Genomic DNA, 110,894 nt, shown 5'->3' on the forward strand with positions numbered 1-110,894 from the left:
GCCGAGGATCGCGATCTTGACGTGGCCGCCGCGGATCATCCCGAAGGACGTGGCGGAGTCGAAGATGGAGGCCCCGGGCAGCAGTGTGATGGTCTGCTTGCCGGCGTTGATGAGGTCCGGGTCCTCGTCGCCCTCGTAGGGGAACGGGCCCATGCCGAGCACGCCGTTCTCGGACTGCAGCACCACGTCGACGCCCTCGGGCAGGTTGTTGGCCACGAGGGTGGGGATGCCGATGCCGAGGTTGACGTAGTCGCCGTCGGAGAGCTCGACGGCGGCGATCGCCGCCATCTCGTCGCGGGTCCAGCTCATGCCTGGTCTCCGTTCTGCTGGGCGGCCCGCCCGGCGGGGCGGGGGCGGACGGTGCGCTGCTCGATGTCCTTGGGCGCGCCGCTGTACTGCGCGACGTGCTGGACGTAGACGCCCGGGGTCACGATGTGGTCGGGGTGGATCTCGCCGACCGCCACGACGTGCTCGACCTCGGCGAAGGTGACCTTCCCGGCGGTCGCGACGATCGGGTTGAAGTTGCGCGCGGTGTAGCGGTAGACGAGGTTGCCGTCGGCGTCCCCGGTGTGGGCGTGGACCAGGGCGATGTCGGCGACGATGCCGCGCTCCTGCACGTAGGTCTCGCCGTCGAACTCGGCGTGCGGCTTGCCCTCGGCCACGAGGGTGCCGACCCCGGTCTTCGTGTAGAAGGCGGGGATGCCCGCGCCGCCGGCTCGGAGCCGCTCGGCGAGGGTGCCCTGGGGGTTGAACTCGACCTCGAGCTCGCCGTCCAGGTACTGCTGGGCGAACAGCTTGTTCTCGCCCACGTAGGAGGCGAGGACCTTCTTCACCTGGCGGTTCTCGAGCAGGACCCCGAGGCCCTTGCCGTCCACGCCCATGTTGTTGGAGACCACCGTGAGGTCCGTGACCCCGGAGTCCCGCACCGCGTCGATGAGATCCCGGGGGATCCCGCTCAGCCCGAACCCGCCCACGGCGAGCGTCATGCCGTCCCGCAGGCTCTCCGCCAGCAGCTCGGCGGCGTTGTCTCTGACCTTGGACACCCTTGTCCCTTCCTCTCGTCGGACTGTGACCCAGCACTCAATCTAGGGAGCCTCCACATGCCGGTCAACAGATCCGGCGGCACGACGGCGCTTCTCCTCAGCATCCGGCCATTCGTCCCCTGACTGTCCATATAGTGGAGTCATGGGACAGGAGCGGACGACGGGCCAGGGGACCCAGGTGGTCCACCGGGTGGGGCAGCTGCTGCGGGCCGTCGCGGGGCGGGAACGGGGCAGCACGGTGGCGGAGCTCGCCGCCGAGACCGGGCTGACCCGCCCCACTGTGCACCGGCTGCTCACGGGACTGGCCGAGGAGGGCCTCGTGGACCGCGACGCCGGGACCGGGGCCTGGCAGCTGGGCCCCGAGCTGTACGTGCTGGGCGCGGTGGCGGCCCACCGCTATCCGATCCGGGAGCTGGCCGGGCCCTCGCTGCGCCGGCTCGCGGAGGCCACCGGCGAGAGTGCGTTCCTCTCGGTCCGCCGCGGGCTGGAGACGGTCTGCCTGGCGCGCGTGGAGGGCGCCTTCCCCATCCGCTCCCACGTCCTCTACGAGGGGCTGCGGCTGCCGCTCGGCGTGGCCTCGGCGGGGCTGGCGGTCCTGGCCCACCTCCCGGACGCGGAGGTGGACCGGGTCCTCGCGGCCACGGCCGGGGCCCGCGCCGAGTGGGGCCCGCTGCACACGCCCGAGCGGATCCGGGAGCTGCTCGCGGACGTCCGGCGGGAGGGCTTCGCCGTGAACCCGGGGCTGATCGTCGAGGGCAGCTGGGGCATGGCCGCCGCGGTCTTCGACGCGACGGGCGCGCCGGTCTACGCGCTGAGCCTCACGGGCATCGAGCCCCGGTTCAGCGGCGAGCGCCGGCAGCTCCTGGGCCGGGCCCTGCTCACGGAGGCCCACCGGCTCTCCCGGGAGCTGGGTCACCGCTGAGCGGCCCGGGGCGGGCTCAGCGCGCCGTCCAGCCGCCGTCCATCGTGTAGGAGGCCCCGGTGACCATGGACGCGTGCGGTCCGGCCAGCCACGCGACCAGGCTGCCGACGTCCTCCGGGTCCACGAGCTTCTTGATCGGCGTCTCGCCGAGCATGATCCGCTCCACCACCTCGGACTCGGGGATCCCGTGCACCCTCGCCTGGTCGGCGATCTGCTTCTCGACGAGCGGGGTGCGCACGTAGCCGGGGTTGATGCAGTTGCTCGTCACCCCGTGGGCCGCGCCCTCCACCGCGACGGTCTTGGACAGCCCCTCCAGGCCGTGCTTCGCCGAGACGTAGGCGCTCTTGTAGGGGGACGCCCGCAGCCCGTGCACGGAGGAGACGTTGATGACGCGCCCCCAGCCCCGCTCGTACATGTGCGGCAGCGCGGCGCGCACCAGCAGGAACGGGGACTCCAGCATCAGCACCAGGATCCGGTGGAAGTCCGCGGGGTCGAACTCCTGGAGGGGGGCGACCTTCTGGATGCCGGCGTTGTTGACCAGCACGTCGACCTCGAGGCTCAGCTCGGCGAGCGCCGCGGTGTCGAGCAGGTCGACGGCCCACGCGCGGCCGCCGAGCTCGTCCGCGACGCGCTGCGCCCCGGCCTCGTCGACGTCGGCCACGACCACGTGCGCGCCGGAGCCGGCGAGGGCCCGGGCGGCGGCCAGGCCGATGCCGCTCGCGCCACCGGTGACGAGCGCCGTGCGGCCCTCGAGGTCCTGCTGCTGGGGCGTCTGGGACATGGGGGTCCTTCCTGTGGTCCGTCGTGCCCGCGGGGTGAGGGGCACAGATCACCGCCACGGTATGTGATCCAGGCCATGTTCGCGAAGGACAGCTCCGCCCGGGAGTGCGCGCCGGGTCGCGTCACACGGCGTCATGTCCGTCATCCGGGCGCCGAATGGCGCAGCGCGCACGGGTGCGCTTGGATGACAGGGTCACCATCCAGAGCGGCCGAGAGATCTGGCTCGACGACGCCGCAGCAACCCGGGCGACGGCATCCCCGTCCCGCCTCCGGTGCTACCGCCAGGACCGATGGAAAGGACGCACGACCCATGCTGCGAAGCGCCGACCGCATCCGCACGACCCACGCCGGGTCCCTCCCGCGCACCCCGGCGCTGCTCGAGGCCAACCGGGCGAAGGGGGCCGTCCCGGAGGCGGAGTACGACCGGCTCCTGCAGGACTCGGTGGTCGACGTGGTCCGCCGACAGCGCGAGCTCGGGATCGACGTGGTCAACGACGGCGAGTACGGCCACGTCATGGCCGCGGAGGTCGACTACGGCGCGTGGTGGCACTACGTCTTCGCCCGGATCTCGGGCCTCACCCCCGGCGACGTGGACCTGTGGGAGCAGGAGCCGCAGCGCTCCTCGCCCGGCAGGGTGGTCCTGACGAGCTTCGGGGACCGCCGGGACCGCCGGCTCTTCCACGAGGCGTACGCGGACCCCTCCTCGGGCATCACCACGGGCAAGCAGGCGCCGTTCCCGAAGATCACCGGGAAGCTGGAGTACACGGGCCACGCGGCGCTGGAGGCGGACATCCGCAACCTCAAGGCCGGGCTGCAGGCCACGGGCGCGAGCGAGGGCTACCTCGCCGCGCTGTCCCCGGGCTCGTGCGCGCGGCTGGAGAACACCCACTACGCGGACGAGGACGAGGTGCTGACCGCCTGCGCCGAGGTGATGCGCGAGGAGTACCGGGCGATCACCGACGCCGGGCTGATCGTGCAGATCGACGACCCGTCCATCGCGGAGAACTGGGACCAGGTCAATCCCGAGCCCGGCGTGGAGGACTACCTCGCGTTCACCCGCAAGCGGGTCGAGGCCCTCAACTACGCCCTCGAGGGCATCCCGGAGGAGCAGGTGCGCTTCCACCTGTGCTGGGGCTCCTGGCACGGCCCGCACACCACGGACCTCGGGTTCGAGCACCTGGTGGAGCTCATGCTCTCCATCAGGGCCGGCGGCTACAGCTTCGAGGCCGCCAACGCCCGGCACGAGCACGAGTGGAAGGTCTGGCAGGACCACGAGCTGCCCGAGGGCAAGATCATCATCCCGGGGATCGTCTCCCACGCCACCAACGTGGTGGAGCACCCGGAGCTGGTGGCCGACCGGATCGAGCGCTTCGCCCGCCAGGTGGGCCGCGAGAACGTGATCGCCTCGACCGACTGCGGCCTGGGCGGGCGGATCCACCCGCAGATCGCCGCGGCGAAGCTCGAGACCCTCGCCCGCGGGGCCGAGCTCGCCTCCCGCCGGCTCTGGTCCTGACCGGCCCCCGACCTTCCCGCAGACCCTCAGGAGGACACGCATGACCATGCAGAACACCGACCACGTGCAGACCACCCACGTGGGCTCCCTGCCGCGGACCCCGCGGCTGCTCGAGGCCAACCAGCGGCACGCCGAGGGCGCCATCACGTTCGAGCAGCTCACCGACGAGCTCGCCGTGGGCGTCGAGGACGTGGTGCGCCGGCAGCGCGAGATCGGCGTGGACGTGGTCAACGACGGCGAGTACGGGCACACGATGTCCAGCGCGGTCGACTACGGCGCGTGGTGGAACTACTCCTTCTCCCGCCTCGGCGGGCTCACCCCGACCGACGAGGACCGGTGGGCGTCCACGGAGAAGAGGCGCTCCTCGCCCGGCCACATCGTGCTCACGAGCTTCCCGGACCGCCGGGACCGCGAGCGCTTCCGGGAGGCGTACGAGGACCCGGCGTCGGGCATCCTCACCGGGCGCTCCTCGACCACGCAGCCCAAGATCACCGGGCCGCTGACCTACACGGGACAGGAGGCCGTGGCCTCGGACGTCCGCAACCTCCGGGCGGCCATGGCGGCCACCGGGGCGCAGACCGGGTTCGTGGCCGCCCTCTCCCCCGGCTCCGCCGCGCGCGTGACGAACGAGTACTACAGGACCGACGAGGAGCTCGTCTACGCGTGCGCCGACGCGATGCGCGAGGAGTACCTGGCGATCACGGACGCCGGGCTGACCGTGCAGATCGACGACCCGTCCATCGCGGAGTCCTGGGACCAGATCAACCCCGAGCCCACGGTCGAGGACTACCTGGCGTTCACGCGGCTGCGCGTCGAGGCGCTCAACCACGCGCTGCGGGGGATCCCCGAGGAGCAGGTCCGCTTCCACCTGTGCTGGGGCTCCTGGCACGGCCCGCACACCACGGACCTCGAGCTGAAGCACCTCGTGGACCTGATGCTGACCATCAACGCCGGCGGCTACACCTTCGAGGGCGCCTCCGCCCGGCACGCCCACGAGTGGAAGGTCTGGAAGGACCACGCGCTGCCCGAGGGCCGCGTGATCATCCCGGGCGTGGTCTCCCACTCGACGAACGTGGTGGAGCACCCGGAGCTGGTGGCCGACCGGATCGAGCAGTTCGCCTCGGCCGTGGGCCGCGAGAACGTCGTCGCGTCGACCGACTGCGGTCTGGGCGGGCGCCTGCACCCGCAGATCGCCTGGGCCAAGCTCGAGTCCCTCGTCGAGGGAGCGCGCCTGGCCACGGAGCGGCTCTACCGCTGAGCCGCATCCCGGCGTCCCCGACGCCCCTGCCGCGCCGCCGGGCCCGGTCCTCCTGCGAGGGCCGGGCCCGGCGGTTTCCATCCCCGGTGGTCTGTGTCACATTAGTGATACATGGTTTGATTATTCCGTCCGGAGGGTGACAGGCGTCACTTCCGCCCGTAGTATCGCAATGCAATACCGAACGTTCGGTCATGATGCGTTCGGTTCCGCCGCGGACGTCGCCGTCCCCGATTCCCTGGAGATCCCATGGCGCACCCATCCTCCGCCCCGGCCGGGCGGCACGAGATGTCGCGCGAGGAGCGCAAGGTCCTCGCCGGCACCCTCGTGGGCACCACCATCGAGTGGTACGACTTCTTCATCTACGCCCAGGCCGCGGCCTTCGTCCTGGCGCCGCTGTACTTCGCGCCGCTGTCCGAGGAGAACGCCGGCCTCGCCCAGGTGGTCGCGTGGGCCTCCCTGGGCATCAGCTTCCTCTTCCGCCCGCTGGGCGCGGTGGTCGCCGGCCACCTCGGCGACAAGTACGGCCGCAAGATCGTCCTGGTCCTCACCCTGGTGGGCATGGGTGCCGCGACGATGCTGATCGGCATGCTCCCCACCTACGCGACGATCGGCATCTGGGCCCCGATCTTCCTGGTGCTCCTGCGCATCATGCAGGGCTTCTCGGCCGGCGGCGAGTGGGGCGGCGCGGCCCTGATGTCCGTGGAGCACGCCCCGCGGAACAAGCGCGGGCTCTTCGGCGCCTACCCGCAGATCGGCGTGCCGCTGGGCATGCTGCTCGCCACGTCCTTCATGTTCGCCCTCACCTCGATGATGTCCCCCGAGGACTTCCAGGCCTGGGGCTGGCGCATCCCGTTCCTGTCCTCCGTGGTGCTGATCGTGGTCGGCTACCTGATCCGCAAGACCGTCGACGAGTCCCCGGTCTTCAAGGAGATGCAGCTGCGCAAGAAGGAGTCCTCCGCTCCCCTGGGCCAGCTGTTCAAGCACCACAAGAAGCCGGTCACCCTCGCGGCCCTGATCTTCGCCGCCAACAACGCCGCCGGCTACCTGGTGATCGCGTTCTTCGCCTCCTACGGCTCCAACGTGCTGGGCATGCCGCGCTCGCAGACCCTCATCGCCTCCCTGATCGGCGGCGTGGGCTGGCTCGTCTTCACGATGTTCGGCGGCTGGATCTCGGACCGGATCGGGCGCGTGCGCACCTTCCAGATCGGCTACGCCATCATCATCCTGTGGGCCGTGCCGATGTGGTTCCTGCTGGACACCGCGTCCCTGCCGCTGTTCGCCCTGGCGATCGTGATCCTCACCGTGGGACTCGGCCCGTCCTACGGCCCGCAGTCGGCGCTCTACGCCGAGATGTTCCCGGCCCGCGTGCGCTACTCGGGCGTCTCGATCGGCTACGCGTTCGGCTCCATCATCGGCGGCGCGTTCGCCCCGATGATCGCGCAGCTGCTGCTCAACGAGACCGGGATGTCCTGGACGATCGGCGTCTACATCGCCGGCATCGCGATCGTCTCCTTCATCGCCGTCTCGATGGTGCCGAAGGACATCCAGGAGATCGACCTGCACGTCGAGGAAGTGCACGAGGACTACGTCGCCGAGCACCCCGAGGCCGCCGAGATCCTCGCGGCCGCCCAGGCCGCCGAGAAGCAGCGCGACTGAGCGCCGCCCCGGCCGAGGACCGAGCCGCCCGCCGGCACCCACGGGTGCCGGCGGGCGGCTCCGCTCGTGCGGGCACCCCGAGCACACCCCGCTCCCACCCCGGGCTCCCACCGGAGCCCCGCCGAAAGGACTCCTCCATGACCACCGACCTCCTGCTCCCCACGGTCTCGACGGCCGTTGCCGACGTGCTCGCCGAGCGCACCGACCACCTGTTCGGCCTGATGGGCAACGGCAACGCGCACCTGATCAGCTCGCTGACCTCCCGCGGCTTCGGCTTCACCTCCGCCCGGCACGAGTCCGCCACCGTTGCCATGGCCGACGCCTACCACCGGGCCACCGGGCGGACCGGGGCCGCCACGACCACCTACGGTGCCGGGTTCACCAACACCTACACCGCCCTGGCCGAGGCGCGGCTGGCCCGGATCCCCCTGGTCCTGGTCGTCGGCGACGCCCCGACCACCGGGCGGCGGGCCTTCGACGTCGACCAGACCACCGCGGCCGCCGCCGCCGGGGTCACCACCCTGGTCGCGGCCCCGGACAACGCGACCGCGATCACCCACCGGGCCTTCGACCTCGCCGCCCAGACCGTCCAGCCGGTGGTGCTGGCCCTCCCCTACGACCACGCCACCGCCCCCCTCACCGAGCAGACGGTCCTGGAGCCGCTGCCGGTCAAGCCCGCCTTCACCGCCTCCACCGAGGACCTCGACCGCATCGCCGGGCTGCTGCGCGCGGCGACCAGGCCCCTGATCCTCGCCGGGCGCGGAGTGCTCCTGGCCGGGGCCACCACCCCGCTCACCGAGATCGGGGACCGGCTCGGGGCGCTGTTCATGACCTCCGCCATGGCCACCGGGGTCTTCGGCTCCCCGTGGGACCTGGGCATCGCCGGGGGCTTCACCCGCGCCCACCGTCTGGAGCTCGCCCGGCAGGCCGACGTCGTGCTGGTCGCCGGGGCATCGCTGAACGCCTTCCAGCTGCGCTACGGCACGCTCTTCGCCGAGGGCACCCGGGTGATCCGCATCGACAACGAGCCCGAGGACCGCACGCCCCCGGTCACCGACTACGTGCGCGCGGACCTGGGACCGTTCCTCCAGGGACTCACCGGCCGGATCTCCGCCGCCGCCCCGGAGAACACCTGGCGGGCGGCCGCCCCGGAGGTCGCCACCGACGCCTTCCGCGGCTCCGCCCCGGTCGAGGACCCGGCCGAGTTCGGCCCGGACGGCCGGCTCAACCCCCGCGCCGTCGTCGCCGCCCTCGAGCACGTCCTCCCCGCCGAGCGCTCCGTGGTGATGGACGGCGGCCACTTCATCGGCTGGGCCCCGATGTACCTGACCGTGCCCGACCCGCAGGCCATGGTCCTGGTCGGCACCGCCTTCCAGTCGATCGGCCTCGGCTTCGGCTCCGCCGCCGGGGTCTCGGTGGCCCGCCCCGACCGCACCACCGTGTTCGTCACCGGCGACGGCGGCGGGCTGATGGGCCTGGCCGACCTCGAGACGTTCCTGCGCGCCACGAAGCGCGGGGTGATCGTGGTGCTCAACGACTCCGCCTACGGCGCCGAGCTGCACCAGTACGCGTCCAAGGGCCTGGACCCCACCGCGATGCTCATCGACGAGGTCGACTTCGCCGCCGTGGGCCGGGCGATGGGCGCGGCCGGGGCCAAGGCGCACACCCTGGCCGACCTCACCGCGCTCACCGACTGGCTGGCCACCCACGACGAGGGCGTCTTCGTCCTCGACGTGGCCATCTCCCAGCAGGTCGTCGCCGAGTTCATGTCCGCCTCCCTCACCGCCGGCCGCCGGCTCTGACCCGCCGGCCCCGGCGAGGCCCCGGCGAGGCCCCGGCGGACCCCTGCGGACCTTCGCGGATCAGCCGGGCGAACCGGCCCCCCGGTCCGCCTCCACCGCCCGGACGAAGTCCGCGCACCGGCGCGGCCACTCGGCCAGCTCGGCGGGCGTGCCGGCCACGTGCAGGGCGTCGCCGGGCAGGGCCGCGCGCAGCGCCTCGGCCGTGGACAGCGGGTGGGTGGCGTCCTCGGACCAGGCCAGCACCAGGGTCGGCACGCCGATCCGCGACAGCTCCTCGACCGGCGGGAGGTCGGTGCCGGCTGCGCCGCGCAGCACGGCGGGCAGCAGGCCGGGGCCGACGCGCGGCGGGTGCACCGGCCGGTCCGCCACGGCGGGCGGCCGGGTCGCGGCGCGGCCGGCCCGGAGGTAGGCCTCGAGGCCGTGGCGCTCCACCAGGTCCGCGCCCTGCCGGTACGTCCCCGCCTGGCCGCGGCGCGAGGCCCAGGCCGTGGAGGGCACGCAGAGCGTCAGCGAGCGGAACCGCCCGGGCTCGGCGAGAGCGGCGTGCAGCAGCGTGGCCGCCCCCATGGACGGGCCGATCCCGTGCACCGGCTCACCGGGCGCCACGGCGTCCAGCAGGCGCAGCAGGTCCTCGGCCAGCCGGGGCCAGGTCCAGTCCGCGGCCACGGGCTCCGCGGCGGAGCCGCCGTGGCCCCGGGCGTCGTAGCGCACCGTCCGGTGCCCGCTCAGCTCGGCCGCCAGGTCCAGACCGCCCGCGGTGTTGGTGGCCCGGTCGGACAGCAGCCCGTGCAGCTGGACGGCAGGCGGGCCGGAGCCGGTCACGTCGTAGGTCAGGCGGCAGCGGGGGAGCTCGAGCGTCGGCATGCCGCCACGGTACGCGTAGATTGTGACCACCCGTGGACCGGACGCGTCCTCGGCGGCCGGCCCCCCGGCCCGACCAGGAGGTGCGCATGCGGCTGACCAGCATCACGCACGCCCGGCTGCCCGAGGGCCGCCTGTCCAGCTGCACCGTCCCCGCCGAGGGCGCCGGCCGGCCGCTGCCGGTGTCCTTCGACCAGGGCATGCACGTCGGAGCCGGTCCCCGCCCGGGGTCCTGGATGGCCGTGGCCGTGGAGCTTCCCGCGCCGGTGGACGCCGCGCACCTGGGCGAGGCCTGGGCGGGTGTCGTGCGGCGGCACCACACGCTGCGCACCGTCTTCTCCGCCGACGACGACGGCCGCGTCCGGCTGCACGAGATCGCCGACGCCGTGCGGCCCGTGTGGACCCGGCACGAGGTCGGCGCCGCCGGGACGCGGGCGGCCCTGCAGGCGGTGGCCGACGCCGCCTGCTCCCCGCTGGCCCGGCCCTCGCACCGGCTGTGCCTGATCGAGCCCGCGGCCGGGCCCGCCGTCGTCGTGCTCGCCGCCGACCACGCGCACGTGGACGCCTGGTCCCTGCCCCTGCTCGCCCGGGACCTGCTCGACGGGCTGGACGATCTCCGCGCCGGCCGCCCGGCCGGCGCGGGCCGGGCGCCCGCGGCGTCCTTCGCCGAGCACACGCGGGAGCTCGCCGCCCGCCCCCCGGCACCGCCGCACGTGGTGCGGCGCTGGGCGCGGATCCTCGCGGACGGCGACGGCGCCCTGCCCGTCTTCCCCCTGCCGCTGGGGGAGCCCGGCGCCCCGGCACCCGAGACGGTGACCACGCACGACGTCCTCGACGCCGAGGGCCTGGCCCGCCTGGAGGCGCGCGCCGACGGGCTGCACGTCCGGCTGCTGGTCCTGGTGGTCTCGGTGCTGACCCGGGCGACCGCCGAGCTGGCCGGCCGGCCCCTGCGCGCGGTCCTGCCCGTGCACAGCCGCACCGAGCCGCACTGGCGCGACGCCGTGGGCTGGTTCATCACCAACTCGGTGCTCGAGTGCTCGGACCCCGATCCGCAGGCCTGCCGCGCCGCCGTGCGCGAGACGCTGGAGCTGGGCTCGCACGCCCTGGAGCCGATCCTGCGGCCCCACGGCGGCATGCCCGTCCCGCCGGGGATGTTCATGCTGTCCTACCTCGACTACCGGCGGCTGCCCGCCACCCTGGCGCCGGAGCTGCGGGCGCAGCACATCTCCGCGTCGGCGCCGACCACCGGGGTGCAGGTGTGGTTCGTGGTGGGCGAGGGCGGCCTGCACCTGCGGGCGCGCTACCCGGGCACCGGGCAGGCCCGCTCGTCGGTGGAGGCGTGGCTGGGCGCCGTCGGCGCGGGGCTGCGCACGCAGGCGCGCCCGGAACCGGACCGCGGATAGCCGCGGGCCCGGACGCCCCCGAGGGCCCGGTCCGGGTACCCGTGCGCCCTGCCCCCGCCCCGGTCCGCCGACTATCCTGGTGGCAGCGGGCAGAAGGGGTCAGATGGACGACCGGACGATCGCCAGGACGCAGGCCAGGTTGATCCGCACCGCGCTGACGAGCACCGGGCTGGGTGCGCGCGACCTGTGGCTGCGGTACGTCCACCTGGGCGGAGAGGTCGGGGAGCTGGAGCTCGACGCCTACCTGCACCACGCCCTGTACCTGCCGCCCCGGCACCGGGACAGCCTGGCGCGGGCCGCCAACCAGCTGGTGCCCGGCCACCGGGTCCCGTGCAGCCGGGACCTGCGCCCGGAGGAGTACCCGCCCGAGGCCTGAGCGCCCGGCCGGGGCCCGGCGGGCCTACGCGGCGCGCTCGGGCAGGGGCGCCGCCTCGCCCTGCTTCTTCTGCCACGGCCACCGCCCGCTGATCTCGAGCTCGAGGGACCAGCTGAGGAAGGTCCGCACGACCACGATGAGCGCCAGCACCCCCACCGACTCGAACGTGGGGGTGATGGCGACGGTCTTGATGATGTCCGCGGCCACGAGCAGCTCCAGGCCCAGCAGGATCGAACGGCCGAGCCGCTGCCGGTAGCTCTCGTAGGTGTCGCGCTCCCCGCTCCCCCGCCCCAGCAGGTCCCGCCCGGCCAGGAGGGTCGCCACCACCGTCCCGACGACGATGGCGACCACGCCGGCGACGTCGACGGCCTCCCCGACCAGCTCCATGGACTCCTGGAACGACATCCTGCACCTCCGGTGACCCCGGCGGGACGCGCCGGCTCGAGTCTGCGATGAGGACGCCAGGATCTCACGGGTCCGCCGTCAGCCGGCGGCGGCGACCTCCTGGGGCACGGTCTCCGGCACGGAGCCCCGCCGCCTGGGGGGCCCCGGCGGCCGCTCGCGCTCGGCGAGGACCCGGGCCGCCTCCGAACCGGGGGCGGCGACGGTGTTCTGCAGGGCCCGGCTCAGCGCACGGGGGTCCGTGCCGTCCACCACGGCCGCGATGTGCGAGTCGGGGCGGATCACCCACACGTCGGTCGGCTCCGGCTTCAGCGCCTCGGCGAGCTTGCCGGTGGTGTCGATGTCCGCGATGGCGTGCAGGCGCAGCGGGGACCGGATGGCGGCGAGCGCGGTCCCGCGCACGAGCTCCTGGTCGACCGCCGGGCCGGTGAGGAGCAGGATCCCGAAGCGGGCGAGCTCGCGGACGCGGTCGGCGGCGATGCCCGGGACGGCGACCGGGACGTCCGGCAGCAGCACGCCGGGGACGGGGTCGGGGACCTCCCCCTTGGGCGGGCGCCCGGCGAAGGTCCGGGTGGGGTGCGGGGTGGTGAGCGGGGAGTCGACGTACCAGAAGGGCTCGGCCAGGCGCCCGGAGTCCACGTAGGTGGACGCGGCCGGGTCGCCGATCGCCCGCTCGAGCTTGGCGAGCCGCTCGGCCAGCTGCTCCTCGGTGCGGGGCACGAGGAAGTCCATGGTGGCCTCGGTGACCTCGAGGTTCTCGACGGCGGCGGCGCGGCGCTCGACGTCGTAGGACTCCAGCAGCGCCGGATCGGCGTTGCCGCGCAGCACCGAGGTCAGCTTCCAGGCGGCGTTCTCGGCGTCGCCCACGCCCGAGTTGAGCCCGCGGGCGCCGAACGGGGAGACGATGTGCGCGCAGTCCCCGGCCAGCAGCACCCGGCCCACCCGCATCCGGGAGGCCAGCCGGGCGTGGAAGCGGTAGACGGACTTCCAGACGATCTCGTAGTCCGTGTCCCCGATGATCTGGCGGATCCTCGCGTCGAGGGCCCCGGAGGCCTCCTCGGCGTCGAGGTCGTAGTCGCCGGGCACCTGCCAGTCGATCCGGAAGGTCGAGTCCGGGCACGGGTGGATGAGCACTTGCCGGCCGGGGTTCCACTCGGGGTCGAAGTAGAAGCGGCGCTCGGTGGCCCAGCCGGGGATGTCGGCCCGGATGTCGCAGATCAGGAACTTGTCCTCGAACGAGCGGCCGTCGAAGCTCACCCCGAGCTGGTCGCGCAGCCAGCGCGCCTTCGAGCCGAGCGCGGCGATCGCGTAGTCGGCCACGATCTCGGCCCGGCCCCCGTCGCGGCAGGAGCACACCACGGTCACGGAGCGCTCGTCCTGGGTGATCGAGACGATCTCGTGGCCCCAGACCTCCTCGATCAGCGGCTCGGCGGCGATCTTCTGCGCGAGCAGCTCCTCGGTGCGGGTCTGCGAGATGTTCACGAACGGCGGGAACGGGGACTGCCCCCTGTCCCGGAAGGGCTGGGCGAACAGCTCCTTCTCCCGGTAGAAGGTGCGCGCGGTGTCCCACGTGACGCCCTCGGCGGCCACCTGCCGGCCCACGCCCACGGCCTCCCAGACCTCCAGGACGTCGCGCTGCTGGCAGATCGCCTTGGACCCGATGGGGTCCCGCTCGGCGCGGGCGTCCAGGACCGTGACGGGGATGCCCCACCGCGCCAGCAGCAGCGCCGCGGTCTGGCCCACGGGCCCGTTGCCGAGCACCAGCACCTTGCCGGAGTCGAATCGTCTCACTGTCGCCCTCCTCGTTCTCGTGTCGCTGCTCGTGGGGACCGGGTCAGCCGTTCTGGAGCTGGTCCCAGACCTCGCGGTCGCGCTCGGCGGTCCAGATGACGGGCCGCTCGATGCCCGAGAGCTCGTCCCACAGCCGGGAGACGTCGAAGGGCAGGCAGTGCTCGAAGATCGGCCAGTGGCCGAAGTCGTCGTAGAGGGCGGTGTGCACGGCCTCGAAGGCGTCCTTGAGCGTCCCGCCGTTCTTCTGGACGGTGCCGACCTCCTCGATCATGACGTCCAGGAAGCGGCGGGTCTGCTCGATCGCCGCGTCCACGGCCTCCCGGCCCCTCGAGACCGCCCCGCGCCCGCCCACGAGCTGCTCCGCACCCAGCGCCTTGACGGCGTCGAGGGTGTGGCTCGCCCAGTCGCGGTGGAAGGCGTCCCCGGTGTAGAGGGCGGCCTCGGCCTCGACCAGGTCCCCGGCGAAGAGGATCTTCTGCTGGGGCAGCCAGGCGACGATGTCGCCCTCGGTGTGGCCGCGGCCGAAGTGCTGGAGCACGAGGTCCCCGCGGTCCCCGCCGAGGTCGATGGTCAGCTTGTCCCGGAAGGTCACCGTGGGCCAGGTCAGGCCCGGGACGGTGTCCGCGCCCTTGGCCAGGCGCGGCATGCGGCCGAACTCGGAGGCCCAGTCCTCCTTGCCGCGCTCCACGATGAGGTCGTAGGTGTTCTCGTGGGCGACGATCGTCTCGGCGTGGAAGGCCGAGGCGCCGAGCACGCGCACCGCGTGGTAGTGGGAGAGCACCAGGTAGCGGATCGGCTTGTCGGTGTGCTTCCGCAGCTCCGCCAGCCACTCGGCGGCCACCACGGGGGTGGCCAGGGCCTCGAAGCAGACCAGGAAGTCCTCCCCCTCGATCGCCCCGATGTTCGGGTCCCCCTCGGCCGTGAGGGCGTAGACGCCCTCGGCCAGGATCTCGAGGGTCTTCTGCTTCTCGCCGAGGTCCGCCGAGGACGCGAAAGACTTGGTGGTGCCCATGTGCCGTCTCCTTCGTGGGGCCGCGCAGGGCCCGGGATAGTCAAATGCTGTATTAGTTCCACGGTAGCCCCCGGACCTTGATTTGTGAAGCAGGCCACAGGCGATTGCTGTCGCAGCTCTGTTGACCCCGCGGGCGCACGCGTGGGAAGGTTTGATGAACGATCGGTCGGTAAATTCGGGCGACGATGCCCGGATGCCGGCCGCACCCCGTCGCGACAGGAGCCCACCCATGCCCGCAACCCCTCAGGCCCTCCTCGTCGGCGGGGCCCGCACCCCGGTGGGCCGCTACGGCGGCGCGCTGGCGAGCGTGCGCCCCGACGACCTCGCCGCCCTCGTGGTCAGGCACGCGGTGACCGACGCCGGGATCGACCCGCACGACGTCGACGAGGTGATCCTCGGCAACGCCAACGGCGCCGGCGAGGAGAACCGCAACGTCGCCCGCATGGCCTGGCTGCTCGCCGGCTTCCCCGACACCGTCCCCGGCATCACCGTCAACCGGCTCTGCGCCTCCGGGCTCTCGGCCATCATCATGGCCTCCCACATGATCAAGGCCGGCGCCGCCGACATCGTCGTCGCCGGCGGCGTGGAGTCCATGTCCCGCGCCCCGTGGGTGATGGAGAAGCCGGCCAAGGCGTTCGCGAAGCCCGGCGACGTCTTCGACACCTCCATCGGCTGGCGCTTCACCAACCCCGAGTTCAAGAAGCAGGACAAGATGACCTACTCGATGCCGGAGACGGCCGAGGAGGTCGCGATCGTCGACGGGATCTCGCGCGAGGACGCCGACGCCTTCGCCGTGGCCTCCCACGAGAAGGCGATCGCCGCGATCGACGCCGGGCGCTTCGCCCCCGAGATCGTCCCGGTGACCGTCACGGGCCGCAAGGGTGCGACGACCGTCGTCGACACGGACGAGGGCCCCCGCCCGGGCACCACGATGGACGCCCTCGCGAAGCTGCGTCCCGTGGTGGACCACGGGACGGTCGTCACCGCCGGCAACGCCTCCTCCCTCAACGACGGCGCCTCGGCGATCCTCGTGGTCTCCGAGCGCGCGGCCGAGAAGTACGGGCTGGCCGCCCGGGCCCGGATCGTCGACGGCGCCTCCGCCGGCGTGGCCCCGGAGATCATGGGCATCGGCCCTGTCCCCGCCACCCAGAAGGTGCTCGGGCGCACCGGGTGGGGCATCGGCGACCTCGGGGCGGTCGAGCTCAACGAGGCCTTCGCCTCCCAGTCCCTGGCCTGCATCCGCCGCCTCGGCCTCGACGCCGGCACCGTCAACAACGACGGCGGGGCGATCGCGCTCGGCCACCCGCTGGGCTCCTCCGGCTCCCGGCTCGTGGTGACGCTGCTGGGCCGGATGGAGCGCGAGGGCGCCGACCGCGGCCTGGCCACCATGTGCGTGGGCGTGGGCCAGGGCACCGCGATGCTCGTGGAGAAGCTCTGATGGTCGGGCCCAGCGAGATCCTCGGCGCGGAGTTCACCGCCCTGCGGCTCGAGGAGCGCGAGGACCGCCTGCACGTGGTCCTGGACCGCCCCGATGTGCGCAACGCCATCGACGCGACCATGGTCGAGGAGCTGCACACCGTGTGCGGCCACCTCGAGCGGCACCCGAAGATCCTGATCCTCTCCGGCACCGAGGTGAACGGCCGGGGGATCTTCGCCTCCGGCGCCGACATCGCCCAGCTGCGGGAACGCCGCCGCGACGACGCCCTGGCCGGGATCAACTCCCGGATCTTCGACCGCATCCACAGGCTGCCCATGCCGGTGATCGCCGCGATCGACGGCTACGCCCTGGGCGGCGGCGCGGAGCTGGCCTACGCCGCGGACTTCCGCATCGCCACCCCGCACCTCACGATCGGCCAGCCGGAGACGAACCTGGGCATCATCGCCGCCGCCGGCGGGCTGTGGCGGCTCAAGGAGCTGGTCGGCGAGGCGGTCGCCCTGGACATCCTGCTCGCCGGCCGGCTCCTCGGCGCGGACGAGGCCCTGGCCCTGCACCTCGTCACCGAGCTGCACGAGCCCGCGGAGCTCGTCGGCGCCGCGCACGCGCTCGCCGACCGGATCGGCGCCCAGGACCCCCTGGCCGTGCGGATCTCCAAGCGGGTCTTCGCGGCGCCCCCGTCCGCCCATCCGCACATCGACGAGCTGGCCCAGGCCGTGCTCTTCGAGTCGGAGGCGAAGTTCGACCGCATGCAGGCCTTCCTGGACCGCAAGAAGAACAAGAAGTAGGAGCATCCCGACCATGACCGAGAAGCACGCACTGGCCGTTCCCGCCGTCGTCGGCGTCCTGGGCGGAGGCCGCATGGGCGCAGGCATCGCCCACGCCTTCCTGCTCGCCGGGGCGAGGGTGACCGTGGTGGAGCGGGACGGGCAGGCCGCGGAGGCCGCCCGCGAGCGGATCGAGCGGGACCTCGCCAAGTCCCTGGAGCGCGGGGGCGTGGACGGCAACCTGGACGAGTGGGCCGAGAACCTGACCGTCTCCCTCGACCACGCCGACTTCGCGGACTGCGAGCTCGTCGTCGAGGCCGTCCCCGAGGCGTGGGACCTGAAGGTCACGGCCCTGCAGGAGGTCGAGCACCACCTCGCCGAGACCTCGTGGCTGGCCACCAACACCTCCTCGCTGTCCGTGGACGGGCTGGCCGAGCAGCTGGGACGCCCCGAGCGGTTCTGCGGGCTGCACTTCTTCAACCCCGTGCCGGCCTCGAAGCTCGTGGAGGTCGTGAACTCGAAGCACACCGGCGAGGAGCTCAGGCGGCTCTCGGTGCAGTGGGTCGAGGGCCTCGGCAAGACCCCGGTGGTCGTCAACGACGCCCCCGGCTTCGCCTCGTCGCGGCTGGGCGTGGCGATCGCCCTCGAGGCCATCCGGATGGTCGAGGAGGGCGTGGCCTCTCCCGCCGACATCGACAACGCCATGGTCCTGGGCTACAGGTTCCCGGTCGGCCCCCTGGCCCTGACGGACATCGTGGGCCTGGACGTGCGCCTGGGCATCGCCGAGTACCTCGAGTCGCAGCTCGGCCCGCGCTTCGCCCCCCCGCAGCTGATGCGGGACATGGTGGCCCGCGGCGAGCTCGGCCGCAAGACCGGCAAGGGCTTCTTCGACTACGACCAGTAGCACCCGCCCCCTGCCGTCCCGCCCTCCCGGGCGCGGGCGGGCGGGACGCGCCGTCGGACGCGGGTCCTAGGGTGGGGGCATGCACGCACAGCCCGGGACCCCCGCCGCGTGGGACGGCGCGCTCAACGCCCGGCGCCTGGCCGGCGACGTGTGGCGGATGGGCCGCTCCGAGCGGCTGAGCCCCTCGGGGTGGCGCGCCGCCGCGGCGGACGGGGTGCGCACGGTCGTGGACCTGCGCAACGCGGACGAGCGGCGGCGCCGGCCCACGGACCCCGCGGACGACCCGGCCGCCCGCGCCGGCATCACGGTCCTGCACCGCCCCACCGAGGACCCCGCCCATCCGCAGTTCCCGCTGGTGGGCACGCCCTACCTCCACCACCCGCGCGGCTACCGCGACTACCTGCGGCTGTTCCCGGCCTTCCTGGCCGAGGCGGTGCGGGCGGTGGCGACCGCCGAGGGCGCCGTGGTGGTGCACTGCTCGGCCGGCCGCGACCGCACCGGGGTGCTCGCGCTGCTGCTCCTGGGGCTGGCCGGAGCGCCCCCGGAGCGCCTCGTCGCGGAGGACGAGGCCGCCGCGCGCGGGATCAACGAGTGGCACCGCGTCTCACCCGTCCCCCACCCGGTCGAGCGCCACCACCCCGAGCACGAGCTCGCCCCGCTGCTCGCGGGGCGTCGCGCGGCCCTCGAGGAGCTGCTGGACGGGTTCGACGCCGAGCGCTGGCTCGTGGACGCCGGGCTGTCGCCCGAGGAGCTGGCCGCCCTGCGCCGGCGGCTCCACGGCCCGTCCTGATCCGCTCCCGTCCGGCGTCCTGACCCGCTGGCCGGCGGACCCCGGGCCTGGTTCCCGGCCTAGCCCTCGGCGGGGTTCGTGGCCTGCTGCGGCTTGTCCTTGAGGAAGTTGGTGATCCGCACGGTGCACAGCCGGGCGCCGTCCTCGTGCTCGAGGACCACCTCGTGGCACGTGAGGGAGCGTCCGAGCTGCAGGGCGGTGGCCGTGGCGGTCACGGTGCCCGTGCGGGACGACCGGTGGTGGGTGGCGTTGACGTCCACGCCCACGGCGACCTTGCCCATCGTGGAGGCGTGGATCACCGCGGCCCAGGAACCGACGGCCTCGCCGAGGGCCACCATGGCGCCGCCGTGGAGCAGGCCCAGCGACTGGCGGTTGCCCTCGACGGGCATGGAGGCGACCACGCGCTCCGCCGACTCCTCGAGGACGGTGACGCCCATCTTCTCGTCGAGCTCGCCCAGGACGATGCGCCAGGGCTCGTGGGTCTCGGTCGTGGTCATGGCACTCCTCGGGCGCTCGGCGACGGGGCAGGACCACCGTGGGGCAGTGGTCCCGGGGTGTGACGTAGGTTATCGTGGTCATAATACCGAACGATCGGTCAGGATGCGGGCGACGGACCGGCCGCCCGCGCACACCCGAGCGAAAGGACCACGCACCGTGGCAGCACAGACCCAGACCATCCTCCCCAGCTACCTGAGGGGCCGGTGGTGGTCGCCGGAGAACCCGCAGAAGGTGACGGAGGTGGCCGACGCCTCGACCGGCGAGGTCGTGGCGCGCGTGTCCACGGACGGCATCGACATCGCCTCCGCCGTGGACTACGGCCGGACCGTGGGGCAGCGCTCCCTCGGGGAGCTCACCATCCACGAGCGGGCGCTCAAGCTCAAGGAGCTCGCCCAGTACCTCACCGAGCACAAGCAGGAGCTCTACGACGTCTCCTACTCGACCGGGGCCACGCTGAAGGACCACTTCTTCGACGTGGACGGCGGCATCGGCACCCTCTTCACGTTCTCCTCCAAGGGCCGGCGCGAGCTGCCCAACGCCAACGTCGTCGTGGACGGGGCGGTGGAGCAGCTCTCCAAGGACGGGTCCTTCCTGGGCGAGCACATCTACACCCGCATGCCCGGCGTCGCCGTGCAGATCAACGCGTTCAACTTCCCGGTGTGGGGCATGCTCGAGAAGTTCGCCCCCGCCTTCATCGCCGGCATGCCGACCCTGGTGAAGCCGGCCACGCCGACCGGCTACGTCACGGCCGCCTGCGTGCGCCTGATGATCGACTCCGGCATCCTGCCGGAGGGCTCCCTGCAGCTGGTCTCCGGCTCCGCCCGGGACCTGCTCGACCACCTGGACTACCGCGACCACGTGGCCTTCACCGGCTCCGCCGGCACCGCGCAGTCGCTGCGCCACCACGAGAACGTCATCGACGGCGGAGTGCGCTTCACCGCCGAGACGGACTCCCTCAACGCCGCGATCCTCGGCCCCGACGCCACCCCGGAGACCCCGGAGTTCGACGCCTTCGTGAAGGCGGTGTTCGTCGAGATCACCTCCAAGGCCGGGCAGAAGTGCACGGCCATCCGGCGCGTCATCGTCCCGCAGGACCGCGTGGAGGACGTCGTGGCCGCCGTCGCCGAGCGCGTGCAGCAGCGCGTGGTCATCGGCGACCCGCGCACCGAGGGCGTCACCATGGGCGCCCTGGCCTCCAAGGAGCAGCAGGGCGAGGTCCGCAAGGCCGTGGAGCGCCTGGTCGCCGCCGGCGGCACCGTCCGCCTGGGCGGCCCGGACGCCTCCGTCGGCGACGCCGACACCGGGGCGGGCGCCTTCTTCCCCGTCACGGTGCTGTCCTTCGACGACCCGGACACCCCGGAGGTGCACTTCGTCGAGGCCTTCGGCCCCGTCACCTCCGTGCTCGGCTACACCGACGTCGACGACGCCGTGCGGCTCGCCGCGCTCGGCGGCGGCTCGCTCGTGGCGACCGTGTGCACGAACGACGGCGCGACCGCCGCCCGGTTCACCGCGGGCATCGGCTCGCACCACGGGCGCGTGCACTTCCTCAACCGCCAGGACGCGAAGACCTCCACCGGCCACGGCTCCCCCATGCCGCACCTGGTCCACGGCGGCCCCGGCCGCGCCGGCGGCGGCGAGGAGCTGGGCGGCGTGCGCGGCGTCAAGCACTACATGCAGCGCACCGCGATCCAGGGACCCCCGGACATCCTCACGGCGGTGACCGGGGTCTGGCACCGGGGCGCCGCGGCGAACACCGTGACCCGCGAGGCGGTCGAGAACGGCACCGGCGAGCACCCGTTCCGCAAGTCCCTGGAGACGCTGCGGATCGGCGACCAGTTCGCCTCCGAGCTGCGCACCGTGACCCTCGAGGACATCACCGAGTTCGCCGAGAAGACCGGCGACACCTTCTACGCGCACACCGACGAGGAGGCCGCCACGGCCAACCCGTTCTTCCCGCGCCGGGTGGCCCACGGCTACCTGCTGGTCTCCTGGGCCGCCGGGCTGTTCGTGGAGCCCGCCCCCGGTCCCGTCCTGGCGAACTACGGCCTGGAGAACCTGCGCTTCATCACGCCGGTGACCTACGACGACCACATCCGGGTGACCCTCACCGCCAAGCAGATCACCCCGCGGGTCACCGACGAGTACGGCGAGGTCTGCTGGGACGCGATCCTGCACAACCAGCACGACGAGATCGTGGCGACCTACGACGTGCTGACCCTGGTCGCGAAGACCTGGCCCACCGCCTGACCCGGGCGAGACCCGCCCGGACTGCCGGGTCCCCCCGAAGCACGCGATCCCTCACGCACCGGGCGTGGGGGATCGCGTGCTTCGGGGGACCCGGCGGCGAGCGGCCTCCGCGGTCGGGGCTCGGCGGAGCGACCGGGCGAGGGCTCAGGAGGCCCGCAGCCCCGAGAAGGCGAGCGCGACCACGGTGTCGGCCAGCCCGTCGTCGGCCCTGTCCGGGTCCGGCCGGTACCAGTCGACGATCGAGTTGATCATGCCCAGGAGCAGCCGCGAGGCGGACCGGCCGCTGAGGTCGCGGCGCAGGTCGCCCTCCGCCTGCGCCTGCTCGATGAGCGCGCCGACCCGGCGGGTGACCGTGCGGCGGCGCTCGAGCGCCCTCGTCTCGACCTCCGAGTTGCCCCGCAGCCGCAGCAGCAGGGTCACGTACGGCATCTGCTCCACGAGCACGTGAACGGTCCCGCGGATCACCTGCTCGAGCCGCTCGACCGCCGGGGCCTGCGTCCGCTCGGCGGCGGCCAGGACCTCCTCGAGCGCGTCGAGGGCCCGGCCCAGCGCCTGCTCGAGGATCTCCTCCTTGGACTCCACGTGGTGGTAGATCGCGGACTTGGAGATCCCCAGGTGCTTGGACAGCGTGCCCATCGACGTGGCGTCGTAGCCGTGCACGTTGAAGACCTCCACGCACACGCCGAGCAGCGTCTCGCGGTCGTAGCCGGGCCGGCCCCGGCGCGGGGCCGCGCCGTCCGGAGGGGCGGGCGCCGGTGCGTGCGTCATGGGGACCTCGATCTCGGTGGGGACGGGCAGGACAACGATCTTATGCCGCGGCGGGCCCCCGAGCCGCCCCAGGGGCCCGCCGCGGCGCGGGTCGGCGCCGGGGCGTCACGCGTCCTTGCGGTGGTCGTAGACGCGGCGCAGCTTGCCGGAGGACCGGGCGAGGGTCCCCGGCTCGGCGATCCGGATCGAGGCCGAGGAGCCGATCTTCGTCTTGATGGCGTGCAGGAGCTTCTGGCCGCCCGCCTCGGCGGCCTCGACCGTCACCTGCTCGCGCCGCTCGATGTTGATGGTCATCTGGTCCATCCGGTGCGGGCGGGTGATCTCGAGCGTGAAGTGCGGGCTCAGCTCCGGCACCTGCAGGGCGAGCTCCTCGATCTGGGAGGGGAACAGGTTGACCCCGCGCAGGATGATCATGTCGTCGGAACGGCCCGTGATCCGGCCCATCCGCCGGTGCCCGGGCCGGTCCGTGCCGGGCAGCAGGCGGGTCAGGTCGTGGGTGCGGTAGCGGATGATCGGCAGGGCCTCCTTGGTGAGCGCCGTGAACACGAGCTCGCCGGGCCGGCCGGTGTCCTGGACCTCGTCCGTGAACGGGTCGATGATCTCGGGGCGGAAGTGGTCCTCCCAGATGTGCGAGCCGTCCTTGGACGCGGCGGACTCGCCGGCCACGCCGGGGCCCATGACCTCGGAGAGGCCGTAGATGTCGCACGCGCCGACGTCGAAGGCCGTCTCGATCTCCCGGCGCATCTCCTCGGTCCAGGGCTCCGCCCCGAGCACCGCGGTGCGCAGCGACGTCTCCCGCGGGTCCAGGCCGAGCTTCTTGAAGCCGTCGGCGATGGTCAGCAGGTAGGTGGGGGTCGAGAGGATGGCCTCGGGCTGGAAGTCCCGGATCATCTGGACCTGCTTCTCGGTCTGCCCGCCGGACATCGGGATGACGGCGCAGCCCAGGCGCTCGGCGCCGTAGTGGGCACCGAGCCCGCCCGTGAACAGACCGTAGCCGTAGGCGTTGTGCACCTTGTCCCCGGGGCGCACGCCCGAGAGCCGGAAGCAGCGGGCCACGAGGCCCGCCCAGGTGTCGATGTCGTTCTGCGTGTAGGCCACCACGGTGGGCTGCCCGGTGGTGCCGGAGGAGGCGTGGATCCGCCGGACCTCGGACATCGGCACCGCGAGGGACTTGAACGGATACGCCTTCCGCAGGAACTCCTTGTCCGTGTACGGGAAGAGCCGGAGGTCCTCGAGCTCCTTGAAGTCGCCGGGGTGCACGCCGTGCCCGTCGAAGAGCTCCGTGTAGGCGGCGACGTTCTCGTAGGCGTGGTGCAGGGTCCAGCGCAGCCGCTCGACCTGCAGGGACTCGACCTGGTCCCGGCTCATCGTCTCCTCGGGGTCCGGCTGCGACCGGTCCGCCGGGGCGGGGGCGGGGGTGTAGGGGTTCGGGACGGAGCACTCGGTCATGTCAGACTTCCTCGGGCTGCGGGGCGGACGGCTGGGCGGACTGCAGGACGGGCTGCGCGGCCGGGTCCCCGGCCGGGCGCTCCGCGGGCGTCGCCGCGCGGAGGGCGGGGTTGGGGATGGTGCGGCTGCGGCCCCGGAACTCGGCGATGAGCCGGCCGTCGGCCAGGACCTGGATGTCGTAGACGCCGCTGCGCCCCGCCTGGGCGCGCACGGTCCCCACGGCGGTGAGCTCCTGCCCGCGGTAGGCCGAGGCGAGGAAGTTGATGTCCACTCCCGCGGCCACCGTGATGGTGGTGCCGTCCCCGGCGGGGTCGTTGCAGGCGAGGGCGAAGCAGGTGTCCGCGAAGGCGAAGACCATGCCGCCGTGGGCGATGCCGAACCCGTTGAGCATCTCCTCCCGCAGGGTCATGCGGATCTGGGCGTGGCCGTACTCGGCACGGTCCACGGTGATGCCCATCCAGCGCGAGGTGTGGTCCCCCGCGAGGATCGGATGGCCCTGGGACATGTAACTCTCCTCACAGTTCACGACCGAATGTTCAGTAGACAATCCCACTCCGCCGCCCGTGTCAACCCGCACCGCCCCGGAGGAGCGCGGGAGCACTCCATCGGCGCAACCTGTTGACGCCACCCCCGGGGGGCTTATATTCTGAACGAACGGTCAGTTAGTCGCGTGCGGCCCTCCCGCCCCGCGGCGCCATCTCGTCGGAAGAGGGACACCATGACTACGCAGAACACGGGGCTCCACGCCGTGCCCGCCGCGGACGCGGCCGAGCAGGCGGAGCTGGACCGCGCGGGCGAGGAGCACTTCGACCGCATCATCGCCGAGGACTCCCGGATCGAGCCGCGCGACTGGATGCCCGCCGCCTACCGCAAGACCCTGGTCCGCCAGGTCTCGCAGCACGCCCACTCCGAGATCATCGGCATGCAGCCGGAGGGCAACTGGATCTCCCGGGCGCCGTCCCTCAAGCGCAAGGCCATCCTCATGGCCAAGGTGCAGGACGAGGCCGGCCACGGGCTGTACCTCTACTCCGCCGCCGAGACCCTGGGCACCCCCCGCTCCGAGCTCAACCAGCAGCTGCTGGACGGCCGGGCCAAGTACTCCTCGATCTTCAACTACCCCGCGCGCACCTGGGCCGACATGGGCGCCATCGGCTGGCTCGTGGACGGCGCGGCGATCGCCAACCAGGTTCCGCTGTGCCGGGCCTCCTACGGCCCCTACGGCCGGGCCATGGTCCGCATCTGCAAGGAGGAGTCCTTCCACCAGCGCCAGGGCTGGGAGATCCTCTACGAGCTCTCCCACGGCACGCCCGCCCAGAAGCAGATGGCCCAGGACGCCGTGAACCGCTTCTACGGCCCCTCGCTGCAGATGTTCGGCCCCCCGGACGACGACTCGCCCAACTCGAAGCAGTCCATGGCGTGGAACATCAAGCGCTTCTCCAACGACGAGCTGCGCCAGCGCTTCGTGGACATGATCGTGGAGCAGGCCGCGGCACTGGACCTGACCCTGCCGGACCCGGACCTCAAGTGGAACGAGGAGCGCGGCCACTACGACTACGGACCGCTGGACTGGGACGAGTTCAAGGCCGTCGTCGGCGGCCGGGGCCCGTGCAACCTCCAGCGCATGCAGCGCCGCCGCACGGCGCACGAGGACGGCGCCTGGGTCCGCGAGGCCGCCGCCGCCTACGCCCGCAAGACCGCCGCGGAGCGCGCCTCCGCCGAACTCATCGGAGCCTGAGCATGAGCGAGAACACCGTGAGCCCGATCGGCGCGCCCTCGGACGAGTGGCCCCTGTGGGAGGTGTTCGTGCGGTCCTCGCGCGGGCTCTCCCACGTCCACGCCGGATCCCTGCACGCCCCGGACGCCACGATGGCCGTGCGCAACGCCCGGGACCTCTACACCCGCCGCAACGAGGGGACCTCCGTGTGGGTGGTGCCCTCCGCGGCCATCACCGCCTCGGACCCCGACTCCAAGGGCGGGTTCTTCGAGTCCGCCCAGGGCAAGAGCTACCGCCACGCCACGTACTACACCAAGAGCGAAGGGGTGAAGCACCTGTGAGCTTCGCATCCCACGAGTCCGCGACCCGGCAGAGCGCGGGCGACGCCATCACCGCGGAGGACATCCGGGCCGGCGGCGCGAAGGCCCCCGAGGACGTGGCCCGCTACGCCCTGTACCTGGGCGACGACGCCCTGATGCTCGCCCAGCGCCTCGGCTGGTGGATCGCCCGGGCCCCGGAGCTCGAGGAGGACATCGCGCTGGCCAACATCGCCCTGGACCTGCTCGGGCACGCCCGCTTCCTGCTCACCTACGCGGGCACCGCGTGGGGGAAGACCGAGGACGACCTCGCCTACTTCCGCGACGAGGAGGAGTTCCGCTCCTGCCGCCTCGTGGAGCAGGAGAACGGCGACTTCGGGCAGACCATCGCCCGGCAGCTGATCTTCTCCTACTACCAGTACGAGCTCTACCGCCGCCTCGTCCGCTCCACCGACCCGACGCTCGCGGCCATCGCGGACAAGGCGCTCAAGGAGGTCGAGTACCACCAGGACCACGCGAGCCAGTGGATCCTGCGCCTGGGCCTCGGCACGGAGGAGTCCAAGCGCCGCGTCCAGGCCGGCCTCACCTACATGTGGCCCTACGTGGACGAGCTGTTCCACGACGACGAGCTCGTCGAGTCCCTCGGGGACGTCGCCGTGCTCCCGTCCTCCCTGCGCGCCGACTTCGACCGCCGGATCACCGCGATCCTCGACGAGGCGGGGCTGTCCGTCCCCGAGGTCCTGGGTGCCTGGGGCGGCGACCGCTCGGGGCAGTTCAGCGAGCAGCGCGGCCACATCCTCGCCGAGATGCAGGTGCTGGCCCGCCGGCATCCCGGCGCCACCTGGTGAGGAGGCGATGACGATGACCGGCTCCGAGCAGACGGGCGCCACGCAGGTGACCGGCCGCGAGCTGCGCCCCCGGGACGAGGCCGCCGGCCGCGTCTGGGACATCGCCGCCACGGTGAACGACCCCGAGGTCCCCGTGCTCTCCATCGCCGACCTCGGCATCCTGCGGGACGCCCGGCTGGAGGGCGCGCGCGCCGTCGTCGTCATCACCCCGACCTACTCCGGGTGCCCCGCGATGGAGACCATCACCACGGACGTCACCCGGGCGCTCAACGCCGAGGGCTACGACGACGTGCGGGTCGACCTCGTGCTGCAGCCGGCGTGGACCACGGACTGGATGAGCGACGAGGGCAGGCGCAAGCTGGACGAGTACGGCATCGCCCCGCCCAGCGGCCGGGCCGCCGCCGGCCCCGTCCGGCTGGGGCTCACCGTCAAGTGCCCGCGCTGCCACTCCCTGAACACCCGCGAGCTGACCCGCTTCGGGTCCACCGCCTGCAAGGCGCTCCACGTCTGCAACGAGTGCCTGGAACCCTTCGACTACTTCAAGGTGCACTGATGACCGAGATCACCGCCCCCGCCCGGCGCCGGGCCACGTTCAACACCCTCGAGGTCTCCCAGGTCCGCAAGCTCACCGCGGACTCCGTCGAGGTGGCCTTCACGGTGCCCCCGGAGCTCGTGGACGACTACGACTACCTGCCCGGGCAGTACGTGGCGCTGCGCGCCCACATCGACGGGCAGGAGGTCCGCCGGTCCTACTCGATCTGCGCGGAGCCGCGGCCGGGCGAGATCCGGGTGGCGATCAAGCAGGACATCGGCGGGGTCTTCTCCACCTGGGCCAACAGCTCCCTGAAGGCCGGCGACACGCTCGACGTCATGAACCCCCAGGGCGCGTTCATCTCCAAGCTCGGGCTCACCAGCATGAACGACCCCGAGCGGCTCGCCGCCGAGGAGGTCGCGAAGAACGCCTCGGTGCACCTCGTGGCCTTCGCCGCGGGCTCCGGGATCACCCCGATCATGGCGATCGCCAAGGCCGTGCTGCGCGCCTCGGAGTCCTCCACGTTCGACCTCGTCTACGCGAACCGCTCCGCGATGGAGGTCATGTTCGCCGAGGAGCTCGGGGACCTCAAGGACAAGTACCCGTCCCGCCTGGCGGTCCACCACGTGCTCTCCCGCGAGCAGCGGATCAGCCCGCTGATGTCCGGGCGGATCGACGCCGACAAGCTCCAGGACATCCTGGACGAGGTGCTCCAGGTGGACCGGACGGACGAGTGGTTCCTGTGCGGGCCGTTCGAGCTCGTCCAGCTGTGCCGGGACACCCTGGCCGAGCGCGGCGTGGCCGAGGACAAGATCCGCTTCGAGCTCTTCAGCACCGGCCGCCCCGAGAACCCCCAGGGCCAGCAGGGCCGCGTGGTCCAGGCCGACCCCTCGGGCGAGAGCTACGACATCACGTTCAACCTGGACGGCCTGTCCAGCTCGATCGAGTCCCCGAAGAACGCGCAGGAGACGGTCCTCAACGCCGCGCTCCGGGTCCGCCCCGACGTCCCGTTCGCGTGCGCCGGCGGGGTGTGCGGGACGTGCCGCGCGAAGGTCGTCTCCGGGGAGTTCGTGATGGAGGAGAACTACGCCCTCGAGAAGGATGAGATCGAGAAGGGCTACGTGCTCACCTGCCAGACCCGTCCCACCTCCAAGGAGCTCGTCGTCGACTTCGACGCCTGAGCCGCTCGCTCCGGGGGCCCGGCACCGTGCGGGTGCCGGGCCCCCGGGCCGTCCCGCCCCCAGTCCCGACCTCACCGAGGAGCAGCAGTGATCGACCTGACCATCGACGGATCCGTGGCCGAAGTGGTGCTGAACGCGCCCGGCAGGATGAACGCCCTGGACGAGGCGGCACTCGCCGAGCTCGGCGACGCCTACGCCGAGGCGGCGAGGGCCGGCGTCCGGGCCCTCGTGCTGCGCGGCGAGGGCCGCGGCTTCTGCGCCGGCCGCGACATCTCCGCGGTGGACCCCGCGAGCGACGACGCCCACGGCTTCCTGGCCGGGAAGGTCACCCCGCTGCTGCGCGCCATGACCCGGTTCCCCGCCCCGACGTTCGCCGCCGTGCAGGGCGCGTGCCTGGGCGTGGGGCTCGGCCTGGCGATCGCCACGGACGTGGTCTACGTCGCGGACAGCGCCAAGATCGGCTCCCCCTTCGCGAACCTGGGCGCGACCCTCGACTCGGGCGGGCACGCCCTGTTCACCGAGCGGCTCGGCGCCCACCGGACCCTGGACCTCATCTACACGGCCGAGCTGATGAGCGGCCAGGAGGCCGTGCGCTCCGGGCTGTTCAGCCGTTCGGTGCCCGCCGACGAGCTGCTCGAGCTCACCCGGGCCAAGGCGGCGGCCGTGGCCGAGGGCGCGACCGGCGCGTTCCTCGCCTCCCGCGAGCTCGTGGCCCAGATCCGCGACGAGCGCCTGGGGCTGTGGGAGTCCGTGGAGAACGAGAACCGGGTGCAGGGCGAGCTGTGCCGCAGCGCCGACTACGCCGAGGGCTTCGCCGCGTTCCAGCAGAAGCGCCCGCCGCGGTTCACCGGCGGCCGGTCCTGACCCGGGAGGACGGTCCCGCCGGGTCCGGCCCCGGGGCGCACGCGGGCCGGACCCGGGACGAACCGGGTTAAGCGGTCGGGGAACAGCCCGCCCGCTCCGCCGGGAGCCGGTTAACGTGGTGGGCATGACATCCACGGTGACCTCTTCGGTGTTCGACCTCTCCGGCTTCGACCGCTCCGTCCGCCCCCAGGACGACCTCTACCGCCACGTCAACGGCACCTGGCAGCGCCGGACCGAGATCCCCGACGACAAGCCGTCCGTGGGCGCGTTCATCGAGCTGCGGGACCAGGCGGAGGCCGCCGTGCGCGAGCTCATCACCCGTGCCCGCGCCGGGGACCCGGAGGCCGTGGAGTCCAAGATCGCGAACCTCTACGCGTCCTTCATGGACGAGGAGCGGATCGAGGCGCTCGGCGCCTCCCCCCTCGCCCCGGATCTCGCGGAGGTCGACGCCGTGGCGGACGTGCCCGGCCTGGTGCGCCACCTGGGCCGGATGATCCGCCGCGGTGCGGGCGGCCTGGTCGGCGTGGACGTCGACGCCGACCCGGGCGACCCCGAGCGCCAGCTCGTGTTCGTGGGGCAGTCGGGGCTGGGCCTGCCCGACGAGGAGTACTACCGGGACGACCAGCACGCCGCGATCCGCGGGAAGTACCTGGAGCACGTGCGGACCATGCTGTCCCTGGCCGGGGTCGAGGACGCCGAGGAGCAGGCCCGCGCCGTGGTGGACCTCGAGACGCGGATCGCCGCCCACCACTGGGACAAGGTCACGGTCCGCGACCTCACCAAGATGTACAACCCCATGGGCTTCGAGGAGCTCGCGGCCTCCGCCGCGGTCCTCGACTGGCGGCTCCTGGCCGAGGGCGCGGAGCTGCCCGCGACGGCGCTGCGCACCGTGGTCAACGCCCAGCCGAGCTTCTTCACCGGGGTCGAGGAGCTGCTCGTCGACGAGCTGCTGCCGGCCTGGCGGTCCTGGGCCCGCTGGCACCTGGTCTCCGCGCGCGCCTCCTACCTGTCCTCCGCGTTCGTCGAGGAGGACTTCGCCTTCTACGGCACCGTGCTCTCGGGGACCCCGCGGCTCAAGGACCGCTGGAAGCGCGGGGTCGAGCTCGTCAACGGGGTCCTCGGCGAGGCCGTGGGCGAGCTCTACGTCGCCGCGCACTTCTCCCCCACCGCCAAGGAGCGGATGGACGAGCTCGTGGCCAACCTCCTGGAGGCCTACCGCGTCTCGATCACGGGCCTGGACTGGATGACCGAGGAGACCCGCCAGGAGGCGCTGAAGAAGCTCTCCCAGTTCACCCCGAAGATCGGCTACCCCGAGAAGTGGAAGGACTACTCCTCCCTGCGGATCGACCCCGAGGACCTGGTGGGCAACCGGATCCGCACCACGGAGTTCCGGCTCGCCGAGCTCGTCCGCAAGGCGGGCCAGCCGGTGGAGAAGCACGAGTGGCTCATGACCCCGCAGACGGTCAACGCCTACTACCACCCGCTGCGCAACGAGATCGTCTTCCCGGCCGCGATCCTGCAGCCCCCGTTCTTCGACGAGGACGCCGACGACGCCGTGAACTACGGCGCGATCGGCTCCGTGATCGGCCACGAGATCGGCCACGGCTTCGACGACAAGGGCTCGACCTGCGACGGCGACGGCCGGCTGCGCAACTGGTGGACCGACGCCGACCGGCAGGCCTTCGAGGAGCGCACGGCGGAGCTGGTGCGCCAGTACGACCGCCTGGTCCCGGAGCAGCTCGCGGAGGAGGGCACGCACGTCAACGGCGAGCTCACCCTCGGGGAGAACATCGGGGACCTGGGCGGGCTCACGATCGCCCACCAGGCGTGGCGGATGTCCCGGGAGACCGGCAGCGCCTTCGGCCCCGGGGAGCTGATCGACGGCTACAGCCCCGAGCAGCGACTCTTCCTGTCCTGGGCCTACGTGTGGCAGCAGAAGTCCCGCGACGAGGCGCTGCGCCACCGCATCGCCACCGACCCGCACTCCCCCAACGAGTTCCGGGCGAACCAGACGGTCCGCAACGTCCCCGCGTTCTACGAGGCGTTCGGGGTGCAGGAGACGGACGCGCTGTGGCTGCCCGAGGTGGAGCGCGTGCGCATCTGGTGACCGGGGGCCGGGATCCGTCCCGGCCCCCGGCTCAGCCGCCGGAGCTGATCAGGAACACGACGGCGACCAGCCACAGGACGAGGAACAGCACCAGGATGCCGAGCAGGACGGTGCCGACCCAGCCGAGCACCCGCCCGGGAACGGCGGGGGTGCCGAGCTTCTCGGCCTCGCGCGCCTGCCAGATCGCGAAGGGACCCAGCAGAGGCAGCACCACCACGCTCAGGATGCCGAGGATCAGCGCGGTGTCGGCGTGGCTGCGGCCCACGGCGAAGCGCTCCGCCTGCCACGGCGGGGGCGGGCCCCACGGGGTCGTCGGGCCGCCCGGGGTCGTCGGGCCGCCGCCGGCGTGCCCGGACCCGCCGGGGCCGTCCGGGCGCGGCGGGGCATCGGAGCGGTCGTCGTCCACGGGGTCCTCCAGGGCTCGTCGGTGCGGTCGGTCAGGCCGGTCGGTCGGTCGGGGCGGCGGCCGCCTCAGCCCTCGTCGGAGGGCAGCAGCTCCGCCGGGCCGAACCGGCGGTTCGCGAGCACGGGCACGGTCTCGCGCACCTCGGCGATGCGCTCCCGCGTGACGTCGGCGGTCAGCACGGTCTCGTCCTCCCCGGCCTCGGCGACCACCACGCCGAGCGGGTCGAGCACCGCGGAGCGGCCCACCGTGTGCTCGGAGCAGGTGTCCGCGGCCGCGACCCAGACGGTGTTCTCGATCGCGCGGGCCTTGAGCAGCGCCTGCCAGTGGTCCACCTTGTGCTCGCCGGCGAACCAGGCCGCGGGCACGGTGAGCAGCTCCGCCCCGGCGTCGACCACGGCACGGCAGATCTCGGGGAAGCGCAGGTCGTAGCAGGTGATCATGCCGACCGCGAGCTCCCCGATCCGCACCACCGTGACGCCCTTGTCCCCCGGGCGGATCCGGTCGGACTCCCGGTGGCTGAAGGCGTCGTAGAGGTGGAGCTTGCGGTACGTGCCGAGGATCGCGCCCTGCGCGTCCACGGCCACGAGCGTGTTGTAGGGTCGCCCGTCCGCGGAGCCCTCGTAGCCGCCCGCGATCACGGCGACGCCGGTCTGCGCGGCCAGGAAGGACAGCTGCTGGACGAACCCGGACCAGCCGCGCAGGACCAGCTCCTCGAAGTCCTCCCCGAGGAGCCGCTCGGAGAACATGGCCTCCTCCGGGAACACCACCAGTTGCGCCCCGCCGGCCGCGGCCCGCTCAGCGAGCCGGCGCATGGTCCGCAGGTTCTCGGCCGTGTCGGCGGTGGGTGCGAACTGTCCGACGGCGATCTTCACGGGTGTCCTCCTCGGGGGTCGCGGCTGGAGCTCCCACTGTATCCGCGACCGGTGCCTCCGCGACCGGCCCGTGCCCCCGACTGTGCCCCCGCCCCTGGCACAGCTCGCGGCACGGCCCGTGGCAGGATGGGGCCGACACGACCGCGCGAGCGAAGGGCAGGCGATGGGCGAGCAGTCCGAGACCCCGGGGCGACGCCGGCTGTCCGAGCGCGTGCTCGGCGGCGGCACCGCCCCCGACCCCCGGTTCACGCTGGCCAACGAGCGCACGTTCCTCGCCTGGATCCGGACCGCGCTCGCGTTCCTGGCCGGCGGGATCGCCATCGAGGCGTTCACCGCGGACCTGTTCGACGACGGCGTGCGGAAGTTCCTCGCGATCGTGCTGCTGGTGCTGAGCATGCTCCTCAGCGCGGGCGCCACGTTCCGCTGGATCGGGGTGGAGCGGAGCATGCGGCGCCAGGCCCCGCTGCCCCTGCCCCTGATCGCACCGGTGCTCGCGGTGGGCGGGGCGATCGCGGCGGGAGTGCTCGTCGTCGTCGTCCTGCAGGGCTGAGATGCCCCGCCCGCAGCTCCGCCGCCCTCCGGGGCCCCCGGACCCCCCGCGGCCGCCGCACGGGGACCCCGGGCTGCAGCCGGAGCGCACCACGATGGCCTGGGGCCGGACCCTGATGTCCTTCGTGGTGGTCTCGGCGATCTTCCTGCGCTGGCTGCCGCACCACGGGCCGTTCGTGCTGGTGCTGTTCGGCCTGGCGGTCCTCACGGCGGCGGCGATCTACGTCACGCAGCGCCCCCGCTACGTCCGCAGCGCCCGCGGCATCGTCGAGGAGGGCACCGAGCCGGAGGTCGGGGCCGTGCTGGCGACCTCGGCCGCGATGCTCGCCCTCGGCGCCCTCGGCATCTGGGTGGTGCTGGTCCTCGTCTGAGCGTTCCCCTGCCCTGCCCACGAGGTCGCCGGCACGTGCGACCTCGGGGACGGGATCAGTTGATGAGGTCGCGCACCACGATGGTGTCGTCGCGGTCCGGGCCCACGCCGATCGCGGACATCCGGGTGCCGCTCATCGACTCGAGCGCCTCGACGTAGGCCCGGGCGTTCGCCGGCAGGTCCTCCAGGGTGCGGCAGCCGGTGATGTTCTCCTCCCACCCGGCGAAGTGCTCGAAGATCGGCTTCGCGTGGTGGAACTCGGTCTGGGTCATCGGCATCTCGTCGTGCCGGACGCCGTCGACGTCGTAGGCCACGCACACCGGGATCTGCTCGATGCCGGTGAGGACGTCGAGCTTGGTGAGGAAGTAGTCGGTGAAGCCGTTGATCCGGGAGGCGTGGCGGGCCATCACGGCGTCGTACCAGCCGGTGCGGCGGGGACGGCCCGTGTTGACGCCGAACTCGCCGCCGGTGGTGCGCAGCTGCTCGCCCATCTCGTCGAAGAGCTCGGTGGGGAACGGCCCGGCGCCCACGCGGGTGGTGTAGGCCTTGATGATGCCGATCGCCCGGGTGATGCGGGTCGGCCCGATGCCCGAGCCCACGGACGCGCCGCCCGCGGTGGGGTTGGAGGACGTCACGAACGGGTAGGTGCCGTGGTCGACGTCGAGGAAGGTCGCCTGGCCGCCCTCCATGAGCACCACCTTGTCCTCGTCGAGGGCCTGGTTGAGCAGGTAGGTCGAGTCCACGATCATCGGGGCGAGCCGGTCGGCGTAGCCCAGGAAGTACTGCACGACCTCCTCGACGTCGATGTCCCGGCGGTTGTAGAGCTTCACGAGCAGCTCGTTCTTCTGCCGCAGCGCGCCCTCGATCTTCTGCCGCAGGATCGACTCGTCCAGGACGTCCTGGACGCGGATGCCGAGCCGGCCGACCTTGTCCATGTAGGCGGGCCCGATGCCGCGGCCCGTGGTGCCGATCGCCCGCTTGCCGAGGAAGCGCTCCGAGACCTGGTCCATCGTCTGGTGGTACGGGGCCACGAGGTGGGCGTTCGCGGAGACGCGCAGCCGGGAGGTGTCCGCCCCGCGCGCCTCGAGGCCGTCGATCTCCTCGAAGAGGGCCTGGGGATTGACGACGACGCCGTTGCCGATCACGGGGACGGCGTTGGGGCTCAGGATGCCCGCCGGCAGGAGCTTGAGCTCGAACTTGTCGCCGCCCACCACCACGGTGTGCCCCGCGTTGTTGCCGCCGTTGGGCTTGACCACGTAGTCCACGCGGCCTCCCAGCAGGTCGGTGGCCTTGCCCTTGCCCTCGTCGCCCCACTGGGCGCCGACGATCACGATTGCTGGCATTGAACGACTCTCCTGCCTGGATGGAACGGGACTTCTCCCGCGGGCCCCGGCGGAGGCGCGCACCGGCCGGGCACGACAACGCCCCTGCGTCGGCCCGCTCCCACCCGCGCGACCGGGACGGCGCGACGCCGACAGGAGGAGACCCAGGGGCTCGTACCGTGCAAGTCTAGCGGGCCGTGACCCGGGACCGGCATCCGCCGCCCCGTCCGGCGGCCACCGCGGTCCGATACCCTCGATGCTCATGAGTTCCCCTTCCACGTGGACCCCGGGCGGGTCCCCGTCCTCCGCGCCCGCGGCCGCCCCGGGCACCCACCTCAAGGCCCGGCACCTCGTGATGATGGCCCTGGGCAGCGCGATCGGCACCGGCCTGTTCATCGGCACGGGCGCCGCGATCCGCACCGCCGGGCCGGCGGTGCTGCTGTCCTTCCTGGTGGCGTGCGTGCTGCTCGTGCTCGTGATGCGGGCGCTGGGCGAGATGGCCGCCGCGGATCCGTCCCCCGGCGCGTTCTCCACCTACGCCGAGAAGGCCATGGGCCGCACCGTGGGACGCACCCTCGGCTGGCTGTGGTGGGCGCAGATCGTGGTGGTGGTCGCGGCGGAGGCCACGGCCGCGGCCCAGCTGCTCGCGGAGCTGTGGCCGGTGGCCGAGCAGTGGGTGCTGGCGCTGCTGTTCATGGTGGTGTTCACGGCGATCAACCTGGTGCGGGTGCGCACGCTCGGGGAGACCGAGTTCTGGTTCGCGCTGATGAAGGTGCTCGCGGTGCTGGCCTTCCTCGCGGTCGGGATCGCCGTGCTCCTGGGCCTGACCGAGGAGCCCTCCCCGGGGCTCGCGAACCTCACCGCCCACGGCGGCTTCCTGCCCCACGGCCCGACCGGGGTGGCCGCCGCGCTGCTCGTGGTGGTCTTCGCGTTCGGCGGCACGGAGCTCGTGACCATCGCCGCCGCGGAGACCGAGGACCCGCAGCGCAACGTGGCCCGCGCCGTGCGCACCATCCTGGTCCGGATCCTCGTCTTCTACGTGGGCGCCGTGACCGTCATGGTCCTGGTGCTGCCGTGGAACGACGAGCAGCTCTCGGTCAGCCCGTTCGTGGCCGTGCTGGAGACCGCCGGGGTGCCCGGCGCGGACGTGCTGATGGCCGTGGTCATCATCCTGGCGCTGCTCTCGGCCCTCAACGCGAACATCTACGGCGCGTCCCGGATGCTCTGGTCGCTGGCCCGCCGCGGCTCGGCGCCGCGGGCCTTCGCCGACGTCTCCGACCGCGGGGTCCCCCGGAGCGCGGTGGTCGTCTCCGTGCTCTTCGGCTTCGCCGCCGTGGTGCTGAACTACCTGTGGCCCGAGACCGTGCTGCTGTGGATGCTCAACACCGTGGGCGCGACCTGCCTGGTCGTCTGGGGGCTCGCCCTGGTCTCGCAGATCGTCCTGCGCCGCCGCGCGGACCGGGACGGCACCGAGCTGCCCCTGCGGATGTGGGCCTTCCCGTGGCTGTCGTACCTGGCGCTGGCGCTCCTCGCCGGGATCGTCCTGCTCGGGCTGCTCGACGGCGCCGTGCGGGGCCAGCTCCTGCTCACGGCCGGGCTGGTGGCGCTCATCGCCCTGGCCTCGAAGGTGCTCGGCCGCCGGGCCGAGCACGCCCCGCAGGACTGATCCGGCGGAGCCGCGGCTCCGCCGGGGCCACGGGCACAGGACATGCCGCGGTGCGCGGCCGTCGCCGGCGCCGGTGACGGTGTCAGAGGCGGTGCTCCGGCGGGATCAGCGGGCGCTCGGCGCGGACCCGCAGCTCCTGGACCGCCCACGAGTTGCCGTCGGGGTCGCTGAAGCCGAAGACGGTGCCGCCGTCCCGCTCGTCGAGCACCGTGATCCCGCTCACCTCCACGCCCCGGGACAGCAGCTCCTCGCGGGCCGCCCGGGCGTCCGCGACCACCAGCTGGAGCCCGCGCAGGGATCCGGGGGCCATCTCCCGGTGGGCGGGGAGGTTGCCCACCACGATCGAGCAGCCGGACCCGGGCGGGGTCAGCTGGGCGATGTCCATCTGCTCGGTGGTGGTGTGGTGGTCGAGGTGGAAGCCGACCTGGTCCCGGTAGAACTCCACGGCCCGGTCGACGTCGCGCACCGGCACCAGCACCACCTCGAGCGTCCAGTCCACGGTCAGACCCCGCCCTGCGCGGTCCGCCCGCCCAGCAGCTCCTCGAGCCGCTCGTAGCCCTCGGCCACGCCCTTCTCCATGCCGGATCCGACCATCCCGTCGCGGGCCTCCTGGGACGCGTGGACGGTGTGCCCGCGCAGCCGGCACCGGCCGTCGCCCAGGTCCTCGAAATGCAGGTACTCCAGGTCCACGGCGTCGGGCCAGTCCTCGTACTCGAAGGTCTGGACCACGAGCTCGTTCTCGCGCACCGTGTGGAAGACGCCGCGGAAGGCGTACTCCTCGGTGCTGTCCTCGCCGCGCTGGACGAACCGGTAGGCGCCGCCGGGGCGGAACTCGAAGCCGTCGATCCGGGTCCGCAGCCCGCGCGGCCCGATCCACTGCCGGAACAGCTCGGGGTCGGCGTGGGCGCGGAAGACGTCGGCCACGGGGTGGTCGAACTCGCGCTCGAAGTCGATGAAGGGCAGGCCGTCGGGGACGGTCAGGTGCAGTGCGTGTCCCATGGTTCAGTCCTGGGTGTGCTGGCCGCGGTCCGCGGCTCGGGTGTCGAGCACGGCGTCGAGGCGGCGGAACTGCTCCTCCCGGACCAGCCGGTACCGGTCGATCCACGCGGTGAGCGCCTCGAGCCGTGCGGGGTCCAGGTGGACGGGCCGGCGCTGGGCGTCACGGGTGCGCGTGACGAGCTGCGCCTGCTCGAGGACCTGGATGTGCTTCGAGACCGCCTGGAGGGAGATCGCGAAGGGTTCCGCCAGTTCGGTGACCGTGGCCGGTCCGCGGCTGAGCCGGGCGACGATGCGGCGGCGGACCGGGTCGGCCAGGGCCAGGAAGGCCCTGTCGAGCTCGTCGTCGCCGGGATCCACGGTGTTCGTCAACTGATTCCTTGATCAACCTGTTGGTTGTCAAAGACTAGGCCGCCCGCCCCGGCCCGGCAAGACCCGAGACCGGATCGTGACGGCCCCGGACCTGCGCTCCTCATGGGCCTCGCCGCCGGTGCGTCGTCGCGCGTCCGTGTTGCGTCCTGTGACGCCGCGGTCGTCACAGTCGGCGCACCGGCGTCTTCTGGGCGCCCGCACTTGGCAGCGCGGCGGGGCAGCCGCTGGAATGGGTCCTGCATCTATCCAGAGCGGCCGAGAGACCTGGCTCGTCGACGCCGCAGCAACCATCCGCGCCCCCGCCACGGGGTGCGCGGAACGGTGCTCCCGCCAGGACCGATGGAGCTGTCGCAGCCTCCCGGGTCCACTCCGGGACGGCTGCTGCCCTCCCTCGGGGTGACCCTTGGAGGAAGAACGTGACACCACGCCCGACCGCCCGGCCGGCGCCGCCGTCCCTGTCCTACGAGCTCTATCCGCCGCGCAGCGCGGCGAGCGCCGACACGCTGCTGCGGACCATCGAGGAGCTCGAGCCCACCCGTCCCGACCACGTCTCGGTGACGTACAGCGGGGACGAGCAGCGCCGGGACAGCTCGCTCGCCCTGCTCGACCACCTCCTGGCGCGCACGAGCCTGCGGCCCCTGGCCCACCTGACGTGCGTCGGCAGCACCCGGGCCGAGCTGGAGCAGACCGTGGCCGCACTGGTCCGCCGCGGCGTCCGGGGCGTCCTGGCCCTGCGCGGCGACCTCGACCCGGGGGCCGAGCCGGGCGAGCTGCGGCACGCCGGCGAGCTCGTGGAGCTCGTGCGCGAGGTCGAGCAGCGCCACACCGCGGCCCTGGCGGCCGGCCGGCTCGCCGTGGGCGTGGCCGCCTACCCGACCCGGCACCCGGAGTCGCCGTCCTTCCGGCACGACGTCGAGGTGCTGCTGGCCAAGCAGCGCTCCGGGGCGGACTTCGCGATCACGCAGGTCTACTTCCGCCCGCAGCGCTACGAGCGCCTGGTCGCGGCGGCGCGGGCGGCCGGGGTGACGATCCCGATCGTCCCGGGGATCATGCCGGTCACCGACCCGCGGCGGCTCCGGACGCTGTGCCGGCTGGCGGGCCTGGCGCCCCACCCGGGCCTGGCCGCCGCGCTGGAGGACGCGCCCGGTCCTGCCGAGCGGCACCGCGCCGGCGTGGCCTTCGCGGCGCGGCTGGCCCGCGCCGCCCTGGACGCCGGCGCCCCCGGGCTGCACCTCTACACCTTCAACGAGCACGGGGCCGCGCTCGACCTGCTGGAGCACGTGGACCTCCCGCGCGTCCCGCACGTGCCCGTCGCGCTCGAGGACCTTCTGCTCCCCGCCTGAGCACGCGCCCACCCACCGTTCCGCACGACCCCTCGACACCCCTTCAGGAGACCACCATGACCACTGTCCCGTTCCCCGCCGCCACCATCACCGGCTACCCCCGGATCGGCCGCCGCCGCGAGCTGAAGAAGGCCCTGGAGGCCTACTGGGCCGGGCGCTCGACCCGCGAGGAGCTCGAGTCTGCGGCCGCCGACCTGCAGCTGGCGACCCACCGCCGGCTCGTGGAGCTGGGCCTCGGCGCCCGGGACTCGTCCCTGCCCGCGGCGTTCCCCCTCTACGACCAGGTCCTGGACACCACCGTGGCCCTCGGGGCGGTGCCGGCCCGCTTCGCCGATCTCGCCGACGCCGAGGGCCGGCTCGGCCTCGACGCGAGCTTCGTGCTGGCCCGCGGCGACGCCGGGCGCGCTCCCCTCGAGCTGACCAAGTGGTTCGACACCAACTACCACTACCTCGTGCCCGAGATCGGCCCGGAGACCCCGCTCCGCGCCACCGCCGACCGGCTCGTGGCCGACGTCCGCCGTGCCGCCGCGCACGGCTTCACCGTCCGCCCGGTCCTCGTGGGCCCGGTGTCCTTCCTCCTCCTCGCCAAGGCCGACGACGACGCCCCCGCGGGCTTCGACCCGCTGCAGCGGCTCCCCGAGCTGCTGCCCGTGTACGCGCGGCTGCTCCAGGAGCTCGCCGCCGCCGGCGCGGACTGGGTGCAGCTGGAGGAGCCGGCCCTCGTGGCGGACCAGGACGTCACCGGCGAGCAGCTCGCCTCGTCCGTGTGGGACGCCTACACGGGCCTGACCGCCGTGACCGGGCGCCCGCAGCTGTTCGTCACCACGTCCTACGGCTCCCCCGGGCCGCTGCTGCACCCGCTGGCCTGCTCCGGGGTGGAGGCCCTGCACCTCGACCTCGTCAAGGGCGCCGCCCCCACCGCCGAGGAGCTGGAGCTCTTCCGGGGCGAGGACTCCGCCGTGCTCGTGGCCGGCGCCGTGGACGGGCACAATGTGTGGCGGGCCGACCTGGCCGGCCGGCTCGACCAGCTCGCGGAGCTGGCCCGCGGGGGCGCCCAGGTGTCCGTGGCCTCCTCCACGTCCCTGTTCCACGTCCCGCACGACGTGGCCGAGGAGACCCGGCTGGACCCGCAGCTGCGGAGCTGGCTCGCCTTCGCCGACCAGAAGGTCGGCGAGATCGTCACCCTGGCCCGCGGTCTCGCCGCCGGGACAGAGGCGGTCGCGCCGGAGCTGGCCGAGGCCGCCGAGGCCCGCCGCACCCGGCAGGACGCCGCAGGGGTCCGGGACGCGGCCGTGCGCGAGCGCGCCGGGTCGCTGACCGCCGCGGACATCGGACGGTCTGCCGCGGAGGTCCGCCGGAGCGCCCAGGACGGCCGGGCCTTCACGGCCTCCGGCCCCCTGCCCCCGCTGCCCACCACCACGATCGGATCCTTCCCCCAGACCGCCGAGGTCCGTGCCGCCCGCGCCCGGCACCGCGCCGGCGCCCTGACGGACGCGCAGTACGACGCCTTCCTGCGGGAGGAGATCGAGCGGGTCGTGCGGCTGCAGGAGGAGCTGGGCCTGGACGTGCTGGTGCACGGCGAGCCGGAGCGCAACGACATGGTCCAGTACTTCGCCGAGCACCTCGACGGCTTCGCGACCACCGTCCACGGCTGGGTCCAGTCCTACGGCTCCCGCTGCACCCGCCCGTCGATCCTGTGGGGCGACGTCAGCCGGGAGGGTCCGGGCCTGCGCGGCGAGGCGTTCACGGTGCCGTGGATCGGCCACGCCCAGTCCCTCACCGACAAGCCGGTCAAGGGCATGCTGACTGGCCCGGTGACGATCCTCGCGTGGTCCTTCGTGCGCGACGACCAGCCGCTCGGCGAGACGGCGAACCAGGTGGCGCTCGCGCTGCGGGACGAGGTCGCGGACCTCGAGGCCGCCGGGATCGGGATCATCCAGGTGGACGAGCCGGCGCTGCGGGAGCTGCTGCCGCTGCGCCGCGCGGACCAGCCCGCCTACCTCGGCTGGTCGGTGGACGCGTTCCGCCTGGCCACCTCGGGGGTGCGGGACGAGACCCAGATCCACACCCACCTGTGCTACTCGGAGTTCGGCGAGGTGGTGGGGGCGATCGACGGCCTGGACGCCGACGTCACGAGCATCGAGGCGGCCCGGTCCCGGATGGAGGTGCTGACCGACCTCGAGGCCGCCGGCTTCTCCCGGGGCATCGGGCCGGGCGTGTGGGACATCCACTCCCCGCGCGTGCCCTCCCAGGAGGAGATCGAGCAGCTGCTCGAGCGGGCCCTCGAGCACGTCCCGGCGCGGACCCTGTGGGTCAACCCGGACTGCGGCCTGAAGACCCGCGGCTACGAGGAGACGAGGGCGTCGCTGGAGCACCTCGTGGCGGCGGCCCGGACGGCGCGCGAGCGGGTGGCGCAGCCCGCCGGCCGGCCGCTGATCGTCCAGCACGGCACGCGCGGCTGACCCCGGGCTCCCGCGGGTCAGGAGGCGGCGCCGGGGCGCGGGCCGGCGCCGCCGGCCGGGCCGGTCCGGGCGGCCAGCCGGGCGAACGGGCCGCCGGCCGCGCGCAGCTCCCGCGGCGCGCCCCGCTCGACGATGCGTCCGCCCTCGAGCACCACGACCTGGTCGGCGTTCTCGACCGTGGAGAGCCGGTGCGCGATGGTCAGGGTCGTGCGGCCGGCGGCCAGCCGGTCGAGGGCCTCCTGGACCTGCGCCTCGGTGGTGTTGTCCAGCGCGCTGGTGGCCTCGTCGAGGACCAGCACGGGCGGGTTGCGCAGCACGGTCCGGGCGATGGCCAGGCGCTGCTGCTCTCCGCCGGAGAAGCGGTGGCCGCGCGCGCCGACCACGGTGTCCAGCCCATCCGGCAGCCCGGCGACGGTGTCGGCGACGCGCGCGGCGCCCAGGGCGGCCCACAGCTCGGCGTCGGAGGCGTCCGGATCGGCCAGCAGCAGGTTCGCGCGCACCGTGGCGTGCACCAGGTAGGTCTCCTGGGAGACGACGCCCACGATCCGGGCGAGGTCCGCCGGATCGATCTCCCGCACGTCGACGCCGTCGATCGTCACCCTGCCGCGGGCGACGTCGTTGAGCCGCGGCAGCAGGGAGCCGAGGGTGCTCTTGCCCGAGCCGGTGGGTCCGACCACCGCCGTGGTGGTGCCCGCCGGCAGCACCAGGTCGAGCTCGTGCAGGACGTCGGCCCCGTCGTCGTAGGCGTGGCGCACGCCCTCGAACCGGACCTCGCCGCGCACGGCGGCCGGGTCCAGCCGGACGGGCGCGGCGGGCGGGACGATCTGCGGCTCGAGGTCGAGGTACTCGAAGATCCTGCTGAAGAAGGCCAGCGCGGACACCCACTGCACGCCGATGTTCAGCAGACCCATGACGGGCCGGAAGATGGTCCCCTGCAGGGCGGTGAACGCCACGAGGGTGCCGATGGTCATGCCGCCGCTGGTGGCCGGGAAGCCGGCGGCCAGGTAGATCACGGCGGGGATGGCGGCGAAGACGATCTGCATGGTGGCCATCCGCCAGCGCCCGGCCAGCTGGCTGCGCAGCTCCAGGCCCACGAGCCGGTCGGAGCGCTCGGTGAAGCGCTCCGCGTCCCGCGCGGTGGTGCCCAGGGTCTTGGCCAGGCGGACCCCCGAGACGGACAGCCCCTCCTCCACCTGGGTGTGGAGCGCGGCGAGCTCCCGCTGGCGCTCGTCGGTGACGTCCCGGCGGATCAGGGCCACGCGGCGGGAGAGCCAGATCGCCGGCGGCAGCACCACCAGGGAGACGAGGCTCATCGCCGGGGACAGCGCCACCATGGCCACGGCCGTCGCCACGGCGGTGGTGAGGTTGGACGCCACGCCCGTGGCGGAGCTGGTGACCACGGACTGCATCCCCGCGATGTCGTGCGTGAGCCGCGACTGCACCTCCCCGCCCCGGGTCCGGGTGAAGAACCCCAGGGACTGGGCCTGCAGGTGGGTGAAGAGCTGCACGCGCAGCGCGTGCATCACCTGCTGGCCCATGGCGGTGGCCATCCAGGTCTGGACCACGCCGATCACGGAGGTGAGCGCCGCGACCCCGACCATCGAGGCGGTGAGCAGCACCAGCAGGCGGGTGTCGCCGCCCGGCAGGGCGTCGTCGATCACGCCGCGGACCAGGAACGGCTGGGCGAGGTTGACGACCGAGGACGCGGTGATGAGCACGACGACGAGCGCGATCGTGCCCCGGTGCGGGGCGAACAGCGCCGCGATCCGGCGCGGGCTGACGGGGTGCCGGGCGAGCTGCGTCCGGTCCGCGGGGTTCCGGCGCGCAGGCCGACCTCCGCCCCCGCCGCCTCCGGGGCCGGCGCCGGGCAGGACGCCCGGGCTGTCGGCCGGGGTGCCTCCGCCGTCGTGCGCCGGGGTGCGGACGCGCGCGGGGTGCTGGGTCGTCGCCATGGGATCCTCCTCGGGAACTATCAAGGAGGTTACCTCTCTATGAGGTAACCCGCAATGGGGATAGGATGACGCCATGCCCAACGACGCTCCGGATCCGGCCCGCCTGGGGGACCTGCTGCACGCCGTCTTCCGCCGGCTGCGCCGCCGGTGGGCCGAGCAGCTGGCCCCCTTCGGACTGACCCCGCACCAGTTCCGGGCGCTCGACGCCCTCGCCGGATGTGCCGGTGAGCCGGGGCACCGGCAAGGCCCGGCCGGGACCTGCCGCCACGGCGGCGGGTCCGCCAGCCTGCGGGTGAAGGACCTCGCCGAGGCCCTGCGCATCGCCCCGCGGTCCGCCACGGAGGTGGTGGACCTGCTCGAGCAGAAGGGGCTCGTGGAACGGGTCCCGGACCCGTCCGACCGGCGGGCCACACTGGTGGCGCTGACGCCCCGGGGCACCGGTCTGCGCGAGCGGGTCCGGGAGGACCGGCGCCGGGAGTCCGAGGAGTACTTCTCGCGGCTGGCCCCGGAGGACCGGGTCGAGCTGGAGCGGCTGCTCCGCCTGCTCACGGCGGACGGCCCGGCGCCGGACTGAGCCCCGGCGGGACGTCCGCCGGGACTCAGTCCAGCTGCGCGGGCAGGTCCGCGAAGGCCTCCGCCACCCCGGCGTGCCGGATCCGCCCGGCGGCCGTGTTGAGCCCGGCCGCGAACTCCGGATCGGCGGCCAGGGCCTGCTCCGGGCCGCGGGCCAGGCGCCGCAGATAGGGCGTGGTGGCGTTGGCGAGGGCCCGGGTCGCGGTGCGCGGCACGGCGCCGGGCATGTTCGCCACGCAGTAGTGGGTGATGCCGTCCACCTCGAACGTCGGGTCGTCGTAGGTGGTCGGGTGGGAGGTCTCGAAGCACCCGCCCTGGTCGATGGCGACGTCCACGAGCAGGGCGTGGTCGTGCAGCACCGCGAGGTGCTCGCGGCGCACGAGCTTGGGCGCCGCCGCCCCCGGGACGAGCACCGCCCCGATCACCACGTCCGCCCCGGAGATCTCCTCCTCGAGCACGTGCTCGTCGCTCATCAGCACGCGGGCCCGGTGCCCGAGCAGGTCGGTGAGCTCGCGGATCCGCACGCCGTTGGCGTCGAGCACCGTGACGTCGGCCATCAGCCCCGAGGCCATCAGGGCGGCCTGCGTGCCCACGACCCCGCCGCCGACCACCACGACCTTGGCCGCGGCGACGCCGGGGACCCCGCCCATCAGGAGCCCGGGGCCGCCGGCGTTGGACTGCAGGTGGTGGGCGGCGGACTGCGCGGCGAGCCGGCCCGCGATCTCGGACATCGGCTGGAGCAGGGGCAGGGTCCGGCCGGCGCGGACGGTCTCGAAGGCCACGGCGGTGGTGCCCGCCTCCAGCAGCGCCTCGGTGAGCGGGCGATCGGCGGCCAGGTGCAGGTACGCGAAGAGCGTGAGGTCGGGGCGCAGGAAGCCGTACTCCTCGGCCACCGGCTCCTTCACCTTGACCAGCAGCTCCGCCCGCTCCCACACGGCGGACCGGTCGACCACCTCGGCCCCCGCGGCGGTGTAGGCGTCGTCGTCGAACCCGGAGCCCTCCCCCGCGCCGGTCTCCACGAGCACCTCGTGGCCGTCCCGCACGAGCTGGGTCACCCCGGCGGGCACGAGGCCCACCCGCCGCTCGGCCGGCTTGATCTCTCTGGGAACTGCTACGCGCATGGTCCGTGCTCTCCTCTCGTCGTGGCCCGCCGGCACGGGACCCGCGGCGCCGTCGCCGGCGGTCCCGCCGCCCCCTCACCGGGAGCGGACGTAGCCGGCGTTCTTGTCCACCTGGTCGACCAGCCGCTCCCCGGCCGTCCAGCGCCGGAGGTTGTCCTCGAACTGGGCGGCGAGCTCGTCCCGCCACCCCTCCACGTCCCCGCACATGTGCGCGGACACGTGCACATTGTCCATCGCCCAGAAGGGGTGGTCCCGCGGAAGGGGCTCCGTGTCGAAGACGTCCAGGGTCGCGGCGGCCGGACGCCCCGCCCGGAGGGCCTCCAGCAGCGCGTCCTCGTCCACCAGCGCGCCCCGGCCCACGTTCACGAGGTGGGCGTGCGGGGACATCGCCGCGAGCACCCGGGGGCCCACGATCCCGTGCGTCCGCCCGGTCAGCGGGGCGGCCAGCACCACGTGGTCCGCCCACCCGGCGTGCTCGGCCAGCTCGGCGGCGGGGACGACGGTCCCGAAGTCCGGGTCCTCCGTCCGCGCCGTGCGCCCGGCGCCGCGGACCTCCACCCCCACCGCCCGCAGCAGCCTGGCGGTGGCGCGGCCGATCCCCCCGGTGCCCACGACGAGGGCCGTGGAGCCCTGGGTGCGCCGCAGCTCGCGGTGCACCCACCGGTGCTCGCGCTGCAGCCGCGCGCTCCGGTGCAGCTGCTTGTCCTGGGCCAGGACCGCGGCGAGGACGAACTCGGCGATGGGCCGGTCGAAGACGCCGTGCGCGTTGGTCACCAGCACCGCCGAGGAGCGCAGCGCCGGGAACAGCACGGCGTCCACCCCGGCGGCCGCGACGTGCACCCAGCGCAGCCCCGTCGCGGCGTCCCACGCGCCGGCGAGCGCGTCCGAGAAGAAGTCCCACAGCAGCAGCACCTCCGCCGGGCGCCGCCCGCCGGTCCCCGCGAGGGCGTCGGCGAGGCCTTCGCTCGTCACCACCGTGACATCGGCGAGGGCCCGGAGGGCGTCCTCGTTGCCGGGCGGTGGCGTGCCCTCGGCGGTCAGCACGACGACTCGGGGCGGCTCGCGCACGGTGCTCATGGGGCCACCCTACGGGGGCGGTCCGATTGTTGACAATCTGCACGGGCTGTTCCCATGATGGGCCATGACCTCACTGAGTCCGCTCCTGAAGCAGGCGACCCCGGTCGTCGTCGACTCCGCCCGGGGCTGCTGGATCTCCGGCACGGACGGGCGCGAGTACCTGGACTTCACCACCGGGATCGGGGTGACCAGCACGGGCCACTGCCACCCCCGGGTGGTCGAGGCGGCCCGCGAGCAGGTCGGCCGGGTCATCCACGCCCAGTACACGACCGTGCTGCACCCCCCGCTGCTCGAGCTCACCGAGAAGCTGGGCGAGGTCCTGCCGCCGGGCCTGGACTCCGTGTTCTACGCCAACTCCGGCTCCGAGGCGGTCGAGGCCGCGGTGCGGCTGGCCCGGATGGCCACGGGCCGGCCCAACGTGGTGGTCTTCCAGGGCGGCTTCCACGGCCGCACGGTGGCCGCGGCGACGCTCACCACCGCCGGCACCCGGTTCTCCGCCGGCTTCTCCCCGCTCATGGGCGGGGTGCACATGGCCCCGTTCCCCTACGCCCACCGCTACGGGTGGGACGAGCGGACGGCGGTCGACTTCGCCCTGCGGGAGCTGGACTACCTCCTGGTGACCCGGACGGCGCCCGAGGACACCGCGGCCCTCCTGATCGAGCCCGTGCTCGGCGACGGCGGCTACCTGCCCACCCCGCCGGCCTTCCTCGAGGGGCTGCGGGAGCGGGCGGACCGGCACGGGATCCTGCTGGTGCTGGACGAGGTGCAGGCCGGGGTGGGGCGGACCGGGCGGTTCTGGGGCCACCAGTTCGCGGACGTGGTCCCGGACGTGCTGATCACCGCGAAGGGCCTCGCCTCGGGCTTCCCGATCTCCGCGATCGCGGCGCCGACCGCGCTGATGGAGCGGGGCTGGCCCGGGTCGCAGGGCGGGACCTACGGCGGCAACGCCGTGGCCGCCGCGGCGGCCTGCGCCACCCTGGACGTGGTCCGCGACGAGCACCTGGTGGAGAACGCGCGGGTCCGCGGGGACCAGCTGCAGGCGGGGCTGCGGCCCCTGCAGCAGCGCTACCCCGGGATCAGCGACGTCCGCGGCCGCGGGCTGATGCAGGGCGTCGAATTCGCACAGGAGGACGGCTCCCCGGACGCCGCCGCCGCGCTCGCCGTGCAGCAGGCCACCACCGGCCACGGGTTGCTCACCCTGACGTGCGGGCCGGCCGGCAACGTGGTCCGGCTGATCCCCGCGCTGGTGGTCTCCGAGCAGGAGATCCGCACGGGCCTCGAGCGCTTCGAGGCCGCCCTGGCCGAGGTCCTCGCCGGGGCGGCGGCGACCGCATGAGCCCCGCCCCGTCCCGCACCGCGCCCGGACGCACCGGATCCCGCCTCGGACCCCGCGCCGCACCCCGCGCCGATCCCGACCGGAAGGACACCCCGTGACCGACTCCGCCGCCCCCACCACCGCCCCCATCACCGCCTCCGAGGACGTCCTGCGCCGGTCCCGGGAGGCCGTCGCCGGGGTCAGCACTGGGGTCTTCGTCGACGGCGAGTGGACCGAGGCCGCCTCCGGGCGCCGCTTCGACGTGGTGGACCCGGCCACCGAGGAGGTCGTCGCCACGGTGGCGGACGGCGGCCCGGAGGACGCCGTCCGGGCGATCGAGGCCGCGGGGCGGGCCCAGAAGGACTGGGCGCGGACCGCGCCCCGCGAGCGCGGCGAGATCCTGCGCCGCTCCCACGACCTCATCATGGCCCGCCGGGACGAGCTCGCGCTGGTGATGTCCACGGAGATGGGCAAGCCCCTCGCCGAGGCCCGCGGGGAGGTCGCCTACGCCGCCGAGTTCTTCCGCTGGTTCTCCGAAGAGGCCGTGCGGATCGGCGGGGACATGACCCTCTCGGGGGACGGGAGGACCCGGATCCTGGTCTCCAAGGAGCCGGTGGGACCCTGCGTGCTGGTCACCCCGTGGAACTTCCCGCTGGCCATGGGCACCCGCAAGATCGGCCCGGCCGTCGCGGCCGGCTGCACGATGGTCTTCAAGCCCGCGAACCTCACGCCGCTGTCCTCCCTGGCCCTCGTGGACGTCCTGGTGGAGGCCGGACTGCCGGCGGGGGTGCTCAACGTCGTGTGCACCTCGAGGGCCTCCTCGGTGGTCGGGCCCTGGATGTCCTCGGGGATCGCCCGCAAGATCTCCTTCACCGGCTCCACCGAGGTGGGGGTGCGGCTGCTCGAGCAGGCGGCCCAGCACGTCATGCGCTCGTCCATGGAGCTGGGCGGCAACGCCCCCTTCATCGTGTTCGAGGACGCCGACCTCGACGTGGCGGTCGAGGCCGCGATGACCGCGAAGATGCGCAACATGGTCGAGGCCTGCACGGCGGCCAACCGCCTGTTCGTCCACCGCTCCGTGGCCGGGGAGTTCTCCGCACGCCTCGCGGAGCGCATGGGCTCCCTCACCGTGGGCCACGGCGTGGCCCAGGGCACCCAGGTGGGCCCCCTCGTCGAGGAGAAGGCTCTGGCCAAGGTGGAGGAGCTCGTGGACGACGCCCTGGCCCGGGGGGCGTCCGTGCTGTGCGGGGGACGCCGGGCCGGGGGCCGGGGCTGGTTCTACGCCCCCACCGTGCTGTCCGGGGTCAGCCCCGAGGCCGCGCTCATGTCCCAGGAGATCTTCGGGCCGGTGGCGCCCGTGGTGGCGTTCGACTCCGAGGAGCAGGTGCTCGGGTGGGCCAACGACACCCCGTGGGGGCTCGTGGGCTACCTCTTCACCCGCGACGTGGACCGCAGCTTCCGCGTCAGCGAGGCCCTCGAGGTCGGCATGGTCGGGATCAACACGGGGCTGGTCTCCAACCCGGCGGCGCCCTTCGGCGGGGTCAAGGCCTCGGGCCTCGGGCGCGAGGGCGGCCGCACGGGGATCGAGGAGTTCCTCGAGACGAAGTACACGGCGGTGCCCCGTGGCCGATGACACCGTGGCCGGTCCGGACGTCCGCCCCGCGCTGTTCCCCGACGCGGAGTACGCCGCCCGGCTGCGCGCGGTGCGGGGGCGGATGGCGGAGCAGGGCCTGGGCGCGCTGCTGGTGACCGACCCCGCGAACCTGTTCTACCTGACGGGCTACGACGCCTGGTCCTTCTACACCCCGCAGCTGCTGTTCGTGCCGGCGGAGGGCGAGCTGCTGCTGTTCCTGCGGGAGATGGACGCCAACGGCGCGTTCCGCACGGCCCGGCTGGACCCCGGGCAGATCGTCGGCTACCCCGAGCGCTACGTGCACCGCCCGCACCTGCACCCCTTCGACTGGGTGGCCTTCGCCCTGCGCCGCCGCGGCCGGGTCGCCCCGGCCGCCCGGGGGTGCGTGGGCCTGGAGATGGACTCCCACTTCTTCTCCCCCAAGGGCTACCGCTCGCTCGTCAACGCCCTCCCGGAGTGGACCCTCGTGGACGCCTTCGACCTCGTGAACTGGGTGCGCGCCGTGAAGTCCCCGGCGGAGATCCAGTACCTGCGCACGGCCGCCCGCGTCACGACGGCCGCGATGCAGGCCGCGATCGACACGATCGAGCCCGGGGTCCCGCAGCACCTCGTCGCGGCGCAGGTGGCCCGGGCCCAGGTCGAGGGGGTCGACGACGCGTGGGGGGACTTCCCGGCCATGGTCCCGATGCTCCCCACCGGGGCCTCCGCCGACACCCCGCACCTCACGTGGTCGGACCGGGTGCTGCGGGAGGGCGACGCCGTGGTGGTGGAGCTCGCCGGGGTGCACCGGCGCTACCACGTGCCGCTGGCCCGCACGGTGATGCTCGGCCCGCCCACGGCCGAGCTGGGCCTGCTCGAGGAGGCCGTGGCCTCGGGGCTCGAGGCCGTGCTCGACGTCACCGCCGCGGGCGTCCCGGTGCGCGAGCTCGCGAGCACCTGGAACTGGGCGCTCGCGGAGTTCGGGCTCGAGAAGCCCAGCCGGCTCGGCTACTCCGTGGGCATCGGCTATCCCCCCGACTGGGGCGAGCGCACCATCAGCATCCGCTCGGAGGACGAGAGCGTGCTCGCCGAGAACATGACGTTCCACCTCATCTGCGGCATGTGGATGACCGGGTACGGCTACGAGGTCTCCGAGTCGATCCGCATCACCGCCACCGGGACGGAGGCCCTGACCTCCTTCCCCCGAGCCCTCATCAGGAAGTGATCCCATGACCACCACCGCCGCATCCCTCACCACCGTGGCCGGCCTGCGCACCGCCCCCACCGCGGGGGTGGGCGGCGACCCCGCCCGGGGCCTGCTGCCCCTGGCCCGCCGGGCGGACGGGCTCGTGGGGTCGGTCATCGACTCCTCGACGTCCCTGCTCGCCGCCCAGACCCACGACATCGTCCGCTTCGCGATGGGCGCCCCGGCCGCCGAGGTGATCCCCACGGAGCAGTTCCGGCGGATCGCCGCCGAGGTCCTCGGCGCCGGCTCGTTCACGTACGGGGCCACGGAGGGCGAGCCCGGTCTGCTCGAGACCGTCGTGGCCCACCACTCCACGACCCCGGAGCCGACCCGGCCCGAACGGCTCGTCATCACCTCCGGCGGCATGCAGGGCCTGGACCTCGCGTTCAAGCTCTTCGTGGACCCGGGCGACCTCGTGGTGGTCGAGTCCCCCACCTACACGAACGGCTCCGGCACCGCCCTCAGCTACGGCGCGGACCTGCTCGAGGTCCCGGTCGACGAGGACGGCATGGACGTGGACGCGCTCGAGACGCTGGTCGCCGAGACGGGGCGCACCCCGCGGGCGGTCTACACGATCCCGAACTTCCAGAACCCCTCCGGCACCACGCTGAGCGAGCCGCGCCGGCGGCGCCTCCTGGACCTCGCGCACCGGTGGGGCTCCGTGATCATCGACGACGACCCGTACGGGGGCCTGCGCTTCGCCGGCGAGGACGTCCCCGGGTTCCGGGAGATCAGCCCGGACGACCCGCTCGTGTTCTCGGTGCGGACCTTCTCCAAGGTCCTCGCCCCGGGGCTGCGCGTGGGGTGGGTGGACGCCGACCCTCGGCTGCGGAGGCTGCTGATCGCCGGCAAGCAGGCCATGGACACCTGCACGAACGTCCCCGGTCAGCACATCGTGGAGCGGTTCGTGCGTCAGGGCGGCTACGACGACCACCTGGCCGGCCTGCGCACGGAGTACCGGCGGCGCAAACAGGCCATGGACGCCTCGATCGCCCGTCACCTGGGCTCCCGGGTGGTCACGACCGACCCCGAGGGCGGCTTCTTCCTGTGGGTGACCCTGCAGGGCGACGACGCGGCCGTGGCCACGCCCCGGCTGTTCGAGATCGCCCTCGCCGAGGGGGTCGCCTTCATCCCCGGTCCCGCGCTGTCCCCCTCGGGCCGGTTCCAGGACGCCTTCAGGCTGTGCTTCGCCTCCACCAGCCCGGAGCGCACGGAGGTGGGCGTGCAGCGCCTGGCCCGGGCCCTGGACCTCGCCCGGGCGGAGCTGACGGGGCGGTAGCACCGGGCCGGCCCGGGACCCGGCGGCCGGGACGACCGCGCCCCGCCCGGCCGCCGGCCTCAGTCCGCCCCGGCGTCCTCGTAGGGGTAGGCGGCGATGACCTCCCGGACGCGGTCCAGGGCCGGCCCGTCCAGGCCGTGCTCCGGCAGGACGGCGGCCCACGCGTCCACGGCGACGTCCCCGTAGTTGTGCCCGTGGCCGGCCGGGACGGCCTCGCCCAGGACCATGTCCACGGCCAGCTGGAGGTAGGTCAGGAGCGGGATCCACACCATCGCGTCGCTCACGTCCGCGGCGCGCCCGCCCTCGGCCTGCGATCCCGCCAGCCACTCCGGCCGCTGCCAGATCACGGCGGGGTCCAGCCAGGTGATGGGGTCCGTGGCGTGCTGGAGGTAGGCGATCCGCGGGCGCTCCCACGGCCCGGGCACGGCGTCGAAGTCCCCCGGGACGGAGAGCCAGCGCACGGTCCGGCCCTGGTCCAGGACCGGCTGCCACACGGGGCTGCCGGGGTCGCGGCCCTCCTGCAGGCTCCGCCAGGGCTGGGCGTTGTTCGGCGGGCCGGTGAACACGGCGCCGTCCGTGCGGCGGGTCATCTCCGGGACGTCGGCGAACACGGACTGCATCCCGGAGGCGCCGAGGCTCAGCCCGTACACCACCAGCCGGGGGCGGTCCCCCGCCGGCATCCGCGCCCACTCGGCGTGCACGGCGTCGAACAGCGCCCGGCTCGAGGCGCGGGGCAGCTCCGGGGCGAAGAGGAAGGAGACCCAGCTGGGCTGGTAGGAGTACTGCGTCGCCACGATCGCCGTGCGCCCCCCGTTGAGGTACTCCACGGTGTCCACGGACTGGCGCTCGAGCCAGCCCGACCCGGTGGGCGCGGCCACCACCAGCACCTCCCGCTCGAAGCCGCCGGTGCGGCGCAGCTCGTCCACGGCCAGGGCGGCGCGCTCCTCGGCCGTCTCGGCCTGGTCCAGACCCACGTAGACCCGCACCGGCTCCGCCGCGGGACGGCCCGTCACCTCCTCGATCTGCGCCGGGGTGGGCCCGCCGCCGACGAAGGCGCGGCCCTGCATGCCGAGCGCCTCCCAGCGCACCGGCGAGTCCCCGCCCGCCGAGCGCCACCGGGAGCCGGGCTCGACGACGCCCTCGGGGGTCGTCGCGTCCCGTGCCGCGTAGACCCGGTCCGCCGCGGCCAGCACGCCGAGCACCACGAGCAGGACGGCCAGGAGGACGGCCGTGCCCGCGGCGGCCACGGAGACGGCCGAGGCCGCGCCCGCGCCGGCGCCGCGACGGCGGGCGAGGTCGCGGGCGCGCCGCCGCACGGCGCCCAGCGCGCCCAGGAGCCCCAGTCCCGCCGCGGAGGTCAGCGCCCAGGACAGCAGGAACGGGCCCAGCCCGGCGGCGGCCCGAGGGGGCATGTCCACGTTCGCGCGGACGTCGTTCTGCCACTCGACCACCAGGGCGGACAGGGCCAGCGAGCCCAGGACCACGAGGGCGGCGGCCGCCGCCCACTCCCGCACGGCGGTCCGGCGGGAGTCGCGCCCGGAGCCCCGGGCCGGTGGGAGTCCGCCGGTGCGGCGGGCGGCAGCGGCCCGGAGCACGAGCCCCACGAGCAGGACCCCCAGGCCGTGGCCGAGCGTGAAACCGACCCCGGCGAGAAAGCCCTGGAAGACGGGCGGCCGCGGCAGCAGGGAGGGCGTCACCGCCGCCACGGAGAGGCCGAGCCCGAGCACGAGGCCGATCGAGCGCGCCACGGCGGAGGCGCTGGAACCGGGGTCCATGGCACGAGCGTAGTCGCCGCCCCTCCCGGCGCCTGCGGGGCGCCTCACCCGCGAGTGGCGGGGGCCGGACCGGTGCGCTGGGCGCGCGCGGCCAGGAGCCGATCGGCCACCAGGGACAGCACGGCGGCGAAGACCGAGATGAGCAGCGCCGCCAGCGCGGCGACGAGCAGCCCGGAGACGGCCAGCAGGCCCGTCAGGGCGGAGAAGACCCAGATGAGCACCGCGTTCACCGCCAGGGTGAGCAGCGCCAGCAGCACCACCGACCCCGGCTGGGGCAGCCGGGCGGTGACGAGCGGCACGAGCACGTTGCAGAGGCCGATGAACAGCGCCACCACCAGGTGGGAGAGCAGACCGCCCTCGATGGAGAACCCCGGGAGCAACCACGCGGTGAGCTCGACCGCCCCCGCCAGCACCGCCCACCGCACGAGAAGCGACACGACCATGGCTGTCTCCTGTCCTGCTGCGCCCCGCTGCCTGCCGGACGGTGCTCCCACTGTCGCGCCCACGGCCGGGCCCCGCATCACCCGCGACGGGTGATGCGGCGGGCCGGCCGGACACAATTCCGGCATCCGGGCTCCTGGAGTAGCCTCCAAGCATGACGGGCGAACGGAGCGGGGCTCGTCCACCGCCGCCGGAACCGCTGTCCGCCACGCGCTCCTCGATCCCCCGGGTGCCCGCCAGGACGGTGCGCCGCCCGCGTCTCGAGCGGATGCTCGACGCCGGGGTGGCCGCCGGCACCGTGGTCGTCTCCGCCCCGGCGGGGGCGGGCAAGACGCTGCTCCTGTCGGGGTGGGCCGCACCGCGCCGCCCGCCCGTGGCCTGGCTGTCGGTGGAGCCCGAGGACCGGGACCCCCAGCAGCTCTGGGCCCGCGTCCTGGCGTCCCTGCAGGCCGCGTCCGACGTCGGCCCCGGGAGCGCCCTGGCCGGTCTGCGCGCCCCGCCGACCCACGACCCCCGCTTCGTCGACCTCCTGGTGGAGGCCTGCGGGCTGCTCCCGGCGCCGCGGGTGCTCGTGCTCGACGACCTGCACCGCATCGCGGGCTCGCCCGCCGAGGAGACCCTGGCCGCGGCGGCCCGGAAGGACCTCGGCGCCCTCCGCCCGGTGATCGCCACCCGCAGCGACCCGGACCTGCCGCTGCAGCGGCTGCGGCTGAGCGGCCGGCTGACGGAGCTCCGCGCCGACGACCTCCGCTTCGACCCCGCGGAGGCCCTGGAGCTCCTCGCCGCCCAAGAGGTCGCCCCCACACCGCCGCAGCTGGCCGTGCTGCTGACGAGGACGGAGGGCTGGGCGGCAGGGCTCCGTCTCGCCGCGCTGGCCCTCGAGGGCGCCGAGGACGTGGGCGCGGCCGTCCGCGGACTGGCCGGGGACCAGCGCGGTCCCGCCGACTACTTCACCGAGGAGGTCCTCGCGCAGCAGGAGCCCGCGCTGACCCGGTTCCTGCTCGACACCTGCGTGGTCCGGCGCGTCTCGGGCGAGCTCGCCGACACCCTGACGGGCCGCAGCGACGGCCAGCGGCTGCTGGCCAGGCTCGAGCACGAGAACCTCTTCGTGGTCGCCCTCGACGACCGGCGGAAGTGGTACCGCTACCACCACCTCTTCGCCGACCTGCTGCGCCACCGGCTCAGGGCGGAGGACCCCGCGCGGCAGGCCGTCCTGCACCGGCGCGCCGCGGGCTGGTTCGCGGCCCACGGGGAGCTGCTCGAAGCGGCCCGGCACCTGCGCGCGGCGCAGGACTGGCCGGCGCTGGCCCGGTTCGTCCTGCGCAGCGCCGGCGCGGAGGTCCTGGGCACGGACCGCGCGGCCGTCGTCGCGCTGCTCAGCGGCGTGCCGGACGAGCTGGTCGCCCGGGACTGCGAGGTGGCCGCCGCGGTCGCCGCCGTGCGCTACGCCGCCTACGACCCGGTGGGGGTCGCCTCCCACGCCGCGCGCGCCCGCGAGCTGCTGCCCCGGCTGTCCGCGCAGGACGCCCGGCTGACCACGGTGGTGCTCTCCACGCTCGACGCCGTTCTGGCGTGGATGCACGCGGACGCCACCGAGCAGGTCCGCCGTTCCAGGACCGCGATCCGGCAGCTGGACGAGGTGCTCCCCGAGGAGCTCCCGGCCGCCCCCGTGTACCGCATCGCCACCGCCACGGTGCTGGCCATGGGCCTCCTGTGGACCGGTGAGCTCGGCGCCGCCGAGACCACCCTCACCCGGACGGTGGCAGCTCTCGCGGACCGCTCCGCCATGACCCCGGTGCTCGCGCTGCACCTGCACGGGAACCTCGCCGCCCTGAAGGCGATGCGCGGCCGGCTGCGGGAGGCTCGCCGCGAGGTGGACGTCGCACTGGCCGTCGCGGAGGAGTCCGGCTGGACCTTCCTCCCGCTGACGGCCACGGCGTTCCTGGCGGAGGCGGTGATCCGGCTCCTGGAGCACGACGTCGGGGCCTGCGCCGCCGCCCTCGACCGCGGGAGGGCGTGCGTGGGCCGGGTGCCGGACCGCTACGCGGAGACCGGCCTGGCCCTGGTGGGCGTGCGGCTCGAGCTCTCGAAGGGGGACGTGACCGCGGCCCGGCACCTCCTGGGGCGACTGCGCGGGAGCACGCAGGACTGGGCGATGCCGGACTTCCTCGCCCAGTGGTGCGAGCTGGTCCGGGCCGAGATCCTCCTGGCGGAGGGACGGCACGCCGCCGTCCCGGCGCTGCTCGGCGACCCGCCCGTCACCGCCCCGTCCCGGGGGCGGCCCCACGGGCACCGGATCGTCCTGCGGGCCCGGGCCCTGCTGGAGACCAACGACCCCGCGCAGTGCCTGCGGCAGCTGCAGCACCTGTTCCGGGAGACCGAGGTGGACGGAGGACCCGCCGTCGAGGCCTGGCTGCTGGCGGCCCTCGCCCACGACCGGCTCCGCGACGAGGTGCAGGCCCACGCCTGCCTCGGGCGTTGTCTGGCCGTGGCGGCCCCCGAGCACATCGTGCGCCCCTTCCTGCTCGTGGACGGGCAGCGGGTCAGGAGACTGCTGGAGCTGCACCGGCGGGCCGTGGGCACGCACCGGGAGTTCGTCGGGACCGTCCTGGACCTCCTCGGCGGCAGCACCCCCACCCGCGCACCGGCCGTGCTGGAGTCGCTGACCAGCCGCGAGCGCAGCGTGCTCCTGCTGCTGCCGACGATGATGAGCAACACGGAGGTCGGCGCCGAGCTGTACCTGTCGGTGAACACCATCAAGGCGCACCTGAAGTCCCTGTACCGCAAGCTCGGCGTCAGCACCCGGCGGGAGGCCGTGCTCCGCGCCCGGACGCTCGGCCTCCTGGAGCACACGACCCTCGACGGGTCCCCCGGATCACCCGCGCCGGGTGAGGCCCGGCCCGCGGCGGAGCGGGACCCTGGAGGTGAACCCGGGGACGCCGAGAGCCCCGCCGGACCGGGGAGGACCTCATGAACTTCTGGGAGTTTCTGTGGCTGCTGGTGATCTGGACGCCGCTGGCCCTGCTCTGGGGCGTGGCGCTGGTCGACATCACCCGCCGTGAGGACATCAGGGGCGGGACGAAGGTGCTGTGGGCGCTCGTGATCGTCCTGCTGCCGTTCGTGGGACCGCTGGTCTATCTCCTCACCCGGTCCGTCGGCGCCGCCGAGGAGCAGCGCCTCGCGGCGGCCCGGTCGCGTCCGGGGCCGGGTGACGGGGGCCGTGCCCACCAGCTGACGCTCCTGGCGGACCTCCGGGACCGCGGCGCGCTGACCGCCGGGGAGTTCGAGGCCGAGAAGGCCCGGCTCCTGGGCGACGGCTCCCCGGGCGCGGACGGGCCGACCGCCGGCGGCACGACCGCAGCGCCGTCGTCGTCGACGGGTGGCGGCGCGGAGGACGGTGCGGAGGACGACGCCGCGGGCCGGGCGGCGGCGCGGACGGTCTGAGGCCGCCCCGCACCGCCGGCGGCGCCCGGGTAGGCTTCGCGGATGAGAATTCCTCGTTCCTCCGGGCCCCGCCTGCTCCGTTCGTTCGCCGTCCGCTCCGCCCTGGGCATGGTGGCCGTGCAGGCGGCGGTGGTGGCCACCCTGGTGGCCACCGACGCGATCAAGCGCCGGAGCCGCTCGAGGCGCTCCGGGTTCCCCCGCCCGGGCACGTTCGAGCACACGGTCGCGGAGACCGGCACCACGATCTACACCTACGGCGAGGACCTCTACCGGGACATGCTCGCCGCGATCCGCGGCGCCCGGCACCGGGTGCTGCTGGAGACCTTCATCTGGAAGGACGACGAGGTCGGGCGCGAGTTCCTGGACGCCGTCAACGACGCCGCCGCCCGCGGTGTCGAGGTGCACGTCATGTACGACGGCTTCGGCAACCTCGTGGTGCCCCGCGGCTTCTACCGCTTCCACCCGGACGTGCACGTCTTCCGGTTCCCCGTCCTGCGCCCGCGCCTGCTGCTGAGCCCGCTGCAGGCGACCGGGCTGACCCACCGCAAGCTGCTGGTGGTCGACGACGAGGTCGGGTTCGTGGGCGGCTACAACCTCGGCTCGCTCTACGCCACGCAGTGGCGGGACACCCACGTGCGGCTCACCGGCCCCGCCGCCTTCGAGCTGGGCCACTCCTTCGCCGCGGTGTGGAACCACCCCTCGGCGCGGCGGCCGAAGCTCCCGCACGTGAACCCCGGCTCCTGGGACTCGCGGGTGCGCGCGATCAACAACATCCCGGCCAGCCTCGTGTACCCGATCCGCAGCGTCTACCTCGACGCGATCCACCGGGCCACGGACCACATCTACCTGACCACCGCCTACTTCATCCCCGACCAGCAGATCCTCTCCGCCCTGATCGAGGCGTCCCGGCGGGGCGTGGACGTGCGCGTCATCCTGCCCGAGGACTCCAACCACGTGCTCGCCGACTGGCTCTCCCGCGGCTTCTACTCGACCCTGCTGGCCGCGGACATCACCGTGCTGCTCTACCGCCACGCCATGATCCACGCCAAGACCGCGACGATCGACGGGCAGTGGTCGATCGTCGGCACCGCCAACATCGACCGGCTGAGCCTGGGCTTCAACTACGAGACGAACCTCGAGATCCACGACCGGGACGTGGCCGCGGACATGGAGGCGGTCTTCGCCGCCGACAGCGAGAACTGCCGGGAGCTGACCGCGGGCCGGTGGGACGAGCGGTCCCCCGCGGCCTGGTTCGCCGAGACCGTCCTGGTGCCGCTGCGCCCCTTCCTGTGACGCCGTGGCCCTCCGGGGCCGCTCAGGCCTGCCCGTCCGGCTCGTCCCCGGCCGGGGCGGGCCCGTCGTGCGGACGCCCGCGGGCGTCGTGCCCCGTGGCCCCGAGCCGGCCGCCGGGGCGGTGCTGGTAGCGCATCCGCTGGTACTTCCACCGCTCGGCCATGCTCGCCTTGGACCGGGCGGTGTCCTGGGGGTCGAGCGGGTCCGGTCCCAGCACCGGGTCCTCCCCCGCCTGGTACCGGTCGCTCCACACCTGGATCACGGCCCAGCCCACCGCGGTGATCGGCACGGCGAGGATGGCCCCGAAGATCCCGCCGACGATGGTGCCCACCGTGAGGGCCAGCAGCACGACGATCGCGTGCAGGCTCAGGGTCCGGCCCATCACCACGGGCTGGAGGAGGTCGCCCTCGATCTGGTTGACGACGACGACGCCGGCCACGATCAGGGCGGTCCACGGGCCGTTGGTCACGAGCGCGACCAGGGCGGCCCGGATCCCCTCGGCCGTGGCGCCGACGATCGGGACGAACCCGCCGATGAACACGATGACGGCCAGCGGCAGCGCCAAGGGCACCCCGAGCAGGGCCAGGGGCACCCCGATGAACACCGCGTCGACGGCGGCGACGACCGCGGTGCCGCGCACGTAGCCGCCGCGCACGTAGCCGCCGAGCACCTGGACCGCCGGGCACCTGGACCGCCCGGTCCCCGGACTCGGCGAGCCGCGCCCGGGTCCCGCCGTGGAACCAGCGCAGCGTGAAGTTCCACATCTTCGCGCCGTCCTTCAGGAAGAAGAACAGGACGACGGTCATGAGCACCACGCCGGCGAGGAACTCGGTGGCGGCCGTGAGCCCGCTGATGGCTCCCCCGGCGAACGCGCTGGACGTGAGGAAGTCGGTGGCCCGCTGGAGCAGCGCGTCCAGGGAGGCGGTGTCCACGGGCAGGGGCCCGGACATGATCACGCACTGCAGCTCCTCCCACCCCTCCACGGCCGAGGCCGAGAGGTTGTCCCACTCGCTGCGGACCGCGAGCACGATGCCCGTCACCACCCCGCCCACCAGAGCGAGGATGCCCAGGAACGCCGCCGCGGTGGCCAGCAGGGGCGCGGGAGACGGTGCTACCCTCGGGCGTCGGCGTGACGCGGGAGAGGCGGTGGTGGTCGTGGTGGCCGTGGAGGATCTCGACCCGAGCGCGGCCTTCGACGCCGTCGACCTGCTCGGCGTGCTGACCAACGGCGTCCTGGGCGGGGTGGTGGCGCGCCAGCTGAAGATGGACCCCGTCGGCTTCGCGTTCCTGGCCGTCGTCTCCGCGCTCGGCGGGGGGCTGCTGCGCGACACCCTCCTGCAGGTCGGCTTCCCCGTGGCCCTGACGAACCCCGCGTACCTGATCACGGCGATCGCCGGCGCCACCATCGCGTTCTTCCTGCAGTTCCGGGGGAAGTGGACCAACCGCGTCCTGGTGGTGGCCGACGCCCTGGCCCTGGGCTGCTGGGCGGCGACGGGCACGGGCAAGGCCCTCGACGTGGGACTGACCTGGCTGCCGGCCGTCATGATCGGGGTGATCACCGCCGTGGGCGGCGGGATGATCCGCGACATCGCGGTGGGGCGGCTGCCGATGATCTTCGGCGGCAACACCCTCTACGCGACCGGGGCGGTGATCGGCAGCGCCGAGATGGCGGTGCTGCACGGTCTGGGCTACCCCAACTGGGGCATGGCCGCGGCGATCCTCACCGCCGCCACGGTCACCGTGGTGGCCCGGCGCCGGGGGTGGCGGCTGCCCGGGGCGGGCGAGTGGAACGTGCGCCTGCCCCGCAGGGACTGGCCCCGCCCGATGTGGCGTCCGCGCCGGCCCGGCGGTCCCGGCCGCGGCGAGGAGCCCGGCGCGTCCTGACGCCCCGCCGGCCCGCGCGCGGGCAGGGGCGCAGCCCGGTCAGGCGCCCAGGACCCGCTCGAGTCCGTCCTGCATGTGGGCCCGCAGCAGCGTGTCCGCACGGTCCGCGTCCTGCGCGTCGAGCGCCTCCGCGATCTCGGTGTGCTCCCGGAGGCGGGCGTCGGCGGACCCGTAGGTCCCCTGCATGCCGGTCAGGGACATCCGGATCTGGGTGAGCAGCGTCCGGTGCATGCCGAGCAGCCGGGGGCTGCCGGCGAGCTCCACGAGCAGCTCGTGGAAGTGCAGGTCCGCCTCCGACATCGCGCGCCCGTTCGGCTCCGGGGCGGCGGCCCGCATCTCGGCCAGCGGCACGGCCAGCGCCTCGGCGGCCCGGGGCCCGGTGCCCGTGGCCACGATCCGGCGCACGGCCGCGCACTCCACGGCCTCCCGGGCGAGGTACATGTCCCGGACCGCGTCCTCGGTCAGCTCCATCACGAACAGCCCGCGGTTGCGGTGGCCCACGAGCAGGCCCTCCTGCGTGAGCCGCTGCATGGCCTCGCGCAGGGGTCCCCGGCTCACGTTGAGCTCCCTGGCCAGCTCCTGCTCCACGAGCTGGCTCCCGGGCGGGAAGCGGCCGTCGGCGATGGCCTCCCGCAGGATCCTGGCGATGAGCGCAGGGGTCGACTCCTGGACCACGGGGGGAAGGGCCGACCGGGCTGCCATGCTGCTCTCCATCTCTCGTCCGGGTCTCTCCTCCGGCCCGGGGCGAGTGGACCCGGTGCGGCTTGATTGTCGACAATCAAACTGTAAGCCGGTGCCGGACGAGATCCAACTCCTCAGGTCCGAGGCGGCGCTCGACGGAGGCCTCCGGGGAAGGACGCGGACACGACGAGGGCCCGGGAGCCGTCCTCCGACGTCCCCCGGGCCCTGGCGACCGCCGGGTCAGCGCTGCAGCTGCTCCGCGGCGGTGGGGTCCGAGTCGTTGAGGAACTTCTGGATCCGCTCGGCCTCGTCGAACTCGCCGATGGCCGCGGCGGCCCGGCCCAGGGCCGCGAGCGCCCGCAGGAAGCCGCGGTTGGGCTCGTGGGAGAACGGGACGGGCCCGTGGCCCTTCCACCCGTGGCCGCGCAGGGCGTCGAGGCCACGGTGGTAGCCCACGCGGGCGAAGGCGTAGCCCTCGAGGACGCGGCCCTCGGCGAGGGCGTCCTCGGCGCACATGGCCCACGCGAGGGATGCCTTCGGGAAGCGCGCGGCGAGGTCCTCCGCCTCGTCGCCCGCCTCGATGCGCTCGACCAGGCCCGGGTCCTCGGTGAGGAAGGTGGGCTCGGGGCCGCCGAGCAGGTTCTTGCCGGTGAGACTCATGGGGGACGGGGGTCCTTTCGGTGCGCGGGACTTCGGGGGCGTGCGGGACGGGCGCGGGAACGACGGCGGCGCCCCGCTCGGGCAGGACGCCGCCGTCGTGCTCCGCAGCCGCGGAGGGGCGGCTACTTGACGGAGGTCCCGGCGGAGCCGAGGTTCTGGCAGGCCTCGACCACGCGGGCGGCCATGGACTCCTCGGCCAGGGCCCCCCACACGCGCGGGTCGTACTTCTTCTTGTTGCCGACCTCGCCGTCGATCTTCAGGACGCCGTCGTAGTTGGCGAACATGAACCCGGCGATGGGGCGGGTGAAGGCGTACTGGGTGTCGGTGTCCACGTTCATCTTGACCACGCCGTAGGAGACGGCGTCGGCGATCTCCTGGGCGGAGGAGCCGGAGCCGCCGTGGAAGACGAGGTCGAACGGGCGGTCCTGGCCGAGCTTCTTGCCGACCTCGGCCTGGATCTGCTGCAGCAGCTCGGGGCGCAGCTTGACCCCGCCGGGCTTGTACACGCCGTGCACGTTGCCGAAGGTCAGGGCGGTGAGGTAGCGGCCGTTCTCGCCGGCGCCGAGGGCCTCGACCGTGGCGAGACCGTCCTCGACGGTGGAGTACAGCTTCTCGTTGATCTCGTTCTCGACGCCGTCCTCCTCGCCGCCGACCGCGCCGATCTCGACCTCGAGGATGATCTTGGCCTTGTTCGTGCGGGCCAGCAGGTCCTGGGCGATCCTGAGGTTCTCGTCGAGCTCGATGGCGGAGCCGTCCCACATGTGGGACTGGAAGATCGGGTCCTCCCCGCGGGCCACGGCCCGCTCCGACTCCTCGAGCAGCGGCAGCACGAAGCCCTCGAGCTTGTCCTGCGGGCAGTGGTCGGTGTGCAGGGCGATGTTGACGTCGTAGTTCTTGGCGACCTCGCGGGCGAAGGCGGCCATCGCGAGCGAGCCGTTGACCATGTCCTTGACGGAGGCCCCGGACCAGTAGGCGGCGCCGCCGGTGGAGGCCTGGATGATGCCGTCCGAGCCGGCCTCGGCGAAGCCGCGGATGGCGGCGTTGAGGGTCTGGGAGGAGGTGACGTTGATCGCCGGGTAGGCGAAACCCTTCTCCTTGGCCCGGTCGATCATCTCGGCGTAGACATCAGGGGTTGCGATGGGCATGCTGGCTCCTTCGGTTCGGGTGTGGCCTGGCTCCCACTCTAGCCAAAGCCGCGCCGCGGGACGACGGGGGACGGCGGGTGGACGCGGCGGGTCGCCCGTCAGGCGACCGGCTGGCCGAAGACGTGGCGCCGGACCCAGGCGTGCATCGCCACCGCGGCCGCCGCGGAGGCGTTGATGGAGCGGGTCGAGCCGAACTGGGCGATCGACAGGGTGGCCCCGGCCGCGGCGTGCATCTCGGGGCTCAGCCCCGGCCCCTCCTGGCCGAGCACCAGCACGCAGCGCTCGGGCAGGTCGTAGGTCTCGAGCCGCTGCGAGTCGGGGAAGTTGTCGATCCCGATCACGGGCAGGCCCTCGGCGTCCGCCCAGGCGGCGAACTCCTCGACGCTCGCGTGGTGGCGCAGGTGCTGGTACCGGTCGGTGACCATCGCGCCCCTGCGGTTCCAGCGCCGTCTGCCGACGATGTGCACCTCCCGGGCGAGGAACGCGTTGGCGGTGCGCACCACCGAGCCGATGTTCAGGTCGTGCTGCCAGTTCTCGACCGCCACGTGGAACCCGTGCCGGCGGGTGTCCAGATCGGCCACGATCGCGTCCATCGTCCAGTACCGGTAGGCGTCCACGACGTTGCGCCGGTCCCCGTGCTCGAGCAGCTCCGGGTCCCACTGCTCCCCCACGGGCCACGGGCCCGCCCAGGGGCCGACGCCCACAGCGGGGGCCGGTCCCGCGGCGCCGGTCCCGTCGACGGGGTCAGTCAAGCCCGAGCTCGTCCTTCGTGAAGGCGTAGAGGCACGGCACGCCCGCCGTCTCCTCGATGCGCTCCTTGGCGCCGGTCCGCCGGTCCACGATGATCGCCACGGCCACCACGTTGGCGCCGGCCCGCTGCAGGGCCTCCACCGCGGTGAGCGCGGACCCGCCGGTCGTGGAGGTGTCCTCCACGACGACGACGTCGCGGCCCTGCACCGGGGGGCCCTCGACCTGGCGGCCCATCCCGTAGCTCTTCTGGGCCTTGCGGACCACGAACGTGTCGACGGCCCGGCCCTGGTCCCCCGCCGTGCGCATGATCGCGTGGCCCACGGGGTCCGCCCCCATGGTCAGCCCGCCCACGGCGGCGCAGGAGATCCCGGCCTCGTCGAGCAGCGCCAGCATCACCTGACCCACGTAGCGCGACGCCTCGTGGTGGAGGGTCACGCGGCGCAGGTCCACGTAGTAGTCGGCCTCGATGCCGCTGGCGAGCGTGACCCGGCCCCGCACCACGGCGAGGTCGATGATCAGCTGGCGGAGGCGGTCGCGGGCCGTCGCGAGGTCGACGGGCGAGAAGTCGGTGGTCATGGGCCCCAGTCTATGGGGCGGTCTCTCAGCGGGGCGCCATGCGCAGCGCCCCGTCCATCCGGACGGTGGTGCCGTTGAGGTAGTCGTTGTCGAGGAACGCCGCCACGAGCTGGGCGAACTCCCCGGGCCGGCCGAGCCGGCGCGGGAACGGCACACCCGCCGCGAGCGCGGCCCGGAACTCCTCGCCCACCGCCGCGAGCATGGGCGTCTCGATCACGCCGGGGGCGATGGTGTTCACCCGGATGCCGGCGCTCGCGAGGTCCCGGGCCGCGGTGAGCCCTAAGCTGTGCACCCCGCCCTTCGACGCCGCGTAGGCGGCCTGCCCCACCTGCCCCTCGAACGCGGCGACGGAGGCCGTGTTGACGACCAGCCCGCGCTGGCCGTCGTCGTCGACGGGGTCGGTGGCGGCGATCCGCTCCGCGGCCAGGGCGAGGACCGTGAAGGTGCCGAGGAGGTTCACGCGCAGCACGGTCTCGAACAGGTCGAGGTCGTGCACCCCCTTCTTCCCCAGCACCCGGGCCGAGGGGCCGATGCCGGCGCAGTTGACCACGGTGCGCAGGGGCCCGGCGCCGGCCGCGGCCGCCACGGCCCCGCGCACCTGCTCCCGGTCGGTGACGTCGGCGGGCACGCGGGTGACGCCGGGGACGTCGGGGGCGTTCTCGAGCGCGGCCGGGAGGTCCACGCCGAAGACCCGCACGCCGCGCCCGGCGAGCATCGCGGCGGTGGCCGCGCCGAGGCCCGAGGCGGCGCCGGTGACGAGGGCGGAGGTGTCGGTGACGTCCATGCGGGGTCCTTTCGGAAGGGGCTGCTCGGGGCGGTGGGGGCCGGACGGTGGTGCGGGGACCCGGCTCAGACGAACGCGGAGACGCCGGTGACGGCGCGGCCCACGATCAGGGCGTTGATCTCGTAGGTGCCCTCGTAGGTGTAGAGGATCTCGACGTCGTTGAAGAGCTTGGCCATCTCGTGGTCGGTGACCACGCCGTTGCCGCCGAGCAGGTTCCGGCCCAGGGCCGCGGACTCGCGGGCCAGGGACGTGGTGGTGGCCTTGGCCAGCGCGGCGTGGGGCATGTCGAAGCCCCCGTCCTCCTGGAGCCGGGCGATCTGGGCCATGAGGCCCAGGGCGGCCGTGGCGTTGCCGAGGATCCGGGCGAGGGGCTCCTGGACGAGCTGGAACTTCGCGAGCGGGCGGCCGAACTGCCGCCGGGTCAGGGCGTAGTCGCGGGCGACGTCGAAGATCGCGAGCTGGACCCCGGCGCTCTGCCAGCCCACCCAGGCGCGGGAGTTGCGCAGCATCACGTTGGCCGCGGCGAAGTCCTGCGCCCCGGGCAGGGCGTTGTCCGCCGGGATGCGGACCTCGTCCAGGACGATGTCGGCGTTCTGCATGATCCGCAGCCCGATCTTGTGCTCGATCTTCGTGGCGGACCAGCCCGGCCGGTCGGTCTCCACGAGGAAGCCCTTGACCTTCCCGTCGGCGGTGTCGCGGGCCCAGACGATCGCGACGTCGGCGATCGTGCCGGCGCCGATCCAGCGCTTGGTCCCGGTGAGCACCCACTCGTCCCCGTCCCGGGTCGCGGTGGTGGCCAGGCCGCCGGCGATGTCGGAGCCGTGCTCGGGCTCGGTGAGGGCGAAGGCGCCGAGGGCCCGGAAGCGGCGCAGGTCGGGCAGCCAGCGGTTCTTCTGCTCCTCCGAGCCCAGGGCGGCGATCAGGTCGACGATGAGCTCGTTGTGGATCCCGACGAGGGCGCTCAGCGACACGTCGGCCCGGGCGACCTCGGCGTAGGCCAGGCCCCGGTAGAGCCGGCTCGCCCCGGAGAGCTCGAGCTCGCCGAGCCCGTGGGCGGCCAGCGCCGGGAGCAGGTGGGACGGGAACTCCTCGCGGTTCCAGTAGGGCGTGACCACGGGGCGGACCTGCTCCTGGAGGAAGGTGTGCAGGTCGGCCAGCCGGGCGCGCTCCTCCGGGGGGAGCAGGGCGGCGAAGCAGAAGAGGTCGGCGTCCGGGAAGGGGATGCCGGGGTGCTGCTCCACGGACGGGGATTCGCCGCGCAGGACGGGAGTCATGGGTGGTCCTCTCGTCGGCCCGTCACGACGGGGTGGGTCGTGTGAGCCGGGTCATACGAAAACGGTGGTGGTCCCGATCGTACTGCGCGGGCCGGGGAGGCGCCGGAGCGCTCCGGCGCGGTGCTCAGCCCGCCGCGACCCGGCCGCGCTCGAGCACCACGACGTGCTCGGCGAGGGCGGCGGCGTCCCCGGGGTCGTGGCTGATGACCAGGGCCGTGCGCTCCGCCAGGACCCGGACGAGGAGTTCGCGGACGAGGGGCCGGGCGGCCGCGTCCAGGGCGGAGAACGGCTCGTCCAGCAGCAGCAGCCGCGGCTCGGCCGCGAGGGCCCGGGCGATCGCCACGCGCTGCGCCTGGCCGCCGGAGAGCTGGGCCGGGCGGCGGTCGGCGAACTGCTCGGCGCCCACCTCGGCGAGCCAGTGCCGGGCGGCGGTCCGCGACCGGGCCCGGCCCGCCCCGCGGCTGCGCGGGCCGAAGGCCACGTTCTCGAGCACGCTCAGGTGCGGGAACAGCAGCGGCTCCTGCGCCATGAGCGCGATGCCGCGCTCGTGCGGGGGCACCCAGCGCCCGCGCCCCGTGGCGTCGAGGTCGAAGAGCACGGTCCCGTCGAGGGTGCACCGGCCGGTGTCCGGCACGAGCAGTCCGGCGAGGACGGCGAAGAGGGTGGACTTCCCCGCGCCGTTGTGGCCGGTCACCGCCACGGTGGCCCCCGGCGGGACGCTCAGCGAGAGGTCCACGTCCCGGGCGGCCAGCCGGGCGGTCACGGACAGCCCCTCCGTCGTCGCCGTCCCGGTCACCACCGGCCCGCCGTCCGGCGCACGGGGGCGGAGAGCCCCACGACGAGGACCGCCACGACCACGAGCACGAGCGAGAGGGCGACGGCGGCGTCCGGGTCCGTCTCCCGCAGCAGGTAGATCTCCAGGGGCAGGGTCCGGGTGGTCCCCTGCAGGCTGCCCGCGAAGGTCAGAGTGGCGCCGAACTCGCCCAGGCAGCGGGCGAAGGAGAGCACCGCGCCGGAGGCCAGCCCCGGCAGCACCAGCGGGAGGGTGACCCGGCGCAGCACGGTGGTGGGCCGGGCGCCGAGCGTGGCCGCGACCTCCTCGTAGCCCGCCGCCGCGCTGCGCAGCGCCCCCTCGAGGCTGACCACGAGGAACGGCAGCGCCACGAACGTCTGGGCGAGCACCACGGCCACGGTGGTGAAGGCGATGCTGATCCCCGCCAGCTCGAGGTGGTGCCCCACGAGCCCGTGGCGCCCGAAGGTGTGGAGCAGGGCGATCCCGCCGACCACGGGCGGCAGCACGAGCGGCAGCAGCACCAGTGCCCGCAGCAGCCGCGCCCCGGGCAGCCGGGCGCGGGCCAGCACCAGGGCCAGCGGGGTGCCCAGGAGCACGCACAGCGCGGTGGAGACGGTCGCGGTGCGCAGGCTCAGCCACAGCGCGGTGCGGGAGGACTCGGAGGTGATCAGGCCGAGGAAGCCGCCCCCGTCCACCCGGGCGAGCATCCCGAGGACCGGCAGGACCACCACCAGGGCGCCCAGGGCCGCCGGGATCCACACCCAGCCGGGGACGGTGCTGAACCCGCGGGGACGGCGCCGGGTCACGGCGCCCCGAACCCCGCCCCGGCCAGGACCTCCCGGCCGCGGTCGCCGGCGACGAGCTCGGTGAACTGCCGGGCGAGCTCCGGCTCCTCGGAGTCCGCGAGCGCGGCGACGGGGGAACGGGTGACGGCCTGCGCCGCCTGCGGGACCTCGACGACCTCGACCGCGTCCCCGGCCGAGCGTGCGTCCGTGGCGTAGACCAGGCCGGCGTCCGCCTGGCCCGAGACGACCTTGCCGAGCACGTCCGTCACGGAGCCCTCCTCGCTCACCGGGCTCAGCCGCACGCCCGAGAACTCCTGGACCCGCTCGCGGGCGGCGCCGCACGGCACCTGCGGGGCGCACACCACGACCTGCACGCCCGGCTCCGCCAGGTCCCGGAAGGACGCGACGCCGGCGGGGTTGCCGGCGGGCACGACCACGGTCAGGACGTTGGTCGCGAAGACCTCGGGCTCGCCGTCGACGAGGCCGGCCGCCACGGCCCCGGCCATGCTCCGCTCGTCCGCGGTGGCGAGGACGTCGGCGGGCGCCCCCTCCGTGAGCTGCTGGACCAGGGTGGAGGACCCGGCGAAGCTCAGGGACACCTCGACCCCCGGGTGCTGCGCCTCGAACCGTTCGGCGAGCTCGGTGAAGGTGCCGGTGAGGGAGGCGGCGGCGTGGACGTCGAGAACGGTCGCGGGGTCCCCGCCGGTCCCGCACCCGGTGGCGCCGAGGCCGAGGGCGGCGAGGAGGACGGCCGCGGCGGGGGCCCTGGTGCGCACCGCCGCCTCACGCCCCGGGGGTCTCGACGACGACACTGGTCGACTTGACGACGGCCGTGGCCACGCGGCCGGGCTCCAGGCCCAGGTCCCGGACGGCCTCGGTGCTCATGAGCGAGACCACCCGGTGCGGGCCGCACTGCAGCTCCACCTGGGACATCACGGTGTCCGAGACGACCTCGGTGACCAGTCCCACGAACCGGTTGCGCGCCGAGCTGGCGACGTGCGCGGGGTCCTCGGGCCGGACGGCGCGCTCCTTGAGCAGGCGGGCCAGCTCCAGTCCGTCCACCACGGTCTGGCCGGTCGCGCTCCGGGTGCTGTGCAGCGCGCCCTGGTCGATCCAGCGCCGGACGGTGTCGTCGCTGACGCCGAGGAAGCGGGCGGCCTCGGCGATCCTGAGCTCGGTCATGGCGCCATGCTATCCGCATCTACGGTCATTCGTCCGGCACGGCATCCGCAGGTGCGGATCATCAGGCGTCGGCGACGACCTGGCGGACGGCCTCGCCGTAGCGCTCGAGCTTGGCGTCGCCGACACCGGAGATGCCGCGCAGCTCCCCCAGCGAGCTCGGCCGGGCCTGGGCGATCGCGGCGAGGGTCGCGTCGTTGAAGACGACGTACGCGGGCACGCCCTGCTCCTTGGCCACGGCGGAGCGCCAGGCCCGCAGCTGCTGGAAGAGCTCCTGCTGGGGCTGGTCGAGGACCGGCGGCGCGGCGGCGGTCCTCGGCGTGCGGACGGTCCTGGCCCGCTCCGGCTCGCGCCGCAGGCGCACCTCCCGCTGCCCGCGCAGCACCTCCCCGGCGGCCTCGGTGAGCGCCAGGACGCCGTACTCGCCCTGCACCTGGAGCAGGCCCTGGGCGAGCAGCTGGCGCACCACCCCGCGCCACTCCTGGTCGCTCAGCTCGGTGCCGATGCCGAACGTGGTGAGCTCGGTGTGGCGCATCCGCACCACCCGCTCGGTCTCCCGGCCGAGCAGGATGTCCACCAGGTGCCCGGCGCCGAACTGCTGGCCCCGCTCCCGCTGCAGCCGCACGATCGTGGACATGAGCTTCTGCGCCGGGACCGTGCCGTCGAAGGCCTCGGGCGGGTCCAGGCACGTGTCGCAGTTGCCGCACGGCTCGCTCGCCTCGCCGAAGTAGCGCAGCAGCTGCCGGCGGCGGCACTGCACCGTCTCGCACAGCGCGAGCATCGCGTCCAGGTGCAGCGTCTGGGCGCGCTTGCGCTGCCGGTCCCCCTCGCCGTCCTCGATCATCCGGCGCTGCTGGACGACGTCCTGCAGCCCGTAGGCCAGCCACGCCGTCGACGGCAGCCCGTCGCGCCCGGCGCGCCCGGTCTCCTGGTAGTAGCCCTCGACGCTCTTGGGCAGGTCGAGGTGGGCGACGAAGCGCACGTCGGGCTTGTCGATCCCCATGCCGAAGGCGATGGTCGCGACCATGACGACGCCGTCCTCGCGCAGGAAGCGGGTCTGGTGCTGCGAGCGCACCTCGGCGGGCAGGCCGGCGTGGTACGGCAGCGCGGTGACGCCCTGGCCGGCCAGCCACTCCGCGGTGCGCTCGACCGAGGCGCGGCTGAGGCAGTAGACGATGCCGGCCTCGCCGTCGTGCTCGGTCCGGATGAGCTGGAGCAGCTGCCGGCGGGCGTCCTTCTTGGGCCCGACCCGGTACTGGATGTTGGGCCGGTCGAAGCTGGAGACGAAGACCCGGGCGTCGTCCAGGCGGAGGTTGCGGACGATCTCCTCGCGCGTCTCCGCGGTCGCGGTGGCGGTGAGGGCGATGCGCGGGACCCCGGGCCAGCGGTCGTGGAGGATCGTCAGCCCGAGGTAGTCGGGGCGGAAGTCGTGGCCCCACTGGGCCACGCAGTGCGCCTCGTCGACGGCGAAGAGCGCGATGCGGGCGCGGTCGAGCAGATCGGCCGCGACCGGGAGGCGCTCGGGAGCGAGGTAGAGCAGGTCGAGCTCGCCGGCCAGGAGTCGACGCTCCACGTCGCGGCGCTCCTCGACGGTCTGGGTGGAGTTGAGGTACGCGGCGCGCACGCCGACCTGCTCGAGGGCGTCGACCTGGTCGTGCATGAGCGCGATGAGCGGGCTGATGACCACCCCGGTGCCCTCCCGGACGAGCGCCGGGATCTGGTAGCACAGGCTCTTGCCGCCGCCGGTGGGCATGAGCACGAGGGCGTCCTCGCCGCCGGTGACCGCGTCGATGATCTCGGCCTGCTGCCCGCGGAAGGCGTCGTAGCCCCAGACGCGGGTGAGCACCTCGAGGGGCGCGGGGCGCGTCACGGCGTGCGGGGGGCGCGCGGGGCGCGTCCCGGGGGCTGGTGCGGGGCGGGGGTGGGCGGGTGCGGCGTGTGCAGCGGCGCGGTCGCGGGGCGCGCGGCCGTGACGGCCAGGGCCTCGCCGTCGATCTGCAGCGCCACCTCGCCGGCGTCCCCGTCCAGGACCCGCACGGTCGTGCCCGAGCGGGTGATCTCCACGCCGAGCCGGCGGCCGTGCCACCGGAGGCGGAAGGCGATCCGGTGCAGCCGCTCCGGGAGCCGGGGGGCCAGGCGCAGCTCGCCCCCGTCCGTGTCCAGTCCCCCGAACCCGCAGACCACGGCCAGCCACGACCCGGCGGCGGAGGCCAGGTGCAGGCCCTGCTCGGCGTCCTGCTGGATGTCCCGCAGGTCCACGAGGGCGGACTCGCGCAGGTGCTCGAGGGCGAGGTCCAGGTGGCCCACGCGGGCGCAGACCACGGCCTGCACGCAGGCCGAGAGGGACGAGTCGCGGACGGTGCGCTGCTCGTAGTAGTCCAGGTCCCGGGCGGTCTGCTCCGGGGTGAACGCCTCGGCGCACCACCACAGGGCGAGGACCAGGTCCGCCTGCTTGACGATCTGGCGGCGGTAGATCTTGGCGTAGTGGAAGTGCTCCTCCACGGGGTAGCCGTCGCGCTTGGCCTCGAAGTCCCACTCGCGGTAGGTCGTGAACCCCTCGTTGGAGGGGTGCACGCCGCGCACGGCGTCGTAGGGGATGTGGATCGCGTCCGCCAGGGCCCGCCACCGCTGGAGCTCGTCCGCCGTCACGGAGAGCCGCCCCACGTGCTCGGGGTGCTCCTCGCACGCGTCGGCGGCCGCCCGGAGGTTGCGCCGGGCCATGAGGTTGGTGAAGACGTTGTCGTCCACCACGCCGGTGTACTCGTCCGGCCCGGTCATGCCGAGGAGGTGGATGCCGCCCTCGTGGTCCTCGTGCACCATGGCCGCCCACACGCGCGCCGTCTCCACCAGGACGTCGACCCCGCCGACCTCGGTGAGGTCCTCGCCGGTGGCGTCGGCCCACCAGCGGAAGGCCCGCGCGATGTCGGCGTTGACGTGCATGGCCGCGGTGCTGGCCGGCCAGTACGCCGACGTCTCGTGCCCGTCGATGGTGCGCCACGGGAAGGAGGCGCCGCCCAGGTCCAGGACCTGCGCCCGCTCCCGGGCCCGGTCCAGGGTCGAGGAGCGCCACTGCAGGAGCCGGGCGGCGTCCCGGGGGCGCAGCAGCGCCAGGGCCGGCAGCACGAAGCCCTCGATGTCCCAGAAGGTGTGCCCGCTGTACCCGCCGCCGGTCAGCCCCTTCGCCCCGACCGGGGCGCGGCTGACGCAGGCCGCCGCCTGCAGGAGCTGGAACAGGTCGAAGCGGATCGCCAGCTGCAGCTCGGGGTCGCTGTCGATCTCCACCTCGGCGCTGTCCCAGTACTCGTCCAGCTCCGCCCGCTGGTCGGCGAGCAGCCCGTCCCAGCCGCGCCGCCGCGCCCCGGTCATCGCGGCGAGCACCTGCTCCCGCAGGTCGGCCGAGGGGTCCGCGTCCGAGGACGCGTGGCAGAGGTACTTGACGAACCCCACCCGCTGCCCGGGCCGGAGGTCGGTCACGAGGGTGGTGACCACCTGGTCGTCGTCGCACTGCGTGCTCACGGCGCCGCCGGCCGGCATGTCGACCTCGTGCTCGACCGCCGCGGCCACCCCGATCTCGCTCCCGTGGGTGCGGTGGACCAGGACGCCGCCGGTCTCGTGGCAGCGGCTGAGGCGGGCGCGGAACGGCTGCTCCAGGACCGCGGCCACGCGCGGGTCCTCGTTCTCCACCTTGGGCGGGGTGCCGTTGACGACCAGGTCGGAGCGCAGCACCGCCTGGACCGTGCGGTCCAGCGCCTCGACCTCGTAGCGGATCGCCGTGACGGAGCGCTGGGTCAGCGAGACCAGGCGGGTGGACGTCAGGCGCATCCGGGCGCCGCGCGGGGTGACCCACTCCGTCTCGCGGCGCAGCGTGCCCGCGCGCAGGTCGAGCACGCGGTCGTGCTGCTCCGGCGGGGACTCCCGGACGTCCAGCTGCACCCCGTCCACCTGCAGGCGCACGGTGCTCCCGTCGGCCACGCCGATGATGGCCTGCCCGTGCTCCGGGTGCCCGTAGCCGCCCTCGGGGTAGGACAGCGGGTGGTACTCGTAGACCCCGGCCAGGAAGGTCCCGCGGGAGGCGCTGGGCTGCGCCTCGTCCAGCGTGCCCCGGATCCCGACGTACCCGTTGGACAGGGCGAAGACGGACTCCAGGGCGCCGTGCGCGCCGGGGTCGAGGGCGGACTCGCGGACCTGCCAGGAGGAGGCATCGTTCGACGGTTGAGGCATGGCACCACGTTAGCTCCCGCGGCCGGGCGGCACCCGGCCGCGGCGGGGGTTCAGCGGTGCGTGAACCGCGGCTCGCGCTTCTCCGCGAACGCGGCCATGCCCTCCTTCTGGTCCTCGGTGGCGAACAGCGCGTGGAAGAGCCGCCGCTCGAGGTGCACGCCCTGCGCGAGGGTGGTCTCGAACGCGGTGTCCACGGCTTCCTTGGCCGCGAGGACCGAGGGCAGGGACTTCGCCGCGATGGTCCCGGCGACGTCCAGGGCCTCCGCCAGCAGGTCCGCCGCGGGCACCACGCGGGAGACGAGACCCGCCCGCTCCGCCTCCGCGGCGTCGAGGTGCCGGCCGGTGAGGACCATGTCCATGGCCTTGGCCTTGCCCACCGCACGGGCCAGGCGCTGGGAGCCGCCCATCCCGGGGATCACCCCGAGGTTGATCTCGGGCTGCCCGAAGCGGGCCGTGTCCGCGGCGATCAGCAGGTCGCACATCATCGCGAGCTCGCACCCCCCGCCCAGGGCGTAGCCCGAGACCGCGGCGACCACGGGGGTGCGCACCCGGGTGAAGGCGTCCCAGCCCGCGAACCAGTCCGCGAGGTACATCTCCGGGGCGCTGCGCCCCGCCATCTCCTTGATGTCGGCGCCGGCGGCGAAGGCCTTCTCCGAGCCGGTGAGGACGATCGCCCCGATCCCCGGGTCGGTGTCCAGGGCGGTGGACGCGGCGACGACCTCCCGCAGGGTCGCGGCGTCGAGGGCGTTGAGCGCCCGCGGCCGGTTCAGGGTGATGATCCCGACCCTCCCGCGGGTCTCGACCAGGATGTTCTCGTACGTGCTCCCCGAGACGTTCCGTGAGGTGTTCCCGGAGGTGTTCCCAGGGGTGTCCTCGGCGGTGTTCCGGCGGTCGGTCCCGTGCTGCTCGCTCATGCTGCGCTCCTGGTTCGCTCGGTCGGTCGGATCCGGTGCTCCCGGGGGCGGCTCCGGTGCGGGGGCATGGCCCGCATCCTACGCAAGGGCCCCGCCGTTCCGGGACCGTGTTCCCCTTGCCCGCCCGGGCGCGGCCCGCACTAGCATGGGCCCATGCGGACACTGCAGGCAGCAATCATCGAAGAGATGGGCGTGAAGCCCGAGATCGACCCCGAGCAGGAGATCGAGGCGCGCGTCGGCTTCCTCTGCGACTACCTGCGGGCCAGCGGCACGAAGGGCTTCGTGCTCGGCATCAGCGGGGGCCTCGACTCCACGCTGGCCGGCCGGCTCGCCCAGCTGGCGGTCGAGCGGGTGCGCGCCGAGGGCGGCGAGGCGGAGTTCGTGGGCGTGCGCCTGCCCCACCGGAAGCAGCACGACGAGGAGGACGCCCAGGCGGCCCTGCGCTTCGTCGCCGCCGACCGCACCATCACCTACGACATCGCCCCGGCGGTGGACGGCTTCGAGCACGGCTTCGAGGGCGCCACGGACCGGGAGATCTCCGACTTCAACAAGGGCAACATCAAGGCCCGGATGCGGATGATCGCGCAGTACGCGATCGCCGGGGAGCACAACTACCTGGTGATCGGCACCGACCACGGCGCCGAGTCCGTGACCGGGTTCTTCACCAAGTACGGCGACGGCGGGGCGGACGTGCTGCCGCTGTTCGGGCTCGACAAGCGGCAGAACCGGCTCCTCGCGAAGACCCTCGGCGCCGAGGAGCGGCTGTGGGCGAAGGCCCCCACCGCCGACCTGCTCGACGACGCCCCGGGCCAGACCGACGAGGCCGAGCTCGGGCTGTCCTACGACGACATCGACGACTACCTCGAGGGCCGCGAGGTCGCCGACGCCGTGGCCGAGCAGATCGAGCACCGCTGGCGCATCACCCGGCACAAGCGCACGACCCCCGCCACGATCCTCGACGACTGGTGGCGCTCCTGACGCCCGAAGCACCCGCACCACCACGGAGCCGCGCACCCCGATCGGGGTGCGCGGCTCCGTCGTCGTCGGGGCCCGTCGGCTTAGCGAGTCTGAGGTGCTGGGGAGAATGGTTCCATGACGGCGACGGCGCAGCGGCGGACCCGGACCCCGGTGGCCGGGGAGGAGTCTCCGGCGCGGCCGGTGCTCGCCGAGGTGCACGACACCGCGGTGCAGGGCGCTCCCGGGCCTGCCGCCGAGGTGCGGGCTGCCGCGGCGGGCCTGGTGGAGGCCGCGGCGGCGGAGGCGCGGGCGGTGGGCGCACAGGTGCGCTGCATCCACCGGTTGTGGCTGGCCGGGCAGGCGGCGCGCACGGCGGCCCGGTTCCAGGCGATGGCGCAGGCCGAGGCCGAGATCGCCGCCGGCGGGTTCCTCCGCCCGGACCCGCTGAGCCCGCTGGCCGAGGCGGAGCACCAGCTGCTCGTGGACGTCGCGGCCGAGGTCGGTCCGGCCCTGCGGCTGCCGGCGGGCACGGCCCGGCGGCGGGTGGAGGACGCCGTGCTGCTGGCCGAGATGCTCCCGGAGGTCCTCACCGCCCTGGAGGAGGGCCGGATCGGCTCGCCCCAGGCCGCGGTGCTGGTCGAGCAGTGGCGTGAGCTGATCACCCAGGCCCCGACCTGGGCCCCCGGCCGGTGCGACCCGCCGCCGGTGGCGGCCGTCGGCCGGCTGATCGCCGAGCTGCTGGACCGGGCCCCGCACGCCACCGCCGCGCAGCTGCGCGCGACCGCCCGCACCCGGCGGGCCGTGCTCGTGGCCGGCGCCGAGGAACGCGCCCGCCGCGCCGCGCGCAGGGCCCGGGCGGTGTGGGTGGAGCCGGCCGCCGACGGCACGGCCTGGCTGCACGCCCTGCTGGAGGCCCCGGTGGCCCTGGCCGTGCACGACCGGCTCGAGGACCTGGCCCGGCTGCTGGGCCAGGACGTCCCGGACCCCGCACGATCGGGGCGGCCGGGACCGCAGGATCAGGAAGAGTCCGTGCCGCGCTCGGTGTCGGAGCTGCGGGCCGACGTGCTGGCGGACCTGCTGCTGGACGGGGTCCTGCCGGAGGAGCCGGGCTTTCCGCGCGGGGTGCGGGCCCGGGTGAGCGTGCTGGTCCCGGTCTCGGTGCTGACGTGCGCCGGCACGGTCGGGGGCGAGTCGGCCGGGGACGGGGTTCCGGTGCTGTCGGGCTACGGGCCCATCAGCGCGGAGGTGGCCCGTCAGCTGGCCGCCGGGGCCGGGGCGTGGCACCGGGTGCTGACCCACCCCGTGACCGGAGTGGTCCTCGACCACGACCGGACCGTCTACGCCGTGCCCCGGGACCTGCGCCGGCTGGTCGAGCTGCGCGACGGGACCTGTCGCTTCCCCGGGTGCCGGCGCCGGTCCGAGGCCTGCGATCTCGACCACACGGTGGCCTGGGCCCGGGGCGGGCCCACGGCCGAGCACAACCTGGCCGCCCTGTGCCGCCACCACCACCGGGTCAAGCACCGCCACGGCCACCTCGGAGCCTGGTCGGTCCGGCGGATCACCCCCGGCCCGCACGACGGCACCGCCCCGGGCACGGACGGCAGCCCGCCCGGAGGAACGGCCGGGGGCGCGGCCGGGCACGCCGCGGTCCTGGAGTGGACCTCACCGGGCGGGCTCGTGCACCGCACCGCACCCGAGCACACGGCTGCCCGCCCCGAACCCGAGCACACCGCTGTCGGCACCGCACCCGACCGCCGGAGCGCCCCGGCCACCGGCCGGCCGCCCGGCAACCCTCCGCCCGTGGGTCCGGCCGCTGATCCTCCGCCCGGCGGCCTCCGGCTCGACGACCTCCCGCCCGATGACCCCCCGCCGTTCTGAGACCGGCGAGCCCGCGGCCTCCTGGGCCCGGCTCCCCGAGGCCGGTGTCGTGGTGAGGTGGTCCGGACCGGCCGCGCGAGCGCGCCTGTTGCCCACGGCCGGGAACGACCCGCAGCCGTTTCCCCTGAGCATCCCCTCAGGTCACCAGGGCCGGAACCGCGGCGGAACCGCCGGACGATCCGACGAACCGTGCGCGCCACGTCGGAACACCCCCGGCTCGGCCGGTCCCACCGCACGGAGAGACCGACCTCGACAGCTTCGGTCTCAGCGGGTGACCCAGGTGCGCCCCGCGGCGTAGTGGACGGTGACGCCCTTCGAGAAGCGCTGGCGCACCTCGGCGCCGTAGCGGTACTCGTCGGTGACGGGGAAGCCCCAGCCGCGCTCGGAGCCGGCGGCCTTCCAGGCCCGCCCGATGGCCCCGTACTGCTTGACCGCGCGGGAGCCCGTCCCGGGACTCCACAGGAGCATGGTGGAGCGACCGTCGCGGCGGAAGACCTGGTACGCCCCACTGGTGGCCGGGCGCTCGTCCGTGACGGGCAGGCCGAAGTGGTGCTCCCGGCCGGCCGCGACCCACCGGCCGCCGATGGATCCGTAGTTCTTCACGGCCATCGCGCCGTAGCCGGGGGCCCAGTAGACGGTGGTGGTGCGGGTGCCCTTCCGGAACTGCTGGTAGACGCCGCCCTCGATCAGGCCGCCGCGCTCGTTCATGGTGGGCTCCCCGAGCACGGCCGCCCCGCCCAGACGGTGGTACTTGGTGCCGATCGCCCCCCGGACTGCGTAGGACGGCGCCGTCACCGGGGGTGCCGTCACCGGCGGCACGAACCCCTGCGCCGGGCTCGCGACCGTCCCGGGCACGGCCTGCCCGGCCGGATAGGCGTAGTAGTAGATCGTCAGGTAGGTCTCCCACCCGGGACCACCCGAGCCCGACGTGGCGACGTGACTGACCCCGATCCCGAGGTGGGTCAGGTCCCGGGCGAACTGGTCGGTCCCGTTGCGGGGGAAGAAGTCCAGCAGGTAGTGCGCGAGCGCCTCGACCGCCTCGACGCCCTCGAAGGGGCCGGTGAAGACGCCCTTCCCGTAGTACTGGTCCATCCGGATCCCGCCGGCAGGGGCGCCCGCCCAGGGGTCCGGGTTGCGGGACTCCTTGCGGGCCCCGGCCATGGTCTCCGCCCACTGCTGGGCGTTGCGGGACAGCGCGGTGTTGTAGACCAGCGGGGCGCGCCTCGCCTGGCCGCGGTGGTCGTTGACGATCTTGAAGGCCTCGGTGATGTCCTCGACCGTGGTCGGGTGGGCGCCGGCCGACGCCGCCCCGGCCAGGCCGCCGGCGGCCGGGTCCTCCGCGGCCGCCGGCGCCGGAACCCCGGCCGGGGCGGCGTCGGTGCCCGAGCCGCCGTGCAGGCTCAGGGCGGGCGCGCCCGCGGTGGCGGCCGGCTCGGCCGGACCGGACAGCTCGGGCAGATCGACCGGAGGAGTCGGGGCTGCGAGCGCCGCCGGAACTCCGCCGAGGAGGAGGGCGAAGGTGGTGGACACGACGAGCGCGGTCCGTGCGAGGTTCATGGGGGTCTCTCCCTGCTGGGGGCGGCGCCGCCGGGGGCACGGGCCAGCAGGAAATTAGCATGTGCAACCACCCGGTGGAAGGGCGCGCGGGGAAACCCCTGGTCCCCCGGCGCGGCGGCGCTGGCCGCGCCGGGGTGCTCAGCGGACGGAGACCCGGCGGTACAGGCCCCAGCCCAGCAGCGCGAGCAGCACGGGCGCCGCCGCGGCCAGGAGCACGAGTCCCGCCGGGACCCCCGCGGAACCCGCGCCGACGGCCGCGGCGGAGCCCGCTCCGGTCGCGGCGGCCCACACCAGCACGGCCAGGGTCGTCACGACGGTCCCGATGATGGACAGCGTCAGCGCCACGGGGCCGCCCCGGACGTACACCGTGGCGAAGACCGCCCCGACCAGCTGCGCCCCGAGGTAGACCAGGAACGCCACGAGGAGGGCCCACGCCGGGGACCCTCCGGCGAAGACGCGGACGTCGAAAGCGGGCAGGCCCAGGAACCAGCCGCCGGTGGCGCGCTCCAGGAGCAGGAACGCGGTGAGGACGGCCGCGGCCAGCAGGGCGTGGAGCACGAACGTCAGCACCGAGCCCCACCACATCGACCGGCGGGTGGCCCCCAGCGCCAGGGCGAGGGGCGTGCTCGTGCCGATCACCTGGGCGGCGTGGACGAGCAGGGCGATCCCGGGCCACCAGAGCAGGACCTGGTTGTAGCGCAGGCCCTCGGCCACGGCGCCCAGCGGGGCGCCCAGGACCACGTGCAGCACGACCCCGGCGAGCAGACTGAGCAGCCCGGACACCGTGATCACGCCCACGACCATCCAGACCCCGGCGGACCGGTTGACGGTGTTGAGCTTGAGGACAGGGGTGAGTCGTGACATGGCGGAGGTCCTCTCAGGCGTTCTGGAGCTGGTCGGCGGGCACCGGGACGAGCCCGTGGGCGGCCACGGCCGACTGCAGGGAGACGGCGTCGATCTCGATCCCGTGGCGCGCGGCGGCCGCCCGGGCGTCGTCGTCGTGGGGCGCCGCCACGGTCACGGTGCGCAGCGCCCCGATCCGCTGCTCGCGGGAGACCTGCTGCTCGAGGCGCCGCTCGGCCAGGTAGCCGGCGACGTCGGCGGCGGGCCCCGCGACCGTGTGGGCGCTGGCGCGGGCGGTCTCGAGACCGGCGTCCAGCACGAGCCGCCCGCGGTCGAGGAGCAGGACGTGGTCGAGGAGGTTGGCGACCTCGTCGACCAGGTGCGTGGAGATCACCACGGTGCGCGGGTGCCGCGCGAAGTCCTCGAGGAGCCGGTCGTAGAACAGCTCCCGGGCCACCGGGTCCAGCCCGCCGTAGGGCTCGTCCAGCATCGTGAGCTCCGCGCGGGACGCGAGGCCCAGGACGATGCCGAGGGCCGTGTGCTGACCCGTGGAGAGCTTCTTGATCCTGGTCCGCGACGGGAGCCGGAGGTCCTCGGCGAGACCGCGGGCGAGCTCCTCGTCCCAGCCGGGGTAGAACGCCGGCGCGGCGTCGAGGACGTGGCGGACCCGGAACTCCTCGGGGTAGCGCTGCCGGTCCCGCAGCAGCACCGTGCGGGAGAGCGCCTCGGGGTTCTCCCACCCGGGGCGGCCGAACAGCTCGACCCGCCCGCCCCGGTCGGGGCGGACCTGCTGGCCGATCACGGACAGCAGGGTGGTCTTGCCGGAGCCGTTGCGCCCCACGAGTCCGTAGATCCGGTCCGGGGCGAGGTCGAGGTCGACGCCGTCGAGGGCCCGGGTCTCCCGGTAGGTGCGGGAGACGCCGCGCAGGGCGACGATGGGGGCTGGCGTGCCGTTCATGGGGTGGACTCCTGACGGGTCGGTGCGGCGGCCTCGGACCGGCCGAGGGCGGAGCGGACGAGGTCGAGGACGTCCCCCGGCGGGAGCCGGAGGGAGTGCGCCTCGGTGACGAGCGGTGCCACGTAGCGGTCGGCGAACTCCTGCCGCCGCTGCTCGAGGAGCCGTTCCCGGGCGCCGGCGGCGACGAACATGCCGATGCCGCGGCGCTTGTAGAGGATCCCCCGGTCCACGAGCCGGTTGACGCCCTTGCCGGCGGTGGCCGGGTTGATCCGGTAGAAGGCGGCGAACTCGTTGGTGGACGGGACCTGGGTCTCCTCCGGATAGGCGCCCGCGAGGATGTCGGCGCAGATCCGTTCGGCGATCTGCTGGAAGATCGGGCGGTCGTCGGCGATCACGGCCCTCCCCCTCACTAGTTCATTAGTTATGTAACTAACCATGGCACCTGGACCGGTGCTGCGCAAGGGGTGCTGAAAATTCCCGTCCGGGGCAGCCGGTAACGTGGGGCCCATGAGGATCGCCACCTGGAACGTGAACTCCGTCCGCGCCCGCGCCGATCGTGTGGAGGCGTGGCTGCAGCGCTCGGACGTGGACGTCCTGGCCATGCAGGAGACCAAGGCGAAGGACGACAACTTCCCCTGGGAGCTCTTCGAGTACATGGGCTACGACGTCGCCCACTTCGGCCTCAGCCAGTGGAACGGCGTGGCGATCGCCTCCCGGGTGGGCCTCGAGGACGTCGAGCGCACCTTCCCGGACCAGCCGGCCTTCGGCAAGCCCGGCGAGGAGCCCGTGCAGGAGGCCCGGGCGATCGGCGCCACGTGCGCCGGCGTGCGCGTCTGGTCCCTCTACGTCCCCAACGGCCGCGGCCTGGAGGACCCGCACATGCCCTACAAGCTGGAGTGGCTGCGCGTGCTCAAGGACCACGCCAAGCAGTGGGTCGACGAGGACTCCACGGCGCAGGTCGCCCTGGTGGGCGACTGGAACGTGGCCCCGCAGGACGAGGACGTGTGGGACATGCAGTTCTTCCTCGACAACGGCCTGACCCATGTCAGCGCGCCCGAGCGCGCAGCCTTCCGCGCCTTCCTCGAGGAGGCCGGCTACCTGGACGTGGTCCGCCCCCGGCACCCCGGCCCGGGCGTCTACACGTACTGGGACTACAAGGGCCTGCGCTTCCCGAAGAAGGAGGGCATGCGCATCGACTTCCAGCTCTACTCCCCCGCCCTGGCCGGCCGCGTCACCGACGCGTCGATCGACCGCGAGGAGCGCAAGGGCAAGGGCGCCTCGGACCACGCCCCCGTCGTCGTCGAGATCGCCTGAGCCGCCGTGGCCCAGCTGCTGCAGGTCGGCCGGACGTTCCGCTCGGCCACCGGGATCCCCCACCAGTTCGCCCTGCGGGTGTACGTGCCCGCCGAGGAGCTCGATGCCGTGTACGCCCCGCTGGTGCCCCGGGCCCTGTCCCCCGAGGAGGCCGGGGTCAACGAGCTGACCGAGCAGCTCGCCCGCCTGGCCGAGCCGGGCCAGGAGCCCCTGCCCCCGGCCGTGGAGCCGCTGTGGACCCTGCCGTTCTCCGCGGCGCCCCGGGGCCGGGACATGCTCGCGGCCGGGGTCGGGGACTTCCCCGTCTACCACCCCCCGCAGCGGCTGCGGCGCTCGCTGCGGCTCGTGGCGCTCGCCGAGGAGGAGGGCGGCCAGCCCCTGCCCAACCTGCTCATCCCCGAGGACGCCGTCCGGGCCGCGGGCGATCGCGTGAGCCGGGAGCACTTCGTGCCCGTGCACGCGCGCCAGTCGGCGTTCACCGTCCCCATGGCGTGGTTCTCCCTCTTCACCGCTCAGGACCACACCGAGAGCTTCCACCACGGCAACCGTGTGCACCGGTGCGCGGTGCCGATGGACCTCGCGACCCGTCGCGTGGTGCGCGCCGCGCAGGTGGTGGAGGACGCGGGCGGCGAGGACCTCGAGGACCTCGCCGAGGACCTCACGCACCTGGGCCGGTGGCTCGGGGCGTTCTCCGCCAACTCCCTCGTGGTCCTGCACTACGGCTCGCTCGCTGACCCGTTCCAGCCGGACGAGAGCCCGCAGGACTTCTCGGACGCCGTGGAGCTGCTGGCCGCGCGGGACGCCCACGGCGCCGCCGTGGCGTTCCGCCGGCTCATGCACCGCTGGCTGCGCCTCGCGCACCTGGAGAGCGCCAGCTGACACCGGACCAGGGCCGGGCGGCGTCCTGCGCGGCGCGCCGGATGGCGTGCAACGCACCCAGGGCCATCTCGTCGAAGTGGCCCTGGACGGCGGTGAGGAGGTCACGGACGCTGAGCGGGTGCTCCGTGCTCGGCGCACCAGGGACCGATCCGGGCCCCTCCGGGGTGCGACGAGGATCACGCCCGAGACGCCGCACTTCGCCGGGACGCGCGGGGACTCGACAGTTGCCCATGTCGTAGGGGTACACTCTGGTCCTTCCGTGCAGGGCACCCTCTGCACAGCACCACCCCGTTCCAGGAGGACGCACCACATCATGGCCACCGATTACGACGCCCCGCGCACCCGGCCCGAGGACGAGCCGGCCAACGAGTCCCTGGAGGCGATCCAGGTCCAGCGCAGCGCCACCACCCAGACCGCGGTCATCGACGCCGAGGACTTCGACACCGCCGAGGGCATCGACCTGCCCGGCGCCGACCTCTCCCACGAAGAGCTCACCGTGGCCGTCATCCCGGAACAGGTCGACGAGTTCACCTGCGCCTCCTGCTTCCTGGTCCGGCACCGCTCCCAGCTGGCCCGCCAGTCCGGCGAGACGCGGTACTGCACCGACTGCGAGGGCTGAGCGGACCGCTCCGTCCGGCCCGCGCCCCGGTGCCGCCGCACCCCGTGATAGAACAGGCCGGTGCGCCCGTCCACCCCGCCCCCTGACCGTTCCGCCGTCCCGCCCCGCGTGCCGGGGTGGCTGGTGGTGCTCGCGGTGGCGGTCGTGGCGGTCAATCTCCGCCCCGGGGCCACCTCCGTGGGGCCCGTGCTCGCGGAGGTGCAGCAGGGACTGGGGCTGAGCCCCACGATGGCCGGCGTGCTGACCGCCCTGCCCGGGCTCACCTTCGCCGCGGCGGGGGCGTGCGCGGTCGCGCTCTCGCGCAGGACCGGCATCAGCGGTGCCGTCACCGCCGGTCTGGTCCTGGTCGCCGCCGGGCTGCTGGCCCGGTCGGTCACGGGATCGGTGCCGGTGTTCCTGCTCCTGTCTGTGCTGGGCTTCGCCGGCATGGCCGTCGGCAACATCCTGGTGCCGGCGTTCATCAAGCGCCACGGGGGCCGGCGCACGGCGGCGCTGAACTCCCTCTACACGACCGGCCTGGCCGTCGGCGCCACGCTGCCCCTGCTGGCTGCCGGGCCGCTGGCCGCGAGCGGGCCCGACGGGTGGCGTGCCGCACTGGGCCTCTGGGGCCTCGTGGCCCTGGCCGCCGTGGTCCCCTGGGTCCTGGTCACCGTCCGCGACCGGCGCGAGCCCGCCACGACCCCCGGCCGCGCCCTGCGTCCCGGCCGCGGCACCTCGATCCTCCGCTCCCGCACCGCCGTGGCGCTGTGCGTCTACTTCGGCATCCAGTCGATGCACGCCTACGTCCAGTTCGGCTGGGTGGCCCAGATCTACCGCGACGGCGGCCTGGGCCAGGCCCAGGCCGGGCTGATGGCCGCCCTCATCGCCGCCATGGGCATCCCGGGAGGGCTCCTCATGCCCGTCCTGGTGGCCCGCTCACCGCGCCTGCGGCGGTGGATCGTGGGCCTGGGCGTCTGCATGGTCGCCGGCTACTCCGGCCTGCTGCTGGCGCCCGCCACCACACCCTGGGCCTGGGCCCTGCTCCTGGGGGTGGGCGGCTTCGCGTTCCCCACCGCCCTGGCGCTGCTCACGGCCCGCTCCCGGGACCCCCGGGTGACCGCGCAGCTGTCCGGGTTCACCCAGCCGGTGGGCTACCTGCTCGCGGCGGCCGGGCCCTTCGCCGTCGGCGCCCTGCACGAGGCCACCGGCAGCTGGACCGCTCCCCTGCTGCTGCTGATGGGCACCGCGGTGCTCCTCGTCGTCGCCGGCGGCGTCGCGGCCGCGCCCCGCTTCGTCGACGACGAGATCGCGGGCCCGGACGGGCCGTAGCGGCCCGGTGCGGCCCGGTGCCAGGGGCTATCGTGACCGCATGACTGATCAGGGTGCAGGACGAGTGCTCACCGCCGGACTCGTCGGGTACGGCATGGCCGGGCGGGACTTCCACGGGGACCTGCTGCGGCGGGCCGGCGGGCGGGTCACCGACGTCGTCACCGGCGACCCGGAGCGGGCCGCCCGCGCGGGCGCCGACTGGCCCGGGGTGCAGGTGCACCGGGACCTGCCCGGGCTGCTCGAGCGCTCGCGGCCCGACGTGCTGGTCGTCGCCTCGCCCACGGGGCTGCACGTGGAGCACGCGCTGGCCGGCCTGGAGGCCGGGATCCCCGTGGTGGTCGACAAGCCGCTGGCCACGGACCACGAGGGCGCGGTGGCCGTGGTCCGCCGCGCCGAGGAGACCGGGACCCCGCTGACGGTCTTCCACAACCGGCGCTGGGACAGCGAGCAGCTGACCCTGGCCCGGGTGCTCGCCGAGGGGCACCTCGGGGACGTGCACCGGTTCGAGCGCCGCTGGGAGCGGTGGCGCCCGGTGCCCAAGGACCGGTGGCGGGAGAACGCGGTCGGCCGGGGCGGCGGGCTGCTGCTCGACCTCGGTCCGCACCTCGTGGACGCGGCGATCCAGCTGTTCGGGCCGGTGGTCGCGGTGCGGGCTGAACTGCGCGCGCTGACGACCCCGGCCGAGGACGACGTCTTCCTGGCCCTGGACCACGCCTCGGGCACGATCAGCCACCTGTGGGCCGGGAGCCTCGTGGGGGCGCCGGGGCCCCGGACCCGGGTGCTCGGCTCGGCCGGCGCCTACCTCGTGGCCGGGCACGCCGACAGCCCCGGCCCCTTCGACCCGCTGGACCCCGGGGAGGGCATGACGGGTCTGCTCGTCCGGGGCACCGGGACCGATTCCGTGCCCACCGCCCCCGGCGAGCCCGCCGACTTCTACCGGGCCGTGGCCCGGTGGCTCCTCGGCGACGGCGAGGCCCCCGTGGACCCGTGGGACGCCGTGGCCGTCGCCGCCGTGCTGGACGCGGCCCGGCGCAGCGCCCGCACGGGGGCGCGGGAGGTGCCCGCAGCGCCCTGAGCGCGGCGCACCGCGCCGAGGACACAGCCGAGGACGCGCTCGAGGGGTCGTGCACCCGTGGCCGCGCGGTAGCGCAGGACGCCGGGGACCGCCCCGGCGTCCGCCAGCGGCTCCCCGCGGGCGAAGCCGGCCCACAGCCGCCGGAGGCGCCGGCCGTGGCCCTGGACGTCCTCCCACGGGGCCCCGGCGAGCAGCCCGGTGCCGGCCCATGCGGCCTCGTCGCCGAACAGGAGCGGGAGGTCGACCGTGTGGGCGGATCCGTACGGGCTGCCCGGCGCGCTCCAGGTGAGCAGGTAGGTGTGGGCGCGGCCTCCGGCCCGGGCGTGCCGGGCGGCGAACCGGCGGACGGCCCGGCCGTGGACGGCCGCGGTCACCTGCCCCACGACGGCGCGGCGGAGCACGGGGCCGAGCAGCGGGACGCGGGTGACCCGGTGGAGGAGGGGCAGCGTGGGCAGGTAGAGCCGGGCCTCCTCGGCGGTGTGGCCGATGAGCACGTCGATGTGCGGGGCCACGCGGTCCCAGGCCGCCTCGACGCCCTCCTCGGCGGGCAGGGGGTGGTGGCCGTACTGGGTGCCGAACGGCATCCGGCCCCGGAGCCCGAAGGAGGACGCACCGGCCTCGACCTCGGCCTGCAGCGCCACCACCTCCGCGGCCGGCGTCCCCGCGGTGACGGCACCGGCCGCGCCCGCCATCGCCGCGGTCATCGCCGCCCGGCCGCGGGCGATGCCCAGCGGAGGGCTCTGCAGGATGGCCCGCCGGAACAGCAGCTCCGCGCCCGGGACGGTCATGAGATGGGCCACGGCGTCGCCCCCGGCGGACTGGCCGAACACGGTCACCCGGTCCGGGTCGCCGCCGAAGGCCGCGATGTTGCGCCGCACCCAGCGCAGGGCCTCTAGCTGGTCGAGCAGACCGAGGTTGGCGGGGCGGCCCCGGCCCGCGCCGAGGTAGCCGAACAGTCCCAGCCGGTAGGTGACGCTCACGACCACGACCCGCTGCTCGGCGACCAGGGGGCGGGGATCCATGATCGGGGCGTCCCCGGCCCCGGTGGTGTAGGAGCCGCCGTGGATCCAGACCATCACCGGCAGCCGTTCCGCCGGCCCCCGCTCGAGGGGCAGGGTCACCGACAGCCGCTGGCAGTGCTCGTCCCGCGGGAGCCCGGCGAGGGTGTCGCCGAGGACCCCGGTGAGGAAGGGTGAGTGCGCCTGGGGGGCAGGCCGGGGCCGGGCGGGTGGCGTCGAACGGTTCCTCCCGGTCCGCGACCGGGACGGGCGCGGCGAACCGGTCCGCCGTGGCGTACGGGATCCCGGTCGCCCGGACGACGTCGCCGTCGACCCGGCCGCGCACCGGCCCGCAGGGAGGCGCGAACGCGCGCGTCGGAGTGGTCATGCCCTCTTCTACCACGCGGCCCGCCCGGGACGGGGGCGGGCCGGCTTCCGCGAACGCGGCTGCGCCCGGCGCACCGCGCCCGGGGCGCCCGTCGCCCGCCCTGGGTAGATTGGACCGTCGACCGACAGGAGCCCGCCCATGACCGCACACCCGCAGCGCCCGGCGCCGCTCCGCGTCCGCGCGCACGCCCGCACGACGACCACCGACGTGCCGGTCGCACCGTGCGCGGCACCGTGAGCGGCACCGTGAGCCGCGCCGTGGGGCGCACGGGGCGCCACGCCGGCCTCGGCGTCGCGGCCATCCTGCTCACCGCGGTCCTGTGGGGCACGACCGGGACCGCGGCGACCTTCGCCCCCGGCGCGGGTCCGCTGGCGATCGGGGCCGCCGCCCTGGGCGTGGGCGGGCTGCTGCAGGCGGCGATCGCCCTGCCCGCCCTGCGCCGCTCGCGGCGGGCGCTGCGCTCGCACGCCGGGCTGGTGGCGGCCGGGGCCGCGGCCGTGGCCGTCTATCCGCTGGCGTTCTACAGCTCGATGCACCTGGGCGGCGTCGCGATCGGCACGGTCGTCTCCCTGGCCTCCGCGCCGCTGGCCTCGGGCGTCCTGGAGCGCGTCCTCGAGCGCCGCCCCCTGAGCCGGTGGTGGATGACCGCCGCGCTCCTGGGCGTCCTCGGCAGCGGCCTGCTGTGCCTGTCGAGGGCTGGCGGGTCCGGGGCCTCGGCCGCGGACACCGCCGCCGGCATCGGGCTCGGACTGGTGGCCGGGGCGACGTACGCGCTCTACTCGTGGGTGGTGCACCGGCTGATGGGCCACGGGGTGGGGCGCGCGGCCTCGATGGGCGCCGTCTTCGGCGCCGGCGGGGCGCTCCTGCTCCCGGTCCTCGCCCTCACGGGGGCGCCCCTGCTGGCCTCGGGGCAGGCGTTCGCCGTGGCCGCGTACATGGCGCTGGTGCCGATGTTCCTCGGGTACTTCCTGTTCGGCGTGGGACTCGCCCGGGTGCGCCCGAGCACGGCGACGACCCTCACCCTGACCGAACCGGCCGTCGCGGCGGTCCTGGCCGTCGTCGTCGTCGGCGAACGGCTGACGGGCGCCGGCTGGACCGGGCTGGCGGTCCTCGCCGCCGCGCTCGTCGTCCTGGCCCTCGCCCCCACCAACGTGGTCGTGCACCGGCCGGGCGGTCCCGGCCGGACACCGGCCGCCCCAGCGCCGGCCGCCGTGACACCGCGCCCGGGGACTGACTAGGTTGGGGACGCCCCCGCACCGGAGCCGCCCGCACCGGACACCCCCGACGAAGCACCCGAGGAGCACCCCCATGACGCAGCAGGTCAGCCAGTCCCCCGCCACCGAGGAGGGCGAGTGGTGGCGCTCCGCGGTGATCTACCAGATCTATCCCCGGTCCTTCAACGACTCCGACGGTGACGGTCTGGGCGACCTGCCCGGGATCGTCGACCGGCTGGACTACCTCGCGGACCTCGGCGTGGACGCCCTGTGGCTGTCCCCGTTCTACGTCTCGCCGCAGCACGACGCCGGCTACGACGTCTCCGACTACCGGGACGTCGACCCCCGCTTCGGCACCCTGGAGGACTTCGACCGGATGCGCGCCCGGATGGCGGAGCTCGGGATGCGGCTGATCGTGGACCTGGTGCCCAACCACACCTCGAGCGAGCACGAGTGGTTCCGGGCCGCCGTGGCCGCCGGGCCCGGCAGCCCGGAGCGGGACCGGTACATGTTCCGGGACGGCCGGGGCGAGCACGGGGAGCTGCCGCCGAACAACTGGCGCTCCGTGTTCGGCGGCGAGGCCTGGACCCGGCTGCCGGACGGGCAGTGGTACCTGCACCTGTTCGACAGCACCCAGCCGGACCTCAACTGGGAGAACCCGGAGGTGTGGGAGGAGTTCCGCTCCGTCCTGCGCTTCTGGCTGGACCGGGGCGCGGACGGCTTCCGCGTGGACGTGGCCCACGGCCTCGTGAAGGCCGAGGGGCTGCCGGACTGGGACCACCAGGTGCACATGGTCGAGGGCGAGCACGACGCGCGGGAGCACGACGCCCCGGACACCCCGCTGAGCACCGGCAGCCCCTACTTCGACCAGGACGGCGTGCACGAGGTCTACCGCGACTGGCACCGGGTGCTCGCCGAGTACGACGGCGACCGGATGCTGGTGGCCGAGGCGTGGGTCGAGCCGGCGCACCGGCTGGCGATGTACGTCCGCTCCGACGAGATGCACCAGGCGTTCAACTTCGACTTCCTGGTGGCCGGGTGGGACTGGGCCCGGATGTCCCGGGCCATCGAGGACTCCCTGGCGGAGTCGGCGAACGTCGGCGCGCCCACCACGTGGGTGCTGTCCAACCACGACACCGTCCGGCACGTCTCCCGCTTCGGGCTCACGGACCCCATCGCCTACCCCAAGGGGATCGACGCGGACAGCGAGCAGCCCGACCACGAGCAGGGCCTCGCCCGCGGCCGCGCCGCCGCGCTGGTGGAGCTGGCCCTGCCCGGCTCCGCCTACCTGTACCAGGGGGACGAGCTGGGCCTGCCCGACCACACCCGCCTGCCCGCCGAGCTGCGCCAGGACCCGGCGTTCGCCCGGACCGGGGGCGAGGAGATCGGCCGCGACGGCTGCCGGGTCCCGCTGCCCTGGGCCGCGGGAGAGCCCGGCCACGGCTTCGGGGCCGACCCGTGGCTGCCGCAGCCCGAGGAGTTCGCGCAGCTCGCGGCGGACCGGCAGGTGGGGGTCCCCGACTCCACGCACACGGTGTACCGCACGGCGCTGCGGGTGCGCCGGGAGCTCGGTCTCGGCCGCGGCTCCTTCGCGTGGCACGCGAGCCACGACGCCGCGACGGGCCTGCTGTCCTTCGTGAACACCACCGGCGCAGGGGAGCGGGTCCTCGTGGCGGCGAACCTGGGCGGCGCCCCCGTCCCCCTGCCCGCCGGAGAGCCGCTCGTGCTCAGCAGCCGGGACGCCGTGCAGGACGGCGTCCTGCGGCCCGAGCGGGCCGTGTGGTGGCGCCTGGCCCCCTGAGCCGTCCTGCCGGCCCTCGGGGCCCCGGCCTCGGGGGCCCCCCGGCCTCGGGGAACCCGGCGGTCCTGGCGCACGGCGTGCGGCGCCGCACGCCGGCACGCCGCGGACGACCGCTCGTCGCGGACGCCCGGTCGGCGCGCCGGTCAGTGGCTGGTGCGCCCCCGGCCCGACACGAGCGCCGGCGCCACCAGCCGGTCCGCGAGCACGCCGGTGACCACGGAGTACACCGCCTTGTGCAGGACGTCCACGGCCTGCTCGCCGGCCGGCCAGGACGACGGCGGGGCCCCGACCCCCGTCGCGTTCTCCACGGTCTGGTCGAAGGCCAGCCGCACCACCGTGTGCCAGGCGTTCGCGCGCGGACCCCGGATGCCGGTCACGGCCCACACGCCGCGCAGGGCGCCGAGGGCGGCGCCCGTGCCGTAGTGCATGGCGGAGTTCCAGCCCGTGGGCTGCTCGCGGTCCCCGGGGTGGCGCCCCAGCAGGGTGAGCAGGGCGCGCGCGGGGACGTAGGAGTCCGGCCGGTGGGTGAGCGCCTGCTCCGCCTTCTCCCCCAGCACCATCAGAGCGGCCCCCGCGATCCCCGCCGCGGCGCCGGTCGCCGCGGCCCGTCCGAGCGCGCTCGTCCGCGCGGGGCCGGTCACGGCCGCCCCTGCTCGTCGCCGGGCCGCTCGGCGCCCAGTCCCTGCTGCTCCAGGTCGCGGTCGAGCTCGGCGCCGGGCTCGACGACCACGCCGTCCTCGCGCTGGTCGTCGACCGGCCCGTGCCCCGGTTCCTGCTCGCGTCGGTGCTCGGTCATGTCGGCTCCTCCCGTCGGGGCCACCCGGGCCGGGCGACCTGCCCCCCAGTCTAGACAGGCTGCTGATCAGTTCGAGGGGGTGGGCTCCGCGCACGCCCGGCGGAGCCAGTCGCCGACCGGCGCGAGCGTCCGCTGCAGATCGGCCAGCTCGGCGGGCTGCACGGACGAGCCCGCGGCGTCCAGGGCGGCCACGGCGTCCTCGAACGCGGGGCGCAGCTCGGCGGGCAGCCGGGAGGTGAGGACCCGCACGGAGGCAGCCGCCCCCTGGGGGCGGAAGTGGGGGTCCGGCTCGTCGCCGGACAGCGGCACGAGGGTCAGCGCCGTGTAGGCGCTCGCCACGTCGAAGCAGGCCTCCGGTTCCGCGGTGGGCCCGGCCGGCACCGGGGCGGGCGAGCCCGCGGTCGGCTCGAGGACGAGCCCGGAGGACTGCGGGCCGGCGCCGCAGCCAGTGAGCGCCAGCAGGCTCAGGGCGGTCAGCGCGGCCGCTGCTGCCCCGCGGGGGCTCGGGCGACGGGGATACCGGGTCACGGCTCCCAGGGTAGGGAGCGAACCTCCGTGTCCGCTGGCAGCGGGCGGCAGGGCCCCCGGCACGAAGAAACCGCCGGCCCCTCGAGGGGACCGGCGGTTTCCGCGGTGGCTCCGACCGGCGTCGATCCGGTGACCTTACGATTTTCAGTCGTACGCTCTACCAACTGAGCTACAGAGCCCCGGCACATCCGCAGCGGATATGCCGCGACGGCGCCGCATCGACTCGATGAACGCCGTCTGAGCGACCCTGACGGGACTTGAACCCGCGACCTCCGCCGTGACAGGGCGGCACGCTAACCAGCTGCGCTACAGGGCCTTGCTGTTTCCAACGAGGACTGATCTTACCAGCATTCCTCGCCGGTTGTGCAAATCGGTGGGCGGACCCTCCGATCGCGTACCCCCAACGGGATTCGAACCCGTGTCGCCGCCGTGAAAGGGCGGTGTCCTAGGCCACTAGACGATGGGGGCCGGACACCCGCGTCGACGACCACGACCTCGGCGACCGAGGACCGTGACACGGGAGAAACCGAGTACAGCTTAGAGGCTCGCGCGGATCCCGCACAATTCCCGCACTGCCCCCGGGGACCCAGCCGGCGCCCGGGCTCGTGGGGTAGGAAGGAGAGCGTGATCGAGATGACCCGCGAGGAGTTCGACGGCGCCGTCGACGACGCCATCGACCTGATCCCGGACGCCCTGTTCCGGGCGATGGACAACGTGGTGATCCTGGTCGAGGAGGAGCCGCCGGAGCACTCCCCCGGGCTGCTCGGCCTCTACGAGGGCGTGCCCCTGACCGCCCGGGACGGCGGGTGGGGCGCCGGCTCCCTGCCGGACCGGATCTTCGTCTACCGGGGTCCGCTGCAGCGCATGTGCGCGGAGCGCGAGGAGCTCGTGGAGGAGATCACGGTGACCGTCATCCACGAGGTCGCCCACCACTTCGGCATCGACGACGAGCGCCTGCACGAACTGGGGTGGGGCTGAGCCGGCCCGCTCAGGCGTCCCAGGGGCGGATGTCGTCGGAGTCGAAGTCCTTGCGGGTCTCGATCCGCTCGTCGTAGCGGTCCGGGACGATCAGCACGGGTCCCGCGGCGTTGTGCAGCACGCCCTGCGAGGTGGAGCCCAGGAGCATCCCCGCGAAGCCGCCCCGGCCGCGCGTGCCCATCACCACGAGCCCGTTGCGCCGGGTCTGCTCGACCAGCACCTGCACCGGCGCGCCGTCCGCGAGCTCCGAGCCGATCTGCAGGTCGGGGAACCAGCTCTCGAGCCAGGCGACGCCGCCGTTGAGCGCCCGCGCGACGTCGTCGTACATCACCTCGAAGTCCACCGCCGTGGGCATCCACGCGAGCGCCCCGCTCACGGGCGGGAGCGCGCACAGCACCGTCAGGGGCACGCCGAGCAGGCGCGCCTCCTCCGCGGCGTAGAGCATGGCCGCCCGGGCCTGGGTGGAGCCGTCCGACCCGACGACCACGCGGTCCACGAGGGCCCGGGTGCTCGTGAGCTCCTCCGCGCCCAGGTGCTGCTGCGCCCACGGCAGGGGGACCACGCCCGTGGGGCACTTCGAGTGCGCCGGCACCGCCGTGGAGACCGTGCCGAGCAGCCGGCCCAGCAGACCGCCCCGGCCGCGGGAGCCGAGGACCAGCAGCTCCGCCGTGCGGCTCAGCTCGAGCAGGGCCCCGGAGGGGTCCCCGGTCTCGACGGTCGCCCGCAGCTCGACCCCCACGTCACGGACCTGGTCCGCCGCGTGGTTCAGCAGCTCCTCGACGCCCTGGGTGAGGGCGGCCTCGTCCACGGTGGCGTAGCCGGTGTCGAACCCAGAGCCGGAGAACACGGGCAGGCTGTACGCGGTGACCAGCCGCACCGGACGACCGCGGCGGCGGGCCTCCCGGGCCGCCCACCGCAGCGCCCCGAGGCTCTGCTCGGAGCCGTCGATGCCCACGACGATCTCTCCCGTGGCGTCGAGGGACCGGCTCTGCCCGCCGCCCGAGGGGACGCGGTCGCGCACCGCCTCCTCGCCCAGCGTGGTCTCGTGGGGCTCCTCGCGCTCCCGGTCCGGGGACGGGTGGTCGGTCATGGTGCTGCCTCCTGTGCGCGTCCTCGGTCCGCGGTGCTCCGGATCCCGCCGCGGGCTTCGCCTCCGATGGTACGCGCGGCGGGGCCGCAGGACGGGGTCGTCGAGGGCGCCGGAGCGCCCTCGGGATGACATGATGAGGGCGCACTGTGCACCTGCCTGCGAGGAAGGACGGTCCCGCCGATGAGCGAGGTCTCGCTGCCCGACGCCCTGCCCGGCGAGACCGGGACGAGAGAGTGGGCCACGTGGGGCAGGACGCACTCCGTCACCCCCCGGCACGTGCTGCGCCCCACCTCGGTCCCGGAGCTCGCGGAGGGCGTCGCCGCCGCCGTGCGCCGCGGACTGGGCGTGCGCGCGGTGGGCTCCGGGTGCAGCTTCTCGGCGCTGCCCCTGGCCCCCGACGTCATGGTCGACCTCTCCGGGCTGTCCGGGCTGCCGGCCGTCGACCGGGAGAACCAGCGGGTCACGGTCCTCGCGGGCACCACGATCCGTGACCTGAACCAGGAGCTGGACGCCCACGGGCTGGCCGTGACCAACCTGCCGGACAGCGACTGGCAGACGGTCGCCGGCGCCGTCTCGACCGGCACCCACGGGACCGGCCTGGCCTTCGGCTCCCTCTCCCAGCAGGTGGTGGCCCTGAGCCTGGTCACGGCCGACGGCGAGCTGGTGGAGTGCTCCGCCGAGCAGCGCCCCGAGCTGTTCCAGGCCGCGCGCGTGGGCCTGGGCGCCATGGGGGTCCTCGCGAGCGTCACCCTGGTGTGCGAGCCGACGTTCCGGCTGCACGCGGCGGAGCTCAAGGAGCCCCTCGGCCAGCTCGTGGACACCCTGGGCAGCCGGATGGCCGGGGCCGACCACTTCGAGTTCTTCTGGACGCCGGGCACCGCCACCGCCCAGACCCGGATCCTCACGCGCCTGCACAAGCTCCCGGACTCCTACACCCGGCCCGGCTCCCCCGTGGCCCGCACCGTGCGCCGGCTCGACGACGCCCTGCTGCGCAACACCCTCACCGCGGGGCTCAACCAGCTGGCCACGGCCCTGCCGCGCTCCACGCCGGGGCTCAACCGGCTCGACGCCCTCACGAACAGCCCGCGGCAGTACAGCGACCTGTCCTTCCGGGTGTTCACCGTGCCGCGCCGGACCCGGTTCGTCTCCTCCGAGTACGCCCTGCCGGTCGAGGAGCTCGTCGTGGCCTTCCGGGAGCTGCAGACGCTCATCGAGCGGCGCGACTACTCGTTCTCGCTCCCGGTGGACGTGCGCTGCGCCGCGGCCGAGGACGCCTGGCTCGCCCCCGCCCACGGCCGGGAGACCGGCTGGATCGCGCTGCGGCAGTACTGGCGCCGGTACGACCCGAAGGTGTTCGCCGCGGCCGAGGAGATCTTCGTGGCCCACGGCGGCCGCCCCCACTGGGGCACCGTGCACACGCAGGACGCCGAGTACCTGCGCTCCGTGTACCCGCGGTTCCAGGACTTCCTCGACGCCCGGGCGTCCGTGGACCCGGACGGGGTGTTCCTCAACGACCACGTCCGCGGGCTGCTGGGCCTGTAGGCCCGGGGTCCGGCAACGCGAGGGGTCCGGCAACGCGAGGGGCCGCGTCCGGCAGGACGCGGCCCCTCGCGGCACGGCGGCGCGGTGCGGTGCTGCGGCTCAGACGGGCGAGGAGACCGGCTCCGCCACGCCCTCGCGGGAGACGCTGACCATCTCCTCGCGCTCGACCACCTTGACGCGCTCGCGCGGGTTGCCCTCGGCGTCGTGCGAGGACTGGCCGAGGCCCTGCTCGTACTCGTCGAGGGCCAGCCATCCCTCCCAGGTGGTGTACTCGACGCCGCGGGCCTCGAGCACGTCGTTGACGGACGCGGGGTCCGGGCGGGTGGCGCCCGGCAGCACGGCGCGGTCCTCCAGGAGGTGGGTGACCGTCTCGAGGGCGTCGGACTTGGTGGCGCCGATCAGCCCGACCGGGCCGCGCTTGATCCACCCGGTCGCGTAGAGACCGTGCAGCACGGTCCCGTCCTCGGCCAGCACGCGGCCCTCGGCGTTGGGGATCACGCCGCGGCCGTCGTCGAACGGCAGCTCGGGCAGGCGGGAGCCGAGGTAGCCGACCGCGTGGTAGACGGCCTGCACCGGGTAGTCGACGTACTCGCCGGTCCCGGACACGGAGCCGTCGCCGTTGAGGCGCGTCCGCTCCATGCGCAGCCCCGTGACCCGGCCGTCCTCCCCCAGCACCTCGCGGGGGCTCTGCAGGAAGTGCAGGTGCAGCCGGCGGGAGGCGGTCTTCGGGGAGTCGTCGGCCCGCCACTTCTCGAGGGTCTTGACCATGACCTTGACCTGGTTGTTCTCGGCGATCGCCAGCTCGGAGCCCTCGTCGTACTGGAAGTCCTCGTCGTAGACGACGATGTCGACGTCCCGCGACTTGGCGAGCTCGCGCAGCTCGAGGGGGGTGAACTTCACCTGGGCGGGGCCGCGGCGGCCGAAGATGTGCACGTCCGTGACCGGGGACGCCTTGAGCCCCTGGTAGACGTTGCCGGGGATCTCGGTGAGGAGCATGTCGTCGGCGTGCTTGGACAGCACGCGGGCGACGTCGAGGGCCACGTTGCCATTGCCGATGACCGCGATCTCGCGGGCCTCGAGCGGCCAGGTGCGCGGGAAGTCCGGGTGGCCGTCGTACCAGGCCACGAACTCGGCGGCCCCGTGCACGCCCCGGAGGTCGTTGCCGGGGATGTTCAGCGGGGCGTCGTAGACGGCTCCGGTGGCGAAGATCACGGCGTCGTAGTGGGCGCCGAAGTCGGCGAGGGTCAGGTCCCGGCCGAACTCCACGTTGCCGAAGAAGCGGATGTCGCCGCGCCCCAGGATGGCGCGCAGCGCGGTGATGATGCCCTTGATCCGGGGGTGGTCGGGGGCCACGCCGTAGCGGATGAGGCCGAACGGGGTCGGGTAGCGGTCGAACAGGTCGATGCTGACCTCGAGCTCCCCGTTCTTCACGGGCTCGGACTTGGTGAGCATGTCCGCGGCGTAGATGCCGGCCGGACCGGCGCCGATGATGGCGACGCGCAGGGGGCGGGTGGTGGTGTCAGCCACGTGGCTTCCTTTCGATTGCGCGCACGGCGTCCGCCGCGCGCATCGTAGACCGGGTACAAGGGTAGTGAATCCGGCGCAGAATCTCCTGGGTGCGGAGACTCACGAGCGGTGGCCGAGCAGCCCTCGCCCGCGCAGCAGGCGCCGTTCCACGGGGTTGAAAAAGAGCAGCTCCACGAGGATGCCCACGACGAGGATCGACAGCACGGCGACCATCACCACCGCCATGTTGGAGACCGTCCGCCCCTGCTCCAGCAGGGAGCCGAGGCCGAACCCGATGGAGCCGCCGATCGCGATGAGCTCGGCGCCCATGAGCGAGCGCCAGGAGAAGGCCCACCCCTGCTTGAGCCCGGCGAGGTACCCGGGCAGGGCGGCGGGGAGCACGACCTTGCTGGCCATGGTCCACCCCCGGGCGCCGAGCACGTGCCCGGCGCGGCGCAGCTGCGGCGGGATCTGGTCCACGCCCGCGAGCATGCCGTTGATGATGGAGGGGATGGCGCCCATGAGCACCACGAAGTACACCGTGGCGTCGGACAGGCCGAACCAGATGATCGCGGCGGGCACCCAGGCGATCGAGGGCAGCACCTGCAGCCCGGAGATGATCGGGCCCACGGCGTTGCGCAGCCCACGCCACTGGGCGATGAGCAGCCCCAGCGGCGTGGCGACCGCCGCCGCCACCAGGAAGCCGCTGATCCCCCGCCACAGGCTCGTTCCCAGGGCGCCCAGCACGGTGCCGTCGCCGACCAGCGCGCCGAACTGCCGCGCGACGTCCAGCGGGCCGGGCACGACGTCGGGGCGGGTGCCCAGGAGCGCGACGAGCAGCTGCCACAGCAGCAGGCCGGCCACCAGGGCGACCAGGGGCGGGGCGACCTTGGTGCGCAGCACTTCGCCCACCGAGGTCTTCCGGGTGCGCTCGGTCTGCAGCGCGTCGAGCCCGGCGAGCTCCTCACCGGTCCCGGCCGGGTCGCCGGACCGGTCCGGGGCGGGCCCGGGGACGGCCCGTTCCGCGCCGCGGCGGGGTGCCGGGGGCGCGGGCGCCACCGGCGGCGCGGCCGGGACGCCGGGCAGGGCGGTGTCATTTCGCATGGCGGCTGATCTCCTCGCGCAGACGTGCGGTGATGGTGCGGGTCAGCTCGCCGAGGGTGTCGTCGAGCGACTGCGCGCTGCCCTCGAAGCCGTAGGACTCGGGGTCCTTCCACGGGCGGGTGTCCCACTCCTGGACCACCTGACCGGGGCGGGAGGACATCAGCAGCACCCGCTGGCCCAGCCGCACGGCCTCGGCGACGTTGTGCGTGATGAACACGATCGTCCGGCCGGTGGCGCGCCAGACGCGCAGCAGCTCCTCGTGCAGCAGGTCCCGGGTGATGGCGTCGAGCGCGGAGAACGGCTCGTCCATGAGCAGGACCTCCCGGTCCTGGGCCAGGGCCCGGGCCAGGGCCACCCGCTGGCGCATCCCCCCGGAGAGCTCGTGCGGGCGCTTGTCCGCCGCGTGCGGCAGCCGGACCAGCTCGAGCAGCTCCCCGGCCTGGTCCCGCCGCCGGGCGGTGGGGACCCCGCGCAGCTCGAGAGCCAGCTCGACGTTGCGCCGCGCCGTGAGCCAGGGGAACAGCGCGGCGTCCTGGAACATCAGGGCCGCGCCCTCCGCGGGGACCGTCACGGAGCCCTCCGTCGGCTCCTCGAGGCCCGCGACGATGTTCAGCAGGGTGGACTTCCCGCAGCCGGAGGCGCCGAGCAGCGCGACGAACTGCCCGCGCTCCACGTCGAGGTCCACGTCCTGCAGGACGGGGCCGTCCTCGGGGGCGAAGCTCTTGCCGAGGCCGCGGAGCCGGATCGCGGTGGTGGTGCTCATGCGCCCCCCTCCGAGCCGGCGCGGACCCGGTCCAGGACCGTGGTGTCCACGAGCCCCTCGAGCGGGGCCTCCTCCGTGGTCCCCGCCGCCACGCCGTCGGCGAGCAGCTGCGGGTAGGTGTCCGCGAGGGGGTCGGTGGTCCACTCGACGGCCTCGAGCGCACCCGCGACCGTCGCCTCGGGCAGCGTCTCGGTCTGCGCGCTCTCCAGGCCCTCGTTCAGGGTGGAGGCCAGCAGCTCGGGCTCCGCCTCGTGCTCGTGCAGCCAGTCCACGGACCGCTGCAGACCGCGCACGAGCTCCTCGACGGTCTCCGGGTGGCGCTCGAGGTAGTCCTTGCGCACCACCAGGACGGTCGTGGGATAGCGCCCGTCCGCCCAGAGGTCCCGCTCGTCCACGAGGACCCGGGCGCCGTCCTGGACGGCACGGGTGGCCCAGGGCTGGGGCAGCCAGGCGCCGTCCACGCGGCCCTGCCGGAGCATCGAGATGGTCTGGCCGTTGGCCATGGGCGTGATCGCCACGGCGCGGTCCCCCTCGCCGTCGGCGTCGTACTCCTGCTCGGCGAGCCAGGTGCGCAGGGCCACGTCCTGGGTGCCGCCGAACTCGGGACTCGCCACGGTGCGCCCGGCCAGGTCCTCCGGGCCCGTGACGGCGGGGCGCACCACGAACTGCGCGCCGCCGGAGGCGGCGCCCGCGACCACGGCCAGCGAGCGGCCCTGGGAGCGGACGAAGGAGTTGATCGCCGGGTTGGGGCCCACGAACGCGGCGTCGATCGACCCGGCGTTCATGGCCTCCACCGCTGTGGGGCCGCTGTTGAAGACCTGCGCGGACAGCGCGGTGTCCCCCAGCTCCTGGGCGAAGTAGTCGTTCTCCAGTCCGACGAGGGCGGGGCCGTGCGTGAGGTTGCCGAAGTAGCCCAGCCGCAGCTCGGCGGCGTCCGAGGTCTCGACCGCGTCCGCCTCCCAGGCCGCGAGCGTCCCGTTGTCGCGCAGCGCGGTGGCGGCGACCGTCAGGGCGGCCAGTAGCGCCAGCGCGGTCAGCACCAGCGGCCATCCCCGGCGGCGGCGGCCCGAGGCGGCGCGCCCTCCGTCACCGGCGGTCACCGTGACGAGGGCGGGCGGCTGCTGCCCGCCCACCTCAGGCGTCCCGCACGAGCCCGGCGGCGAGCGTGTTGCCCGTGGCCGGGTCCACGACCAGGAAGGCGCCGGTGCGCCGCAGCCGGTCGTAGGGGTCGACGGGCAGCGGGGAGGCCAGCCGCAGCCGGACCCGCCCGATGTCGTTGAGCTCGAGAGTGGTGGCGTCCCGCAGCACCAGCTCCTCGAGGTCCAGCCGCCCCTCGAGCTCGACGACCATGGCCTGGACCGTGGCGGCGCCGTGCTTGACGAGCACGCGGGCGCGGGGCTGCAGGGGCCGCTCGCCGAGCCAGGCCACGGAGGCCACGAGGTCCCGGACGGGCTCCGGCAGCTCGTCGTCGGCGCTCGCGACGAGGTCGCCGCGGGCGATGTCGATGTCGTCGGCCAGCCGCAGCGTCACGGACAGCGGCGCCGCGGCCTCCGTGAGCTGCTCGCCGGGCAGGGGCGCTCCGGGGGCGGGTGCGGTGCCCGCCACGTCGATGCCGGTGACCGTGGTGCGCCGGCCCGCGGGCAGGACCACGACCTCGTCCCCGACCGCCACGGTGCCCGAGGCGATCTGGCCCGCGTAGCCGCGGTAGTCCCGCAGCCGCTCGGCGTCCGCGCCCGGGGCCGTGCCGCCCTGGGGGCGGATGACGTACTGGACGGGGAAGCGGAAGGGGCGGGCGGTGCCGCGGCCGGACTCGTCCACCGTGGGCAGCTCCTCGAGCACCCGCAGCAGCGGCCGCCCGGAGTACCAGGGGGTCCGTGCGGAGGGCTCCACCACGTTGTCGCCCTCGAGGGCGGAGACGGGCACCACGTGCACGTCCTCGACACCCAGCCGGGCGGCGATGCCCGTGGCGTCCGCCGCGACCCGGTCGAAGACCTCCTGATCGTAGTCGACGAGGTCGATCTTGTTCACGGCGACCACCACGTGCGGCACGCGCAGCAGGGACACGACGGCCAGGTGCCGCCGGGTCTGCTCGACCACGCCGTGCCGGGCGTCCACGAGGAGCACGACGGCGTCGGCCGTCGAGGCGCCCGTGACGGTGTTCTTCGTGTACTGCACGTGGCCGGGGCAGTCCGCGAGGATGAAGGAGCGGCGGTCCGTGGCGAAGTAGCGGTAGGCCACGTCGATCGTGATCCCCTGCTCCCGCTCGGCGCGCAGGCCGTCGGTGAGCAGGGCGAGGTCGAGCCGGCCCGTGCCGCCGCCGAAGCCGCGCTCGGCGGAGGTCCGGCCCACGGCCTCGAGCTGGTCGGCGAGGATCGCCTTGGCGTCGTGCAGCAGCCGGCCCACCAGGGTGGACTTGCCGTCGTCGACGGAGCCGGCGGTCGCGAAGCGGAACAGCGAGCCGGGATCGATCGTGGGGACGTGCTCGGCCGCGGGGGCGTGCCCGGTCACGGTGCTGGGGGAAGTCATGTCTAGAAGTACCCGTCCTTCTTGCGGTCCTCCATGGCGGCCTCGGAGATCCTGTCGTCCGCGCGGGTGGCCCCGCGCTCGGTGAGCGTGGACACGGCGACCTCGGCCACCACGTCGGCCACGGTGCGCGCCCCGGAGAGCACGGCGCCGGTGCAGGACATGTCCCCCACGGTGCGGTAGCGCACGGTCTGCCGCTCCACGGCCTCGGCCCCGGCCGGCGCCGAGAACTCGCCCACGGCCATCCACATCCCGTCCCGGCGGAAGACGTCCCGCTCGTGGGCGTAGTAGATGGGCGGCAGCTCGATGTTCTCGCGCTCGATGTAGCGCCAGATGTCCAGCTCGGTCCAGTTGCTGATCGGGAACGCCCGCACGTGCTGGCCGGGGGTGTGCCGGCCGTTGTAGAGGTTCCACAGCTCGGGGCGCTGGTTGCGCGGGTCCCACTGGCCGAACTCGTCGCGCAGGGACAGGATCCGCTCCTTCGCGCGGGCCTTGTCCTCGTCGCGGCGGCCGCCGCCGAACACGGCGTCGAACCGGTGCTCCGCGATGGCGTCCAGCAGCGGGAGGGTCTGCAGCGGGTTGCGGGTGCCGTCGGCGCGCTCGAGCAGCCGGCCGTCGTCGAGGTAGTCCTGCACGCTCGCCACGACCAGCCGCAGGCCGAGCCGCTCCACGGTGCGGTCCCGGAACTCCAGCACCTCCGGGAAGTTGTGGCCCGTGTCCACGTGCAGCACGGGGAAGGGGATCCGGCCGGGCCAGAAGGCCTTGGCGGCCAGGTGCAGCATGACCACCGAGTCCTTGCCGCCGGAGAACAGCATGGCCGGGCGGTCGAACTCCGCCACGACCTCGCGCAGGATGTGGATGGACTCGGCCTCGAGCGCGTCGAGGCTGCTGTGCACGCCGGCCTCCGCGGGGGCCGGGGCGGTGGTGGGGGTGGTCACGTTCGCCTCCGTCGTGGTGGGTGCGCTCACAGGTGGATACCGCACTCGATCTTGTCCTGGCCGGCCCAGCGGCCCGCGCGCGGGTCCTCGCCCGGGGCGGTGGGCCGCGTGCAGGGGGCGCAGCCGATGGAGAGGTAGCCCTCCGCCATCAGCGGGTTCGTCGGCACGCCGTGGTCCTGCGACCACTCGACGAGGTCGTCGAGGCTCCAGCGCACCATGGGGTTGACCTTGACGAGCTTGTGGGTCTCGTCGAAGGTCACCATCGGGGCGTTGGTGCGGGTCCAGGACTCGTCCCGGCGCACGCCGGTGAACCACACCTCGTAGCCCTCCAGGGACTTCTTGAGCGGAGCCACCTTGCGGATCGCGCAGCACAGGCCGGGGTCGCGGGCGAAGAGGTCCTTGCCGTGCTTCTCGTCCTGCTCGGCCACGGTCAGCTCCGGAAGGGCGTCGACCACGGTGATGTCGAGCATGTGCGCCACGGCGTCCCGGGTGCCGATGGTCTCCGGGAAGTGGTAGCCGGTCTCGAGGAACAGCACGTCCACGCCGGGCAGCTGCTCGGCGACGAGGGCCGGGAGCACGGCGTCGGCCATCGAGCAGGCCACGGTGACGCTGCGCAGGTCGAAGTTCTCCGCGACCCAGCGGATGGCCTCCTCCGTGGAGGCCTCCCCCTCGGCCGGGACCCGGCCCTCGGCGTCGAGCTCCGCGTGCAGGGCCGCGGCGCCGGCCGCCGCGAGGTCGCGCAGCTGCTGCTCGTCCCGCAGCGCGGGGCGGGTGCCCGTGTCCGTGCCGGTCATGCCAGTTCACTCTCCTCGACCCGGTGGGTCCACTCGGCAAAGCTCTCGTCCTCGGTGCGCTGGGCCAGGAAGCGCCGGACCAGCCGCTCCACGTAGTCGGCGAGGTCGTCCTGGAACACCTTCAGCCCGCGCACGGTCCGGCCCAGGCCGGCCTCCGCACGGTCGTCCGCGGCGAGCCCGCCGCCCAGGTGGACCTGGTAGCCGGGCTTCTGCCCGCCGTCCTCGGTGGGCAGAAGCTGGCCCTTGAGCCCGATGTCCGCGGTCTGGATGCGGGCGCACGAGTTGGGGCAGCCGTTGACGTGCATCGAGATGGGGTGGGGCAGCTCCACGCCGTCGAGCCGCCGCTCGAGCTCGTCGATGGTGTCCGAGGCGGTCTGCTTGGTCTCGACGATCGCGAGCTTGCAGTACTCGATGCCGGTGCACGCCACGGTCGAGCGGCGGAACGCGGAGGGCCGCGCCTGCAGGTCCAGGGCGTCGAGGTCGGCGACGGCGTTCTCGACGTCGGCCTCCTCGATGTCGAGCAGCACGAGCTTCTGGTGCGGGGTGGTGCGCAGCCGGTCGGAGCCGTACTTCGCCATCACGTCGGCGAGGGCCAGCAGCTTCGCCCCGGAGACGCGGCCCACGCGCGGGGCCACGCCGATGTAGAACCGGCCGTCCTTCTGCCGGTGCACGCCGATGTGGTCGCCGGGGACGGCCGCCTTCTCCGGCGCGGGGCCGTCCGCGAGCGCGTAGCCGAGGTACTCGTCCTGGAGCACCTGCCGGAACTTCTCCGGGCCCCAGTCCTGGACCAGGAACTTCAGCCGGGCGCGGTTGCGCAGCCGCCGGTAGCCGTAGTCGCGGAAGATGCTCGTGACGCCCTTCCACACCTCGGGGGCCTGCTCCTCGGTCACGAACGCGCCGAGGCGCTTGCCGAGGAACGGCACCACGGACAGGGCGCCGCCGACCCACAGGTCGTAGCCGGGGCCGAGCTCGGGGTGGACCACGCCCACGAGGGCGCAGTCGTTGATCTCGTGCACCACGTCCAGGGACGGGTGGCCGGTGATCGCGGTCTTGTACTTGCGCGGCAGGTTGGAGAACTCCGGGGAGCCGATCCAGGTGGACTTGATCCGCTCGATCACCGGGGTGGGGTCGATGATCTCGTCCTCGGCGATCCCGGCGAGCGGGGAGCCCAGGATCACGCGTGGCACGTCCCCGCAGGCCTCGACGGTGTCCAGTCCCGCGTCCTCGAGCCGGCGCCAGATCTCGGGGACGTCCTCCACCCGGATCCAGTGGTACTGGATGTTCTGCCGGTCCGTGATGTCGGCCGAGTCCCGCGCGAAGTCCGCGGAGATCTGCCCGAGCACCCGCAGCTGCTCGCGGGTCAGGGCCCCGCCGTCGAGCCGGACGCGCATCATGAAGTACTCGTCCTCGATCTCGGCGTCGGACAGCGAGCCCGTCCGCCCGCCGTCGATGCCCGGCCGGCGCTGGGTGTAGAGGCCCCACCAGCGGAAGCGCCCGTGCAGGTCCTGGGGGTCGATCGAGGCGAAGCCGTGCTTCGAGTAGACCTCCTCGATCCGGGTGCGCACGTTGAGCCCGTCGTCGGCCTGCTTGAAGACCTCGTTGGGGTTCAGGGGGTCCCGGCCGTCGACCTTCCACTGCCCCTCGGCCTTCGGCTTCCGGGCAGCGCGGGGCGCGCGCGTCGTCTGTGTCATGCGCTCGATTGTTCGCGCGTCCCGCCGGACAGTCACGCCGGTCGTCACAAACCGCCACGAACCGTCGTGACGGGACACAGGGGTGGACACGGGGCCCGGTGTGTGCAAGGACACCGGGCCCGCGTCGTCCCGGCGGCGTCCCGTCCCGGCGGGGACGGGCCCCGGCGCGCCCGGACGCGGGGAGGTAGTGTCGTCCCGGTGGCACGCCGGTGCCGCCGTCAGCCCGGGAGCGTCCCCTGTGGAGTCGTGCTCCCTCCCGTCGAGTGCCTGAAGGACCGCCATGGCATCCTCCGCTTCCGTCTCCACCGAGACCCCCTCCGGTCCGCCGCGCAACGGCCTGGACCGCTTCTTCAAGATCAGCGAGCGCGGCTCCTCGGTGGCGAGCGAGGTCCGCGGCGGCGTGGCGACGTTCATCGCGATGAGCTACATCGTGGTCCTCAACCCGCTGATCCTCGGCTACGGCCCGGACGGCGCCGGCAACGTCCTGGGCGGTGAGCGGGTCGCGGCCGTGACGGCGCTCGTCGCCGGGGTGCTGACCATCCTCATGGGCGTCGTGGCCCGCGCCCCCTTCGCGATCGCCACGGGCCTGGGCGTCAACGCGTTCCTCGCCGTGACGATCGTGACCACCCCGCAGCTCACGTGGCCCCAGGTGATGGGGCTGGTCGTGTGGGCGGGCCTGATCATGTTCGTCCTGGTGCTCACCGGCTTCCGCACCGCCGTGTTCAACGCCGTGCCGGCGTCCCTGAAGACCGCCATCGTGGTGGGCATCGGCCTGTTCATCGCCCTGATCGGCTTCGTGAACGCCGGCTTCGTGCGCCGCATCCCGGACGCCGCCGGCACCACCGTGCCCGTGCAGCTCGGCGACGGCGGGACGCTGCTGGGCTGGCCCATGCTCACGTTCGTGGTCGGCCTGCTCCTGACCGTGGCCCTCATCGTCCGCAACGTCCGCGGCGCGATCCTGATCGCCGTGGTCGCCACCACGATCCTCGCCCACGTGCTCGAGGCGGTCGTCCCGTCCGGCTCCTCCGTGGACGCCCCCACCGGGTGGTCGCTCGTCGTGCCCGCGGCCCCCACCTCCTTCGTGGCGCTGCCGGACCTCTCCCTCGTGGGCTCGGCCGCCCCGCTCGAGGCGTTCCGGAGCCTCGGGGCGCTCGCCGCGGCGCTGCTGATCTTCACGATCCTGCTCTCCATCTTCTTCGACGCGATGGGCACGATGGTCGGGCTCTCCCAGCAGGCCGGGCTCGTGGGCCGCAACGGGCAGATCCAGAACGTGGACAAGATCCTGCTGGTGGACGCCGCCGGCGCGATCGCCGGCGGCGCGGGCTCCGTGTCCTCCAACCAGATCTTCGTGGAGTCCTCCACCGGCATCGCCGACGGCGCCCGCACCGGCCTGGCCAACGTGGTCACCGGCGTGCTGTTCCTGCTCGCCATGTTCATCACCCCGCTGGTCAACGTGGTGCCGTTCGAGGCCGTGGCCCCGGCCATGGTCGTGGTGGGCTTCCTCATGGCCAAGCAGGTCGTGCGCATCGAGTGGGACGACTGGGGCCTGTCCGTGCCGTCCTTCCTGACGTTCGCCGTCATGCCGTTCACCTACTCGATCGCGGACGGCATCGGCGCGGGCTTCGTCTCCTACGTCTTCATCCGGCTCGTGCAGGGCCGCGGCAAGGAGGTCCACCCGCTCATGTACGTGGTGGCGGCGGCCTTCGTGGTGTTCTTCGGCAAGGGCGTGGTCGAGGGCTGGATGGCGTGATCGACGACGACGCCCGCTGCCCCTGCGGCACCGGGGAGACCTACGGCGCGTGCTGCGGGCGCTTCCACGGCGGCCGCCCGGCGCCCACGGCCGAGCTGCTGATGCGCTCGCGGTTCAGCGCCTTCGCCGCCGGGGACGATGCCTATCTGCTGGCCACGTGGCACCCGGGCACGCGCCCGGCGTCCGTGGACCTGGACCCCGCGCTGCGCTGGACCCGGCTCGACGTCCACGGGGTGACGGGCGGCGGCCCCTTCGACGACGAGGGGTGGGTGGACTTCACCGCGCACCGGCGCGGCCCGGACGGGGCCCGGGGGGCCCAGCGGGAGAACTCCCGGTTCCGGCGCGAGGACGGCCGGTGGTACTACGTGGACGGCGTGCTCGCCTGAGCCCGCCGGCTCAGTCCTCCTCGAGGTCGGAGAGCACGCAGAACTCGTTGCCCTCCGGGTCGGCCAGCACCACCCAGGTCACCTCGGGCCCCTGGCCCACGTCCACGCGGCGGGCGCCGAGGGACTCCAGGCGGGCGACCTCGGAGTCCCGGTCGGTGTCCACGGCGCGCAGGTCGAGGTGCAGCCGGTTCTTGACGGTCCGGGGCTCGGGGACGACCACGAAGTCGAGGTGCGGGCCGCTGCCCTCCGCGGGCACGATGCCCACGAACCCCTCGGCCTCCGCGTGGACGACGTAGCCCAGGGCGGCGCACCAGAAGCGGGCGAGGGTCTCGGGATCGCGGCAGTCGACGACGACGGCGGACAGGGTGCTGGTCATGCGCTCAGCCTAGGCCCGGCGCCGCCGCCCGGGAAGCCGCCGCAGGACCCGGGGCGCATGCTTCAGGACCCGGGGCGCGTGCCGCAGGACCGGCCAGTAGGAGCCCGGGAGGGCTCGCGCCACGAGGTCCGGCAGCACGGCGCTGGGCGCCACGAGCAGCCGGTTCCGGCGCCGCTCCACCGCCCCCAGGATGTCGGCGGCCGCACGCTCCGCCGGATAGCTCAGCAGCGCCGCGAAGTCCTCCCGGTCCTTCCGCGCCCGCTCCTCCGACACCCCGGCCGGGGTGCGGGCGGTCTCGGCGATCCTGGTCCGGACCCCGCCCGGGTGCACCACGGTGACCCCCACCCGGCCCGCCAGCTCGTGGCGCAGGCCCTCGGAGAACCCGCGCAGGGCGTACTTGCTCGCGGAGTACGCCACCTGCCCGGGCGGGGCGACGAGGCCGAACAGGCTGGAGAGGTTGACCAGGTGGCTGCCGGGGGCGGCGAGCAGGGCGGGCAGCAGCTCGCGGGTGAGCACCACCGGCGCCCGGAAGTTGATGTCCATGAGCCAGTCGAACTCCTCGGCGGAGACCTGCTCGAAGGTCCCGCCCAGGCCCACCCCCGCGTTGTTGACCAGCAGGTCGATCCGCGGGTGCTCGGCCCGGATCCGCTCGGCCACGCCCGGCAGCGCGGACAGCTCGGCGAGGTCGGCCACGACCGTGCGCACCGGCAGGTCCGGGTGCCCCGCGCGGATCGCCCCGGCGACGGCCTCGAGTCCCGCGGCGTCCCGGTCGAGGAGCACCAGGTGGGTGCCGCGGGCGGCGAGGCCGTGGGCCAGCTGCTCGCCGATGCCGGAGGCGGCGCCGGTGAGCACGGCGGTGGCGCCGGCGAAGCGGAAGGGTGCGGACGGGGACACGGGCTGCTCCTGGGATCGGGGTCGTGGATCGGGGTCGTGGATCGGGGCCTGCTGTCCAGTGTGCGGGCGGGCACCGGTCACCGCTTGACCCACCGCGACAGGAAGTTGACGCGCGGCGACACCGTCAGCCGGCGGGAACGCCCCGGCGGCGGACGTCCCGCGGCGGGGCGCCCCACCAGCGGCGGGCGCACCGGGTGAGGGCCGAGGACTCCGAGAGCCCCACGAGCCCGGCGATCTGGCCGAGGGGGACGTCGGTGGTGGTGAGCCAGCGCAGGGCGGCGCTGCGCCGGGCCTCGTCGAGCACGGCGCCGAAGGTGGTGCCCTCCTCGGCGAGCCGGCGCTGCAGGGTGCGGGGGTGCAGGTCCAGCACCCGGGCCACGGCCTCGATCTCCGGGGCCGCGGTGCCGAGCAGCTGCACGAGCACGCCCCGGACCCGGGGCGCCCACGCGGAGCCGGGCCCGGGGAGCTGGGTGTCGAGGAAGGCGAGCGCCACCTGCCGGACCCCGGCGTCCCCGTGCAGCGGGCGGGCGAGCGTGCTGGTGGGGATCCGCAGGAGGACGTCGGGGCGGCCGGTGCGCACGGGTGCCCCGAAGAACTCCTCGTAGACCCGCAGCGGCGCCGCCGGCCGGTGGGCCAGCTCGACCGTGCGCAGCCCGTAGCGGCCCCCCACCAGGGAGCTCAGGGCCCGGTGCAGCAGGCCCAGGCCCAGGTCGGTGCCCTGCGGGCTGCCGCGCCCGGGGTCCCGGGCGGTCGCGGCGGAGCCGCCGTAGCGCACCGCCGTCACCCCGCGGGCCCCGTAGGGGTCCGGCACCAGCGCCAGCTCGAGGGACGGGGCGTGGACGAAGAGGTAGCGGGAAGTGCACTCGAGGGCGTCGCGCACCGTCTCCGAGTGGCGGGCGGCGAGCGCGAGCGGGCCGAGCACGCCCGGGTCCTGCCGGGCGGCGACCCGCAGCCCCAGGTCGGGGCAGTCCAGCTCCCGGGCGGCGGTCTCCAGCACCCGCGCGACGGCCCGCTCGGGGACCAGGAGGTCGTCGGTGTCCAGGGCCGACCGGGGCAGGCCGGCGGCGTCGGCCAGGGCCTCGGCGTTCCCGCCAAGCTCCGCGACCGCGGCGCGGAAGCCGCGCAGACCTGCGGACCGGATGACCGTCATGTCGCCCAGGGTCAAGCAATCGTCGCGCAGCGTCAAGTCCTGGCGGGCGCGCCGGGCGATCCTGGAAGCATGCGAGCACCTTCCACCGCCAGCGAGCCGCCCCGCGAGATCCCCGGCGGCACCGACCACCGGGACGTCGTCGTCGTCGGAGCCGGCCTGTCCGGCATCGGCGCGGCCTACCGCCTGCAGACCGAGCGCCCCGAGCTGTCCTACGCCGTGCTGGAGGCCCGGGACGACCTCGGCGGGACCTGGGACCTGTTCCGCTACCCGGGCGTGCGCTCCGACTCGGACATGTTCACGCTCGGCTACTCCTTCAAGCCGTGGCGGGACCCGCAGGCGCTCGCGGACGGCCCGTCGATCCTCGCGTACATCCACGAGACGGCGGAGCAGTTCGGCATCGACCGGCACCTCCGCCTCCGCACCCGGGTGGTCTCGGCCGACTGGTCCGGCGCCGAGCAGCGCTGGAGCCTGGGCCTCGAGGTGCGGGACGAGGACGGTGCCGTCCACCGGCGCAGCATGACGTGCTCGTTCCTGTACTCGTGCGCCGGCTACTACGACTACGACCGCGGCCACGACGCCGCGCTGCCCGGCCTGGAGGACTTCGGCGGCCGGGTGGTGCACCCGCAGTTCTGGCCCGAGGACCTGGACTGGACGGGCCGGCGCGTGCTGGTGGTCGGCAGCGGCGCCACCGCCGTGACCCTCGTGCCGGCCATGGCACGGACCGCCGCGGGCGTGACCATGCTGCAGCGCTCCCCCACGTGGATCAGCGCAGTGCCCGGCCGGGACCGGCGGGCCGACGCGCTGCGCCGGCTCCTGCCCGCGGGGCTCGCCCACCGGGTCATCCGCGCCAAGAACATCCTGTTCAGCATGGCCGTGTACCAGTTCTGCCGCCGCCGCCCGGCCGCGGCCCGGGCGTTCTTCACATCCCGGGCCGCGCGCATCCTCGGCTCCGAGGAGCTCGTGGCCGAGCACTTCACCCCGTCCTACGACCCCTGGGACCAGCGGTTGTGCGCCGTTCCGGACGCGGACCTGTTCAAGGCGCTGAAGCGGGGGCGGGCCGAGGTGGTCACCGGCACGATCGACACGTTCGTGCCCGAAGGGGTCCGGCTGAGCGGGGGCCGGGTCCTCGAGGCCGACCTCGTGGTCACCGCCACGGGTCTGCGGCTGCTCCCCTTCGGCGGGATCGTCCTGACCGTGGACGGGACGCCGGTGGAGCTCGCCGAGCAGTTCGTGTGGAACGGGGCGATGCTGACCGGCGTGCCGAACTTCGCGCTGTGCATCGGCTACACCAACGCGTCCTGGACCCTGCGCGCGGACCTCACCCACCGGCTGGTGTGCAGGGTGCTGCGGCACCTGGAGCGCCACGACGCCGGGGCCGTGGTGCCGCGCGCCCCCCGGGGCATGGCCGAGCAGCCGCTGCTGGACCTCAGCTCCGGCTACGTCCGGCGCGCGATCGGCGCCTTCCCGCGCCAGGGCGACCGGCACCCGTGGCGGGTGCGGCAGAACTACCTGCTGGACTCCGCGACCACCCTGCGCACCCCGCTGTCCCGCACCCTCGACCTGATCCCCCGCACCGCGGCCCGCCGCGGCGCCCGCCCGCAGGAGACCCACGCATGACCGACCGACACGCGCCCGTCCCCGCCGCAGACTCCCCCGCCGGCACCCCGGAGGCCACGACGACGACGGTGGAGGTCGCCGGCCGGCCCGTGCGCATCCGCCGCTCCGGGCCCGCGCAGGCGCCGCCGGTCGTGCTGCTGCACGGCATCGGCCGGAGCCTCGAGGACTGGTCGGCCGCCCACGACCTGCTGGCGCGGGACCACTGCGTGCTGAGCATGGACCTCCCCGGCTTCGGGCTCACCCCCGCCGGCGCGGACCGGCCGGGGCTCGGGACGTTCGCCCGCGCCGTGGTCGGCGTGCTCGACGC

Annotated in this window: 103 protein-coding genes, 3 tRNA genes, 2 pseudogenes and 2 riboswitches (2 of these 110 cut by a window edge); of the genes and pseudogenes, 48 read left to right on the plus strand and 60 right to left on the minus strand. The window is 74.2% G+C overall.

The genetic code is table 11. The features are described from left to right. Positions 1-309, minus strand: the beginning of a protein-coding gene (locus ACZ2G1_RS08855) for a CoA transferase subunit B (RefSeq protein ID WP_115163072.1). 393 nt of this gene lie to the left of the window's left edge; only the first 309 of its 702 coding nucleotides appear in the window; it begins with the start codon at positions 307-309; the stop codon falls past the left edge of the window. Then, on the minus strand, positions 306-1,043 hold the full coding sequence (locus ACZ2G1_RS08860) for a CoA transferase subunit A (protein ID WP_017833113.1): 738 nt from the start codon (positions 1,041-1,043) through the stop codon (positions 306-308). The genes ACZ2G1_RS08855 and ACZ2G1_RS08860 overlap by 4 nt, the downstream gene beginning before the upstream one ends. Positions 1,044-1,185: 142 nt before the next feature. On the opposite strand from ACZ2G1_RS08860, the gene ACZ2G1_RS08865 reads away from it, so the two are divergent. After that, positions 1,186-1,965 (plus strand): IclR family transcriptional regulator, encoded by a 780-nt coding sequence (locus ACZ2G1_RS08865; RefSeq protein ID WP_035927930.1) that lies wholly within the window; start codon positions 1,186-1,188, stop codon positions 1,963-1,965. Between the two features lie 16 nt (positions 1,966-1,981). On the opposite strand, the gene ACZ2G1_RS08870 is transcribed toward ACZ2G1_RS08865, so the two are convergent. After that, positions 1,982-2,746, minus strand: coding sequence for a 3-hydroxybutyrate dehydrogenase (locus tag ACZ2G1_RS08870; RefSeq protein WP_035927934.1), 765 nt, complete (start codon positions 2,744-2,746; stop codon positions 1,982-1,984). Positions 2,747-2,938: 192 nt separating this feature from the next. Continuing rightward, positions 2,939-3,042: riboswitch (SAM riboswitch) on the plus strand. A 13-nt stretch (positions 3,043-3,055) separates the two neighbouring features. Between ACZ2G1_RS08870 and ACZ2G1_RS08875 the strand changes: the two genes are divergently transcribed. The 4 genes from ACZ2G1_RS08875 to ACZ2G1_RS08890 all read left to right on the plus strand — a co-directional run bounded on the left by ACZ2G1_RS08875 (position 3,056) and on the right by ACZ2G1_RS08890 (position 8,974). Next, positions 3,056-4,258 carry a cobalamin-independent methionine synthase II family protein gene (locus ACZ2G1_RS08875; protein WP_470377701.1) on the plus strand — a complete coding sequence of 401 codons (1,203 nt, stop codon included), beginning with the start codon at positions 3,056-3,058 and terminating at the stop codon, positions 4,256-4,258. Positions 4,259-4,298: 40 nt separating this feature from the next. Beyond that, positions 4,299-5,516 carry a cobalamin-independent methionine synthase II family protein gene (locus ACZ2G1_RS08880; protein ID WP_470377702.1) on the plus strand — a complete coding sequence of 406 codons (1,218 nt, stop codon included), beginning with the start codon at positions 4,299-4,301 and terminating at the stop codon, positions 5,514-5,516. Positions 5,517-5,762: 246 nt separating this feature from the next. Beyond that, entirely contained in the window at positions 5,763-7,172 is a 1,410-nt protein-coding gene (locus ACZ2G1_RS08885) for an MFS transporter (RefSeq protein WP_035927938.1), read from the plus strand. Between the two features lie 137 nt (positions 7,173-7,309). Continuing rightward, positions 7,310-8,974 (plus strand): thiamine pyrophosphate-binding protein, encoded by a 1,665-nt coding sequence (locus ACZ2G1_RS08890; protein WP_470377703.1) that lies wholly within the window; start codon positions 7,310-7,312, stop codon positions 8,972-8,974. Positions 8,975-9,034: 60 nt separating this feature from the next. Here the strand turns inward: ACZ2G1_RS08890 and ACZ2G1_RS08895 are convergent, their stop codons facing one another. Continuing rightward, positions 9,035-9,838, minus strand: a complete 804-nt coding sequence (locus ACZ2G1_RS08895) for an alpha/beta fold hydrolase (protein ID WP_272027343.1) — start codon at positions 9,836-9,838, stop codon at positions 9,035-9,037. An 86-nt stretch (positions 9,839-9,924) separates the two neighbouring features. Here ACZ2G1_RS08895 and ACZ2G1_RS08900 point away from each other — a divergent pair, with 86 nt between their 5' ends. Both ACZ2G1_RS08900 and ACZ2G1_RS08905 read left to right on the plus strand, forming a co-directional pair. Beyond that, positions 9,925-11,238 carry a condensation domain-containing protein gene (locus ACZ2G1_RS08900; RefSeq protein ID WP_095649808.1) on the plus strand — a complete coding sequence of 438 codons (1,314 nt, stop codon included), beginning with the start codon at positions 9,925-9,927 and terminating at the stop codon, positions 11,236-11,238. 103 nt (positions 11,239-11,341) lie between these two features. After that, positions 11,342-11,614, plus strand: a complete 273-nt coding sequence (locus tag ACZ2G1_RS08905; protein ID WP_052132991.1) for a hypothetical protein — start codon at positions 11,342-11,344, stop codon at positions 11,612-11,614. Between the two features lie 24 nt (positions 11,615-11,638). Here ACZ2G1_RS08905 and ACZ2G1_RS08910 read toward each other — a convergent pair whose 3' ends face one another. The 3 genes from ACZ2G1_RS08910 to ACZ2G1_RS08920 all read right to left on the minus strand — a co-directional run bounded on the left by ACZ2G1_RS08910 (position 11,639) and on the right by ACZ2G1_RS08920 (position 14,819). Then, on the minus strand, positions 11,639-12,019 hold the full coding sequence (locus ACZ2G1_RS08910; RefSeq protein ID WP_017833103.1) for a DUF1622 domain-containing protein: 381 nt from the start codon (positions 12,017-12,019) through the stop codon (positions 11,639-11,641). 78 nt (positions 12,020-12,097) lie between these two features. Beyond that, positions 12,098-13,807: an FAD-dependent monooxygenase gene (locus ACZ2G1_RS08915; protein ID WP_095649809.1), complete on the minus strand. Its 1,710-nt coding sequence runs from the start codon at positions 13,805-13,807 to the stop codon at positions 12,098-12,100. A 43-nt stretch (positions 13,808-13,850) separates the two neighbouring features. Next, positions 13,851-14,819, minus strand: coding sequence for an MBL fold metallo-hydrolase (locus ACZ2G1_RS08920; protein WP_017833101.1), 969 nt, complete (start codon positions 14,817-14,819; stop codon positions 13,851-13,853). 229 nt (positions 14,820-15,048) lie between these two features. Here ACZ2G1_RS08920 and ACZ2G1_RS08925 point away from each other — a divergent pair, with 229 nt between their 5' ends. The 4 genes from ACZ2G1_RS08925 to ACZ2G1_RS08940 all read left to right on the plus strand — a co-directional run bounded on the left by ACZ2G1_RS08925 (position 15,049) and on the right by ACZ2G1_RS08940 (position 18,715). Next, positions 15,049-16,257 (plus strand): thiolase family protein, encoded by a 1,209-nt coding sequence (locus ACZ2G1_RS08925; RefSeq protein WP_017833100.1) that lies wholly within the window; start codon positions 15,049-15,051, stop codon positions 16,255-16,257. After that, complete coding sequence (locus ACZ2G1_RS08930; protein ID WP_336649588.1) at positions 16,257-17,042, plus strand: enoyl-CoA hydratase/isomerase family protein; 786 nt, start codon at positions 16,257-16,259, stop codon at positions 17,040-17,042. The genes ACZ2G1_RS08925 and ACZ2G1_RS08930 overlap by 1 nt, the downstream gene beginning before the upstream one ends. A gap of 13 nt (positions 17,043-17,055) precedes the next feature. Beyond that, positions 17,056-17,925, plus strand: a complete 870-nt coding sequence (locus ACZ2G1_RS08935; RefSeq protein WP_336649587.1) for a 3-hydroxyacyl-CoA dehydrogenase family protein — start codon at positions 17,056-17,058, stop codon at positions 17,923-17,925. Between the two features lie 79 nt (positions 17,926-18,004). After that, entirely contained in the window at positions 18,005-18,715 is a 711-nt protein-coding gene (locus ACZ2G1_RS08940) for a tyrosine-protein phosphatase (protein ID WP_095649812.1), read from the plus strand. A 59-nt stretch (positions 18,716-18,774) separates the two neighbouring features. Here ACZ2G1_RS08940 and ACZ2G1_RS08945 read toward each other — a convergent pair whose 3' ends face one another. Beyond that, positions 18,775-19,212: a PaaI family thioesterase gene (locus ACZ2G1_RS08945; RefSeq protein WP_017833096.1), complete on the minus strand. Its 438-nt coding sequence runs from the start codon at positions 19,210-19,212 to the stop codon at positions 18,775-18,777. 103 nt (positions 19,213-19,315) lie between these two features. On the opposite strand from ACZ2G1_RS08945, the gene paaZ reads away from it, so the two are divergent. Continuing rightward, complete coding sequence (paaZ, locus tag ACZ2G1_RS08950; protein ID WP_109221761.1) at positions 19,316-21,460, plus strand: phenylacetic acid degradation bifunctional protein PaaZ; 2,145 nt, start codon at positions 19,316-19,318, stop codon at positions 21,458-21,460. 144 nt (positions 21,461-21,604) lie between these two features. Here the strand turns inward: paaZ and ACZ2G1_RS08955 are convergent, their stop codons facing one another. From ACZ2G1_RS08955 to ACZ2G1_RS08965, 3 genes and pseudogenes are all read right to left on the minus strand, one after another. Continuing rightward, on the minus strand, positions 21,605-22,228 hold the full coding sequence (locus ACZ2G1_RS08955) for a TetR/AcrR family transcriptional regulator (RefSeq protein ID WP_035927971.1): 624 nt from the start codon (positions 22,226-22,228) through the stop codon (positions 21,605-21,607). A gap of 105 nt (positions 22,229-22,333) precedes the next feature. Next, positions 22,334-23,677 (minus strand): phenylacetate--CoA ligase family protein, encoded by a 1,344-nt coding sequence (locus tag ACZ2G1_RS08960; RefSeq protein WP_470377704.1) that lies wholly within the window; start codon positions 23,675-23,677, stop codon positions 22,334-22,336. 109 nt (positions 23,678-23,786) lie between these two features. After that, positions 23,787-24,182: pseudogene (locus ACZ2G1_RS08965) on the minus strand (hotdog fold thioesterase); the annotation flags it as partial. 213 nt (positions 24,183-24,395) lie between these two features. Between ACZ2G1_RS08965 and paaA the strand changes: the two are divergent. The 7 genes from paaA to ACZ2G1_RS09000 all read left to right on the plus strand — a co-directional run bounded on the left by paaA (position 24,396) and on the right by ACZ2G1_RS09000 (position 31,240). Continuing rightward, entirely contained in the window at positions 24,396-25,412 is a 1,017-nt protein-coding gene (gene paaA, locus ACZ2G1_RS08970; protein ID WP_017833091.1) for a 1,2-phenylacetyl-CoA epoxidase subunit PaaA, read from the plus strand. Between the two features lie 2 nt (positions 25,413-25,414). Beyond that, positions 25,415-25,732: a 1,2-phenylacetyl-CoA epoxidase subunit PaaB gene (gene paaB / locus ACZ2G1_RS08975; RefSeq protein WP_017833090.1), complete on the plus strand. Its 318-nt coding sequence runs from the start codon at positions 25,415-25,417 to the stop codon at positions 25,730-25,732. Beyond that, positions 25,729-26,556 (plus strand): 1,2-phenylacetyl-CoA epoxidase subunit PaaC, encoded by an 828-nt coding sequence (gene paaC / locus ACZ2G1_RS08980; protein ID WP_017833089.1) that lies wholly within the window; start codon positions 25,729-25,731, stop codon positions 26,554-26,556. The genes paaB and paaC overlap by 4 nt, the downstream gene beginning before the upstream one ends. Before the next feature lie 7 nt (positions 26,557-26,563). After that, positions 26,564-27,109 (plus strand): 1,2-phenylacetyl-CoA epoxidase subunit PaaD, encoded by a 546-nt coding sequence (paaD, locus tag ACZ2G1_RS08985; RefSeq protein WP_017833088.1) that lies wholly within the window; start codon positions 26,564-26,566, stop codon positions 27,107-27,109. After that, on the plus strand, positions 27,109-28,269 hold the full coding sequence (paaE, locus tag ACZ2G1_RS08990; protein ID WP_017833087.1) for a 1,2-phenylacetyl-CoA epoxidase subunit PaaE: 1,161 nt from the start codon (positions 27,109-27,111) through the stop codon (positions 28,267-28,269). Before paaD ends, paaE begins: the two co-directional genes overlap by 1 nt. An 87-nt stretch (positions 28,270-28,356) precedes the next feature. Beyond that, complete coding sequence (locus ACZ2G1_RS08995; RefSeq protein ID WP_017833086.1) at positions 28,357-29,133, plus strand: enoyl-CoA hydratase/isomerase family protein; 777 nt, start codon at positions 28,357-28,359, stop codon at positions 29,131-29,133. Between the two features lie 124 nt (positions 29,134-29,257). Beyond that, positions 29,258-31,240 (plus strand): M13 family metallopeptidase, encoded by a 1,983-nt coding sequence (locus tag ACZ2G1_RS09000; RefSeq protein ID WP_470377705.1) that lies wholly within the window; start codon positions 29,258-29,260, stop codon positions 31,238-31,240. 31 nt (positions 31,241-31,271) lie between these two features. Here the strand turns inward: ACZ2G1_RS09000 and ACZ2G1_RS09005 are convergent, their stop codons facing one another. After that, positions 31,272-31,646 (minus strand): DUF4190 domain-containing protein, encoded by a 375-nt coding sequence (locus ACZ2G1_RS09005; RefSeq protein WP_470377706.1) that lies wholly within the window; start codon positions 31,644-31,646, stop codon positions 31,272-31,274. Between the two features lie 65 nt (positions 31,647-31,711). Then, positions 31,712-32,518 carry a carbon-nitrogen hydrolase family protein gene (locus ACZ2G1_RS09010; protein WP_035927988.1) on the minus strand — a complete coding sequence of 269 codons (807 nt, stop codon included), beginning with the start codon at positions 32,516-32,518 and terminating at the stop codon, positions 31,712-31,714. Between the two features lie 163 nt (positions 32,519-32,681). On the opposite strand from ACZ2G1_RS09010, the gene ACZ2G1_RS09015 reads away from it, so the two are divergent. Beyond that, a complete protein-coding gene (locus ACZ2G1_RS09015) occupies positions 32,682-33,068 on the plus strand; it encodes a YidH family protein (protein WP_095649816.1) in 387 nt (128 codons plus the stop codon). Between the two features lies 1 nt (position 33,069). Beyond that, a complete protein-coding gene (locus ACZ2G1_RS09020) occupies positions 33,070-33,438 on the plus strand; it encodes a DUF202 domain-containing protein (protein WP_035927992.1) in 369 nt (122 codons plus the stop codon). Positions 33,439-33,493: 55 nt separating this feature from the next. Here the strand turns inward: ACZ2G1_RS09020 and ACZ2G1_RS09025 are convergent, their stop codons facing one another. After that, entirely contained in the window at positions 33,494-34,780 is a 1,287-nt protein-coding gene (locus tag ACZ2G1_RS09025) for an adenylosuccinate synthase (RefSeq protein ID WP_031282833.1), read from the minus strand. Positions 34,781-35,015: 235 nt separating this feature from the next. Between ACZ2G1_RS09025 and ACZ2G1_RS09030 the strand changes: the two genes are divergently transcribed. Then, the gene (locus tag ACZ2G1_RS09030) at positions 35,016-36,425 is read left to right on the plus strand and encodes an amino acid permease (protein ID WP_017833079.1); all 1,410 of its coding nucleotides are present in this window, start codon (positions 35,016-35,018) and stop codon (positions 36,423-36,425) included. 82 nt (positions 36,426-36,507) lie between these two features. On the opposite strand, the gene ACZ2G1_RS09035 is transcribed toward ACZ2G1_RS09030, so the two are convergent. Genes ACZ2G1_RS09035 through ACZ2G1_RS09045 form a run of 3 tightly spaced genes read right to left on the minus strand, consistent with a single transcriptional unit; the run spans position 36,508 to position 37,781 of the window. Further along, positions 36,508-36,924 (minus strand): VOC family protein, encoded by a 417-nt coding sequence (locus tag ACZ2G1_RS09035; protein ID WP_017833078.1) that lies wholly within the window; start codon positions 36,922-36,924, stop codon positions 36,508-36,510. A 2-nt stretch (positions 36,925-36,926) separates the two neighbouring features. Beyond that, positions 36,927-37,424 carry an SRPBCC family protein gene (locus ACZ2G1_RS09040; RefSeq protein WP_095649819.1) on the minus strand — a complete coding sequence of 166 codons (498 nt, stop codon included), beginning with the start codon at positions 37,422-37,424 and terminating at the stop codon, positions 36,927-36,929. Between the two features lie 3 nt (positions 37,425-37,427). Continuing rightward, positions 37,428-37,781, minus strand: coding sequence for an ArsR/SmtB family transcription factor (locus tag ACZ2G1_RS09045; protein ID WP_095649820.1), 354 nt, complete (start codon positions 37,779-37,781; stop codon positions 37,428-37,430). 251 nt (positions 37,782-38,032) lie between these two features. Next, positions 38,033-38,139, plus strand: a riboswitch (SAM riboswitch). 70 nt (positions 38,140-38,209) lie between these two features. Here ACZ2G1_RS09045 and ACZ2G1_RS09050 point away from each other — a divergent pair. Both ACZ2G1_RS09050 and metE read left to right on the plus strand, forming a co-directional pair. Continuing rightward, a complete protein-coding gene (locus tag ACZ2G1_RS09050) occupies positions 38,210-39,136 on the plus strand; it encodes a methylenetetrahydrofolate reductase (protein WP_017833075.1) in 927 nt (308 codons plus the stop codon). A 56-nt stretch (positions 39,137-39,192) separates the two neighbouring features. Beyond that, entirely contained in the window at positions 39,193-41,598 is a 2,406-nt protein-coding gene (metE, locus tag ACZ2G1_RS09055) for a 5-methyltetrahydropteroyltriglutamate--homocysteine S-methyltransferase (protein ID WP_095649821.1), read from the plus strand. Positions 41,599-41,615: 17 nt separating this feature from the next. Here the strand turns inward: metE and ACZ2G1_RS09060 are convergent, their stop codons facing one another. Then, positions 41,616-43,550, minus strand: coding sequence for an ABC transporter ATP-binding protein (locus tag ACZ2G1_RS09060; RefSeq protein WP_109268542.1), 1,935 nt, complete (start codon positions 43,548-43,550; stop codon positions 41,616-41,618). Between the two features lie 73 nt (positions 43,551-43,623). Between ACZ2G1_RS09060 and ACZ2G1_RS09065 the strand changes: the two genes are divergently transcribed. After that, positions 43,624-44,124, plus strand: a complete 501-nt coding sequence (locus ACZ2G1_RS09065) for a MarR family winged helix-turn-helix transcriptional regulator (RefSeq protein WP_109268543.1) — start codon at positions 43,624-43,626, stop codon at positions 44,122-44,124. Between the two features lie 25 nt (positions 44,125-44,149). Here the strand turns inward: ACZ2G1_RS09065 and ald are convergent, their stop codons facing one another. Then, positions 44,150-45,244 (minus strand): alanine dehydrogenase, encoded by a 1,095-nt coding sequence (gene ald, locus ACZ2G1_RS09070; RefSeq protein WP_095649823.1) that lies wholly within the window; start codon positions 45,242-45,244, stop codon positions 44,150-44,152. 75 nt (positions 45,245-45,319) lie between these two features. Further along, positions 45,320-46,321 (minus strand): D-2-hydroxyacid dehydrogenase, encoded by a 1,002-nt coding sequence (locus tag ACZ2G1_RS09075; RefSeq protein WP_470376597.1) that lies wholly within the window; start codon positions 46,319-46,321, stop codon positions 45,320-45,322. Between the two features lie 64 nt (positions 46,322-46,385). Here ACZ2G1_RS09075 and ACZ2G1_RS09080 point away from each other — a divergent pair, with 64 nt between their 5' ends. The 4 genes from ACZ2G1_RS09080 (at position 46,386) to ACZ2G1_RS09095 (ending at position 51,773) form a co-directional block, all read left to right on the plus strand. Next, entirely contained in the window at positions 46,386-47,657 is a 1,272-nt protein-coding gene (locus ACZ2G1_RS09080; RefSeq protein ID WP_035925578.1) for an aspartate aminotransferase family protein, read from the plus strand. 148 nt (positions 47,658-47,805) lie between these two features. Then, entirely contained in the window at positions 47,806-49,269 is a 1,464-nt protein-coding gene (locus ACZ2G1_RS09085) for an NAD-dependent succinate-semialdehyde dehydrogenase (RefSeq protein WP_470377719.1), read from the plus strand. Continuing rightward, positions 49,259-50,473 (plus strand): M24 family metallopeptidase, encoded by a 1,215-nt coding sequence (locus ACZ2G1_RS09090; protein ID WP_017833067.1) that lies wholly within the window; start codon positions 49,259-49,261, stop codon positions 50,471-50,473. Before ACZ2G1_RS09085 ends, ACZ2G1_RS09090 begins: the two co-directional genes overlap by 11 nt. Before the next feature lie 4 nt (positions 50,474-50,477). Next, complete coding sequence (locus ACZ2G1_RS09095; protein WP_260987099.1) at positions 50,478-51,773, plus strand: aminotransferase-like domain-containing protein; 1,296 nt, start codon at positions 50,478-50,480, stop codon at positions 51,771-51,773. A gap of 59 nt (positions 51,774-51,832) precedes the next feature. Here the strand turns inward: ACZ2G1_RS09095 and ACZ2G1_RS09100 are convergent, their stop codons facing one another. Together ACZ2G1_RS09100 and ACZ2G1_RS09105 are read right to left on the minus strand one after the other, a co-directional pair. Continuing rightward, positions 51,833-53,548 (minus strand): alpha/beta-hydrolase family protein, encoded by a 1,716-nt coding sequence (locus tag ACZ2G1_RS09100; protein WP_470376598.1) that lies wholly within the window; start codon positions 53,546-53,548, stop codon positions 51,833-51,835. 44 nt (positions 53,549-53,592) lie between these two features. Further along, positions 53,593-53,991, minus strand: a complete 399-nt coding sequence (locus ACZ2G1_RS09105) for a phage holin family protein (RefSeq protein WP_035925575.1) — start codon at positions 53,989-53,991, stop codon at positions 53,593-53,595. 152 nt (positions 53,992-54,143) lie between these two features. Here ACZ2G1_RS09105 and ACZ2G1_RS09110 point away from each other — a divergent pair, with 152 nt between their 5' ends. The 3 genes from ACZ2G1_RS09110 to ACZ2G1_RS09120 are packed head-to-tail and all read left to right on the plus strand — an operon-like array spanning position 54,144 to position 58,726. Continuing rightward, entirely contained in the window at positions 54,144-56,963 is a 2,820-nt protein-coding gene (locus ACZ2G1_RS09110) for a winged helix-turn-helix domain-containing protein (protein ID WP_470376599.1), read from the plus strand. Next, the gene (locus tag ACZ2G1_RS09115; RefSeq protein WP_017833062.1) at positions 56,960-57,433 is read left to right on the plus strand and encodes an SHOCT domain-containing protein; all 474 of its coding nucleotides are present in this window, start codon (positions 56,960-56,962) and stop codon (positions 57,431-57,433) included. Before ACZ2G1_RS09110 ends, ACZ2G1_RS09115 begins: the two co-directional genes overlap by 4 nt. A gap of 42 nt (positions 57,434-57,475) precedes the next feature. Beyond that, on the plus strand, positions 57,476-58,726 hold the full coding sequence (locus ACZ2G1_RS09120) for a phospholipase D-like domain-containing protein (RefSeq protein WP_051063743.1): 1,251 nt from the start codon (positions 57,476-57,478) through the stop codon (positions 58,724-58,726). A 22-nt stretch (positions 58,727-58,748) separates the two neighbouring features. Here ACZ2G1_RS09120 and ACZ2G1_RS09125 read toward each other — a convergent pair whose 3' ends face one another. Beyond that, positions 58,749-59,396, minus strand: a complete 648-nt coding sequence (locus ACZ2G1_RS09125) for an AI-2E family transporter (protein WP_470376600.1) — start codon at positions 59,394-59,396, stop codon at positions 58,749-58,751. Between the two features lie 134 nt (positions 59,397-59,530). On the opposite strand from ACZ2G1_RS09125, the gene ACZ2G1_RS09130 reads away from it, so the two are divergent. Further along, a complete protein-coding gene (locus ACZ2G1_RS09130) occupies positions 59,531-60,610 on the plus strand; it encodes a trimeric intracellular cation channel family protein (protein ID WP_470376601.1) in 1,080 nt (359 codons plus the stop codon). Positions 60,611-60,649: 39 nt separating this feature from the next. Here the strand turns inward: ACZ2G1_RS09130 and ACZ2G1_RS09135 are convergent, their stop codons facing one another. The 14 genes from ACZ2G1_RS09135 to ACZ2G1_RS09200 form a co-directional block, all read right to left on the minus strand. Beyond that, the gene (locus ACZ2G1_RS09135) at positions 60,650-61,312 is read right to left on the minus strand and encodes a GntR family transcriptional regulator (RefSeq protein ID WP_035925743.1); all 663 of its coding nucleotides are present in this window, start codon (positions 61,310-61,312) and stop codon (positions 60,650-60,652) included. Between the two features lie 219 nt (positions 61,313-61,531). Then, positions 61,532-61,951 (minus strand): DUF3151 domain-containing protein, encoded by a 420-nt coding sequence (locus tag ACZ2G1_RS09140; protein ID WP_126346908.1) that lies wholly within the window; start codon positions 61,949-61,951, stop codon positions 61,532-61,534. Between the two features lie 122 nt (positions 61,952-62,073). Continuing rightward, on the minus strand, positions 62,074-63,096 hold the full coding sequence (gene fbaA / locus ACZ2G1_RS09145) for a class II fructose-bisphosphate aldolase (RefSeq protein WP_426120163.1): 1,023 nt from the start codon (positions 63,094-63,096) through the stop codon (positions 62,074-62,076). Between the two features lie 98 nt (positions 63,097-63,194). Then, complete coding sequence (locus ACZ2G1_RS09150) at positions 63,195-63,848, minus strand: TrmH family RNA methyltransferase (protein WP_470376602.1); 654 nt, start codon at positions 63,846-63,848, stop codon at positions 63,195-63,197. Beyond that, the gene (gene pyrE / locus ACZ2G1_RS09155) at positions 63,841-64,422 is read right to left on the minus strand and encodes an orotate phosphoribosyltransferase (protein WP_017833050.1); all 582 of its coding nucleotides are present in this window, start codon (positions 64,420-64,422) and stop codon (positions 63,841-63,843) included. The genes ACZ2G1_RS09150 and pyrE overlap by 8 nt, the downstream gene beginning before the upstream one ends. Positions 64,423-64,447: 25 nt before the next feature. Continuing rightward, positions 64,448-65,206 (minus strand): SDR family NAD(P)-dependent oxidoreductase, encoded by a 759-nt coding sequence (locus tag ACZ2G1_RS09160; protein WP_035925563.1) that lies wholly within the window; start codon positions 65,204-65,206, stop codon positions 64,448-64,450. A 65-nt stretch (positions 65,207-65,271) separates the two neighbouring features. Continuing rightward, on the minus strand, positions 65,272-66,480 hold the full coding sequence (locus ACZ2G1_RS09165) for an acyl-CoA dehydrogenase family protein (RefSeq protein WP_109242991.1): 1,209 nt from the start codon (positions 66,478-66,480) through the stop codon (positions 65,272-65,274). Positions 66,481-66,604: 124 nt separating this feature from the next. Next, the gene (locus ACZ2G1_RS09170) at positions 66,605-67,243 is read right to left on the minus strand and encodes a sulfate/molybdate ABC transporter ATP-binding protein (protein ID WP_470376603.1); all 639 of its coding nucleotides are present in this window, start codon (positions 67,241-67,243) and stop codon (positions 66,605-66,607) included. A 29-nt stretch (positions 67,244-67,272) separates the two neighbouring features. Continuing rightward, on the minus strand, positions 67,273-68,079 hold the full coding sequence (locus ACZ2G1_RS09175) for an ABC transporter permease (protein ID WP_284563212.1): 807 nt from the start codon (positions 68,077-68,079) through the stop codon (positions 67,273-67,275). Then, positions 68,076-68,834, minus strand: coding sequence for a molybdate ABC transporter substrate-binding protein (modA, locus tag ACZ2G1_RS09180; protein WP_470376604.1), 759 nt, complete (start codon positions 68,832-68,834; stop codon positions 68,076-68,078). Before modA ends, ACZ2G1_RS09175 begins: the two co-directional genes overlap by 4 nt. Positions 68,835-68,841: 7 nt before the next feature. Beyond that, entirely contained in the window at positions 68,842-69,240 is a 399-nt protein-coding gene (locus ACZ2G1_RS09185) for a TOBE domain-containing protein (RefSeq protein WP_017833044.1), read from the minus strand. Positions 69,241-69,301: 61 nt separating this feature from the next. Continuing rightward, positions 69,302-71,107, minus strand: coding sequence for a DNA helicase RecQ (gene recQ / locus ACZ2G1_RS09190; protein ID WP_035925549.1), 1,806 nt, complete (start codon positions 71,105-71,107; stop codon positions 69,302-69,304). Further along, a complete protein-coding gene (locus ACZ2G1_RS09195) occupies positions 71,104-73,458 on the minus strand; it encodes a glycoside hydrolase family 65 protein (RefSeq protein ID WP_470376605.1) in 2,355 nt (784 codons plus the stop codon). The genes recQ and ACZ2G1_RS09195 overlap by 4 nt, the downstream gene beginning before the upstream one ends. A gap of 50 nt (positions 73,459-73,508) precedes the next feature. Then, entirely contained in the window at positions 73,509-74,372 is an 864-nt protein-coding gene (locus tag ACZ2G1_RS09200; RefSeq protein ID WP_229587642.1) for an enoyl-CoA hydratase, read from the minus strand. Positions 74,373-74,525: 153 nt separating this feature from the next. Between ACZ2G1_RS09200 and nadE the strand changes: the two genes are divergently transcribed. Beyond that, positions 74,526-75,350, plus strand: a complete 825-nt coding sequence (gene nadE, locus ACZ2G1_RS09205) for an ammonia-dependent NAD(+) synthetase (RefSeq protein WP_035925543.1) — start codon at positions 74,526-74,528, stop codon at positions 75,348-75,350. Positions 75,351-75,464: 114 nt separating this feature from the next. Then, a complete protein-coding gene (locus ACZ2G1_RS09210) occupies positions 75,465-77,207 on the plus strand; it encodes an HNH endonuclease signature motif containing protein (protein ID WP_470376606.1) in 1,743 nt (580 codons plus the stop codon). A gap of 264 nt (positions 77,208-77,471) precedes the next feature. Here the strand turns inward: ACZ2G1_RS09210 and ACZ2G1_RS09215 are convergent, their stop codons facing one another. The 4 genes from ACZ2G1_RS09215 to ACZ2G1_RS09230 form a co-directional block, all read right to left on the minus strand. Next, complete coding sequence (locus tag ACZ2G1_RS09215) at positions 77,472-78,764, minus strand: CAP domain-containing protein (RefSeq protein WP_272027374.1); 1,293 nt, start codon at positions 78,762-78,764, stop codon at positions 77,472-77,474. Between the two features lie 138 nt (positions 78,765-78,902). Beyond that, positions 78,903-79,628, minus strand: coding sequence for a hypothetical protein (locus ACZ2G1_RS09220; RefSeq protein ID WP_017833038.1), 726 nt, complete (start codon positions 79,626-79,628; stop codon positions 78,903-78,905). A gap of 13 nt (positions 79,629-79,641) precedes the next feature. Then, positions 79,642-80,565: an ATP-binding cassette domain-containing protein gene (locus ACZ2G1_RS09225; RefSeq protein WP_052132845.1), complete on the minus strand. Its 924-nt coding sequence runs from the start codon at positions 80,563-80,565 to the stop codon at positions 79,642-79,644. Further along, positions 80,562-80,960, minus strand: a complete 399-nt coding sequence (locus ACZ2G1_RS09230; RefSeq protein ID WP_017833036.1) for a GntR family transcriptional regulator — start codon at positions 80,958-80,960, stop codon at positions 80,562-80,564. The genes ACZ2G1_RS09225 and ACZ2G1_RS09230 overlap by 4 nt, the downstream gene beginning before the upstream one ends. A gap of 112 nt (positions 80,961-81,072) precedes the next feature. On the opposite strand from ACZ2G1_RS09230, the gene ACZ2G1_RS09235 reads away from it, so the two are divergent. The 5 genes from ACZ2G1_RS09235 (at position 81,073) to ACZ2G1_RS09255 (ending at position 85,760) form a co-directional block, all read left to right on the plus strand. Next, positions 81,073-81,879, plus strand: coding sequence for an exodeoxyribonuclease III (locus tag ACZ2G1_RS09235; RefSeq protein ID WP_017833035.1), 807 nt, complete (start codon positions 81,073-81,075; stop codon positions 81,877-81,879). Positions 81,880-81,885: 6 nt separating this feature from the next. Beyond that, positions 81,886-82,758: a DUF8083 family protein gene (locus ACZ2G1_RS09240; RefSeq protein ID WP_241482840.1), complete on the plus strand. Its 873-nt coding sequence runs from the start codon at positions 81,886-81,888 to the stop codon at positions 82,756-82,758. A 313-nt stretch (positions 82,759-83,071) separates the two neighbouring features. Next, the gene (locus ACZ2G1_RS09245; protein WP_035925540.1) at positions 83,072-83,377 is read left to right on the plus strand and encodes a DUF4193 domain-containing protein; all 306 of its coding nucleotides are present in this window, start codon (positions 83,072-83,074) and stop codon (positions 83,375-83,377) included. Between the two features lie 60 nt (positions 83,378-83,437). Next, positions 83,438-84,685 carry an MFS transporter gene (locus tag ACZ2G1_RS09250; RefSeq protein ID WP_109221790.1) on the plus strand — a complete coding sequence of 416 codons (1,248 nt, stop codon included), beginning with the start codon at positions 83,438-83,440 and terminating at the stop codon, positions 84,683-84,685. Positions 84,686-84,725: 40 nt separating this feature from the next. Beyond that, positions 84,726-85,760 carry a Gfo/Idh/MocA family oxidoreductase gene (locus ACZ2G1_RS09255; RefSeq protein ID WP_470376607.1) on the plus strand — a complete coding sequence of 345 codons (1,035 nt, stop codon included), beginning with the start codon at positions 84,726-84,728 and terminating at the stop codon, positions 85,758-85,760. A gap of 53 nt (positions 85,761-85,813) precedes the next feature. Here ACZ2G1_RS09255 and ACZ2G1_RS09260 read toward each other — a convergent pair. Next, a pseudogene (locus ACZ2G1_RS09260) lies at positions 85,814-87,146 on the minus strand (carboxylesterase family protein); the annotation flags it as partial. 233 nt (positions 87,147-87,379) lie between these two features. Here ACZ2G1_RS09260 and ACZ2G1_RS09265 point away from each other — a divergent pair. Beyond that, the gene (locus tag ACZ2G1_RS09265; RefSeq protein ID WP_081994331.1) at positions 87,380-88,384 is read left to right on the plus strand and encodes a DMT family transporter; all 1,005 of its coding nucleotides are present in this window, start codon (positions 87,380-87,382) and stop codon (positions 88,382-88,384) included. Between the two features lie 70 nt (positions 88,385-88,454). Continuing rightward, complete coding sequence (locus tag ACZ2G1_RS09270; RefSeq protein WP_035925530.1) at positions 88,455-90,161, plus strand: glycoside hydrolase family 13 protein; 1,707 nt, start codon at positions 88,455-88,457, stop codon at positions 90,159-90,161. Between the two features lie 143 nt (positions 90,162-90,304). On the opposite strand, the gene ACZ2G1_RS09275 is transcribed toward ACZ2G1_RS09270, so the two are convergent. From ACZ2G1_RS09275 to ACZ2G1_RS09300, 6 genes are all read right to left on the minus strand, one after another. Continuing rightward, positions 90,305-90,802: a hypothetical protein gene (locus ACZ2G1_RS09275; RefSeq protein WP_470376608.1), complete on the minus strand. Its 498-nt coding sequence runs from the start codon at positions 90,800-90,802 to the stop codon at positions 90,305-90,307. Then, positions 90,799-90,957, minus strand: coding sequence for a hypothetical protein (locus ACZ2G1_RS09280; protein ID WP_017833025.1), 159 nt, complete (start codon positions 90,955-90,957; stop codon positions 90,799-90,801). The genes ACZ2G1_RS09275 and ACZ2G1_RS09280 overlap by 4 nt, the downstream gene beginning before the upstream one ends. A 66-nt stretch (positions 90,958-91,023) precedes the next feature. Continuing rightward, positions 91,024-91,485, minus strand: a complete 462-nt coding sequence (locus tag ACZ2G1_RS09285) for a hypothetical protein (RefSeq protein ID WP_035925523.1) — start codon at positions 91,483-91,485, stop codon at positions 91,024-91,026. Positions 91,486-91,591: 106 nt separating this feature from the next. After that, positions 91,592-91,664: transfer RNA gene (locus ACZ2G1_RS09290), tRNA-Phe, on the minus strand. A gap of 63 nt (positions 91,665-91,727) precedes the next feature. Continuing rightward, positions 91,728-91,801 (minus strand) — tRNA-Asp (locus ACZ2G1_RS09295). A gap of 79 nt (positions 91,802-91,880) precedes the next feature. Continuing rightward, positions 91,881-91,953, minus strand: a tRNA-Glu gene (locus ACZ2G1_RS09300). Positions 91,954-92,109: 156 nt separating this feature from the next. Here ACZ2G1_RS09300 and ACZ2G1_RS09305 point away from each other — a divergent pair. After that, the gene (locus ACZ2G1_RS09305; protein ID WP_017833023.1) at positions 92,110-92,463 is read left to right on the plus strand and encodes a metallopeptidase family protein; all 354 of its coding nucleotides are present in this window, start codon (positions 92,110-92,112) and stop codon (positions 92,461-92,463) included. A 10-nt stretch (positions 92,464-92,473) separates the two neighbouring features. Here the strand turns inward: ACZ2G1_RS09305 and ACZ2G1_RS09310 are convergent, their stop codons facing one another. Beyond that, a complete protein-coding gene (locus ACZ2G1_RS09310; RefSeq protein WP_017833022.1) occupies positions 92,474-93,553 on the minus strand; it encodes a universal stress protein in 1,080 nt (359 codons plus the stop codon). 180 nt (positions 93,554-93,733) lie between these two features. Here ACZ2G1_RS09310 and ACZ2G1_RS09315 point away from each other — a divergent pair, with 180 nt between their 5' ends. Continuing rightward, positions 93,734-95,095 carry a D-arabinono-1,4-lactone oxidase gene (locus tag ACZ2G1_RS09315; RefSeq protein WP_017833021.1) on the plus strand — a complete coding sequence of 454 codons (1,362 nt, stop codon included), beginning with the start codon at positions 93,734-93,736 and terminating at the stop codon, positions 95,093-95,095. A 99-nt stretch (positions 95,096-95,194) separates the two neighbouring features. Here the strand turns inward: ACZ2G1_RS09315 and ACZ2G1_RS09320 are convergent, their stop codons facing one another. From ACZ2G1_RS09320 to ACZ2G1_RS09355, 8 genes are all read right to left on the minus strand, one after another. Beyond that, positions 95,195-96,622, minus strand: a complete 1,428-nt coding sequence (locus ACZ2G1_RS09320) for an FAD-dependent oxidoreductase (protein ID WP_017833020.1) — start codon at positions 96,620-96,622, stop codon at positions 95,195-95,197. A 99-nt stretch (positions 96,623-96,721) separates the two neighbouring features. After that, positions 96,722-97,705 (minus strand): ABC transporter permease, encoded by a 984-nt coding sequence (locus ACZ2G1_RS09325; RefSeq protein WP_095649850.1) that lies wholly within the window; start codon positions 97,703-97,705, stop codon positions 96,722-96,724. Next, entirely contained in the window at positions 97,695-98,468 is a 774-nt protein-coding gene (locus ACZ2G1_RS09330) for an ABC transporter ATP-binding protein (protein ID WP_470376609.1), read from the minus strand. Before ACZ2G1_RS09330 ends, ACZ2G1_RS09325 begins: the two co-directional genes overlap by 11 nt. Continuing rightward, positions 98,465-99,601 carry an ABC transporter substrate-binding protein gene (locus tag ACZ2G1_RS09335; protein WP_017833017.1) on the minus strand — a complete coding sequence of 379 codons (1,137 nt, stop codon included), beginning with the start codon at positions 99,599-99,601 and terminating at the stop codon, positions 98,465-98,467. The genes ACZ2G1_RS09330 and ACZ2G1_RS09335 overlap by 4 nt, the downstream gene beginning before the upstream one ends. Position 99,602: 1 nt before the next feature. Then, positions 99,603-100,994 carry a sulfate adenylyltransferase subunit 1 gene (locus tag ACZ2G1_RS09340; protein ID WP_017833016.1) on the minus strand — a complete coding sequence of 464 codons (1,392 nt, stop codon included), beginning with the start codon at positions 100,992-100,994 and terminating at the stop codon, positions 99,603-99,605. A 2-nt stretch (positions 100,995-100,996) separates the two neighbouring features. After that, positions 100,997-101,929: a sulfate adenylyltransferase subunit CysD gene (gene cysD, locus ACZ2G1_RS09345; RefSeq protein WP_031282790.1), complete on the minus strand. Its 933-nt coding sequence runs from the start codon at positions 101,927-101,929 to the stop codon at positions 100,997-100,999. A gap of 26 nt (positions 101,930-101,955) precedes the next feature. After that, complete coding sequence (locus ACZ2G1_RS09350) at positions 101,956-102,723, minus strand: phosphoadenylyl-sulfate reductase (RefSeq protein ID WP_017833014.1); 768 nt, start codon at positions 102,721-102,723, stop codon at positions 101,956-101,958. Next, positions 102,720-104,414: a nitrite/sulfite reductase gene (locus ACZ2G1_RS09355; RefSeq protein WP_017833013.1), complete on the minus strand. Its 1,695-nt coding sequence runs from the start codon at positions 104,412-104,414 to the stop codon at positions 102,720-102,722. The genes ACZ2G1_RS09350 and ACZ2G1_RS09355 overlap by 4 nt, the downstream gene beginning before the upstream one ends. Before the next feature lie 280 nt (positions 104,415-104,694). On the opposite strand from ACZ2G1_RS09355, the gene ACZ2G1_RS09360 reads away from it, so the two are divergent. After that, positions 104,695-106,164 (plus strand): NCS2 family permease, encoded by a 1,470-nt coding sequence (locus ACZ2G1_RS09360; protein ID WP_109221797.1) that lies wholly within the window; start codon positions 104,695-104,697, stop codon positions 106,162-106,164. Beyond that, the gene (locus ACZ2G1_RS09365; RefSeq protein ID WP_229587925.1) at positions 106,161-106,550 is read left to right on the plus strand and encodes a YchJ family protein; all 390 of its coding nucleotides are present in this window, start codon (positions 106,161-106,163) and stop codon (positions 106,548-106,550) included. Before ACZ2G1_RS09360 ends, ACZ2G1_RS09365 begins: the two co-directional genes overlap by 4 nt. Positions 106,551-106,560: 10 nt before the next feature. On the opposite strand, the gene ACZ2G1_RS09370 is transcribed toward ACZ2G1_RS09365, so the two are convergent. The 3 genes from ACZ2G1_RS09370 to ACZ2G1_RS09380 all read right to left on the minus strand — a co-directional run bounded on the left by ACZ2G1_RS09370 (position 106,561) and on the right by ACZ2G1_RS09380 (position 108,970). Continuing rightward, entirely contained in the window at positions 106,561-106,926 is a 366-nt protein-coding gene (locus tag ACZ2G1_RS09370) for a VOC family protein (RefSeq protein ID WP_109221799.1), read from the minus strand. A gap of 9 nt (positions 106,927-106,935) precedes the next feature. Further along, positions 106,936-107,820 (minus strand): SDR family NAD(P)-dependent oxidoreductase, encoded by an 885-nt coding sequence (locus ACZ2G1_RS09375; RefSeq protein WP_470376610.1) that lies wholly within the window; start codon positions 107,818-107,820, stop codon positions 106,936-106,938. A gap of 124 nt (positions 107,821-107,944) precedes the next feature. Beyond that, positions 107,945-108,970, minus strand: coding sequence for an AraC family transcriptional regulator (locus tag ACZ2G1_RS09380; RefSeq protein WP_470376611.1), 1,026 nt, complete (start codon positions 108,968-108,970; stop codon positions 107,945-107,947). Positions 108,971-109,039: 69 nt separating this feature from the next. Between ACZ2G1_RS09380 and ACZ2G1_RS09385 the strand changes: the two genes are divergently transcribed. Both ACZ2G1_RS09385 and ACZ2G1_RS09390 read left to right on the plus strand, forming a co-directional pair. Beyond that, positions 109,040-110,587, plus strand: a complete 1,548-nt coding sequence (locus tag ACZ2G1_RS09385; protein WP_136341835.1) for a flavin-containing monooxygenase — start codon at positions 109,040-109,042, stop codon at positions 110,585-110,587. After that, positions 110,584-110,894 carry the 5' portion of an alpha/beta fold hydrolase gene (locus ACZ2G1_RS09390; protein WP_081994315.1) on the plus strand. Its footprint extends 625 nt past the window's final position, so only the first 311 of its 936 coding nucleotides appear in the window; the start codon lies at positions 110,584-110,586; its stop codon lies off the right edge, out of view. The genes ACZ2G1_RS09385 and ACZ2G1_RS09390 overlap by 4 nt, the downstream gene beginning before the upstream one ends.

Source organism: Kocuria sp. KKT182 (assembly GCF_055635395.1).

Bases quoted from the DNA above. Each gene is read 5' to 3' on its own strand.
- ACZ2G1_RS08865 (WP_035927930.1), top strand. From the start codon at position 1,186: ATGGGACAGGAGCGGACGACGGGCCAGGGGACCCAGGTGGTCCACCGG.
- ACZ2G1_RS08870 (WP_035927934.1), bottom strand. From the start codon at position 2,746: ATGTCCCAGACGCCCCAGCAGCAGGACCTCGAGGGCCGCACGGCGCTC.
- ACZ2G1_RS08875 (WP_470377701.1), top strand. From the start codon at position 3,056: ATGCTGCGAAGCGCCGACCGCATCCGCACGACCCACGCCGGGTCCCTC.
- ACZ2G1_RS08880 (WP_470377702.1), top strand. From the start codon at position 4,299: ATGACCATGCAGAACACCGACCACGTGCAGACCACCCACGTGGGCTCC.
- ACZ2G1_RS08885 (WP_035927938.1), top strand. From the start codon at position 5,763: ATGGCGCACCCATCCTCCGCCCCGGCCGGGCGGCACGAGATGTCGCGC.
- ACZ2G1_RS08890 (WP_470377703.1), top strand. From the start codon at position 7,310: ATGACCACCGACCTCCTGCTCCCCACGGTCTCGACGGCCGTTGCCGAC.
- ACZ2G1_RS08895 (WP_272027343.1), bottom strand. From the start codon at position 9,838: ATGCCGACGCTCGAGCTCCCCCGCTGCCGCCTGACCTACGACGTGACC.
- ACZ2G1_RS08900 (WP_095649808.1), top strand. From the start codon at position 9,925: ATGCGGCTGACCAGCATCACGCACGCCCGGCTGCCCGAGGGCCGCCTG.
- ACZ2G1_RS08905 (WP_052132991.1), top strand. From the start codon at position 11,342: ATGGACGACCGGACGATCGCCAGGACGCAGGCCAGGTTGATCCGCACC.
- ACZ2G1_RS08910 (WP_017833103.1), bottom strand. From the start codon at position 12,019: ATGTCGTTCCAGGAGTCCATGGAGCTGGTCGGGGAGGCCGTCGACGTC.
- ACZ2G1_RS08920 (WP_017833101.1), bottom strand. From the start codon at position 14,819: ATGGGCACCACCAAGTCTTTCGCGTCCTCGGCGGACCTCGGCGAGAAG.
- ACZ2G1_RS08925 (WP_017833100.1), top strand. From the start codon at position 15,049: ATGCCCGCAACCCCTCAGGCCCTCCTCGTCGGCGGGGCCCGCACCCCG.
- ACZ2G1_RS08930 (WP_336649588.1), top strand. From the start codon at position 16,257: ATGGTCGGGCCCAGCGAGATCCTCGGCGCGGAGTTCACCGCCCTGCGG.
- ACZ2G1_RS08935 (WP_336649587.1), top strand. From the start codon at position 17,056: ATGACCGAGAAGCACGCACTGGCCGTTCCCGCCGTCGTCGGCGTCCTG.
- ACZ2G1_RS08940 (WP_095649812.1), top strand. From the start codon at position 18,005: ATGCACGCACAGCCCGGGACCCCCGCCGCGTGGGACGGCGCGCTCAAC.
- ACZ2G1_RS08945 (WP_017833096.1), bottom strand. From the start codon at position 19,212: ATGACCACGACCGAGACCCACGAGCCCTGGCGCATCGTCCTGGGCGAG.
- paaZ (WP_109221761.1), top strand. From the start codon at position 19,316: ATGCGGGCGACGGACCGGCCGCCCGCGCACACCCGAGCGAAAGGACCA.
- ACZ2G1_RS08955 (WP_035927971.1), bottom strand. From the start codon at position 22,228: ATGACGCACGCACCGGCGCCCGCCCCTCCGGACGGCGCGGCCCCGCGC.
- ACZ2G1_RS08960 (WP_470377704.1), bottom strand. From the start codon at position 23,677: ATGACCGAGTGCTCCGTCCCGAACCCCTACACCCCCGCCCCCGCCCCG.
- paaA (WP_017833091.1), top strand. From the start codon at position 24,396: ATGACTACGCAGAACACGGGGCTCCACGCCGTGCCCGCCGCGGACGCG.
- paaB (WP_017833090.1), top strand. From the start codon at position 25,415: ATGAGCGAGAACACCGTGAGCCCGATCGGCGCGCCCTCGGACGAGTGG.
- paaD (WP_017833088.1), top strand. From the start codon at position 26,564: ATGACGATGACCGGCTCCGAGCAGACGGGCGCCACGCAGGTGACCGGC.
- paaE (WP_017833087.1), top strand. From the start codon at position 27,109: ATGACCGAGATCACCGCCCCCGCCCGGCGCCGGGCCACGTTCAACACC.
- ACZ2G1_RS09000 (WP_470377705.1), top strand. From the start codon at position 29,258: ATGACATCCACGGTGACCTCTTCGGTGTTCGACCTCTCCGGCTTCGAC.
- ACZ2G1_RS09015 (WP_095649816.1), top strand. From the start codon at position 32,682: ATGGGCGAGCAGTCCGAGACCCCGGGGCGACGCCGGCTGTCCGAGCGC.
- ACZ2G1_RS09020 (WP_035927992.1), top strand. From the start codon at position 33,070: ATGCCCCGCCCGCAGCTCCGCCGCCCTCCGGGGCCCCCGGACCCCCCG.
- ACZ2G1_RS09025 (WP_031282833.1), bottom strand. From the start codon at position 34,780: ATGCCAGCAATCGTGATCGTCGGCGCCCAGTGGGGCGACGAGGGCAAG.
- ACZ2G1_RS09030 (WP_017833079.1), top strand. From the start codon at position 35,016: ATGCTCATGAGTTCCCCTTCCACGTGGACCCCGGGCGGGTCCCCGTCC.
- ACZ2G1_RS09040 (WP_095649819.1), bottom strand. From the start codon at position 37,424: ATGGGACACGCACTGCACCTGACCGTCCCCGACGGCCTGCCCTTCATC.
- metE (WP_095649821.1), top strand. From the start codon at position 39,193: ATGACCACTGTCCCGTTCCCCGCCGCCACCATCACCGGCTACCCCCGG.
- ACZ2G1_RS09060 (WP_109268542.1), bottom strand. From the start codon at position 43,550: ATGGCGACGACCCAGCACCCCGCGCGCGTCCGCACCCCGGCGCACGAC.
- ACZ2G1_RS09065 (WP_109268543.1), top strand. From the start codon at position 43,624: ATGCCCAACGACGCTCCGGATCCGGCCCGCCTGGGGGACCTGCTGCAC.
- ald (WP_095649823.1), bottom strand. From the start codon at position 45,244: ATGCGCGTAGCAGTTCCCAGAGAGATCAAGCCGGCCGAGCGGCGGGTG.
- ACZ2G1_RS09075 (WP_470376597.1), bottom strand. From the start codon at position 46,321: ATGAGCACCGTGCGCGAGCCGCCCCGAGTCGTCGTGCTGACCGCCGAG.
- ACZ2G1_RS09080 (WP_035925578.1), top strand. From the start codon at position 46,386: ATGACCTCACTGAGTCCGCTCCTGAAGCAGGCGACCCCGGTCGTCGTC.
- ACZ2G1_RS09095 (WP_260987099.1), top strand. From the start codon at position 50,478: ATGACCACCACCGCCGCATCCCTCACCACCGTGGCCGGCCTGCGCACC.
- ACZ2G1_RS09100 (WP_470376598.1), bottom strand. From the start codon at position 53,548: ATGGACCCCGGTTCCAGCGCCTCCGCCGTGGCGCGCTCGATCGGCCTC.
- ACZ2G1_RS09105 (WP_035925575.1), bottom strand. From the start codon at position 53,991: ATGGTCGTGTCGCTTCTCGTGCGGTGGGCGGTGCTGGCGGGGGCGGTC.
- ACZ2G1_RS09110 (WP_470376599.1), top strand. From the start codon at position 54,144: ATGACGGGCGAACGGAGCGGGGCTCGTCCACCGCCGCCGGAACCGCTG.
- ACZ2G1_RS09115 (WP_017833062.1), top strand. From the start codon at position 56,960: ATGAACTTCTGGGAGTTTCTGTGGCTGCTGGTGATCTGGACGCCGCTG.
- ACZ2G1_RS09120 (WP_051063743.1), top strand. From the start codon at position 57,476: ATGAGAATTCCTCGTTCCTCCGGGCCCCGCCTGCTCCGTTCGTTCGCC.
- ACZ2G1_RS09130 (WP_470376601.1), top strand. From the start codon at position 59,531: ATGAGCACCACGCCGGCGAGGAACTCGGTGGCGGCCGTGAGCCCGCTG.
- ACZ2G1_RS09135 (WP_035925743.1), bottom strand. From the start codon at position 61,312: ATGGCAGCCCGGTCGGCCCTTCCCCCCGTGGTCCAGGAGTCGACCCCT.
- ACZ2G1_RS09140 (WP_126346908.1), bottom strand. From the start codon at position 61,951: ATGAGTCTCACCGGCAAGAACCTGCTCGGCGGCCCCGAGCCCACCTTC.
- fbaA (WP_426120163.1), bottom strand. From the start codon at position 63,096: ATGCCCATCGCAACCCCTGATGTCTACGCCGAGATGATCGACCGGGCC.
- pyrE (WP_017833050.1), bottom strand. From the start codon at position 64,422: ATGACCACCGACTTCTCGCCCGTCGACCTCGCGACGGCCCGCGACCGC.
- ACZ2G1_RS09160 (WP_035925563.1), bottom strand. From the start codon at position 65,206: ATGGACGTCACCGACACCTCCGCCCTCGTCACCGGCGCCGCCTCGGGC.
- ACZ2G1_RS09165 (WP_109242991.1), bottom strand. From the start codon at position 66,480: ATGACTCCCGTCCTGCGCGGCGAATCCCCGTCCGTGGAGCAGCACCCC.
- ACZ2G1_RS09185 (WP_017833044.1), bottom strand. From the start codon at position 69,240: ATGACCGAGCTCAGGATCGCCGAGGCCGCCCGCTTCCTCGGCGTCAGC.
- ACZ2G1_RS09195 (WP_470376605.1), bottom strand. From the start codon at position 73,458: ATGCCTCAACCGTCGAACGATGCCTCCTCCTGGCAGGTCCGCGAGTCC.
- ACZ2G1_RS09200 (WP_229587642.1), bottom strand. From the start codon at position 74,372: ATGAGCGAGCAGCACGGGACCGACCGCCGGAACACCGCCGAGGACACC.
- nadE (WP_035925543.1), top strand. From the start codon at position 74,526: ATGCGGACACTGCAGGCAGCAATCATCGAAGAGATGGGCGTGAAGCCC.
- ACZ2G1_RS09210 (WP_470376606.1), top strand. From the start codon at position 75,465: ATGACGGCGACGGCGCAGCGGCGGACCCGGACCCCGGTGGCCGGGGAG.
- ACZ2G1_RS09215 (WP_272027374.1), bottom strand. From the start codon at position 78,764: ATGAACCTCGCACGGACCGCGCTCGTCGTGTCCACCACCTTCGCCCTC.
- ACZ2G1_RS09220 (WP_017833038.1), bottom strand. From the start codon at position 79,628: ATGTCACGACTCACCCCTGTCCTCAAGCTCAACACCGTCAACCGGTCC.
- ACZ2G1_RS09225 (WP_052132845.1), bottom strand. From the start codon at position 80,565: ATGAACGGCACGCCAGCCCCCATCGTCGCCCTGCGCGGCGTCTCCCGC.
- ACZ2G1_RS09235 (WP_017833035.1), top strand. From the start codon at position 81,073: ATGAGGATCGCCACCTGGAACGTGAACTCCGTCCGCGCCCGCGCCGAT.
- ACZ2G1_RS09245 (WP_035925540.1), top strand. From the start codon at position 83,072: ATGGCCACCGATTACGACGCCCCGCGCACCCGGCCCGAGGACGAGCCG.
- ACZ2G1_RS09255 (WP_470376607.1), top strand. From the start codon at position 84,726: ATGACTGATCAGGGTGCAGGACGAGTGCTCACCGCCGGACTCGTCGGG.
- ACZ2G1_RS09270 (WP_035925530.1), top strand. From the start codon at position 88,455: ATGACGCAGCAGGTCAGCCAGTCCCCCGCCACCGAGGAGGGCGAGTGG.
- ACZ2G1_RS09280 (WP_017833025.1), bottom strand. From the start codon at position 90,957: ATGACCGAGCACCGACGCGAGCAGGAACCGGGGCACGGGCCGGTCGAC.
- ACZ2G1_RS09310 (WP_017833022.1), bottom strand. From the start codon at position 93,553: ATGACCGACCACCCGTCCCCGGACCGGGAGCGCGAGGAGCCCCACGAG.
- ACZ2G1_RS09315 (WP_017833021.1), top strand. From the start codon at position 93,734: ATGAGCGAGGTCTCGCTGCCCGACGCCCTGCCCGGCGAGACCGGGACG.
- ACZ2G1_RS09325 (WP_095649850.1), bottom strand. From the start codon at position 97,705: ATGCGAAATGACACCGCCCTGCCCGGCGTCCCGGCCGCGCCGCCGGTG.
- ACZ2G1_RS09330 (WP_470376609.1), bottom strand. From the start codon at position 98,468: ATGAGCACCACCACCGCGATCCGGCTCCGCGGCCTCGGCAAGAGCTTC.
- ACZ2G1_RS09340 (WP_017833016.1), bottom strand. From the start codon at position 100,994: ATGACTTCCCCCAGCACCGTGACCGGGCACGCCCCCGCGGCCGAGCAC.
- ACZ2G1_RS09350 (WP_017833014.1), bottom strand. From the start codon at position 102,723: ATGACCGGCACGGACACGGGCACCCGCCCCGCGCTGCGGGACGAGCAG.
- ACZ2G1_RS09355 (WP_017833013.1), bottom strand. From the start codon at position 104,414: ATGACACAGACGACGCGCGCGCCCCGCGCTGCCCGGAAGCCGAAGGCC.
- ACZ2G1_RS09360 (WP_109221797.1), top strand. From the start codon at position 104,695: ATGGCATCCTCCGCTTCCGTCTCCACCGAGACCCCCTCCGGTCCGCCG.
- ACZ2G1_RS09370 (WP_109221799.1), bottom strand. From the start codon at position 106,926: ATGACCAGCACCCTGTCCGCCGTCGTCGTCGACTGCCGCGATCCCGAG.
- ACZ2G1_RS09380 (WP_470376611.1), bottom strand. From the start codon at position 108,970: ATGACGGTCATCCGGTCCGCAGGTCTGCGCGGCTTCCGCGCCGCGGTC.
- ACZ2G1_RS09385 (WP_136341835.1), top strand. From the start codon at position 109,040: ATGCGAGCACCTTCCACCGCCAGCGAGCCGCCCCGCGAGATCCCCGGC.